At 60.1% G+C, this 82,299-nt stretch carries 77 protein-coding genes and 1 tRNA gene; 41 read left to right on the forward strand and 37 right to left on the reverse strand.

Annotated elements, in window-relative coordinates; all coding sequences use genetic code 11:
• Positions 1–10: 10 nt before the first annotated feature.
• Positions 11–958, reverse strand: coding sequence for an HNH endonuclease (locus HMPREF2604_RS03000; RefSeq protein WP_246818363.1), 948 nt, complete (start codon positions 956–958; stop codon positions 11–13).
• Positions 959–1,266: 308 nt separating this feature from the next.
• On the opposite strand from HMPREF2604_RS03000, the gene dapB reads away from it, so the two are divergent.
• The 7 genes from dapB (at position 1,267) to HMPREF2604_RS03035 (ending at position 11,123) form a co-directional block, all read left to right on the forward strand.
• Positions 1,267–2,013, forward strand: a complete 747-nt coding sequence (gene dapB / locus HMPREF2604_RS03005) for a 4-hydroxy-tetrahydrodipicolinate reductase (protein WP_070563130.1) — start codon at positions 1,267–1,269, stop codon at positions 2,011–2,013.
• A complete protein-coding gene (gene thyX, locus HMPREF2604_RS03010; protein WP_070563134.1) occupies positions 2,013–2,762 on the forward strand; it encodes an FAD-dependent thymidylate synthase in 750 nt (249 codons plus the stop codon). The genes dapB and thyX overlap by 1 nt, the downstream gene beginning before the upstream one ends.
• A 71-nt stretch (positions 2,763–2,833) precedes the next feature.
• Entirely contained in the window at positions 2,834–3,742 is a 909-nt protein-coding gene (dapA, locus tag HMPREF2604_RS03015; RefSeq protein ID WP_070524512.1) for a 4-hydroxy-tetrahydrodipicolinate synthase, read from the forward strand.
• A gap of 2 nt (positions 3,743–3,744) precedes the next feature.
• Positions 3,745–5,814: a ribonuclease J gene (locus HMPREF2604_RS03020; protein WP_083299156.1), complete on the forward strand. Its 2,070-nt coding sequence runs from the start codon at positions 3,745–3,747 to the stop codon at positions 5,812–5,814.
• Between the two features lie 43 nt (positions 5,815–5,857).
• On the forward strand, positions 5,858–6,499 hold the full coding sequence (locus tag HMPREF2604_RS03025) for a TIGR03085 family metal-binding protein (protein ID WP_070524511.1): 642 nt from the start codon (positions 5,858–5,860) through the stop codon (positions 6,497–6,499).
• 77 nt (positions 6,500–6,576) lie between these two features.
• Complete coding sequence (locus HMPREF2604_RS03030; RefSeq protein ID WP_070524510.1) at positions 6,577–9,825, forward strand: DNA translocase FtsK; 3,249 nt, start codon at positions 6,577–6,579, stop codon at positions 9,823–9,825.
• 179 nt (positions 9,826–10,004) lie between these two features.
• On the forward strand, positions 10,005–11,123 hold the full coding sequence (locus HMPREF2604_RS03035; protein ID WP_070524509.1) for a TerC family protein: 1,119 nt from the start codon (positions 10,005–10,007) through the stop codon (positions 11,121–11,123).
• Between the two features lie 43 nt (positions 11,124–11,166).
• Here HMPREF2604_RS03035 and HMPREF2604_RS03040 read toward each other — a convergent pair whose 3' ends face one another.
• The gene (locus HMPREF2604_RS03040) at positions 11,167–11,457 is read right to left on the reverse strand and encodes a YciI family protein (RefSeq protein ID WP_070524508.1); all 291 of its coding nucleotides are present in this window, start codon (positions 11,455–11,457) and stop codon (positions 11,167–11,169) included.
• Positions 11,458–11,504: 47 nt separating this feature from the next.
• On the opposite strand from HMPREF2604_RS03040, the gene pgsA reads away from it, so the two are divergent.
• The 4 genes from pgsA to HMPREF2604_RS03060 all read left to right on the forward strand — a co-directional run bounded on the left by pgsA (position 11,505) and on the right by HMPREF2604_RS03060 (position 13,913).
• Positions 11,505–12,095: a CDP-diacylglycerol--glycerol-3-phosphate 3-phosphatidyltransferase gene (gene pgsA, locus HMPREF2604_RS03045; protein ID WP_198530979.1), complete on the forward strand. Its 591-nt coding sequence runs from the start codon at positions 11,505–11,507 to the stop codon at positions 12,093–12,095.
• Complete coding sequence (locus tag HMPREF2604_RS03050) at positions 12,092–12,577, forward strand: nicotinamide-nucleotide amidohydrolase family protein (RefSeq protein ID WP_070563138.1); 486 nt, start codon at positions 12,092–12,094, stop codon at positions 12,575–12,577. Before pgsA ends, HMPREF2604_RS03050 begins: the two co-directional genes overlap by 4 nt.
• A 45-nt stretch (positions 12,578–12,622) precedes the next feature.
• On the forward strand, positions 12,623–12,970 hold the full coding sequence (locus tag HMPREF2604_RS03055) for a helix-turn-helix domain-containing protein (RefSeq protein WP_070563143.1): 348 nt from the start codon (positions 12,623–12,625) through the stop codon (positions 12,968–12,970).
• 106 nt (positions 12,971–13,076) lie between these two features.
• Positions 13,077–13,913: a PspA/IM30 family protein gene (locus HMPREF2604_RS03060; RefSeq protein WP_070531429.1), complete on the forward strand. Its 837-nt coding sequence runs from the start codon at positions 13,077–13,079 to the stop codon at positions 13,911–13,913.
• Positions 13,914–13,925: 12 nt separating this feature from the next.
• On the opposite strand, the gene HMPREF2604_RS03065 is transcribed toward HMPREF2604_RS03060, so the two are convergent.
• From HMPREF2604_RS03065 to HMPREF2604_RS03075, 3 genes are read right to left on the reverse strand one after another with little or no spacing between them, the layout of a single operon-like run.
• Positions 13,926–14,540 carry an energy-coupling factor transporter transmembrane component T family protein gene (locus tag HMPREF2604_RS03065; RefSeq protein WP_070524506.1) on the reverse strand — a complete coding sequence of 205 codons (615 nt, stop codon included), beginning with the start codon at positions 14,538–14,540 and terminating at the stop codon, positions 13,926–13,928.
• 5 nt (positions 14,541–14,545) lie between these two features.
• Positions 14,546–15,238: an energy-coupling factor ABC transporter ATP-binding protein gene (locus HMPREF2604_RS03070; RefSeq protein WP_070524505.1), complete on the reverse strand. Its 693-nt coding sequence runs from the start codon at positions 15,236–15,238 to the stop codon at positions 14,546–14,548.
• 5 nt (positions 15,239–15,243) lie between these two features.
• A complete protein-coding gene (locus tag HMPREF2604_RS03075) occupies positions 15,244–15,819 on the reverse strand; it encodes a biotin transporter BioY (protein ID WP_070524504.1) in 576 nt (191 codons plus the stop codon).
• A 111-nt stretch (positions 15,820–15,930) separates the two neighbouring features.
• Here HMPREF2604_RS03075 and HMPREF2604_RS03080 point away from each other — a divergent pair, with 111 nt between their 5' ends.
• The 6 genes from HMPREF2604_RS03080 to HMPREF2604_RS03105 all read left to right on the forward strand — a co-directional run bounded on the left by HMPREF2604_RS03080 (position 15,931) and on the right by HMPREF2604_RS03105 (position 21,763).
• Positions 15,931–16,452: a hypothetical protein gene (locus HMPREF2604_RS03080; RefSeq protein ID WP_070524503.1), complete on the forward strand. Its 522-nt coding sequence runs from the start codon at positions 15,931–15,933 to the stop codon at positions 16,450–16,452.
• Positions 16,453–16,690: 238 nt separating this feature from the next.
• Positions 16,691–17,824: a recombinase RecA gene (gene recA / locus HMPREF2604_RS03085; protein ID WP_070524502.1), complete on the forward strand. Its 1,134-nt coding sequence runs from the start codon at positions 16,691–16,693 to the stop codon at positions 17,822–17,824.
• A gap of 9 nt (positions 17,825–17,833) precedes the next feature.
• Positions 17,834–18,433 carry a recombination regulator RecX gene (recX, locus tag HMPREF2604_RS03090; RefSeq protein ID WP_070524501.1) on the forward strand — a complete coding sequence of 200 codons (600 nt, stop codon included), beginning with the start codon at positions 17,834–17,836 and terminating at the stop codon, positions 18,431–18,433.
• 8 nt (positions 18,434–18,441) lie between these two features.
• Positions 18,442–19,992, forward strand: a complete 1,551-nt coding sequence (gene miaB / locus HMPREF2604_RS03095) for a tRNA (N6-isopentenyl adenosine(37)-C2)-methylthiotransferase MiaB (RefSeq protein ID WP_083299157.1) — start codon at positions 18,442–18,444, stop codon at positions 19,990–19,992.
• A gap of 21 nt (positions 19,993–20,013) precedes the next feature.
• A complete protein-coding gene (locus HMPREF2604_RS03100; RefSeq protein ID WP_070524499.1) occupies positions 20,014–20,646 on the forward strand; it encodes an Rv2732c family membrane protein in 633 nt (210 codons plus the stop codon).
• 28 nt (positions 20,647–20,674) lie between these two features.
• Positions 20,675–21,763 carry an alkene reductase gene (locus tag HMPREF2604_RS03105; protein WP_083299158.1) on the forward strand — a complete coding sequence of 363 codons (1,089 nt, stop codon included), beginning with the start codon at positions 20,675–20,677 and terminating at the stop codon, positions 21,761–21,763.
• On the opposite strand, the gene HMPREF2604_RS03110 is transcribed toward HMPREF2604_RS03105, so the two are convergent.
• Together HMPREF2604_RS03110 and HMPREF2604_RS03115 are read right to left on the reverse strand one after the other, a co-directional pair.
• Positions 21,745–22,821 (reverse strand): GNAT family N-acetyltransferase, encoded by a 1,077-nt coding sequence (locus HMPREF2604_RS03110; RefSeq protein ID WP_070524497.1) that lies wholly within the window; start codon positions 22,819–22,821, stop codon positions 21,745–21,747. The genes HMPREF2604_RS03105 and HMPREF2604_RS03110 overlap by 19 nt on opposite strands.
• An 18-nt stretch (positions 22,822–22,839) precedes the next feature.
• Positions 22,840–24,156 carry a DUF349 domain-containing protein gene (locus HMPREF2604_RS03115; RefSeq protein WP_070524496.1) on the reverse strand — a complete coding sequence of 439 codons (1,317 nt, stop codon included), beginning with the start codon at positions 24,154–24,156 and terminating at the stop codon, positions 22,840–22,842.
• Positions 24,157–24,287: 131 nt separating this feature from the next.
• Between HMPREF2604_RS03115 and HMPREF2604_RS03120 the strand changes: the two genes are divergently transcribed.
• From HMPREF2604_RS03120 to dapF, 3 genes are read left to right on the forward strand one after another with little or no spacing between them, the layout of a single operon-like run.
• Positions 24,288–24,920: a hypothetical protein gene (locus tag HMPREF2604_RS03120; RefSeq protein ID WP_070524495.1), complete on the forward strand. Its 633-nt coding sequence runs from the start codon at positions 24,288–24,290 to the stop codon at positions 24,918–24,920.
• Complete coding sequence (gene miaA / locus HMPREF2604_RS03125) at positions 24,920–25,846, forward strand: tRNA (adenosine(37)-N6)-dimethylallyltransferase MiaA (protein ID WP_070524494.1); 927 nt, start codon at positions 24,920–24,922, stop codon at positions 25,844–25,846. The genes HMPREF2604_RS03120 and miaA overlap by 1 nt, the downstream gene beginning before the upstream one ends.
• 11 nt (positions 25,847–25,857) lie before the next feature.
• Positions 25,858–26,694, forward strand: coding sequence for a diaminopimelate epimerase (gene dapF, locus HMPREF2604_RS03130; RefSeq protein WP_070524493.1), 837 nt, complete (start codon positions 25,858–25,860; stop codon positions 26,692–26,694).
• Between the two features lie 17 nt (positions 26,695–26,711).
• On the opposite strand, the gene HMPREF2604_RS03135 is transcribed toward dapF, so the two are convergent.
• Positions 26,712–27,245: a hypothetical protein gene (locus tag HMPREF2604_RS03135; RefSeq protein WP_070524492.1), complete on the reverse strand. Its 534-nt coding sequence runs from the start codon at positions 27,243–27,245 to the stop codon at positions 26,712–26,714.
• A 21-nt stretch (positions 27,246–27,266) separates the two neighbouring features.
• A complete protein-coding gene (locus HMPREF2604_RS03140) occupies positions 27,267–28,049 on the reverse strand; it encodes a hypothetical protein (protein WP_070524490.1) in 783 nt (260 codons plus the stop codon).
• Positions 28,050–28,171: 122 nt separating this feature from the next.
• On the opposite strand from HMPREF2604_RS03140, the gene hflX reads away from it, so the two are divergent.
• Together hflX and HMPREF2604_RS03150 are read left to right on the forward strand one after the other, a co-directional pair.
• The gene (hflX, locus tag HMPREF2604_RS03145) at positions 28,172–29,650 is read left to right on the forward strand and encodes a GTPase HflX (protein WP_070524488.1); all 1,479 of its coding nucleotides are present in this window, start codon (positions 28,172–28,174) and stop codon (positions 29,648–29,650) included.
• Between the two features lie 34 nt (positions 29,651–29,684).
• Positions 29,685–30,965: a uracil-xanthine permease family protein gene (locus HMPREF2604_RS03150; RefSeq protein WP_070524486.1), complete on the forward strand. Its 1,281-nt coding sequence runs from the start codon at positions 29,685–29,687 to the stop codon at positions 30,963–30,965.
• 363 nt (positions 30,966–31,328) lie between these two features.
• Here HMPREF2604_RS03150 and HMPREF2604_RS03155 read toward each other — a convergent pair whose 3' ends face one another.
• Genes HMPREF2604_RS03155 through HMPREF2604_RS03165 form a run of 3 tightly spaced genes read right to left on the reverse strand, consistent with a single transcriptional unit; the run spans position 31,329 to position 34,747 of the window.
• The gene (locus tag HMPREF2604_RS03155) at positions 31,329–31,598 is read right to left on the reverse strand and encodes an HPr family phosphocarrier protein (protein WP_070524483.1); all 270 of its coding nucleotides are present in this window, start codon (positions 31,596–31,598) and stop codon (positions 31,329–31,331) included.
• A 58-nt stretch (positions 31,599–31,656) separates the two neighbouring features.
• Complete coding sequence (locus tag HMPREF2604_RS03160) at positions 31,657–33,753, reverse strand: PTS fructose transporter subunit IIABC (protein WP_070524481.1); 2,097 nt, start codon at positions 33,751–33,753, stop codon at positions 31,657–31,659.
• A 22-nt stretch (positions 33,754–33,775) separates the two neighbouring features.
• On the reverse strand, positions 33,776–34,747 hold the full coding sequence (locus tag HMPREF2604_RS03165) for a 1-phosphofructokinase family hexose kinase (RefSeq protein WP_070524479.1): 972 nt from the start codon (positions 34,745–34,747) through the stop codon (positions 33,776–33,778).
• 237 nt (positions 34,748–34,984) lie between these two features.
• Here HMPREF2604_RS03165 and ptsP point away from each other — a divergent pair, with 237 nt between their 5' ends.
• On the forward strand, positions 34,985–36,679 hold the full coding sequence (ptsP, locus tag HMPREF2604_RS03170; protein ID WP_070524477.1) for a phosphoenolpyruvate--protein phosphotransferase: 1,695 nt from the start codon (positions 34,985–34,987) through the stop codon (positions 36,677–36,679).
• A gap of 98 nt (positions 36,680–36,777) precedes the next feature.
• On the opposite strand, the gene HMPREF2604_RS03175 is transcribed toward ptsP, so the two are convergent.
• Together HMPREF2604_RS03175 and lexA are read right to left on the reverse strand one after the other, a co-directional pair.
• On the reverse strand, positions 36,778–37,560 hold the full coding sequence (locus HMPREF2604_RS03175; protein WP_070524475.1) for a DeoR/GlpR family DNA-binding transcription regulator: 783 nt from the start codon (positions 37,558–37,560) through the stop codon (positions 36,778–36,780).
• A 366-nt stretch (positions 37,561–37,926) separates the two neighbouring features.
• A complete protein-coding gene (gene lexA / locus HMPREF2604_RS03180) occupies positions 37,927–38,649 on the reverse strand; it encodes a transcriptional repressor LexA (RefSeq protein WP_070531375.1) in 723 nt (240 codons plus the stop codon).
• Positions 38,650–39,405: 756 nt separating this feature from the next.
• Here lexA and nrdR point away from each other — a divergent pair.
• On the forward strand, positions 39,406–39,864 hold the full coding sequence (gene nrdR, locus HMPREF2604_RS03185) for a transcriptional regulator NrdR (protein WP_010190258.1): 459 nt from the start codon (positions 39,406–39,408) through the stop codon (positions 39,862–39,864).
• Here the strand turns inward: nrdR and hrpA are convergent.
• Complete coding sequence (gene hrpA / locus HMPREF2604_RS03190) at positions 39,861–43,736, reverse strand: ATP-dependent RNA helicase HrpA (RefSeq protein ID WP_070563150.1); 3,876 nt, start codon at positions 43,734–43,736, stop codon at positions 39,861–39,863. The two genes, nrdR and hrpA, sit on opposite strands and share 4 nt — an antisense overlap.
• Positions 43,737–43,844: 108 nt before the next feature.
• On the opposite strand from hrpA, the gene HMPREF2604_RS03195 reads away from it, so the two are divergent.
• Entirely contained in the window at positions 43,845–44,912 is a 1,068-nt protein-coding gene (locus tag HMPREF2604_RS03195) for an ABC transporter ATP-binding protein (protein WP_070524469.1), read from the forward strand.
• Between the two features lie 142 nt (positions 44,913–45,054).
• Here the strand turns inward: HMPREF2604_RS03195 and HMPREF2604_RS03200 are convergent, their stop codons facing one another.
• The gene (locus HMPREF2604_RS03200) at positions 45,055–46,014 is read right to left on the reverse strand and encodes a hydrogen peroxide-inducible genes activator (RefSeq protein ID WP_070524467.1); all 960 of its coding nucleotides are present in this window, start codon (positions 46,012–46,014) and stop codon (positions 45,055–45,057) included.
• Between the two features lie 173 nt (positions 46,015–46,187).
• Between HMPREF2604_RS03200 and HMPREF2604_RS03205 the strand changes: the two genes are divergently transcribed.
• On the forward strand, positions 46,188–46,781 hold the full coding sequence (locus tag HMPREF2604_RS03205; RefSeq protein WP_070524465.1) for a peroxiredoxin: 594 nt from the start codon (positions 46,188–46,190) through the stop codon (positions 46,779–46,781).
• A 43-nt stretch (positions 46,782–46,824) separates the two neighbouring features.
• On the forward strand, positions 46,825–47,358 hold the full coding sequence (locus tag HMPREF2604_RS03210) for an alkylhydroperoxidase, AhpD family (RefSeq protein ID WP_070524463.1): 534 nt from the start codon (positions 46,825–46,827) through the stop codon (positions 47,356–47,358).
• Positions 47,359–47,468: 110 nt separating this feature from the next.
• Here the strand turns inward: HMPREF2604_RS03210 and HMPREF2604_RS03215 are convergent, their stop codons facing one another.
• From HMPREF2604_RS03215 to HMPREF2604_RS03235, 5 genes are all read right to left on the reverse strand, one after another.
• The gene (locus tag HMPREF2604_RS03215) at positions 47,469–48,179 is read right to left on the reverse strand and encodes a VIT1/CCC1 transporter family protein (protein ID WP_070563157.1); all 711 of its coding nucleotides are present in this window, start codon (positions 48,177–48,179) and stop codon (positions 47,469–47,471) included.
• 104 nt (positions 48,180–48,283) lie between these two features.
• Complete coding sequence (locus HMPREF2604_RS03220) at positions 48,284–48,661, reverse strand: hypothetical protein (protein WP_070563338.1); 378 nt, start codon at positions 48,659–48,661, stop codon at positions 48,284–48,286.
• 28 nt (positions 48,662–48,689) lie between these two features.
• On the reverse strand, positions 48,690–49,715 hold the full coding sequence (locus HMPREF2604_RS03225) for a PTS sugar transporter subunit IIC (protein WP_369816036.1): 1,026 nt from the start codon (positions 49,713–49,715) through the stop codon (positions 48,690–48,692).
• Between the two features lie 167 nt (positions 49,716–49,882).
• Complete coding sequence (locus tag HMPREF2604_RS03230; protein WP_070563161.1) at positions 49,883–52,456, reverse strand: DEAD/DEAH box helicase; 2,574 nt, start codon at positions 52,454–52,456, stop codon at positions 49,883–49,885.
• 102 nt (positions 52,457–52,558) lie between these two features.
• A complete protein-coding gene (locus HMPREF2604_RS03235; RefSeq protein WP_070521987.1) occupies positions 52,559–53,578 on the reverse strand; it encodes a PAC2 family protein in 1,020 nt (339 codons plus the stop codon).
• 349 nt (positions 53,579–53,927) lie between these two features.
• Between HMPREF2604_RS03235 and HMPREF2604_RS03240 the strand changes: the two genes are divergently transcribed.
• Positions 53,928–55,082 carry a DUF4192 domain-containing protein gene (locus tag HMPREF2604_RS03240; protein WP_070521990.1) on the forward strand — a complete coding sequence of 385 codons (1,155 nt, stop codon included), beginning with the start codon at positions 53,928–53,930 and terminating at the stop codon, positions 55,080–55,082.
• Here HMPREF2604_RS03240 and galE read toward each other — a convergent pair.
• The 6 genes from galE to HMPREF2604_RS03270 all read right to left on the reverse strand — a co-directional run bounded on the left by galE (position 55,039) and on the right by HMPREF2604_RS03270 (position 60,781).
• Positions 55,039–56,022 carry a UDP-glucose 4-epimerase GalE gene (galE, locus tag HMPREF2604_RS03245; RefSeq protein ID WP_070521993.1) on the reverse strand — a complete coding sequence of 328 codons (984 nt, stop codon included), beginning with the start codon at positions 56,020–56,022 and terminating at the stop codon, positions 55,039–55,041. The two genes, HMPREF2604_RS03240 and galE, sit on opposite strands and share 44 nt — an antisense overlap.
• Positions 56,023–56,026: 4 nt before the next feature.
• A complete protein-coding gene (locus tag HMPREF2604_RS03250) occupies positions 56,027–56,707 on the reverse strand; it encodes a metal-dependent transcriptional regulator (RefSeq protein WP_070521996.1) in 681 nt (226 codons plus the stop codon).
• Between the two features lie 283 nt (positions 56,708–56,990).
• The gene (locus HMPREF2604_RS03255; RefSeq protein WP_010190233.1) at positions 56,991–57,986 is read right to left on the reverse strand and encodes a sigma-70 family RNA polymerase sigma factor; all 996 of its coding nucleotides are present in this window, start codon (positions 57,984–57,986) and stop codon (positions 56,991–56,993) included.
• 138 nt (positions 57,987–58,124) lie between these two features.
• Positions 58,125–58,601: a D-aminoacyl-tRNA deacylase gene (gene dtd / locus HMPREF2604_RS03260; protein WP_070563166.1), complete on the reverse strand. Its 477-nt coding sequence runs from the start codon at positions 58,599–58,601 to the stop codon at positions 58,125–58,127.
• A 78-nt stretch (positions 58,602–58,679) separates the two neighbouring features.
• Positions 58,680–60,221: a DUF7782 domain-containing protein gene (locus HMPREF2604_RS03265; protein ID WP_185963224.1), complete on the reverse strand. Its 1,542-nt coding sequence runs from the start codon at positions 60,219–60,221 to the stop codon at positions 58,680–58,682.
• Positions 60,222–60,298: 77 nt separating this feature from the next.
• Entirely contained in the window at positions 60,299–60,781 is a 483-nt protein-coding gene (locus HMPREF2604_RS03270) for a DUF3099 domain-containing protein (RefSeq protein WP_070563171.1), read from the reverse strand.
• Positions 60,782–60,829: 48 nt separating this feature from the next.
• Between HMPREF2604_RS03270 and HMPREF2604_RS03275 the strand changes: the two genes are divergently transcribed.
• From HMPREF2604_RS03275 to HMPREF2604_RS03300, 6 genes are all read left to right on the forward strand, one after another.
• Complete coding sequence (locus HMPREF2604_RS03275) at positions 60,830–61,081, forward strand: DUF3039 domain-containing protein (RefSeq protein ID WP_012715089.1); 252 nt, start codon at positions 60,830–60,832, stop codon at positions 61,079–61,081.
• Positions 61,082–61,175: 94 nt separating this feature from the next.
• Positions 61,176–62,966: a DEAD/DEAH box helicase gene (locus HMPREF2604_RS03280; protein ID WP_070563173.1), complete on the forward strand. Its 1,791-nt coding sequence runs from the start codon at positions 61,176–61,178 to the stop codon at positions 62,964–62,966.
• Between the two features lie 107 nt (positions 62,967–63,073).
• Positions 63,074–64,075 carry a dihydroxyacetone kinase subunit DhaK gene (gene dhaK, locus HMPREF2604_RS03285; protein ID WP_070563176.1) on the forward strand — a complete coding sequence of 334 codons (1,002 nt, stop codon included), beginning with the start codon at positions 63,074–63,076 and terminating at the stop codon, positions 64,073–64,075.
• Positions 64,076–64,077: 2 nt separating this feature from the next.
• Positions 64,078–64,743 (forward strand): dihydroxyacetone kinase subunit DhaL, encoded by a 666-nt coding sequence (gene dhaL / locus HMPREF2604_RS03290; RefSeq protein WP_070563179.1) that lies wholly within the window; start codon positions 64,078–64,080, stop codon positions 64,741–64,743.
• A 3-nt stretch (positions 64,744–64,746) separates the two neighbouring features.
• Positions 64,747–65,457, forward strand: coding sequence for a dihydroxyacetone kinase phosphoryl donor subunit DhaM (gene dhaM / locus HMPREF2604_RS03295; RefSeq protein WP_070563182.1), 711 nt, complete (start codon positions 64,747–64,749; stop codon positions 65,455–65,457).
• A gap of 119 nt (positions 65,458–65,576) precedes the next feature.
• Complete coding sequence (locus tag HMPREF2604_RS03300; RefSeq protein WP_070563185.1) at positions 65,577–65,999, forward strand: hypothetical protein; 423 nt, start codon at positions 65,577–65,579, stop codon at positions 65,997–65,999.
• 87 nt (positions 66,000–66,086) lie between these two features.
• On the opposite strand, the gene HMPREF2604_RS03305 is transcribed toward HMPREF2604_RS03300, so the two are convergent.
• Positions 66,087–67,559, reverse strand: coding sequence for an RNA polymerase sigma factor (locus HMPREF2604_RS03305; protein WP_070563188.1), 1,473 nt, complete (start codon positions 67,557–67,559; stop codon positions 66,087–66,089).
• Between the two features lie 201 nt (positions 67,560–67,760).
• A complete protein-coding gene (ppgK, locus tag HMPREF2604_RS03310) occupies positions 67,761–68,558 on the reverse strand; it encodes a polyphosphate--glucose phosphotransferase (protein WP_070531305.1) in 798 nt (265 codons plus the stop codon).
• Between the two features lie 343 nt (positions 68,559–68,901).
• On the opposite strand from ppgK, the gene HMPREF2604_RS03315 reads away from it, so the two are divergent.
• A complete protein-coding gene (locus tag HMPREF2604_RS03315) occupies positions 68,902–69,192 on the forward strand; it encodes a DUF4193 domain-containing protein (RefSeq protein ID WP_070531301.1) in 291 nt (96 codons plus the stop codon).
• A gap of 27 nt (positions 69,193–69,219) precedes the next feature.
• Here the strand turns inward: HMPREF2604_RS03315 and HMPREF2604_RS03320 are convergent, their stop codons facing one another.
• A complete protein-coding gene (locus tag HMPREF2604_RS03320) occupies positions 69,220–69,747 on the reverse strand; it encodes a DUF3093 domain-containing protein (RefSeq protein ID WP_070531297.1) in 528 nt (175 codons plus the stop codon).
• A gap of 132 nt (positions 69,748–69,879) precedes the next feature.
• Here HMPREF2604_RS03320 and dut point away from each other — a divergent pair, with 132 nt between their 5' ends.
• The 5 genes from dut (at position 69,880) to dxs (ending at position 75,557) form a co-directional block, all read left to right on the forward strand.
• Positions 69,880–70,356, forward strand: coding sequence for a dUTP diphosphatase (gene dut / locus HMPREF2604_RS03325; protein WP_070563191.1), 477 nt, complete (start codon positions 69,880–69,882; stop codon positions 70,354–70,356).
• A gap of 111 nt (positions 70,357–70,467) precedes the next feature.
• Positions 70,468–71,424, forward strand: coding sequence for a DUF3710 domain-containing protein (locus HMPREF2604_RS03330; RefSeq protein WP_070563194.1), 957 nt, complete (start codon positions 70,468–70,470; stop codon positions 71,422–71,424).
• A 130-nt stretch (positions 71,425–71,554) separates the two neighbouring features.
• Positions 71,555–72,205, forward strand: a complete 651-nt coding sequence (locus HMPREF2604_RS03335; RefSeq protein WP_371440687.1) for a DUF3159 domain-containing protein — start codon at positions 71,555–71,557, stop codon at positions 72,203–72,205.
• Positions 72,206–72,257: 52 nt separating this feature from the next.
• Positions 72,258–73,553 carry a class I SAM-dependent RNA methyltransferase gene (locus HMPREF2604_RS03340; protein ID WP_070563199.1) on the forward strand — a complete coding sequence of 432 codons (1,296 nt, stop codon included), beginning with the start codon at positions 72,258–72,260 and terminating at the stop codon, positions 73,551–73,553.
• A gap of 105 nt (positions 73,554–73,658) precedes the next feature.
• The gene (gene dxs / locus HMPREF2604_RS03345; protein ID WP_070563203.1) at positions 73,659–75,557 is read left to right on the forward strand and encodes a 1-deoxy-D-xylulose-5-phosphate synthase; all 1,899 of its coding nucleotides are present in this window, start codon (positions 73,659–73,661) and stop codon (positions 75,555–75,557) included.
• A gap of 19 nt (positions 75,558–75,576) precedes the next feature.
• On the opposite strand, the gene HMPREF2604_RS03350 is transcribed toward dxs, so the two are convergent.
• Both HMPREF2604_RS03350 and HMPREF2604_RS03355 read right to left on the reverse strand, forming a co-directional pair.
• A complete protein-coding gene (locus HMPREF2604_RS03350) occupies positions 75,577–76,800 on the reverse strand; it encodes an HRDC domain-containing protein (protein ID WP_070563206.1) in 1,224 nt (407 codons plus the stop codon).
• Between the two features lies 1 nt (position 76,801).
• Positions 76,802–77,416, reverse strand: a complete 615-nt coding sequence (locus HMPREF2604_RS03355) for a DUF3000 domain-containing protein (RefSeq protein ID WP_141746420.1) — start codon at positions 77,414–77,416, stop codon at positions 76,802–76,804.
• A 176-nt stretch (positions 77,417–77,592) separates the two neighbouring features.
• Here HMPREF2604_RS03355 and hemQ point away from each other — a divergent pair, with 176 nt between their 5' ends.
• Positions 77,593–78,294, forward strand: a complete 702-nt coding sequence (hemQ, locus tag HMPREF2604_RS03360) for a hydrogen peroxide-dependent heme synthase (protein ID WP_070563212.1) — start codon at positions 77,593–77,595, stop codon at positions 78,292–78,294.
• A gap of 56 nt (positions 78,295–78,350) precedes the next feature.
• On the opposite strand, the gene msrB is transcribed toward hemQ, so the two are convergent.
• The 5 genes from msrB to HMPREF2604_RS03385 form a co-directional block, all read right to left on the reverse strand.
• Positions 78,351–78,764, reverse strand: a complete 414-nt coding sequence (gene msrB, locus HMPREF2604_RS03365) for a peptide-methionine (R)-S-oxide reductase MsrB (protein ID WP_070563215.1) — start codon at positions 78,762–78,764, stop codon at positions 78,351–78,353.
• On the reverse strand, positions 78,761–79,957 hold the full coding sequence (locus HMPREF2604_RS03370) for a glycosyltransferase family 87 protein (RefSeq protein ID WP_070563218.1): 1,197 nt from the start codon (positions 79,955–79,957) through the stop codon (positions 78,761–78,763). Before HMPREF2604_RS03370 ends, msrB begins: the two co-directional genes overlap by 4 nt.
• 11 nt (positions 79,958–79,968) lie before the next feature.
• On the reverse strand, positions 79,969–80,619 hold the full coding sequence (locus HMPREF2604_RS03375) for a dihydrofolate reductase family protein (RefSeq protein WP_070563222.1): 651 nt from the start codon (positions 80,617–80,619) through the stop codon (positions 79,969–79,971).
• A gap of 66 nt (positions 80,620–80,685) precedes the next feature.
• The gene (locus tag HMPREF2604_RS03380; RefSeq protein WP_070563341.1) at positions 80,686–81,573 is read right to left on the reverse strand and encodes a TDT family transporter; all 888 of its coding nucleotides are present in this window, start codon (positions 81,571–81,573) and stop codon (positions 80,686–80,688) included.
• Between the two features lie 268 nt (positions 81,574–81,841).
• A tRNA-Val gene (locus HMPREF2604_RS03385) sits at positions 81,842–81,916 on the reverse strand.
• Positions 81,917–82,299 lie beyond the last annotated feature (383 nt).

Consider the following 82,299-nt stretch of genomic DNA (forward strand, 5'->3'; position numbering starts at 1 on the left):
GAGGTAGGAACTAAACCCAGGACGCTTCACCTTCAGCCCAGTTGTGCCGGTGGTCTAACTGGGTGAGGAAAGCTGGTTTGTTGCATCCGCCGACCCGGCAGGTCCCATCGCGGCCTTCGACATGTTTGCGCATGACAACACCTGGTTGGTAGCCGTCTGCTTCGTCGATGTCACCGGTTAGATCCCGGGTTTTATCATGCGGCATGGCTTCTTGGCGCCAGCCAAAGCCTTCAATGAAGGTTGGTGCATTGTCGATATCGCAGGCTTGGTAGGTGTGTAAGACTACGGTGGCTGGTGGTTGTATCTCGCCGCTTAAGAGTTTGATGACTGCTTCAGCAACAGTGATTCCTTCTTTTGCGGCGGTTTGGTGGATGAAGGCATCGAGTTTAATGCCGGTATCTTCCCCAACCTGGAGTTCCAGCCACGCAGAGGTTCCGTTGGAAGAAAAGCGGTAGGTGTCTTTGGGGCGGGTATCACGGTAGGCGATGGAATCATCCAGGGTTTTACAGATGTCGCGGACTTTACGCCTGATTTGGCTGCGGGTGGGAAAAGCCTGATTCGCCTTAGTGGGGGTGAAGAAGTCAGCCAGGATGGTGTCGATGAAATCCAGGGTTTCAGCAGTCAAGGCGGTTAGTGCTGACATGGGTTGGTCAATAGCAATCAAGGACTCGATGTCCAGCAGGCAGTGGGTGTCTTGTATGGCTTTGACTTTCGGCAGGCTATCAAGCCGGTGGATGGCACGCAGACCTGCTTTGATGTGACCTTCCGGAAGTGACCAGGCCGCCACCAAGCTTAAAGCGGTGGTGTTGATATCAGCCTGCAGGCTGGGCATAGCAGCAACCCAGGTGTTGTAGATAGCGCGGCGGGCTGCCGCACGGGCTATAGCGTGTGGATTATTCGGATTCGTTGTTGAGAAGAAGAAAAAGGAGGTTGAAGGGTGCGTGGCGGTGGTAGTCATGAATGTCTCCCCCCGAGAAACATGAGTTAGAAGAAATGTTCTAACCATGATTCTACCGACCCTCACCGCACATAGCCATAGCCAGCAGTAAATTCACGTCAAGTCGTTACTACAAACGGGGGTAGCTGTGTCAAATTAGATTGGATGTGCGATATAAATGTGGCAGGTTGTAAAACCGCCTAAACGCCAGTGAACTACCCAATTGGTCGAGGTTTATGGCGGCCCTCTCTGCCCTGTCCCAAACCCTGCCGGCGGCGGGGATAGACTGGGCACAGCTGACCGTATGAACATGTATGAAGGGATTGTGAATGACTATCAAGGTGGGTGTCCTTGGCGCTAAGGGCCGCGTGGGGCAGGCAATCGTGGAGGGCGTCAACGCTGCAGAAGAACTGGAGCTTGTCGCTGAAATTGATCGCGAAACCCCGCTGGAGAAGCTAGTTGAAGCAGGCGCCGAGGTCGCCGTCGACTTCACTCAGCCCGCATCGGTTATGGATAATCTTGAGTTTTGTATCGCCAACGGAATCCATGCTGTTGTCGGCACCACGGGCTTCGATGAGGAGCGGCTAGCCAAGGTAGAGGAGTGGACTAAGAAGGAGGGCGCTGGCAACGTTCTCATCGCTCCGAACTTTGCTGTCTCAGCTGTATTGACCATGGTGTTTGCTGCCCAAGCGGCGAAGTTCTTCGATAGCGCCGAGGTTGTTGAATACCACCACCCGAATAAGCTTGACGCGCCGTCCGGCACGGCGGTTCATACTGCGCAGGGAATTGCGAAGGCTCGTAAGGAAGCTGGCCTTGATGCAATGCCGGACAAGACCGAGCAGTCCCTTGACGGTGCGCGAGGTGCAGACGTTGATGGCGTCCACGTCCATGCAGTTCGCATGCAGGGAATGGTGGCGCATGAAGAGGTAATCTTCGGTACCCAAGGGCAATCCCTGACCATCCGCCAGGATTCCTATGACCGCTCTTCCTTTACTCCCGGTGTTTTGCTTGGTGTGCGCGAGATTTCCTCCCACGCAGGTTTGACCGTGGGGCTTGAGAAGTATCTGGGGCTGTAATGGCAAAGGTCTCTGAGCTTGATGTCCAACTCATCGCGGCAACGGCGTTTCATGCACCACGCGGGGTGGATTGGAAGGCGGACGAGGGGGCGTCGGAAAGCGAGGCGTTAGTCGAGTTTGCTGGGCGTGCGTGTTACGAGTCCTTCGATAAGCCAAATCCTCGTACCGCGTCGAACCAGGCTTATTTACACCACATCTTGGAAGTGGGTCACGACGCGCTTCTGGAGCATGCCACCGCGACGCTGTATATAAGAGGGCTGTCGCGCTCGGCAACGCATGAGTTGGTGCGCCACCGGCACTTCTCCTTCTCCCAGCTTTCACAACGCTTCGTACACTCCGACGAAGCAGAGGTCGTGCTGCCCAAGTTCATTGCAGAAGATGAGCAGCTAACGCGGTTAACGCTACAAGCGGCCGATGAAGCGAGGTTTGTCTACGAGGAGCTGCTCGACGCCCTCGAGTCCAAACTGGAAGAGGAGCCAAACGCATTGCTTCGTAAGAAGCAAGCGCGGCAGGCAGCGCGGGCGGTCTTGCCCAATCTCACAGAGTCCCGCATAGTAGTGACCGGCAACTACCGAGCGTGGCGCCACTTTATCGGCGCTCGGGCAACGGAGCAGGCTGATACTGAGATGCGCCAATTGGCGGTGACATGCTTGAAGCTGTTGAGAGAGCAATCGCCGGTGCTTTTCGACGACTTCCACATCACCACTTTGTCCGACGGGACCGAAATGGCTTCGAGCCCGTACGCTTAAAGGCTTTGCAGGAGACTCGCGCACGACCCCGATGCGGCCAATAGGGGCGAAAGCGGGTAATCTTGACGCCTATGAGCACAGGTATGACAGCACAGACAGGCGTCGACACCTTCGGACGCGTAGGCGTAGCTATGGTCACTCCATTTGACCAGGATGGCGCCTTGGACGTGTCCGCTGGTCGTCGCCTGGCAGCTCATCTGGTTGATAACGGTATTGATTCGCTCATTTTGGCTGGGACCACGGGTGAGTCACCGACGACGTCATTGGATGAGAAACTGGAGCTGTTTGCAGCTGTAAAGGAAGAGGTAGGCAGTCGCGCTAAATTGTGTGCGGGAGCGGGAACCAATAACACCGCCACCAGCATTTCAGCAGCGCGCGCTTTCGCTGATGCGGGAGCAGACAGCCTCTTGGTTGTAACTCCGTATTACTCCAAGCCTTCCCAAGCCGGTGTGTATGCGCACTTTAGCGCTGTCGCTGACGCCGTGGACCTCCCCATTTGTCTGTATGACATCCCTGGCCGCTCGGGCATTCCGATTGAGACGGAGACCCTTCTTCGCCTCGCGGAAGTGCCGAACATCAAGGCCGTCAAGGACGCCAAAGGCGATCTTGTGGCGGCTGCACCGCTTATCCAGGAAACCGGATTGGCATGGTACTCCGGAGATGACGGGCTGAACTTGCCGTGGCTGGCCCTCGGTGCTTCAGGCGTTATTTCCGTGATTGGTCATATTGCCCCGCGTGCCCTGGCTGATCTCTACGTGGCCTTCGACGAAGGTGATATCGCACGTGCGCGAGAGATCAACGCGAAAACTTTGTCCCCGCTCGTCGAGGCGCAAGGCCGCCTCGGAGGAGCAACTCTTGTTAAAGCTGCCTTGCGCCTGCAGGGCATTGAAGTTGGAGAACCTCGTCTCCCGGTTTCCGCTGCTGACGCGGATGAGATCGAGGTTCTCCGTCACGATTTGGAAAAGGCTGGAGTCCTTTAAGAATGACTGAATCCCGTAACCGTTCCCGCAAGGTGACCCGCAAGGCGGGTCCGCCTTCGGAGACCGAGACCGCCTCGAATGAGGCGGCTTCGCCGGTTTTCCAAGCGCCGAAGGAATCGGCTGCTTCCGGCGCATCCTCTAAGGAGTCTGGAAGCTCTGACGACGGCAACCGTCGTTCCCGTTCTCGTGGTTCCCGTGGCGGCCGTGGTCGCGGCCGCGGCGGCAACAACAACCACAACAACGGCAATAACAACAACGGTGGTCGTAACAACCGCAATCGCAACAACAACCGCGGCCGTCGCAATGTACCTAAGTCCATGCAAGGCGCGGATCTGACCAAGCGTCTGCCGGAGCCGCCGAAGCAGCAGAAGGACTCTCTGCGTATCTATGCCTTGGGCGGTATTTCCGAGATCGGTCGAAACATGACCGTCTTTGAGTACCAGGATGAGATGCTCATCATCGACTGTGGTGTGCTTTTCCCGTCCTCCGGTGAGCCAGGCGTGGACCTGATTCTCCCGGACTTTGGTCCGATTGAGAAGAAGATTCACAAGGTCAAGGCGCTCGTCGTAACCCACGCGCACGAGGACCACATTGGTGCTATCCCGTGGCTGCTGAAGCTGCGCCCGGATATCCCGATCGTGGCTTCGCGCTTCACCATTGCGCTGATTGCTGCCAAGTGTAAGGAACACCGCCAGAAGCCGAAGTTCGTTGAGGTCAATGAGATGTCCGATGTGAATTACGGTCCGTTCCGTTGCCGCTTCTGGGCAGTGAACCACTCCGTCCCGGATGCCCTCGGCGTCATGCTGGGAACCCCGGCTGGCAACATCATCCACACCGGTGATATCAAGCTGGACCAGACCCCGCTGGATAACCGCCCGACGGACCTGCCGGCCCTGTCGCGCTACGGCGACGAAGGCGTGGACCTCATGCTGTGCGATTCCACCAACGCCAACATCCCGGGTGTGTCCGCCTCTGAGGGCGACATTCCGGCAACGTTTAAGCGCCTAGTTTCTGGGGCCAAGCAGCGCGTGATCATCGCTTCCTTCGCCTCGAACGTCTACCGCGTGCAGGCGGCTATCGACGCCGCCGTGGCCGCCGGCCGCAAGGTTGCGTTCAACGGCCGCTCCATGATGCGCAACATGGAAATCGCGGAGAAGATGGGCTTCCTGAAGGTTCCGCGCGGCACCATCATCCCGATCGATGAGGCAGCCAAGATGGCTCCGCACAAGGTACTGCTCATCACCACCGGTACCCAGGGTGAGCCGATGGCGGCGCTGTCCCGCATGGCCCGTCGTGAGCATCGCCAGATCACCGTCCGCGATGGTGACCTCATCATCTTCTCCTCCTCCCTGATTCCGGGTAATGAGGAGGCCGTGTTCGGCGTTATCAACATGCTGTCCCAGATTGGCGCTGAGGTCATCACGAACAAGGAAGCTAAGGTCCACGCCTCCGGCCACGGTTATGGTGGCGAGCTGCTCTTCCTTTACAACGCTGCACGCCCGAAGAATGCCATGCCGGTGCACGGCGAGTGGCGCCACCTGCGTGCAAACAAGGAGCTGGCAGTCTCCACTGGTGTGGCCCGTGATCGCGTGGTCCTTGCGCAGAACGGCGTTGTCGTCGATCTGCGCAACGGCCGTGCTGAGGTCGTCGGCCAGATCCCGGTGGGCAACCTCTACGTCGATGGTGTGTCGATGGGTGATGTCGACGCCGATACCCTCGCGGACCGCACCAACCTGGGTGCCGGCGGTGTCGTTTCCATCACCTGTGTCATCGATAACCGCACGTCGCGCCTGCTTGAGCATCCGACGGTGTCCACGACGGGCTTCTCCGACGATGATCGCGGTATCGTGCCTGAGGTCGCCGAGATGGTGGAGAACACCATGAATGACCTCGCCGCTGAGGGGGAGAACGATACCTACCGCATGGTGCAGAAGCTGCGCCGCAAGGTCTCGAAGCTCATGGACTCCAAGTACAAGCGCGAGCCGGTGATTCTGCCGACCATCGTTCCGACGAACTCGGATATCCTGCTGCCTGACGACGACGAAGTTCACGCTTCCCGCGAATCGCTCTAAAGCTAAGGCCGCAAGCGCCCCAGTGTTCCCGCCTCCGGTGGGTATGCTGGGGCGCATGTCGTTTTCTTCAGCAGAGCGCGCCAAGATGGTGGCGTTGTTCCATGAGCTTGGCCCTGATGCCCCGACGTTGTGCGAAGGGTGGACAACCCGAGACCTAGCAACGCACTTGTGGGTGCGTGAGAACCGCCCTGATGCAGCGCTCGGTTCCTTTATTCCAGCGCTGTCCTCTCATGCACGGAGCGTCGCTAATGGGGTCCGCGAGGGCATGACGTATGAGGAGTTGGTGGATGCGTGGGGGAGGGGAGCATCTAGGTTTAGCCCTCTGCGCTATGTAGACTCCGTGTTCAACGCGGCCGAGCACTTTGTCCACCATGAGGATCTCCGCCGAGCTAATGGCCACATTGAACCAAGGGATCTTTCACGAGCAGTCAACAAAGAGCTACTGGCGCCGTTGAAACTGCTAGGCACACGGCTGCTGTCGCACTCGCGCCTGCCCGTTGTCCTGGAGCCACAAGGTTTCCCGCCGATCGTGGCTGCGGATAGACATCGTGTGTCTGGACAAGGCGACGCTGTGGTTCGCGTACGAGGTACCGTGTCCGAGGTGCTCTTGTGGGCCTTCGGCCGCGACGCTGCTGATGTCGAGATTGAAGGCGATGAATCCGCAATCGTAAGGTCAAGCCTGTAGGCTGAACCGCTAATTTTCTTCGCCATACGTGTGTGGCGCATGTTGTTAATGGGGCTTTTGCTACTAGAGTGGCAATCATGTCTGTCAAGAACGCTCCGTCTCGCGCCTCCGGCCGAGGTCGCACGGCCAATCGCTCGCGACCGTCGGGCCGCACAAGCTACTCGCTGACGTCTGCTACTCGCGCTGCCGAGACCTCCGAAGAGAGGACCGGCAGCGCCTTTCGTGCCGTTGGTCACGGACTGGGCACCGTATTTGGCGCTACGGCCCGGGGCATGGGGAGTATGGCGCGGGGAGTCGGGCATGGCCTCGCCGGACTCAAGCCAGCTGAAGCGAGAGATCGGGACGAGGATCTTTATGATCCCGCTTATGATGCGTCCTATGACGAAGAGGCTTTTGATGATTACGACGATGTGAGGGAGCCAGGGGAAATTTCTGGACGCGCGAAGAATAAGAGAACTAGCAACAGGGCTGAGGGTGGCACTTCGTCGAAAAGCAAGGTGACCCGTGCCCAGGACGTTGACGGCGAGATGCCGACGAGCATCATGGAGCGCCCCGCCCGGGTAGAGAAGAGCATTCGCGTCTCCAACCCGGATGCGGTCGCGCTCGTGCTGATTGGTGTGGCCATCGTCTTGGCCTGCGCTACGTGGTTCCAGGTGGCTGGCATTATCGGTGAGTACCTCACCAATGCTGTGCGCTATGTGATTGGCGCGGGCGCCTATGTTCTTCCTGTTGCGCTCATCGCCGTAGCCATCGCGCTCATGATGGACCTTTCCGGCCCGGCCGGCCACTTCAAGCCGCGCGTGGTTGGCGGCACGGCCCTGATCGTGGTCTGCATGCTGAGCCTTATCCATATCTTTGCTGGGCTCCCGGACCTTACGTGGAATAATAACGCCGCCGGAGAGGCCGGAGGCGCTATCGGTTTTGCTATCGGTGAGCTGCTCGTAGCAGCCTTCTCTAGCTACGTGGCCGTGCCGTTGCTCTTCCTGTTGATTGTCTATGGGGCGCTCAACATCACTGGCATCACTCTGCGCGAAGCCTATGACTTCGTGGCTGCCCAATTCTCTACACTCGTCGGTGGACTCCGTGACCGGAAGGACCGCTCGGAGCATGAGCTGCTTGACGACGCCTCCGCAGACGACTACGGCTATGTCAGCGATGACATCGACGCCATTGCCGAGGGGCGCGAGCGCCCCACGCGCCCGGTCCATACCCCGCGTCCGCGTCAGCGCCAGCGCACGCAGCACACGCAGAGCTACCCGGCTCTGCCGGATGAAAACGCCACGGTCTCCTTTGACTCGGCGGCACAGCCCACGAAGCAGGAACCGGTCCAACACGGCCGCCCCTCCTTTGATGCCGTGCCCGAGCGCCGCGTCGATGACACCGACGAGATCCCCGTTGTTCCGGAGCCGGAGCAGAAGCAGAAGGCAGCACCGAAGCCTGTCGAGAAGCCGGTTGAGAAACCTGCGCACAAGCCTGCACAGCAGAAGCGTCCCCGCGTAGACGTTGGCGGTGCCGCCGGTGCGGCGCTGGGGGCGGCAGCCGCGGGGGCGTCGGCAAGCGTAGCGTCTGCTGGGGCGGCCGGGGAGGACGTTGTCTCTGCCGCACACTCCGAGGCCGTCCGTATGTTCCAGGAGCGTTCCGGCCGCGATGCGCGCACGGGCGCCAAGGTCGACGAGGATGTTCAAGACGCGGCGCAACAAGCACCCGCGGCCCCGAGCGGTGCGGAAGATACCGCACTGGGAGGCGGTTATGACGTGCCGACGACTGACCTGCTTACGGCCGGCAAGCCTGCGAAGGCTCGCACGGAGGCCAACGACCGCATCATCGAAGCCATCACTGAAGTATTTGAGGAGTTTAAGGTCGATGCCCAGGTCACCGGGTTTAGCCGTGGCCCGACAGTGACGCGCTATGAGATTGAGCTGGGACCAGGCGTCAAGGTTTCGAAGATTACCAACCTGCAGTCCAATCTGGCTTATGCAGTGGCGACGGATAACCTGCGCCTGTTGACCCCGATTCCGGGCAAGTCTGCAGTCGGTATCGAGGTGCCTAATGCGGACCGTGAAATGGTGCGCCTGCGTGATGTTTTGGATTCCCCGGCATTGCGTGCTGATAACGATCCGATGCTCATCGGCTTGGGTAAGGACATCGAGGGTCAATTCACCTCCTTCTCCGTGAAGAAGATGCCGCACCTTCTCGTGGCCGGCGCAACCGGTTCAGGTAAGTCGGCGTTCGTGAACTCGATGCTGGTCTCGCTGCTGACCCGCGCGACCCCGGAGGACGTTCGCCTCATCCTGGTGGATCCGAAGATGGTCGAGCTCACGCCCTACGAGGGTATCCCGCACCTCATCACCCCGATCATTACGCAGCCAAAGAAGGCTGCTGCGGCCCTGCAATGGCTGGTGGAGGAGATGGAGCAGCGCTACATGGACATGCAGGCTGCCCGCGTGCGCAAGATCGAGGATTTCAACCGCAAGGTTCGCAGCGGCGAATACCAGGCCCCGGCCGGCTCCCAGCGAGAGATGCGCCCGTACCCCTACATCGTGTGCGTCGTGGACGAGCTCGCGGACCTCATGATGACGGCGCCGAAGGAGATCGAGGACTCCATCGTCCGCATCACCCAGAAGGCCCGTGCGGCGGGTATTCACCTCGTGCTCGCAACACAGCGCCCGTCCGTGGACGTGGTCACCGGCCTTATCAAGACCAACGTGCCGTCCCGCCTGGCGTTCGCGACGTCCTCGCTCACGGACTCCCGCGTCATCTTGGACCAGGGTGGTGCCGAAAAGCTCATCGGTATGGGCGATGGCCTGTTTATCCCGCAGGGCGGGCGCCCAGTGCGCATGCAGGGCGCGTTCGTCTCCGACGAAGAGGTGCAGGCGGTTGTCGACGCCGCGAAGGCACAAGGCGCACCGAACTACACCGAAGGTGTCACGGAGGATAAAGCCAAGGACGCCAAGAAGGAGATCGACGAGGAGATCGGCAAGGACATGGACGACCTCTTGGAGGCCGTCGACCTCGTGGTCACGTCCCAGCTGGGTTCCACCTCGATGCTCCAGCGCAAGTTGCGTATCGGATTCGCCAAGGCCGGCCGACTCATGGACCTCATGGAATCACGCGGTGTGGTCGGGCCATCGGAAGGCTCCAAGGCCCGTGAGGTGCTGGTCAAACCGGAAGAGCTCGACACCATCATTTGGATGATCAAGGGGGCGGACCCAGCAGAGGCACCGAAGGAAGTCCAGGAAGCTGAAGGCACTGACGGTGCTGACGAGGAGTCAGCAGATACCCGCACCGTCGAAATCTCTGCCAACCCCTCCACAGGTGCGTTCTAAGTTCCGTGTAGGATAGGACGAGTCTTGGAGGGGAGTACCCCAATCCTCGGCGTCGATCGTCAACACGGCAACTGCGGTACAGTTCCCGGTCGCGCCGGCTAGCGTTGCTCTGCGTAAGCATCACTAGCGGGGGAGACCTCCGGTCTTTGTTGTCGCGTCGACCGGAGGGATAGCGCATTATGCACGTACCATTGTGGGTTTGGGCCATCACCATGGTGGTGATTCTGGGCTTTTTTATTTTCGATTTCTACAGCCACGTTCGCTCGCCCCATGAGCCTACGCTCAAGGAATCCGGTGGGTGGACGCTGTTCTATATGGCAATCGCCGTTGTCTTCGGCGGAGTTGTATGGGTGCTGTGGGACAGCGAACATGCCGCTCAGTTCTACACCGGTTGGGTGACGGAACAGGCGCTGAGCGTGGACAATCTATTCGTCTTCTCGCTCATCATGGGATCCTTCAAAATCCCCCGCAGATACCAGCAGAAGGTGCTCCTCATCGGAATCGTTTTGGCACTGGTATTCCGTCTCATTTTCATTTTGTTGGGCGCGGCAATTATCGCTGCATGGTCCGATGTCTTCTACATCTTCGCAATCTTCCTCATTTACACCGCAGTGAAGCTGCTCATCGATGAGATCAACGACGCCCCGGAGACTGACCCCAATGACATGTTGGTGGTCAAATGGCTGCGCAAGGTCGTACACGTAACCCCGCGCTACCACGGCGATAAGCTCACCCACCGTGAAGAGTCCGGGGAGAAGAAGGGGAAGTTCGCGCTTACCCCGCTGTTCGTGGCGCTGGCAGCAATTGGGCTTATCGACGTCATGTTTGCTTTCGACTCCATCCCCGCCATCTACGGCATTACCTCGGAGCCCTTCCTGGTATTCACCACCAACGCATTCGCGCTCATGGGGCTGCGTCAGATGTTCTTCCTCATCGATGGCCTGTTGGACCGTCTGGTTTACCTGCCCTATGGCCTGGGTATCATTCTGCTGTTCATCGGCGTCAAGCTGTTGTTCCACGCATTGCATGAGAACAACTTGCCGTTTATTAATGGCGGTGAGGATGTTTCCGCCGTGCCGGAGATTTCCACGCTGATGTCGCTGCTGGTCATCGTCGGCGTGCTCGCAATCACTGTGTTGCTGTCCGTGTGGAAAGACAAGCGCGACCAAACTCAGGGTGGCGTGGTGATTTCCCACAACCACTACGACTGGGACGATTTTGGCAACAAGATCGTTCGTAACAAGCAGGGAGAGCTTGTGGGCAAGGCAGAGGACCTGCCGAAATCCGAGCTGCCCTAACTCCGAGTGCTGCCCGAGTCCCGGGCAGCATGGGGGGAAGAGTTTAAAAGGAATTGATAACGGGATTCCACTCGCGGAAGGCACGGCCCGTAACAGCGCCTTCGGTGTAGAAGGGATCTTGGTCCATGAGGGCGATTACCTCGGCCACCTCAATTGACTCGTCCTCAAACTGCAGGACGATGAGAGCCCCACCCTTGGAATCGGTGAAGGGGCCCGATCCGCAGATCTGGCCTTTCTCATGGAGCGCGCCGATGAACTCGCGGTGTTTCGGGCGAACATTTGCGATGACTGGGTTGGATGGATTGTATTCATAGGAGACAGCGAAGTACTTCATATTTTCCATGGTAGTGCTCGCGCGAGGGGTAGGGAGGCCACGGTAGGATGAAGGGCGTGAATGATTCTCAGGCTGCGCACAACCACTCTCAAACCGCGGATGTAAATCCCGAGGTCTCCAATTGGAATCTTCCCAATATCTTGACCAGTTTGCGCATCCTCTTTATCCCCCTGTTCGCCTGGTTGGTTCTGGCCGGACATGAGTGGTGGGCCTTTGTATGCTTTGCGCTCCTCATGCTCACAGACAAGCTGGACGGCGATATTGCACGCTCGCGTGGGCTCATTACAAATTTCGGCAAGATTGCGGATCCCATCGCGGATAAGGCTCTGATGACTGCGGCCTTCGTGTGCCTCAACATCACTGGTGCTCTGCCCGTGTGGATCACCGTCGTCATTCTTTTCCGTGAGTTCGGGATTACTATTTGGCGCTTCTTCTTGCTGCGCCAAGGAAAAGTGGTGCCGGCTTCCCAAGGTGGAAAGCTCAAGACAGCGCTGCAGACCTTGGCGGTGGCGTTGTATCTCTGTCCGCTGCCGGGGTGGATGGACCTTCCGAGCTTCCTCGTCATGTTGGCTGCCGCCTTCGTTACTGTCCTGACCGGCATCCAGTATCTCATTGATGGCCGTAGGGAGAACCAGTGAGCATCGAGAAGCAATTAGTGTCCAAGCTCCGCGAGCGCGGCGAAACCGTGGCGTTCTGTGAGTCCCTTACTGCAGGTTTAGCCGCTGCCACTGTGGCGAGCGTGCCGGGAGCCTCGGCGGTGTTGCGGGGCGGTCTGGTGACGTATGCGACAGAGGTCAAGGCACATTTCCTCAACACCACCGTGGAAGAGCTTGACGATCAAGGCGTGGTGTCTGCCGCTACTGCCGCGCAGATGGCTGAGGCCGCAGTTGTCGAAACGCGTGCGGATTGGGGGCTAGGGCTGACTGGTGTGGCCGGGCCGGACCTCCAAGAAGGTAAACCTGCGGGAACCGTGTATGTGGGGCTGTGCGGGAGGGGCGACGGGGGCGTCGCCAAGCGCGGCGTCCTCTATGAGCTTTCTGCTGAGGGGCGCAACGCGATTCGTGCCGGTGCAGTTGAGGCAGCATTGAGTCTTCTCCTATCAACTCTTGAAGAAAAATAGTTGATTGTGGGAACAAGGAGGAGTGCTGGGCCGTTGTACGGAGTGATGAACACTTCAGTTGCATTACTTGATAAGCCCACCCAGACCAGCACGCGGTCGACGCGGACCCCTGAGCCGCTGCTGCGTGAGGCACTCGGACTGACGCTTCGCGCCTTCCGTGCGGATAAGGGCGTGACCCTTCGTGAGCTCGCCGGTGTAGCGCGCGTGTCCCCGGGATACCTTTCGGAGTTGGAGCGCGGCCGCAAGGAGGTTTCCTCTGAGCTTCTGGCATCCGTGTGCCATGCGCTTGATGTCAGTGTTTCCGATGTTCTCATCGAGGCCGCTGGCTACATGGCGCTGCCATCGATGGATGAGGAGCTAGCGTCCACCGCACCCGCAGCATCGGAACCGTAGAACTGCGGCGTAGCACTGCTTGCTTCGCTAATATTAGGCAGGCAGAGAATTCTTTTCGAACACTTTTTATAGACACAACGAACTGCTGAGAAAGGCACCTTCTGTTATGGCGAATCCATTCGTAAAGGCCTGGAAGTACTTGATGGCTCTCTTCGATTCGAAGATCGAGGAGAACGCTGATCCGAAGGTACAGATTGAGCAGGCAATCGAGGAAGCTCAGCGCCAGCACCAGGAGCTCTCGCAGCAGGCTGCGGCGGTCATCGGCAACCAGCGTCAGCTGGAGATGCAGCTCAACCGCCGTCTCAGCGAGATCGAAAAGCTGCAGCAGAACACCCGCAACGCTCTGAACTTGGCGGACAAGGCTCGTGCTGAAGGCGATGCACAGAAGGCTACCGAGTATGAGAACGCAGCAGAAGCCTTCGCCGCCCAGTTGGTAACTGCCGAGGAGTCTGTTGAGGACACCAAGAAGCTGCATGATCAGGCACTGCAGCAGGCGGAGCAGGCTAAGAAGGCCGTCGAGCGCAATGGCATGGCCCTGCGTGAGAAGGTCAACGAGCGCTCGAAGCTGCTGTCCCAGCTTGAGCAGGCCAAGATGCAGGAGAAGGTTTCCGAGTCCCTCAACTCGATGAATGAGCTTTCTGCCAACGGCAACACCCCGTCCCTGGACGCGGTGCGCGACAAGATTGAGCGCCGTTACTCCAAGGCCCTGGGCCAGGCAGAGCTCGCGGAGAACTCCGTGTCTAACCGTATGCAGGAGATTGAGCAGGCTGGCGTGCAACTGGCTGGCCACTCCCGTCTCGAGCAGATTCGCGCGGAGATGAATAACCCGAAGGCCGTGGAGGGCAACTCCCAGCAGGCAATCGGCTCGGCAGGAACCCAGGCTCAGCCGAACGTGCAGAACGATGCTGTTCAGGCTCGCCTGCGCGAGCTGCGCGGAGAATAGGCGAGAATAGGCTTAGTCGCCGACGCCGCGCGCTTGAAGCGCCTCACCCATGGCGCGTGCGCGGCGGATAGAGCGAATGATAACCGGGGTGCCAAAAGCGGTTAATGATGCCGTGGCGCCCCGGGCTTTTCGTGCGTCTAGCACCTCGACCACGGTTCCCAGCATGAGGGGAAGCAGTCGAATAGTCAGGGACATCGCCAGCGTGATGTTCTCAACGGGGACCCCGAGGCGCCCCAGCGGGGCAACGGCGCGATCCAGGGAGTCCATCATCTCCGAGACTTTCGTCGTGAGTGTCAGCAGGACTGCCGCGCTAATCGCCGCGTAAATCGTGAGGAACATGATGGCAGCCTCCGTGAAGTCCTTCTGCCACCACTGAAAAGCAGCGAGTGCGACGAGGAGATAGAGCGGCGGCGCGAGCTGGCCGAGCGCGACGCGGAAGGGGACCCGGGCAATGGGGAAGAGGGCAAGAGGGAGAGCGAGGCTTAGCGCTGCCCAGCCGATCGTGTGAACGGCCAGCGAAGTCACGAGGATGAAGCCGATGAGTACGAGGAATTTCACCGCGGCGGGGATGCGGTGGATGATGGTGTCGGCGTCGACATAGAAGCCGAGTGGGATGTTCTTGGGCATGATCGCTAGAGGGGGCGGGATTCCATGAGCTTCGTATAGAAGGGGATGACCTCGTTGGGTGTTCCATCGGCGGCTACGTGGTGGTCGTCAATGCACAGAACGCGGTCAAAGTCGGAGAGGAAGTCGAGGTCGTGAGTAACGACGATCAGCTGCTGCTCCAGGCTGGCGAACTCGCGGCGAATGCGGTCACGGTTGCGAAGATCGAGCAGGGTTGTCGGCTCGTCGGCGATGATAACGGTCGGTTCCATGACCAGCACCGCAGCCAGCGCAAGGAGCTGTTTCTGCCCGCCGGAGAGCGAGTGTGGGGATTGCTCGGCCAGGGCGTCGAGGTCGAAGCGTTCGAGTGCGGCGTCGACACGCGCGGTGCGTTCCTCCCGAGGCAGCTTGAGGCGCCGCAGGGAGAATTCCACGTCATCGCGTACCTGCGGCATGACGATTTGGTTCTCGGCGTCTGAGAACACGAATCCCACGCGGCGCCGGATTTCTTTGCCGTGCTTGGCGACGTCCATGTTGTCCACCAAGACCTCACCGCGTGAGGGCTCACCGAGACCATTGATGAGCCGGACGAGGGTTGACTTGCCGCCGCCGTTGGCGCCGATGATGCCGATGCGTTGTTCGCTCAAGTTGAGGGAAACGTCGTTAAGCACCGGCGTCTCGTCGAAGGTGACGGACACGTTACGGAATTCAATGAGCGGCACGGGAGCTACTTCGCCTTAGCGGTGCGTCGGCCCATCAGGTCTGGGAACGCTGCGTGGACGCCGACCGCAATGACAACCATTACGGCGACCTTGATGAGATCGGGGATGAGGAATGGCCCTTGGGCGATGGTGGCTGCACCGAAGGACATGTCAGAGCGGTACATCAGGCCGAGAATTCCGCAGAAGTACTGGACGGCGAGGCCAACGACGCCGGCGATAGCGAGGATGAGCGTCATTCCACCCTTGTTGCGCGGGGCGCGGTAGGCGATGAGTCCGGCGATGGCCGGGGCGACCACATAACCAACGAGGTAGCCAACCGTGGGGCCGGCGAGAGCGCTCAACGCGCTACGTCCGCCGGCGAGGATGGGAAGGCCGACGAGGCCGAGGGCAATGAAGAGTAGGCCTACGAAGAGGCCGCGGCGGCCGCCGAGCACTAGGCCTGCGAGAATGATGACCGCGTTTTGAAGAACGATGGGTACGCCCGCGGTGGGAGTAGGAATAGAGACAAAAGCAAAGACTATGATGAGTGCGGTAAAGACCGCGACGTACGCGATGTCAGTCGCGACGGAATTCTTTTTCATGGGCCAAAGTTTATCCAGTGGGATAACTGTGCAGCAAATAGTACCTTTTGAACAGTGTTCAAGCATGCATTTTGGGCAGCGCATCCACCCCGAACGGGGTATCTTTGGTGCATGGAAATTGGGCAGAAACAAGCGTGGCTTAAGGGTTTAGGGTGCCTTAGGGCGCGCTATGGGGTAGTAGCACTTCTTTCCGGTGTGGCCATAGGCGGCCTAGCTGGATGTTCGTTGGTGAATTCCGCGAACGTCATCGAAAATATCGATGAGGCCGCTGGGGTCGAGGAAGGGGAGCCGGGAAGCGTAGACATGCCGATCGGTGACATCTTCGATTCGGAGTATGAACGGGTGATCATTATTTGCCCTGGCGCTACCGAAAGGGATGTCCTCGCCGCCAGCGATGGAACCTGGCAGGGAGGTACAGATGAGGATGATGAGTGGGTGCCACCGGCGGCGGGTAGCGTTGAGCTGTACCGTGATGTGCAAGGGTCGGGGTATTCCAAGTATATGAGTAGCAGGGCTAACCTCGATGACCTGGATGTCTGCAGCTCGTTAGGGGAGGAGGTGGCCGTTCTTCAGACTGCTGAGAAGGTGACCTTCTCGCGGCAAGAGCAGGACGGTCCTTGGGTGCTTCAGTAGTGGAGGCTGTCGCTGGGACACGCGCTTGGGCGAAATGGAAAATCGAACACTTGTGTGTGTATTGTGGGACGTGGTCCGGCGGGCACGTTAGGGTGACTTCGTGGCTTGAGGAGAGGGCGCTAAGGCTGTTTGAGTCGCGCCAGGGAACCTCAGCTGCCACGTGGCAGTCTAATTAGGTGCCAGCTTTAATTAACGCGTAAGAACGCACTACAACTGACGCACGATAGTGAGGAAATGAATGGCTACGAAGAAGAAGTCCTCGGCAGCGAGCAAGGGCGATGATCGTCAAAAAGCCCTTGACGCTGCCATGGCGATGATTGAGAAGGATTTTGGTAAGGGTGCCGTTATGCGCCTGGGTGATGATGATCGCCCGCCAATCCAGGCTATTTCCTCCGGTAATACGGCCATCGATATCGCATTGGGCGTCGGCGGCTTCCCGCGTGGCCGTATCGTGGAGATTTATGGTCCGGAATCCTCGGGTAAAACTACCGTTGCTCTGCACGCGATTGCATCGGCGCAGAAGACTGGCGGTATTGCGGCCTTCATCGATGCTGAGCATGCTCTCGATCCGGAGTACGCACGTCTGCTTGGCGTTGATACCGATAACCTGTTGGTCTCCCAGCCAGATACTGGTGAGCAGGCTTTGGAAATCGCCGATATGCTCGTGCGCTCTGGTGCTATTGACATCATCGTGATTGACTCGGTTGCTGCGCTGACCCCCAAGGCGGAGATCGAAGGTGAGATGGGTGATAGCCACGTTGGCCTCCAGGCTCGTCTCATGTCCCAGGCGCTGCGTAAGATGACGGGTGCTCTGTACAACTCGGGGACCACCGCCATCTTCATCAACCAGCTGCGTGAAAAGATCGGCGTGATGTTTGGTTCGCCGGAGACCACGACTGGCGGTAAGGCGCTGAAGTTCTACGCCTCGGTGCGCTGCGATATTCGCCGCATTCAGACCCTCAAGGACGGTCAGGATGCCATCGGTAACCGCACCAAGCTCAAGGTTGTAAAGAACAAGGTCTCCCCGCCGTTCAAGATCGCTGAGTTCGACATCATGTATGGCGAAGGTATTTCGCGCGAGTCTTCCATTATTGACTTGGGCGTCGAACACGGCTTCATCAAGAAGTCTGGTTCCTGGTTTACCTATGAGGGTGACCAGCTGGGCCAAGGCAAGGAGAAGGCTCGTAACTTCCTCAAGGATAATCCGGATCTGGCGGATGAGATTGAGAAGAAGATCTTCGTCAAGCTCGGTGTGGGTGCTGCCGCTGCCGAGAGTGGCGACAACGTGGCCATGGATGTGCCAGGAGCAGATGATCCGCTGACGGATGAGTCTGTGGATCTGGTTCCGAACGTCGATTTCGACGACGACTAAACGGGATCTATGGCACAACCCTCATCGGAGAAGATTGAGAAGCTGCGCCAGGCCCTCGAATCCTATGAATCAGGTGACGCGGGCGGACAGCTAGTTGACGCAGAAGCCGAAGCTGCGAAGGCTCCCGTGCGTTCTCGTGCGCTCGGTCTGCTGGACCAGAGAGCGCGTTCCCGCAAGGAACTGCGTGACCGCCTCGTTGCTGCGGACTTCGAGCCCGACGTGGTCGAGGAAGTTGTTGATGACCTCGCAGATGTCGGCCTTGTTGATGACGCGAGCTTTGCCAAGGAATGGGTTCGCCAGCGTCATGCGCGGCGCGGCAAGTCGTCCCGCGCCCTCAACGTGGAGCTCAAGGAGAAGGGCGTTGATGCCGCTGATCGGGCCGCAGCCTTAGAGCAGATTACAGACGAATCTGAAGAGGCCGTCGCCCGCCAGGTCGCGGAGAAGAAGGCGCGGACGCTTAAAAAGGTTCCGGCCGACCGGCATGAAAGGGACAAATTCCTGCGCCGCATCGTGGGAACGCTCGCGCGGCGCGGCTACAACCAGGAACTTGTCATGCGCATATCCATCGAGGCTCTTGATGCGCGCATCGCCGAATTAAAGGCATTATGAGTAGCCGGATGGGCCAGTTAGAATGTCCCCCCGTGAGCTCCCCCGAAATCAATAGCCAGCCCCGCACCTATGAGGTGCGGACTTTCGGCTGCCAAATGAACGTTCATGACTCCGAGCGCATCTCCGGTTTGCTCGAGGAAGCCGGCTACTCGGCGGCACCGGATGGCGCCGAGCCTGACCTCGTAGTCTTCAACACCTGTGCTGTGCGTGAGAACGCCGACAAGCGTTTGTATGGAACCCTAGGTGCGCTCAAGAAGACGAAAGAGAACCACCCCGGCATGCAGATCGCTGTGGGCGGCTGCTTGGCGCAAAAGGATAAGGACACAGTCCTTGACCATGCGCCGTGGGTCGATGCGGTATTCGGCACCCACAACATGGCGGCTTTGCCGACACTTCTTGAACGCGCTCGCCACAATGATGAGGCCCAGGTTGAAATCGTCGACGCGCTTGAGGCTTTTCCCTCCGTGCTGCCGGCCAAGCGCGAGTCCGCCTATGCCGGGTGGGTATCGGTCTCCGTGGGCTGCAATAACACCTGTACTTTCTGCATCGTTCCTTCCCTGCGCGGCAAGGAGGAGGACCGCCGCCCTGGCGACATCCTCGCAGAGGTTCAGGCCTTGGTGGAGCAGGGCGTGTCCGAGGTGACGTTGCTGGGCCAAAACGTCAATGCCTATGGCGTCAATTTCGCTGACCCGGACCTGCCGCGAGACCGCTTCGCCTTTTCCAAGCTGCTGCGGGAAGTGGGCAAGATCGAGGGGCTTGAGCGCCTGCGCTTTACTTCCCCGCACCCGGCAGAGTTCACCTCCGACGTCATCGATGCCATGGCGGAGACTCCGGCTGTGTGCCCGCAGTTGCACATGCCGCTGCAGTCTGGCTCCGACAAGGTCCTCAAAGACATGCGCCGTTCCTACCGCACGAAGAAGTTCCTGGGCATCCTCGACGAAGTGCGCGAGAAAATGCCGCACGCCGCCATCACCACCGATATCATCGTGGGCTTCCCCGGTGAGACGGAGGAGGACTTTGAGGCCACCCTGGATGTGGTGCGTCGCGCCCGCTTCGCCTCCGCGTTTACCTTCCAGTATTCGCCGCGTCCGGGAACCCCGGCTGCGGTCATGGAGAACCAGATCCCGAAGGAGGTAGTGCAGGAGCGCTTCGAGCGCCTTGTAGCGCTGCAAGACTGCATCCAGGCCGAGGAGAATGCGAAGCTCATCGGCACCGATGTGGAGCTCCTGGTCCAGGCGGAAGGCGGCCGCAAGTCCGCCGAGACCCACCGCCTTACCGGTCGTGCTCGCGATGGCCGCCTCGTTCACTTTGCTCCCGTCGATGGTGAGGGCAAGGACATCTCCACGGAGATTCGCCCTGGCGATGTCGTGCACACCACCGTGACGGATGCGGGTTCCTTCTTCCTCGTGGCCGATTCCGGTGTCAGTGAGCACCGCCGCACCAAGGCCGGCGACATGTCGGCTGCGGGGCAGACCCCGACCACGGCGCCGATTGGGGTGGGGTTGGGGCTGCCGGGCGTCGGCAAGCCCAGCGCTCCCGCTGATTCCTGTGGCTGCTAGAAGGGAGTAGGCTCCGATTCTATGAGTGATGACTTGAAGCAGGTGCGCGATGCTGTCGCCGCAGAAAAGCGCGCGGCGAAGACCATCGAACTGGGAAAGCACAAATATGCGCTCATCGTGTCTGTCGTGGCGTGGGTAGCGTATCTGGTTCTGCCTTATGCCGGTGACGCCCGTGGATGGGAAGCACTCTTCGTAGGCGGAACCGCCGAGGGAGTGCGAATTTCACTTATGGAGACCGTTAGCGCCTGGTTAGCGTTGGGTGGCGTGGGAATTCTGACTACCGCTACGATCCTTACGCGGCGGACGTCTGTGGCTCTCGCCGCATGGATGATGGTGACCATCTCCTTTTTCGTTAACTTGTGGGGATTCTGGTACCGCGGCGGTGCCGCTGAGGGGGCATCTATTGGCATGTACGTGGGCGCTGTGTCTACGTTGGTGGCCTTCCTGGTGTACTGCCAAGTGGCGTTGCGCCGCAGCCCTGAGCAGCTAGCCGCCGCGGAGCGTGTCCGTGAAGTCTCGGGGCAGCTTGACCACGTGGGAGTCCTGCAGAACGAAGCCGCGACCGCGCTTCCAGCGGAACAGAACCCGCTGCTTATCGACGACCGCCGCTCACGCGCCGCCTCACGCCACCGGAGCCAGCAGGGCGAGGAATAAGCGTTCCTAGATTCGTGTTGTGGAGTGCATGGCTACACTCTTTGACTCTTTAGAACTGGGACGACTAACGCTTCCAAACCGCGTGACGATGGCGGCTTTGACCCGGTCGCGCGCAGGTCGCGACGGTGTCCCCACGCAGTTGCACGAGAGGTACTACGCGCAACGCGCCTCCATGGGGCTTATCGTGACAGAAGGTGTGCTCCCAGCGGTGACCAGCCGTGCCTTCCCAGGCCAGCCTGGTATCGAGACACCAGAGCAGATAGCTGGGTGGCGTCGCGTGGCGAAGTCCGTTCACGATTCCGGCGGGCGCATCTTCATGCAGGTAATGAATGGCGGGCGTTTGTCTCATGCCAGCCTTCTTGAAGGAGCGGAGCCGGCAGCTCCCTCCGCGCTGGCCTCCGGCACTGCGGTGAGAGATTTCGAATCCCGTAAGGAGTGCCCAGTGCCCCGAGCACTCGATAGTGAAGAGATGCCGCGCATCATCGATGAGTTCCGGCAAGCCGCACGCAACGCCATTGACGCAGGCATGGATGGCGTAGAGATCCACGGTGCCAACGGCTATCTCCTGCATCAATTCCTTTCCCCGAGCTCGAATCACCGCGACGATGCTTATGGCGGAAGCCCGCAGAAGCGCTACCGTCTTGTGGAGGAGATCCTGCGTGCGGTGGCTGAAGAGATTGGCGCGGACCGCCTTGCGCTGCGCCTATCGCCGCAAAACAATATTCAAGGCATTGAGGAAAGCGATACTGAGGATGTGCGCGCCACCTATGGTGGGCTGCTTCGCGCCATCGAAGACCTCGGCTTGGCCTATGTTTCTTTCCTTCACGCAGAGCCCACTGGTGAGCTCATCACCGAGCTGAGCACTCATGTTCGCGCCAACGGGAAGACACGCGTCATCCTCAACTCAGGCTTTGGTCGTATCACCCAGCGGGAGGAGGCCGAGCAGCTGGTGCAGCACGGCGATGCCGTGGCGGTGGGGCGGCTGGCCATCTCGAATCCGGACCTAGTCCGCCGCTGGCAGGAGGAATTGCCTGTCACCGCGCCGGATGAGAGAACGTTCTACACGGGAGGGGAGCGCGGCTATACCGACTACCCCGTTTATACAGTGAGCTCGTAGGCGCTGCTGGCGGAAATGACGTGCGCCCCGAGGCGGGCATACAGCGCGTTCATCGCTGGATCGGCCTGGGCCACTGAGCAATACGCACGGCGCACGGTGGGCCAGTGGTGCGCCACTGCGTACTGAGCGTGCTGTTTGGCGCGCGTGGCGAACCCGCGGCGTCGGTATTCACGGTCAGTCACTGTAAGCGTCCACTCGCACACCTCGGGGTCTGCATCGCCGTGACGGGAGAGCTCCGTGAGGGCGACGACTTTACCTCGGTCGAGAATACCCACGAGCAGAGTGTGCGCTCCGCGGGAGCGCAGTCGGGCGTGAGCCTCCTTGAGGCGCTGCCGCGTCCACACGATGGGCTCGACGCTCAAGTCACCGTAGACCGCGTCGGTGGAGGCGAGGGTGAGCAAGCGGAGGACGTCGTCAAGCAGTGCATCCGGAATGTCGTAGTCCGGCCAGACGTGCGCGCCGAGGACCGGGGAGGTGGCAGCGATGTCGATGTACATCTGGCGCTCGGCGTGCTTCTGGCGAAAGCCCAGTTCGAGGTAGGCCTGCGACATCGGATCGTATGAGTAGTCCGCGTCCGGCGGGTACAGCATGCCAACCTGGGCATTCTTGCGGCCTAGCTGGCGGGTAAGGCGGAGGGCTTCGCGGGCCAAGATCCGCGTGACCTCGAGGGCTTCCGGCTCCAGCTCTTCTCCAGGCAGCGGGAGGAGATCGGCGGCGAGGACGCACTCGATGTCGGCGTTATCTGTCTCTTCCAAAAGCGGAAGCGAGATGTGGATGAAACCGTCGAAGTCAATTTCCGGGCTGGGCTCGGCGGCCGAAATAACCGGCAAGCCCAACTCTCCAGCTGGGCCCAAGACGGAGTCTGTCAGACCAACGAGGTAGGTGCGTGACTCCGTAGAACCTTGGAGACGCTGGAGCACGCGACGCGGAGAGCCACTGGCTGCAGGATCACCGCTGGCCTCTTGTGCGGCAAGGTTAGCGTCGAAGACGAAGCTGCGGAGACAGTCAGCCGGCTCAGCGTGTGCTGAGCCCGGCGGGGCGACGATGTGAACGAACACTCAGGCTACGCGGCGCGCTTACTTGCCGTTGACAGCAGCCGCGGCGGCATCCGCGAACTCCTGCCACTGCTTCGCCTGGGCACGCAGATCCTCTGCCTTCTTGGTATTGCCCTTGGCCTCAGCTGCTTCTGCTTGAGCGGTGAAGTCATCCACCTTGGCCTGGAACTGAGCCACGCGGGCCTGGGCCTCCGGATCGGTCCGGCGCCACTCTGAATCCTCGGCATCGCTTACGCGCTTTTCCAGAGCGGAAATCTTAGCCTCGAACTCGCGCACCTGATTGCGTGGGACGAAACCAATCTCCTCCCACTTTTCTTGCAGCTCTCGCAGCTTGGCCTTCGCCGCGTCGAGCGACTTGGTGGGATCAATCTGGGAGTCATATTCCGCAATGAGTGCGTCCTTGGCGGCGGCGTTCTCTGCGAACTGCTTGTCGCGCTCATCGTTGACGGCGTTGCGGGCATTAAAGAAGTGGTCCTGCGCGGCGCGGAAGCGGGCCCAGAGCTTGTCATCAATCTCGCGCGGCGCGCGGCCAGCGGCCTTCCACTCCGTCATGAGGTCGCGGTAAGCGCGCGCCGTCTCACCCCAGTTGGTGGATTCCTTGATAGCTTCTGCGCGCTCAACCAATTCTTCCTTCTTGGCGCGGGCAGCAGCGCGGTTGCGGTCGAGCTCAGCGAAGTGCGAGCCGCGGCGGCGGTTGAAGGAATCCCGGGCGCGGGAATAGCGCTTCCACAGGGCATCATCCGTGTGGCGGTCGATGCCGCGGATCTGCTTCCATTCCTCGAGGATGGCGCGGATTCGGTCGCCGGCGGCCTTCCACTCCGTCGAGTTAGCGGCGATGTCCTCGGCCTCTGCGGCGAGCTTCTCCTTCTTTGCGATTGCCTCCTCGCGGCGGCGGGCCTTATCGGCCTGTGCTTGTTCGCCGGCCTCCACAGAATGCTCGATGACGGTGCCTAGGCGCTGATCCAAGGCTGCAATATCACCAATCACCGCCTGCGTGGGCAGGGATTCCCGCAGCTCTGCCGCGGTAGCCTTAATCGATGCTGCATCGCCCGGATGTGCATTCAGGCGGGATTCCAGCAGCTCGATCTCGGTAGACAGATCATCGTAGCGCGCGCCAAAATGCGCTAGGCCTTCTTCGGGAGTACCGGCCTGCCATTCACCGATCTTGCGTTCGCCCTCGGGTGCTTTGACATACACCGAACCATCAGCATCAACGCGGCCCCACTGAGTGGGATCGTTCTTCACGGGCTGCACCGGGCGAGCTGCCGGGGCGGACGGAGTTGGGCCGGGACGAGAACCCTTGCGGGGCATGGCTCCAGGGGAAGGAATAGCGGACATGGTAGGAAACCACCTTCGGTACTATCGCGCCGCGCGACACGGCTGCCAGAACTTATGTCACACAACACTACCGTTTCAGCCGCGCAGCCGCGTGTTAACCCCGAAAAACTAACCTTATAGGATGGGAGTCGATGCAGAATCTCATGATTATGCCAGCCTCACCGGCCTTGGCGGAAGAACTCTCACCCAGCGACGATGCCTCGCGTGCGCTGCTCAGTGCTGCGTGCGAGCTGGTCCGTGATGCCGCACGCGTGAGCGGCAGCAGCCCCCTCCAGGTGGACATTGTGGGATCGTGCGACGTGCGTTGGCGTACCGAGCACACAGGGAGCTTGAAAGCATGGGGAGCACCACAGGTCAATGTCGGCGGCGGGAATTTCCTTCCGGAAATCATGGCCCGCTACGTGCTTAGCCGTGCGCTTAATCTCACTTCCGATGAACCGGGCTTCGTGGTGGAGGATTCTCGCGCTGAACTCGGTGAGGTCCGCCCCGGGCGCTTGACTGTGGTCTGTGTTGACGGTTCGGCCGGCCTGACCGAGCGCGCGCCGCTTGCGCTTGTCGATGGCGCACGGGATGCACACCTGTGGTGCGAAAGCATCCTAGCGGGAGGGGAAGGCCACTGCGACGAAGAGCGCCTCCGCGCTGCCGGTGTGCTCGAGACGAGCCTCTGGGCACGGTTGGCAAGCGTGCACCCGCGTCACGCGGAACTGCGGGCGGCGGATTCAACCCTGGGGGTAGGACGCTATGTGGCGGGGTGGCAGTGCTAATGCCTGAAATTCAAGCACCCGGCCCAACCCCTATCGCGGTGGTGGGGCCGACGGCCTCCGGGAAATCAGCGCTCGGGGTAGCCCTGGCCCACGAGCTCGACGGGGAAGTTGTCAACGTCGACTCGATGCAGCTCTACCGGGGCATGGATATCGGCACAGCCAAGCTGACAATGGAGGAACGCGAAGGCATTCCGCACCATCAGCTCGATGTGTGGGACGTGACGGAAACGGCGTCGGTAGCGCGCTATCAGGCCTCCGCCATCGCGGATATTGACGGCATCCGTGCACGCGGTAAAACCCCGATTCTGGTGGGCGGCTCCATGCTGTATATCCAATCGCTCGTGGATAACTGGCAGTTCCCACCCACTGACCCGCAGGTGCGGGCCCGCTGGGAGGCCCGGCGCCAAGAGATTGGTACCGATGCCCTGCACGCGGAGCTGGCCGCTGTGGACCCAGCGGCCGCAGCCATCATCGAGGACAAAGACCCGCGCCGCACCGTGCGCGCGCTGGAGGTTATCGAGCTAACTGGGAAGCCCTTCAAAGCCAGCCAGCCACCGAAGAACGCCCCGCCCCGGTGGGGGACGATAATCCTCGGTCTGCGCACGGATTCCAGCTGGCTGAACCCACGCATTGAGCTGCGCAGCCGCCTCATGTTCGATAAAGGGCTCGTGGAGGAAGTCGAAAACCTCCAAGCCCACGGTCTGAAGGCTGACTCCACAGCAGGCCGGGCGATCGGCTACGCACAGGTGCTGCAAGCCCAGCGCGGCGAGCTGACATGGGAAGAAGCAGTGGAGCGCACCATTACCGGAACCCGCCGCTATGTGCGCCGCCAGCGCTCCTGGTTCAACCGCGACAAGCGGATCCAGTGGCTCGATGCTGCGGCCGAGACGACGCCGCAGGCATTGCGTATCGTGGAAGGACAGTAGACTTTAAACCTATGAAGTTTGCAAAAGGCCACGGAACTGAGAACGACTTCGTCATTGTGGAAGGAACAGAAGCGCTGCCGCCGGAAAAGGTAGTGGCTCTGTGTGACCGTCGTGCGGGAATCGGTGCGGACGGCGTGCTGCGCGTTATCCGCGCCGGTCAGCTGCTTGCCAATGGGGAGATTGAGGAACTCGCGCCGGGCATCGCTGCGGAGGACTGGTTCATGGACTACCGCAACGCAGATGGCTCGATTGCGGAGATGTGTGGCAACGGCACCCGGGTCTTCGCGCACTGGGTCCGCTCCCGGGGGTTGGTGGATACGGACACCTTCACCGTGGGCACACGCGCCGGAGCCAAGCAGGTGACCGTGCACTCCTTCAACGACTCGGCGGCCGAAGTCAGCGTGGAGATGGGCCCAGCACAGGTGCTCGGCGTCTCCACAGCGTCGATGGCGGGGGAGAGCTTTGCCGGCCTTGGCGTAGACGTGGGAAATCCCCATTTGGCGGCGGTTATCCCAGACCTTAGCGCAAAGGAATTGGCTGGAAAGCGCCTCGAGCAACCGGTATTTGATACGGACTTCTTCCCGGCTGGCGTCAACGTTGAGCTGGTCACGCCCTTGGAGGACGGAACGGTTCACATGCGCGTCTTCGAGCGCGGCTCGGGCGAGACCCGTTCGTGCGGCACCGGGACGGTGGCGGCAGCGTGCGCCGCGCTTGCCGACGCCTCCCGCATCACCGGTAGCGTCCGCGTCATCGTCCCCGGCGGCCAGGTCCAGGTAGAAATCACCGAGGACGGTTCCACGCTGACGGGCCCTTCGCGCATCGTGGCAACTGGTGAAACGTCACTATAGGGCTTTCAGGACGGCGTTTAGCGTCCGTCCTCCTTTTCGTAATTGGTTCCCAAGGCCAAGGCGGCGCGGCGGGCGGCGAGCCAGGCTTCTTTGAGCTCGGCGGCGCGCTCATCGGCTACCTTGAGCAGGGATTCAAGCTCACTTGTCTCGGCATTCGGCGAGTTTACTCGAGCGTCGAGGCGGCGTAAGAAGCGTTGCGCGCCATGCATCTCGTAGTGGAACGCTTCGATGGCGGGGTTGGCGCAGTCGGCGTCGACAAGCGCCGGGCGGTGCAACGTGCGGTCGGCGAGGGACTCTGCGTCGTCGCTCGTGGCAAACGTCGCGTAATCCTCAAGCACTCCCGTGATGTCCTCCACCGTGAGCGCAATAGAAGCCCGCAGTGCTGCATGTTCCGAGGCGTTGGGGCGGGCGTCGGCAAAGAGCCACAGCGCTGCGCACACAAACGCGGCGAGGATAACCCCCGGCAGCTTCAGCGTCAGAATCAACACCGCAGCGGTAACCACGGCGAGAAGCAGCGCGAGGCCGCGACGCTGAGATGCGGAAAAACTCATGTGAACTACTCTACGGAAGTTCTAGTGACCGCCGCAGCCGCCGGAGCCGCAGGCGCACCCGCCTTCGCCGCCACAGCCACCAGTGGGCAGCGCGATCGAGGCGGTCAGCATTGCCGAACCCGCAAGAACGGAATCCTTTACCGGGAGGTCTCCAAAGCTCTCGGGCAAGCAGAGATCGAAGGGGAATGCACCATCCATGACCAGATGAATGAAGCGTTCACCGGTGAGCTGGTTGTGGCGCCACTCGGATTCCATGACCCGTGCGGCAAAGGTGCAGCGCGGGGTGGGGGTTTCGGCGCCGGAACCAGCCGCGACAATGTCCGCACCCACGGACTCAAACGTGGCCGGGTAGCTTCCCTTCGCTGCTTCGTAGGCGTCTGTGCTGTCGAATGCGGAGACGTTGAGACCCATCGCAGTGAGCTCTACTTGCTGCCACTGCTGGGTGTCTTCGTCAGCGAGGAGCGGGCCCTGCGCCAGATTTGCCGTCGCCTGCGCGAGCACGTTGCCGAAAGGATCAATGATGTCCAGGAAAGCCAAGACATCATTAATCATCGACACGTGGGCGAAGCCCTGGGTAACGCCCTCGAAACCAATGAAGGTGGCGAAAGGCTCGACGGCAAGGATATTGAGTTGCGCGCCGGAAGGATCCGCGAACTGGATAAGTTGTCCCCCGCGAACCTCCCCGGTCACTGCCAGTTGATTGCTGGAAATGGCTGCCTCAACGGCGTCTTGCCAGCGCTCGTAGTTGAGGCCGATGGCCTGCATCTCTGGGTGGGAGGTTTCTTTCACGGTCATGCGCACCATTGTATCTGTCTCAGAGGGGACTCAAAAACCAGCGCTGATACGTCACCGTGCTGCGGAAGTCTGTGGGAACAGGAAGCGGAGATTCCCAGTTGAGAGGGACAACGTGCAAGAATAGGGGACATATGACAAAAGAAACCCATGATGATCTCCTCGCGCAGGCTTTTGGTGAGCCGGCGCCCAATTCACAGGAGCCAACTACCGGTGATCTCGACCTTGCGGAGCGCAACGCCTTCCGGCGAGTAAACCGTGAGACCACCATCCGCGCGGAAGACACCACCGATGGCTACGAGGTGGAGTATCGAAAGCTGCGCCTTGAGCAAGTGGTGCTCGTGGGAGTGTGGACCGAAGGTACCGTGGCCGAGGTTGAGGCCACGATGGCGGAGTTAGCCGCTCTGACGGAAACCGCGGGAGCCGAAGTCGTCGAAGCCTTGTACCAGAAGCGAGATAAACCGGATCCAGGCACCTATATCGGTTCGGGAAAAGTGAACGAGCTCAAGGACATCGTGGCTGCTACTGGCGCGGATACCGTGGTGTGCGATGGCGAGCTAACCCCCGGTCAGCTCTCTGCCCTGGAGCGTGCGCTCAACACCAAGGTCATTGACCGCACCATGCTCATCCTGGATATCTTTGCGCAGCACGCCAAGTCCAAGGAAGGCAAGGCCCAGGTCTCGCTCGCGCAGCTGGAATACCTCTATACCCATACCCGTGGTTGGGGTGGAAACCTCTCGCGCCAGGCGGGCGGCCGTGCTGGTTCCAACGGCGGTGTTGGTCTGCGCGGTCCCGGTGAGACCAAGATTGAGACGGACCGCCGCCGCATCCGCACGCAGATGGCCCTGCTTCGCAAGGAGCTTAAGGCGATGAAAACGGCACGTGAGATTAAGCGTTCGCGCCGTGCGTCATCGACGATCCCTCAGATCGCCATCGCCGGCTACACCAACGCTGGCAAGTCCTCCCTCATTAATGCAATGACGGGTGCCGGCGTGCTGGTGGAGGACGCGCTGTTCGCGACCTTGGATCCCACCACTCGCCGCGCCGAGCTTGCCGATGGCCGCCAGGTCGTCTTCACCGATACCGTTGGGTTCGTGCGCCATCTGCCCACGCAGTTGGTGGAAGCCTTCAAGTCCACCTTGGAGGAGGTCCTCGCAGCAGACCTGATGCTGCACGTGGTGGACGGGTCGGATCCCTTCCCGCTGAAGCAGATAGAGGCCGTTAACCAGGTCATTTATGACATCGTGAAGGAGACCGGTGAGGAGGCACCGCCGGAGATCGTCGTGATCAATAAGATTGACCAGGCCGATCCGCTGGTGTTGGCGGAACTGCGTCACGTCCTCGACCGCGACAACGTTGTGTATGTTTCCGCCAAGACGGGGGAGGGCATTGATGAGCTCACCACGCGCGTGGAGCTGTTCCTCAACTCTCAGGATGAACACGTGCGGCTTCTCGTGCCGTTTACCCGCGGGGACGTGATCGATCGCATCCACACCCAAGGCACCGTGCGCGGCGAGGACTACACGGGGGAGGGCACGCTTGTCGACGTCCGCCTGCCAGCCTCCGTCGCCGCCGAGCTCAAAGAATTTCGAGTTTCTGACCAAGACGCTTAGGTTTCGGTGCTCGCGTGAGCCATAATTAGGGCTCGTGAGTAATTTTGGCTGGGCCGTCCACGGGGACGGAAAGACGATTAAGCCGGGCGCGGTTGTCGCACCCGAAGAACGATTGAGCTGGGGCCGCACCATCGGCATCGGCATGCAGCACGTGGTGGCCATGTTCGGCGCGACGTTGCTCGTGCCCACCCTGACCGGATTCCCGGTCAACACGACGCTACTGTTTTCGGGTTTGGGAACGATACTGTTCCTCCTGATTACCCGCAACCGCCTGCCTTCTTACCTAGGTTCCTCCTTCGCGTTCATTGCGCCGTTGAGCGCCTCCCAGCAGTACGGCATTGGCGCGCAGGCAGGTTCCGTCCTCGTGACTGGCCTGGTCTTGGTGGCCATTGGTCTCGCGGTGAAGGCGGCGGGCCGAAAGGTCCTCGACGCTGTCATGCCGCCGGCCGTCACCGGTGCCATTGTTGCGCTGATCGGCCTCAACTTGGCTCCCAATGCGGCCACCAACTATTCGAGCCAGCCGCTGGTTGCCACGGTGACGCTGGCGGTCATCATCCTCGCCACTGTCGCTGGGCGGGGCATGGTTTCGCGTCTGTCGATTCTGATTGGTGTCGTCGTCGGCTGGGCTTTCGCGGCCGCCACAGGCAACCTCGGTGAGGGCGCGGTGGAGTCTATCCGCGAGGCGGCTTGGATTGGCTTCCCGCAGTTCCATGCGCCGGAGTTCCACGTTTCAGCCATCGCGGCAGCACTTCCGGTGTTGGTCGTTCTGATTGCTGAAAATGTCGGCCACGTTAAGGCGGTCTCTGAGATGACCAAGCGCGACCTCGATGATCTCGCTGGCGATGCTCTCATCGCGGACGGCCTGGCCACCTCCCTGGCCGGTGGTTTCGGTGGTTCCGGCACCACAACCTACGCGGAGAACATCGGAGTCATGGCCGCCACCCGTGTCTACTCGACGGCCGCCTATTGGGTGGCTGCTGTTACCGCTATCGCGCTGGCCTTCATCCCGAAGTTTGGCGCGCTTATCTTCACCATCCCCACCGGCGTGCTGGGCGGTGCTTGCATCGTCCTCTACGGCCTCATCGGCATGCTTGGCGTGCGCATCTGGATGGACAACAAGGTCAACTTCAACAACCCGGTGAACCTCACTGCGGCGGCAGTGGCGCTCATCGCGGGCATTGGCAACCTCACGCTCGACGTCTTCGGCGTGACCCTCGAAGGCATTGCCTGGGGCTCCGTCGGCATCATCGTGCTCTACCCAGTGATGAAGAAGCTTTACGGCACCATCGGTGAAGGCCGCGGCGCGAAGTACTAGAGGCGCTTCCGCCGACTAGCGAGGATAAGGGACCGGAGCAAAAGCACCATCTGGACGCGTATTTATGCAAAACCACAGGTGAATGTGTGCAGAAGTCTGCATAAGGTGCTTTTACTTCGGTCCCTCTGCGGTATGAGGCAGCGCATCCACATGGTTCTACTCACATGGTTCGGGTCAGAAGGTTTTCTTGGGGTCAAGTGAACCTTATAGGCACCTCTATATGGTTTCCTTGCCCCCAGCAAAACCGTTTGAGTAGAGCCCGATGACTAGAACCTTTTGCTAGACAACCAAGCAACGAAAAGCTCCCGCCACCCTCAGCGCAAGAGGGAAGCGGGAGCTGCCGTTCTATAAACGGGAAGTGCTTTAGGAAGCGTCGAGGTCCTGCTCGATGAGGCCGGCGATCTTCTCGACAGCCGCCTCGTTCTCGGAGGTCACGGTGACTTCGTCGCCCTGCTCGGCGCCGAGAGCCATGATCATGAGGGAGGAAGCAGCATCGGTTTCATCCTCGTCCTCATCGCCAACGAGGGCGAGGAAGATGTCCTCATCGAACTCAGCGGCAGCGTCTGCGATGATGGAAGCCGGACGTGCGTGCAGTCCGACGGAGGAACCAACCTTGACGGTCTTAGAAGCCATGATGATAATCCTTTCGAATTACGGTATTTCGTGCTTACAAGTGTACGCGGGTTAAGGGTTAGGCGGCAGCCTTGGCCATGTCGGCCTTTGCTGCAGCCTCTTCAGCAGCCTTGTTGGGCCAGAATCTCTTCATCGCGATGACCGCGATGGTGGACACGATGACGCCGGCAAGGATGGCCACGAAGTACGCCCACGCAGGTTCGATGGCGAAGATAACGAAGATTCCGCCGTGCGGGGCGCGAGACATGACGTCCAGGGACATCGACAGCGCACCAGTGACCGCGCCACCGAGCATCATCGAAGGGATGACACGCAGCGGGTCGGCGGCAGCGAACGGAATGGCGCCCTCGGAGACGAAAGACAGGCCCAGCAGCCACGCGGACTTACCATTCTCCTGCTCCGCAGGCGTGAACAGGTTCTTGCGCACAAAGGTCGCGATGGACAGTGCAATTGGCGGAACCATGCCGGAGGCCATGACGGCGGCCATGATCTTCATGGAGGCCTCGTCGCCCGTGGACAGGCCTGCGGTGGCGAAGAGGTAGGCAGCCTTGTTGACCGGGCCACCCAGGTCGGAGCACATCATCAGGCCGAGGATGATGCCCAGAAGGACAGCGGAGGAACCAGACATCGAGGACAGCCAGTTCTGCAGGCCCTCCATGATGGCGGCCAGCGGGGCGCCGAGAAGCAGGTACATGAGCAAGCCAGTGATCATCGTGGCGAGCAGCGGGATGATAACGACAGGCATGAGGGAGCCGATCCAACGCGGTACCTTCCACTTGCCAATCCACATCGCAACAAAGCCAGCAATGAGACCGGTGACAAGACCGCCGATGAAGCCAGCGCCGAGAGTCACGGCAATGGCACCACCCGCGAAGCCCGGCGCGATGCCTGGGCGGCCTGCCAGCGCGAAGGCGATGTAGCCGGAGAGCGCCGCGACGATGAATCCCATCGATGCTTGACCGATGGCGAAGAGCACGGCGCCGATGTACAGGGCGAACCCTGCCTTCTTGAAGGTCATCATTTCGCCGTCGACCATGACGTCATGGCTCGGCAAGTTGGTCAGCGAGTAGTCGGTGGTGATGGCCTGCCAACCGTTGGCCATGTCGTAGCCACCGAAGAGGAATCCCAGTGCCAGGAGGAGGCCGCCCGCGGCAACAAACGGAACCATGTAAGAAACGCCGGTCATGATGGCTTGCTGAATACGCTTGCCCCAGCCCAGACCCTGGCCATCTTCCTCAGCGCTAGAGGAGGACGCGCCGGCAGTTCCTGCCACCTTGTGCGCGTTGGGGTTCTTCGAGGCGGCGATGGCCTCATCGATCATCACGCCCGGTTCGTTGATGGCGCGCTTGACGCCAGATTCGATGACCGGCTTGCCGGCGAAGCGCTCACGGTCACGAACGCCCACGTCGGTAGCGAAAATCACGGCGTCGGCAGCCGCAATCGTGTCTGCCGAAACAGAGGTGTTGTTGGAGGACCCCTGGGTCTCCACGGTGAGCTCGACGTCGTCGCGTTCCTCGGCGGTTTGAGTGAGGGCATCGGCAGCCATGTACGTGTGAGCAATGCCGGTCGGGCATGCGGTGACGGCCACGATGCGCGTCTTCTTCGACTCTGCAGTCTTGCTCGAAGCAGGAGCCGCTGCCGCTGCACTCGCACCTGCAGTGGATGCTGATTCGGTAGCTGCAGCCTTCTTCTTCGGCTTTTCTGCGTTGACAACGTCGAGGACGAGGGAGACGATCTCTTCTTTGGTCTTCGCAGTTCGAAGGGCTTCCAGGAAGTCCTTCTTCACCAGCGCGCGAGCGAGCTTCGAGAGAATCTTCAGATGGGCCTTGCCGCCTCCTTCCGGAGCAGCGATGAGGAACACCAAGTGGGCGTCACCGTCGGGGCCGGAGAAGTCGACCCCGCGCGAGAGACGGGCGAAGGCCAGGGTGGGTTCAGACACGGCAGCAGAGCGGCAGTGCGGGATGGCAACGCCGCCGGGGACACCGGTGCCGGCTTTGGCTTCACGCGCGATGGCCGGGCCTGCCAGCTCGTCCACGGAGGTAGCGCGGCCGGTGTCGTGAACAAGCGAGGCCAGATTGGTAATGACTGATTCGATGCTGTCACCGAAGTCGGCGTCGAGCGCCACGAGGTCGGTGGTGATGAGTTGTGATGACATCGGTAGGTACTCCTCAGTACTGCTAAAGGCCGGTGACGGCCGAAACCGTCGTGTGTTCGATATCTAGTTCTTCGGGGGTTGGAATTTGGGTTCCCGGGAGTGCTGCGGCTGCTGAACCGTAGGCCACAGCCTGGCGCAGGGCCTCGGGGTACGAGGCGCCGGAGCGGCGGGCGAGGATATAGCCGGAGAGCGAAGAATCGCCGGCACCCACGGTGGAGCGCAGGGTAATCGGCGGGGGAGTAGCAGCCCATGCTTCATTGGCCGTGACCAGCACCGCGCCAGCGCCACCCAGGGTGACAAGAACCTCGGGGATGCCGCGCTTGACGACGACCCTCGCGGCCTCAACCACTCCGCTGAAGTCGCCGTCTTCGGCGGCGGCCTCAAGGGCCTGACCATCGACACCTGCAAGCTGGCCCAGCTCGAGGCCGTTTGGCTTGATGAGGTCGGGGCTGGTTACTTCGAGGTTGTCACCGAGAGCCACCATGGGCGCATCAGAGGTATCGACGGCTATGCGGAGGTCAGGGTTGGCTTCGCGGGCTACCCGGATGAGCTGCGTGTACCAGTCGGTGGGAACGCCTTGGGGGAGAGAACCTGCCATGACTAACCACTCGGCGTCGGCGCAGTGTTCTGCGAGTGCCTGTACAACGGCTTGCTGCACGTCCGCATCGAGCGTGGCGCCGGGGCCATTGAGCTTGGTCGTGCGGCCATTCGGCTCGGTCAGAGTGGTGTTGGTACGCACCGCGCTGTGAGTGGGCACGGCCTGCACGGGAATCGATGCGTCGGCCGCGAGGACCAGGAAAGGATCGGAGGCAACGGCGGGGAGCAGCGCCAGGCTGTCGACGTTGGCGAGCGTTACCGCGTGCGTAACGTTGACGCCTTTACCACCGGCAACGCTGGAGACGGATCCTGCGCGGTGAACAGCACCAGGTTCGAGTTCCTCGTTCAAGCGCACGGTGGCGTCGATGCTCGGGTTGGGGGTCAAAGTAAGGATCATCGTGGAGAATGTCCCCTTTCGCGGAGTGCGTATATTGGGGGCAAACGCGCCTCAGCGGCGTGAACAAGAGCTTCGGTGCGGATTGCCCGTTGTCAGCGTGAAATTAATGTTGCTTAATGTTGATTATTGCCCGTATGTGTCCGAATGTCAATGGAATCACTGTGGGTTTCGTTGCATTTTTGGCCGACTTGTGATGATCTGGAAAGAGAAAACATCGTCTCCGTAAGGAAATGTGTCATGGAAAACGCATCCCCATCCATCATTAAAGGCACCGGCGTCGTCGCTGGCGTTGCATACGCTGAGGCGGTGTGGGTCCGCCCACGCCCAGAACTGCCCACGGCTGGAGAAACCGTGGCGGAAGAGCAACGTGATGCCGAATACGATCGCTTCCTCGAAGCGGTAGATATGGTTGCTAGCCGGTTAGAACAGCGCGCAGCTGGGGCCGAAGGCCAAGCGGCTGAAGTTCTTGGCGCAACCGCCGGAATGGTCAAGGATCGAGGCTGGCACAAGGCAGTGCGCAAGGGTATTCGCGGCGGTAAGAACGCCGAGTATGCAGTTGTGGGGGCCACGGACAGGTTTGTCACCATGTTTGAGGCCGCCGGCGGCGTCATGGCTGAGCGCACGACGGACCTCAAGGACGTGCGCGATCGAGTGATTGCTCAGCTGCGCGGTGAGCAAGAGCCGGGCCTACCCATGGTCGAAGGAGAGGCTGTACTGCTGGCTGACGATCTAGCCCCGGCGGATACCGCAACCTTGGACACCACTCACATCAAGGCGCTCGTGACCGAGCTTGGCGGGCCAACCAGCCACACCGCAATTATTGCTCGCCAGCTTGATCTTCCCTGCATCGTGGCAGTGGGCGCTAAGCTGCGAACGATTGAGGCTGGCACCCAGCTCTTCGTCGATGGCTCCGTAGGATCGGTGTCCCTGGGTGCAGATCGTGCCTCCGCGCTGAAGGCCGTGGAGGAATACCGTGAGAAGGCGGCACGAGTTGCCCAGTGGCGGGGACCAGCCCAGACCAAGGATGGTCATCGCGTGCAGTTGCTGGCCAACGTTGCTGACGGAAACGCGGCCCGCATTGCCTCTGACTCGCAGGCAGAAGGCATCGGCCTATACCGCACGGAGCTGTCCTTCCTCTCTGCCAGCGAGGAACCGACCGTCGAGGAGCAAGCGCGCATCTACGGCAAGGTTTTCAACGCTTTCCCGGAGTCCAAGGTCGTTGTACGCACGCTCGACGCCGGTTCGGATAAGCCGATTTCCTATGCCACCTTGGACTCGGAAGAAAACCCCGCATTGGGCGTTCGTGGTTTGCGCATCGCCCGCGACAACGAGGCGCTGTTGACTCGTCAGCTCGACGCTATCGCCCAAGCCGCGGAAAAGCGCGGAGATGGGGCTACGACGTGGGTTATGGCGCCGATGGTGGCTACAGCAGTGGAAGCGAAATGGTTCGCTGGTCTGTGCCGCGAGCGCGGTTTGACTGCCGGTGCGATGATTGAGGTTCCCGCCGCAGCCTTGATGGCGGATACCATCATGCCGCACCTCGATTTCGTGTCCATTGGTACCAATGATCTGACGCAGTACACCATGGCCGCGGACCGTCTGTCGCCGCAGCTGGCCTACTTGACCGATCCGTGGCAGCCTGCTGTCCTTCGCCTGATTCAGCACACCTGCGTGGTGGGGCGCGATAACAACGTTCCGGTTGGCGTCTGTGGCGAAGCCGCAGCTGATCCCATGCTTGCCTGCGTGTTGACTGGCCTAGGTGTGACTTCGCTGTCGGCGGCGTCGACTGCGGTTGCTGGCGTCGGTGCGCAGCTGGCTGAGCTCAGCCTTGAGCAGTGCCAGAAGATGGCAGAGGCGGCTGTCAACGCCGAAAGCCCAGCGGACGCTCGTGCCGCAGTGATTGCGCTGCTGGAGGAATACCAGTCCGCTTAGAGCGCTGAATTGCACAGGAGGTGTGCGCCCTCATCATGCGGGGTGCACACCTCCTGAATTGATCTATGGGTGCTGAATTGATCTATTGGTGAAAGCGCCTACTTGTCCGCGGCGACAATCACCTCGATGCCGTGCTCGCGCAGAGCCTCAACGTAGGAATCGGGGGCGGCAGCGTCGGTAATGACGACATCAATCTCATCGAGTGATGCAAAGCTGACCAAGTAGTCGTTGCCCAACTTCGATGAATCACACAGCACGACAACGCGGTGTGCATTGGTGACGAATGCTGATTTGATAGCCGCCTCTTGCGAATCGGCCGTGGAGAGCCCGTGGTCAATGGTTAGCGCATTGGTTCCGATAAAGGCGACGTCGGCACGCATCAGGGCCATGGTGCGAAGCGCAGTGTCACCGACGACGGCCTGGGTAATCGCGCGCACCGTGCCGCCAAGCAGCTGGACGTCAGATACCCCGTTGCTGGCTAGTGAAAGAGCGATCGGGAGACTATTCGACACAATGCTGAATTGCCCGGCCGAGTAGCGCTGGCCTATGAGATCGGCAAGCGCATTCGTGGTGGTTCCGGCATCGAGAAAGATGCTGCCGCCGTCAGGAAGCTGCTCCAGTGCGGCGCGTGCGATGGCCATCTTGGCGCCTGTGGCCGAACGTTGGCGAGTATCAAGGGTGAATTCGGCGGTCTGGAAGGATTGGGAGGCGACTGCACCGCCATGAACTCGGTGCACAACTCCCTCTCGGTCCAAGACTGCGAGATCGCGGCGAATCGTCTCAGCGGTGACATCGAAGCGCTCGGAGAGCTCGGTGACATTGACTCGTCCTTCTACAGCGGTCAATGACGCAATTTGTCGGCGACGCTCTTCTGCGTACATGGTTCCTCCAAATGAAGTCTGCCTTGTGGTGGTCACTGCGCCCGCCGGTGAAGGAAAAGGGGCTGGGGCGTGTGAACGAAAAGAACAACGGATGTTGTGGCGATACTTCTATTGTCCCACTGAATGCGAACAAAACGGAACTAAACAAAGAAAAGCTCACATCGAATGCGTGCCTTAGTCACTAAAACCTATAGTTGTACTGCAAGTATCCGAATGTGTGATCTCGGACGCTAAAACGGTCGAAATCGGGCATGTACACACACAAGGGGGTAAAAAGAAACAATCCCCCAGTCCGGTTCGCCCGCACCGAGTGGGTGATTGGTGTGGAGCGGGGAAGGCCTGAGGGAGCGCTGAGGTGGATGGTTTCTAGAGTTTGCGGAACACGGATACCACTTTGCCCATGATTTCGGCTTCATCGCCCTTGATGGGTGAGTAGGCGTCGTTGTGGGGGAGGAGCCATACACCGGAGGAATCTCGGTGAAATTCCTTCACGGTCGCTTCTTCACCATCCAAAAGCGCGGCTACGAACTCGCCTTCTTCTGCAACAGACTGCGAGCGAATAATAACCCAATCCCCGTTGAGGATTCCCGCATCCTGCATTGAATCTCCCACGACTTGCAGCATATATAGTTCGCCGCTGCCTAGGATTTCACCCGGCATGGGGAAGTAGGCGTCGATGTTCTCCTCGGCGGTGATGGGGGAACCAGCGGCAATGCGGCCCACAACAGGAATGTAGTTTGGGGTGGCGGCGTCTTCGGGCGCGTCAGGGGTGGAGGTTCCCGATGGTGCGATTGCCTGCCCGGTCTTGCGCCCGGGCTTTTTGGGGTCGTCGGCGCCGGGGAAATGGCGCACATCAACAGCTCGTGGCTTGTTTGGATCGCGGCGAAGGAAGCCCTTCTCTTCCAGCTGCTTTAACTGATAGGCCACGGACGAGGTGGACTGGAGGCCTGTTGCGTCACCGATTTCGCGGATGCTTGGCGGATAGCCGCGCAACATGACGGCGTCATGGATTACTTCCAAGATGCGGCGTTGGCGAGGGGATAGTGAATCGAGGGAAGGGTGGTCGCTTCGCTTCGGATTGCGGGCCATTCTTGCTCCTAGGAACTGTCGGGGTGTGCAGAGATGATGTGCGCGGCTTTGGTGTGCCGGACATAAATGGGGGTGGGCTGCTGGTGATACTTCCGCTTCCCTTTTTAGCACGGAAAGAAAAAATGTTCGACTAACGCCGCCCGAGTGTGGACAAATTTTCGAAGGCCTGCTATAAATCGAACATACGCACCAAATCGAACGGTTGATCGAAGTTGATGTTCGAAGATGTCGGGCTTTGTTCGTACACTTCGGGCATTGTCTTAATGAATAAGGAAGACCTAGAAAGGAACCGTCATGGCTATCGCATTAAACAATGCCTCTGTACTGCGCGGGGTGTCCCTCGAGAAGTCTAGCAATCGGGCTGTGCTAGTGCCGCCAGCGGCGGTTTGGGATCCCGCTCAGTCTCGGTCGATCACGTCTGATGCCCCGCGCAACCTTCCATATGGGCCGTCTCGTGTTCGAACTCTTGCCGTAAACGATAGAACACAGTGCCGTCCGGAAATTCCGGTGAATTCCCAGGTTTCGGCCGCCGGAGCAACATCGGGCAGCCGTCGTAGTCGGTCGAACGTAGGTAACTATGTGCTCGGAGCAGTCTTTGGCGCCGCGGTATTCATCGGCACAGTATGGGGTGGCCTCAGTATCGATAGTGAGGTTGACAGTGCGAGCACCTCTTCGTCCACGACGGTCGTGTCTTCGCGCTAGAATTCCTTGGGCCAGCAGCATGTGCGCATTGGTCGAAAGGAAGGATACGGCACTGTGTATTGCCCGTTCTGTCACAACGAACAATCACGCGTTATTGACTCGCGCGTGATCGACAGCGGAACCTCGATCCGGCGGCGTCGCGAATGCGCCGCGTGCAAAGGTCGATTCACCACCATCGAGAAAGCAGTCTTGTCAGTAGTCAAGCGAAATGGCTTGGCTGAGCCGTTCAGCCGCGACAAGCTGATCCGAGGCGTCAAACGCGCATGCCAGGGGCGCGACGTTAGCGATGATGCTTTGAAGAAGCTCGCTCAAGAAGTTGAAGAGACCGTGCGCAGTCACGGCTCCTCGCAAGTCAACGCCAATGACATCGGCCTTGCCATCCTGGAACCTCTGCGAGATCTCGATGAAGTGGCCTACCTGCGCTTTGCGTCCGTGTATAAGTCTTTTGAAAGCGCCGACGACTTTGAATCAGAAATCCGCCTCATGCGTCGGCGCGACCGCGATAGCTTTTAGCGTAATTTATCCACTGCCTTTTGGATTCTCCTCAAAGACACCGCGTGGGCAGTGCCCAGGCGTTGTGCGAAGAGCGATACGCGCAGTTCCTCAATCATCCAGTAGATGTCTTTAACCTCACGCGTCTTTTCACGGCCAGGAGGCAGGGACCGCAACCGATTGGCCACATAGGCTTTGGCCTCGTCGACGTCTGCCTGCCGGTCAGCATCGCGGTCCGGGTCCACGTTCATTTCCTCAAGTCTGATGCGCGCGGCCTGGATATAGCGCGGTAAATGGCGCAGGTGCTGGATCCCGTGGACGGTGATGGCGTGCGCGGGCAATAGGAAATTGAGCTGGGCCCGAATATCATCGATGGCCGGCCCCTCCCAGTGCTTCAGCTCAGCATTCAGATTGGAATACTCTGCTAGGCCCGGCGCAATTGCAACGACTGCCTGGCGCACTCTGCCCGGGACCTCCGGTTTGACCGCGTTGAGCAATGCATTGAAGTCACCGGGGGTGCGCACCGGGCCGCCCTTTTCCATCATGATGTCGCGTACTGCGGCAACCCGGGCATCGCTGACAAGTCCTTCCGCCCCGCCGTGGGGGTAGGAGTCGACGGCTACCCGCTGCTGTAGAGGAAGCCCTTTGACCATCTGCTGCGTATTCACCGTAATTTCCCGGAGCAGCAAGGTTAGGGTGGCGGTGATCATGGAGGCGTCGGCAGCCGCCTTGGTGGGATGGACCTTGAGCGCCACGCCATCCTTGGTCGCTACGAGCGCGGGGTAGGCGGTGACCTCGTGTCCATCAACGACGGTTACCACCTCCTCATCGATGGCGCCGAGTGTATCCTCCGTCCATTCCTTGACCGCAGTGGATTCGGCGGCGCGGCCAACGCGTGAGACCGAGGAGGAAATGTGGCCGGCTTGGCGTTGGACTAGAGCCTGCAGGTTGCGGTCTGAGTCGATGACCTTGCCCCGCTTGTCCACTGCGGCATAGTTCATGCGCAGATGCGGAGGGAGCTGGTCGGGGCGGAAATCGCCGGCATTGATGCCTTGGCCGCCCATCTCTTGCAAAACCGCAGCGAGTTGCTCGGTGAGTGTGCCCTCATAGGGCAAGAGCTTGGGCAGCGCGCGTTCAGCGAACTCGGGTGCCGGAACCACGGTGCGTCGAAGAGCCTTCGGCAGCGAGCGAATAAGCTCAGTTACGAGCTCTAGACGTAGGCCCGGTACCAGCCAATCGAAGCCTTCTGTGTCCAACCCCGCGAGGAGCGGGACGGGAACCATGAGTGTGACACCGTCGAGCGGGTCTCCCGGCTCGAACTTGTAGGACAAGTCGTAGTCGATGCTTCCCTTCAACCAGCGGTCGGGGAAGGCATCCTCGGTGACATCGTGGTCCTCCTCGAGAAGAGCTTCTGGGTCGAAGTCCAAGGAATGTTTGTTCTTCTGCTTTTTCCACCAGGAATCGAAATGCCGGGCGGTGGTGACAGACGCAGGGATGCGCTGATCGTAGAAATCGAAGAGAGTGTCTTCGTCTACGACGAGTCCGCGCCGGCGGGCCTTCTCCTCATATTCGGAGGCCTCGGCGAGTTTGCGCTTGTTGTCGTGGAAGAAGTGGTGGTGGGTGGTCCAGTCGCCGTCGACTAGCGCGTTACGGATGAACATATCGCGCGCTGCCTCAGGATCCACGCGGTGATAGGGCACGGTCCGGTCGGCGACAACAGTGACGCCATAAAGCGTCGAGCGTTGGGTGACGACCGCAGAGCCGCGCTTTCGCGACCACGTCGGGTCAGAATAGTTGTGCTTCAGCAAATCCTTCGCCAGCTTTTCAACCCATGCTGGGTCGATGGCAGCAACGTCGCGCGCCCACAGGCGCGACGTTTCCACCAACTCAGCCGCCATGACGAACTCGGGCGGTTTCTTTGCCAGTGCCGATCCGGGGAAGACGAGGAAGCGGGTATTGCGTGCACCAATGAACTCCTTAGAGTTGCCATCACGCGCGCCGATATTAGACAACAGTCCAGAAAGCAAGGCCATATGGATGTCATCGGGGCGACGCTCTGTGCTTTCCTGGGCTTTCCACCCGAGCTGCTTGGCGACGTCCCGCAGCTGCCGCACCAGATCGAACCACTCGCGGATGCGCATATAGTGCAGGAAGTCGGCCTTCATCCGTTTGCGGAAAGCATTGCCGCTCATCTCATCGCGAGCTTCCTGGACAAAGTCCCACAGGTTGAGCATGGCCACAAAGTCGGAGGTTTTATCCTTGAAGCGGGCATGTGCCTGGTCGGCTTGAGCTTGCTTGTCGCTCGGCCGCTCGCGCACATCTTGGATCGTCATGGCAGCAACGATGACCATGACGTCGTGGAGACACCCGGAAGTCTTGGCCTCGACCAGCATGCGGGCCATGCGTGGATCTACGGGGATGCGGGCAAGATCGCGTCCTATTCGGGTCAGGACAGGTAGTCCGTCTTTTTCTTTGCCCTCGAGGGCGCCCAGTTCGTGCAGAAGAAGTAGGCCGTCTCGTACGGCCTTCCGCTCAGGGGGTTGGACGAAGGGGAAGTCAGCAATGTCACCAAGGCGCAGCGAAATCATCTGTAGGATGACGCTGGCCAGGTTGGTGCGCAGAATCTCGGGATCCGTAAACTCCGGGCGGGATAGGAAATCCTGCTCGCTGTACAGGCGGATGGCGATGCCATCCGCAACGCGGCCACAGCGGCCCGAGCGCTGGTTGGCGCTTGCCTGGGAGACCGGCTCGATGGGGAGACGCTGCACCTTGGTGCGCGTGGAATAGCGCGATATACGCGCCGTTCCCGTATCCACGACGTAGCGAATGCCCGGCACCGTCAATGAGGTCTCAGCAATGTTGGTGGAGAGCACGATGCGCCGTCCGCGGTGCGAGCGGAAAACGCGATGCTGTTCCTGGTTGGACAGGCGTCCGAAGAGCGGAGTGACCTCCACGTTGCGCCAGTGGCGCCCCTCGATGGCCTCCATGGCGTCGCGGATATCGCGCTCTCCGGGGAAGAAGCACAGAATATCTCCTTCGCCTTCGGCCATGAGCTCCTCGATGGCTTCGCAGAGGGCGTCGAGAGGATCGAGGTCGATGGTCTTTCCACCCGATTCGACCTCGAGCGGGCGGTAGCGGATCTCCACGGGGTAGGTGCGCCCGGAGACCTCGATGATGGGGGCAGGTTTGCCCCCAGCGTCCGCGAAGTGTTCGGCGAAGCGCTCGGGATCAATCGTTGCTGAGGTGATGATGACCTTCAGATCCGGACGCTTGGGAAGCAGCCGCTTGAGGTAGCCCAAGAGGAAGTCGATGTTGAGTGAGCGCTCGTGTGCCTCATCGATAATGATCGTGTCGTAGGCATTGAGGAAACGGTCGCGCTGCATCTCTGCCAGCAGGATGCCGTCGGTCATGAGCTTCACGGCGGTGGTGGAGGAGACTTTGTCATCGAAGCGAATGGCATAGCCGACTGTGTCCCCGATGGACTGATCAAGTTCTTCTGCAATGCGCTCGGCGACGGTACGCGCTGCTAGTCGCCGCGGCTGGGTATGGCCAATGAGCCCCCGCCGGCCGCGGCCGAGTTCCAGGCAGATTTTTGGAATCTGTGTGGTCTTTCCCGAACCGGTTTCACCAGCGATGATGACTACCTGATTCTTTTCGATCGCCTCGGCGATATCGTCGCGGCGTCCGGTGACGGGAAGCTCCTCGGGGTAGGTAATCGGCGGCACGTTGGCATCGATGGTGCTCACCTTGTCTTGGGCGGCTGTGATATCGGCCTGGATCGCAGCCAGGGCCTTGGGAGAACGAGCCTTGCGCAGGCGGCGACGGAATGCGCGCTCATCACTCAAAGAAACTGTTGTGAGAGCGCCGTAAAGATCTTCGCGAGTAGCAGTCATAGTTGACCTAAAAGTCTACTCGGAAGGCTAGTCGCTCACAGGTCCAGGTAGAGAAATTGGTACCCTCGTGGTGACTGTGTGAACAATGATTAAAGAAGGGCACAATCAATGACTAATCCTTTTGGTTCGAATCCGGAGGACAACGGCTCCAACGGAGGGTTCGGAAGCAACCCGCAGAACGGCCCCAGTAATTCCTCCGGGAACACTGGTGGACTTCCAAAGTATGAACCCACCAGCCACCCAGAAGACCAGGCTGGTTTCGGTCAATCCGGCAACTATGGCAACTATGGCGGCGGAGCTTACGGCTCTCAGTCCTATGGTGGGTACGATGCTGGCCAGCCGGGTTATGCCGGTGCGAGCTATGGGAATAGCTCCGGTCAAGAGGGCCTCGGCCCAGGTGCCGGTCCGGCCTATACGGGTCCAGTCAGCGCTATCGAAGCGATCAAATGGGGATTCAAGGCCGCGCTCGGCAACGCACTTTTGTGGGTGTTGGGAGCCGTCGTCGTGCTTGCTATTCAGTTTGTCCCACAAGTTGGAATCAGCGTTGGTGCGCAGAGTGCCGATGGGGCGGAGACCTCCGTCATGTTGGACCTCTTCTCCTTCGCGGTGTCTATCCTGTCCTTTGTCATTTCTCTGGTTGTTTATCGTTTGGCCTACCGTGAAATCGATAAGCCGAGCCCCACATGGGGAACCCTGTTCCAGGGAGTTCGCTGGGTGCCGCCGCTGGTAGTGAATCTTGTCTTGGGCATTCTCGCAGCGATTGCCCTGGTGATCGTCATCGTCGTCCTGTTTATGGTGGTCCTCGGCGGTGTGGAAGGTACGGACCTCCAGAACCCAGAGCAGCTCAGCCAGAGCGATGTTTTCGCGCTCGTTGGCTCCATCTTTGGTGGGCTCCTTGTAGTGATGTTGATTGCGCTGTTTATTCAGCCCTTCTTTACCCTCATGCCCTGGTTGGCAGCCGATACTTCCTCGATCGGCGAGGCTTTCTCCCAGGGACTCAAGCTGGGCAAGGAAAACTACAGCCACCTTTTGCTGTTTATTGTCCTGTCTGGCCTCTTGGGTTTCGCGTCCCTTATTACCTTGGGCTTGGCTCTGATTATTATCGCGCCGGCCCTTCAGCTGGCGACAGCGCACCTGTGCCGCCAGTGCCAGGGTCGTTATGCTCCCGCAGCTTAAGGTCTAAACCAGACCTATAACGCAACGCCGCCTAAGCTTTCCGCTTGTTTAGCCACCGCCTACCGAGGCGGGCCGGGCTACAAGAGGTAAGCCAAGGGCGGCGTTGTAGTTTTTAATGCCATCAGAGTTGGGGGGGCTCGAATTACGAGGTCGGGAAGAGGGCTCGGGAGCGTTCCGCAGCGTCCTGGAAGGCGGCGGTGACCAAAGAGCCAAAGGCGCGAAATTCATCAGCGCGGGCAGCAGACGATCGGAAAACGAGTCCAACCGGGCGCTCCGCTGTTACCGTGGGGGCGAAACGGGCGACCGCAAGCTGCGGGTTTTGGCATTCCGTTGCGAGCGCTGATTCAGGGACAAGGGTAGTGCCTAGATTTCCCATGACGAGCTGCAGGATAGTGGTCAGCGACGATGCTCGGGTGACGGCATTGGTGGCTTCGGAGGGGTTTACCTTGGCGCGACGGCATAGGTCGAGGACTTGGTCGCGGAGGCAGTGGCCGTCGTCAAGCAGCAAAAGGTCAAGGTCTGCAAGCTCTTCGAGTGTGAGATCCTCGCGCCCCGCGAGCGGGTGTCCTGCCGGTGTTACGACGGTAAAGGACTCGCTATAGAGAGGAGTCTCGACCATCCCGGTGGCCTCGGTGGGCAGTGCGGCCACAGCGAGGTCTAAGCTGCCCTCGCGCAGCTTGTCTAACAGGTGTTGAGTCTGTTCCTCGACGAAGCGTGGTTCTAGATCAGGGTAGGTTTCGCTGATGGATTTCAGTAGCCCCGGCAAAATATAGGGCGCGATGGTGGGGATGATTCCGATGGTGAGGGGGCCAGTTAACGTACCGCTTGCACCGTGGGCTTGGCTGAGGAAGGCATCGGACGCTTCGAGCGTTGCCTTGGCGTAGGGGAGGAGCGCCTCGCCGGTGGACGTCACGATGACCTTGCGGGTAGAGCGCTCGATGAGCTGGACGCCCAAGCCTTGTTCGAGGGCGACGAGTGCTTGGGAGAGCGAAGGCTGGGAGATATCGAGTTTGGCGGCCGCGGAGCCAAAGTGTTTGTTCTCCGCAATCGTGACGAAGGTGCGCAACTGGGCGAGGGTTGGGCGATACTCCTTATTGTTCATGCCTATAACTCTAACATCTCTAATTCGTCAGGCCTATTGACGTGCGAGGGGGTTCGTGGCATACTTAACAAGCGAGCGGCTGCGTACCAGCTAAAAGGCAAAATGGTGTGCGGTCGTAGAGATTTGCATCACTTTTGTGCATTGTTGTGACTATTGAAGGAGTTGAATCTTCTATGCCTATCTTGACCGTTGGTGAGAAGTTCCCAGAGTTCGAACTGACTGCGCTGAAGGGCGGCGACCTCCACGACGTCAACGCTAACCAGCCGGAGGATTACTTCGAGCAGGTGTCTTTGGACAAGTACCAGGGGATGTGGAAGGTTGTATTCTTCTACCCGAAGGACTTCACCTTTGTGTGCCCGACTGAGATCGCAGCCTTCGGCAAGCTGGATGAGGAATTCCAGGACCGCGATACCCAGATCCTCGGCGGCTCCACCGACAATGAGTTTGCGCACTTCAACTGGCGTGCAACCCACCCGGAGCTGAAGGAAGTCCCGTTCCCGATGTTCTCTGATATCCGCCACGACCTGATCCGCGCCCTCGGTGTGGAGAATGCCGACGGCGTTGCTGACCGCGCAACTTTCATCATTGACCCGGACGGTGTTATCCAGTTCGTGTCCGTGACCCCGGACGCTGTCGGCCGCAACGTTGATGAGGTTCTGCGTGTGCTCGATGCGCTGCAGTCCGAAGAGGTTTGTGCCTGCAACTGGGAGGCTAATGACCCGACGAAGAACATCGACAAGCTCGAGGTCGTTCAGTCCGCACTGTAAGACATCGCTAAGCACAACCGTCCAACCATAAAGGAGTTACTCAGTGTCCATCGACAACCTGAAGTCCGCACTTCCGGCGTATGCCAAGGATCAGAAGCTCAACATCGGTACGCTCACGCGTACGACCGAGCTGAATGAGGAGCAGCTGTGGGGCAGCTTGGTCGCTGCCGCGGCCGCCACCCGTAATGATCTGGTCCTGAAGGAGATTCTTGAGGAAGCCCGCGAGCACCTCAGCGAAGAGGCAGTTGACGCAGCTCTCGGCTCCGCCACGGTGATGGCTATGAATAACGTGGCCTACCGCGCAAAGAGCTGGTTGGGCGATGATTTCGCTCAGGTCAAGTTTGGTCTGCGCATGAACATCATTGCTAAGCCTGGCGTAGACAAGGCAACGTTTGAGCTGTGGAGCACCGTTGTCTCTGCTATCAATGGCTGCGAGCACTGCTTGACTGCACACGCCAATACTCTGTTGGAGGAGGGCGTGACCAAGGAGCAGATTTGGGAAGGCGTCAAGGTCGCAGGCGTTGTTCAGGCTGTGGCGCAGGCGCTGCAGGCTGAGGCTGTGCGTTCCGCTGAGTAGATAAACAGCATGCCTTCTTAGGCGCACGATAGAAAGTCCCACTCCCGTGATTATGTACAGGGGAGTGGGACTTTTTGTGTCTCAAAGGGCTGGGGGCGGTTTGCGGCCTTCTAGCCGATGACCCCGCCGAAGGCAACGCCGATGCCATAGGTAATGGCTAGCCCGAGCGCTCCACCAAAGACGAGGCGGAAGACGGAACGTGCGGCATTCGTACCGGCGAGGCGAGCAGACACGTAGCCCGTAATCGCCAGGGCAATGAGAGTGACCACGGCGACGACTGCTGCGGCCATGCTCATCGGGGCTATGAAGATTGACAGGAGGGGCAGCGCTGCACCGGCAAGGAAAGATACTGCCGACCAGAAAGCGGCGTGCCAAGGGTTCGTCAGGTCCTCACCATCGATTCCCATTTCCAGCCTCAGGTGTGCCTCCAAGAGCCTATCTTTGGCGGCGATCTCATGTGCTGCAGTGTCTGCGGTAGTGGTGTTCATGCCGTAGTCGGCCAACATAGATACGAGTTCGGCGTGTTCTTGTTCAGGAAGCTCTGCCAGCTCGCGGGTCTCCTTGGCTATCATCATCCGTTCGGAGTCACGCTGCGCTGACACCGAGACATATTCTCCCAGCGCCATCGACGCGGCTCCCGATACGGTTGCGGCCAAGCCGGCGATAAGGATGGCGCTTGCCGACGCCCCCGACCCCACGACGCCGAGCAGAAGTGCAGCGACGGAGACGATGCCGTCATTAGCGCCGAGAACTCCCGCCCGAAGGGAATTTAACCGCGCGTTGTGTGAATCGCCATGGGGCTCATTGGCATGGTGTGCCATTTCCAGCTCCTTGAACCCTAGAGAACTGCTCTTACTCCAGTATCGTCGCTGGTCAGAGTCCTGTAAAGCGTGTATAGGCTTCGCTGTGTGTAGGGAGTGAAGGCTTAGGTAATCGTTCCGGTCCACTCACCGCAGGGGATGCCGTCCACTGACAGGCTCATCGTGAAGACTTCTTCTTTTAGATTAAAGTGGGCGGTGGGCAGCGTGATTGCGAGTGCCTCGGGGGAGTAGTTGTATTGATAATCAACTGGGCGGTGGGCGTCCCTCGTGTCTTCTCCGTATGAAGCGATCTCCATCGAGCTGAGGTTGGCTTGCTCGAAGTAGGCGATGAGCTGAAGGTCGAGGGTGTGCAGCTTAAAGACGACGTCACGGTGGTGGGGCATGCCCCCGAGGAGCCAATGCACAGTGACTGAATCCTCGTGTGTCTCAAAACGAACGCCGGCAAGGTGGATGCTGGTGGCTGGGGAGTTTGGGTTAGTCATAGTGGCGCCCACTGTACTCCCCATGTCGCTACTTGAAATCGAGGGAAAAGTATTCAGATTTGGTTAAGTGCAGAACCTTTTCAAAGAGCCAGCAAAAGAGCAGCGCAAGGGCGAGGGGAAGTACGACATAAACGAAGGTAATGATCATCACGTTGCCGGCGCTCCATCCCCACCCTTCGTAATTGAGGGCCGCCAGCGGGCCCATGAGGCCGGATATTCCGAAACCGGCGGAGATTGGTGTGCCTGAGATCCCTAGAGCGCCACCAATGCCGCCCAGGATTGCGGCGGAGCAAATGACGGGAAGGAAGGTGACCGGCTTGGACAACATATTGGCCATCTGTACTTTGGGAGAGCCCAGAACATGCAGGATGGAGGTGGCGAAGCCGTTGACGCGCCAGCCGGCAACGAGGAGCGTGAACCCTGCGGCAACGGCCCCGAGGTTGGCGGTGCCAGAGGCGATGCCGTCGATAAAGATGGCGGTAGCAATGCCGACGGTGGAGACTGGGGAGACGATCATGACTGCAAAAAGAACGGCGAGGACTATGCCCATGAGGACCGGCTGCAAAGTTGTCGCACCGTTCACGAGGTCACCAAGCCACAGCGTAAAGACCTTGACGATGGGGAAGGTGACAACCCATCCGATGCTGCCCGCAACGAGCGTCACGATGGTGGAAAGCAACAAGATGGAGTAGTTCTTGAGCCTATCGCCGATGAAGAGGAGCAAACCAACTGCCATGGCTGCGGTTAATCCAGAGTTGATGACGAGCCCGGTGCCTTTGAGGAAGAAGCCGCCTTCGGGATTGACGGTGGCCACCCCGGAGCCGCAGAAAGAAGCAATGCCCACGGCTGCGGTCTGAATCGGCGTCATCTTGAATTCGATGCCTACGAGGACACCAATCATCACAGGTAAAAGGCTGGCGGCTAGACCCGTCAGCGCTATTACGGTGGACGCGCCGGACCAGAAGGGGAGCAGTGCCTTGGCCAACTCGCCGAGCAAGGCCTGCGGGACGAGCGACACGACGACGGCGATCGAGATGCCGTTGAGAACCTTCATGGTGAAGGATCCGAGGGTGAGATGCTCGGCCGCGGGCGCGGCGCTAGCGTGAGGGATGGGGGAAAGCTGGCGTTCGTCTATCTGCTGTGGCGTGCTCATTCCCCAATCATACGCATAATATGCGGTTGACGGAGAATAATAACAAAGAAAGGGAGTATTTAAATTCCCTAGTATTCCACGCGTAGTTCGGACAGCCGGACTTCACCAGCCTCATCGGAGGCATCCAAATCGACAGTGCCAACGATGTGGTAAGAGTTGTCCCCCTCTGGGTCCTTGAGGATCTGCCGGACGGTCCACGATCGTGAACCCCCAACGCCACGAGCCCCTGCGCCCTTGTCGCCCTTGTCCAGGACAAAGTACTCCGGGCCCCGTGCTGCTGGCCCAGTATCGATGTCATCGTAGTCATCGAAGTAGTCATCGAGAGCTTGGCCAAAGTCGGGGATCTCCTCCAAATAATCCAACAAATCTGCCAAGCGATCTTCCTTCTCCAAGGCAAAGAGCTGCGCGAGCCGGAAGAAGTAGTTGCGCACCATGATGCCAAAGGCACGCTGATTGGCTGTCAAGGCAGTGGGATCCTCAACGCCGAAGGCCAATTCGCGGTCCAAATCCGCCTGGGAAATGGGGGAGTCCTCGCCGGCCATTTCAGCCCACTCGTCGACGAGCGAAGAATCAACCTGGCGGATAAGTTCTCCGAGCCAGACGATGATGTCTTCGAGCTCCTCGGTAAGGAACTCGGCAGGGATCGACTGCTTGAGCGTGCGCCAAGCATCAGTGAGGTAGCGCAGGATGACGCCTTCAGAGCGGGCGAGTCCGTAGGTGGCGACAAGGTCGGAGAAGGTCATGGCGCTCTCTAGCATGTCGCGAACCACAGACTTAGGACGCAGCTCAAATTCCTTGGCCCAAGGATTGGTTTCGCAAAAAGTGTCGTAGGCCTGCTCCAAGAGCTCTTCGAGTGGCTTCGGCCAGGTGATGTCTTCCACGATGGCCATGCGTTCGGTGTAGTCCACCCCGTCTGCTTTGAGCGCCGCGATCTCCTCGCCACGGCGTTGCTTTTGCTGAGCAATTAGGACTTGGCGAGGATCATCGAGCACTGCCTCGAAGACCGAGATGACGTCGAGGGCATAGGTGTCCGATTCCGGATACAGCAAGGTGAGTGCCGCCAACGCGAAGGGCCCCAAAGGTTGGTTCAAGGCGAAATCGCGCGGCATTTCCCGCACCACGTGGTACGGGCGTCCATAGATGTCGAGACCCTTGGTGGATTTTTGGACCACGCCTGAATTGAGAAGCCCTCGAAACAGGCTCAGCGCCGTTAAGATGTCTTCGTTCTGGCGCGCACGCGTGTTGTGGCTCGTACGCAGCAGGTGTTTTAGGTGCTCGTAACCGTTGCCGTGGCGGGCGAGCACATTGAGCAGCATGGAATTGGAGACTCGGAATTGGGAAGTGAGCTGCTCCGGTTCGGCGTCGATAAGCCGGGCATAGGTCTGTTCCGACCACGAAACCTCGCCATCGCGCGCGGACTTCTTCTTCAGTTTCTTTAGGCGCGCCGGGTCATCGCCCACGCGCCGCCGCGCTTTGGCGTTTTCGATCTCGTGCTCCGGCGCCTCTACGACGACCGTGCCTTCCGTGTCATAGCCTGCTCGGCCGGCGCGACCGGCAATCTGGTGAAACTCGCGGGACTTGAGGATCCGCTGACGGGTTCCGTCATACTTGGCCAGGCCCGTCATCAACACCGTGCGGATCGGTACATTGATGCCAACACCTAAAGTGTCGGTACCGCAGATGATCTTGAGCAGACCCTTTTGGGCCAACCGCTCCACCAAGCGCCGATACTTCGGCAACATGCCGGCATGGTGTACACCAATTCCCTTACGAAGCAGCTTAGACAGGTCCCTGCCGAACGTCGTGGTGAATCGGAATCCCGCGAGCTCAGCGGCAATGGACTCCTTCTCCTCTGAGGTGATGATCTTTGACAGCGACGTCAATGCTTGCGCGCGCTCTGAGGCCTCGCGCTGGGAGAAGTGGACCACGTAGACAGGTGCCTTGCCACCAGCGAGCAATTCCTCGATGGTTTCATGGACAGCGGAAAAGACGTAGGAGAAGTCCAACGGGACCGGGCGGGTTGTCCCAGCCACGAGCGTCGTCGTGCGTCCGGTGCGCTCAGTTAAGTCCTTCTCCAGCCACGTCGTATCGCCCAAGGTCGCGGACATGAGCAAGAACTGTGCCTTCGGCAATTCCAACAGCGGAACCTGCCAGGCCCAGCCGCGATCCGGCTCGGAATAATAGTGGAATTCATCCATGACCACCTGATCGATGGCGGCTTCCGCGCCATCTCGCAGTGCAATATTGGCGACGATCTCCGCGGTCGCAGCAATGATGGGCGCGGAACCGTTCACCGTGGCATCGCCGGTCATCATGCCAACGTTTTCTGGGCCAAAAATCTCACAGAGAGCGAAGAATTTCTCGCTCACCAAGGCCTTGATAGGGGCGGTGTAGAAGCTGCGCTGCCCTCGCGCTAAAGCTATGAAGTGGGCGGCATTGGCTACCATGGACTTACCGGATCCGGTAGGCGTGGCCAAGATGACGTTATCCTGCGCGAGGATAGCTAAAGAGGCCTCTTCCTGCGCCGGGTACAGCGAGATTCCACGGCCGGAGGTCCACGATAAAAACGTCTCCCAGATGGCCTCATCAACCATCGACTCGGGGACTTCGGCGAGATCGGGCAACATCTGAGAAAGGTTCACCCGTCCCACCTTAGGCGAAAGCCTTAGAGCATAAGTCTCCGCCCTGCGGCTGTGAAAGACCGAGACTCCTCGACAGCCGCGGCGTGCTGAGCTTATCTGAGGTTAGACGTCATCGTCCATGTCTGAGCCGGGGCCCTCGTCGCGCCCGTAGTTATCCTCGCGGTCGTCGATGTCTTCAGAGAGGATATCCGGGTTGTCATCGAGTCCGGCAAGGAAAGCCTCGAAGTCAGCCCCGATTTCCTCGCCCGTAGGCATGTGCTCTTCACCCGGCATAATGGCCTGCGGATGGCGGGAACGGTAGCGCTCCATATAAGCGTCGTACTGCTCTTCCAACTGGCGGACCACGCCCGCGATCTCTTCAGAATCCGTCACCTGCTCCTCGAGCTGCTGGTTGACGCGAGCCACGTCTGCCTCCAAGCTACCCAAGGGAATGTTGAGGTCGACGGCTGAGGCAACCGAATCCAGAAGACGGAGCGTGGCCGCTGGATAAGGCGAGGCCGCCAGATAATGCGGCACATGCGCGGTATAGCCGGCCACGCGTCGGCCCTTCTTATCCAAGGCACGCTCAATATACAGGGCGGCTGCGCCGGGGACCATCATGGTGGATTCCATGCGTACCATAGAGTTAAGGAGTTCCGGGGCATTGCCGTGCGCAGTGACCACCGTGGGGCGGGTGTGTGGCACCGGCATGGGCGCGGAGTAGAGCATGATGGTGTTCTTGATATCGAACTTTTCAACCAAGTTCACTACCGCATCCGTAAAGGCCTCCCACCGCAAGTCCGGTTCCGGTCCGGACAGCAGCAAGAAAGGCGTGCCGGAATTATCCCGCAATACCTTGATGCCCAAATCCGTGTTCTCAATCTCCACGGTGCGGTCATGGTCGATAGTGACGGCAGGGCGGCGTGAACGGTAGTCAATGAGTTCGTCGTTATTAAACGAGGCCAGCTGGCGGTTTTCCAACGCGGCTTTGAGGTGATCAGCACTGGCTTCAACGGCCTGGCCTGCATCGGCGTAGCCATTCATGGCAACGATCATTGTGGGGCCTGCGCCTGGAGTGGAATCATCCTTGACCACTGGAGCGGGGTACTCCAGCTCGTACATGCGGCGCTGTTCTTCCTGCATGGTTGTGACTCCTCCTTCTAGCCGTGTGCTTGTTCTCGAGCGTACGACCTCAATCAGTGTTCTGTGACATGCAACGCTTAAGGCTTACCGCCTATTCCCAGAGGCGACTGGGCGTCCGGGGCGAACGCGAAGCTGGTCCGTACACGCGGGGCTCCCGCAGGGAACCAGTGATGATCGTTCAAGCATGCCATATGGAGGCTGGTTGTGCCAGGATTCCACTTGCTGGGTGTGGAAAACCGGGCTACTTCCAGTGGACTGCGCACTAGCCCGGACTCGTTATCCACAGATGTGCCGTGGACGGTCTTAGTGCTCTAGCGAACTGAGGTAAGTGTGGTTCAGGCTACAAGGTATGAACACACTCTCAACGCATACAGACCGCACTCCACCGATAACGACCCCAGGTCACCTCCTCGCAAACATCCCTGGCCTCCTAGGCTTCTATCCCACTGAATCGGTGGTTTTCATGGCTATCGATACCACCCCGCGAGGCCCAGCCATGGGCCCGCTTGCTCGCGTCGACATTGCTGATGCCCAAGGGGCAGTAGCGGACATCTCGCCGTTACTGGCCGAGCACGCCCGCGAAGGTGTGTTTGCATTCCTTATTTCGAAGCGTCCCCTCACCGAGCTCAGGGAGGTGGCTCACTGGCTATATGGCCTAGACCGCGCCGAGGACGGGCTGGAGGTCGACGCTGCGTGGCATACCCGGGAAATCACCAAACATGAGGCTTATGTCTTGCTTCATGGAACCGTCAACGCGGATGGAAGCGGGCCAATGAAGAAGTGGGTTGAGGGGACAATACCGGCGCTGACCGACGCCCCCTCGATGCGCTCTTGCGTCGACCACAATGTTGTACCGGAGCTCAATAGGGAGGAGTTCTTTGCTGTCTTTGCCGCAGGGAACCAGTATCTGGATGCTGCCGAAGCCGATGCCTTGGCACGGCAAGCGCGAGAAACGGCGACGCAGTATCGTGCGCAGGTAGCAGCTGTGCGGGGAAAGAAACGAAAGGACCTCTTGGATCACTTGCTCGACGATGCTCGGTGGGCGCTTCACCAGGTGGCGTCGGTGGAGGAGGCTGAGCAGGACAGTGAGCTGCTGGCAACCTGTGCTGTGTGGCTGTCAACGACGTGGACGCGCGACCTTGTCGTGAACGTGTGCGCGACGTCGGGCGAAAAGGGAGCGCATCTCCTTCTGGCGGCGGCGCGGACATTCGGCGGCGAGTTGCGGGCAAACGCGCTGACTCTCTTTGCGCTGGCGCAGCTGGAACAGGAGTGGGATATCCTCGCGGGTCCTGCATTGCAGCTCGTCGTGGAAGAATTTCCCAGCCACCGCCTAGGCTCACTCCTGTGCCAGGCATACCGTCATGGCCTGCACGAAAAGATTCGGGACTCAATTCATACAGGCGCCCTCAAAGCCTATGAAAACGCTATAGGGGAAGGGGAGGAGCATTCAGAGGATGCGGCTAGCGATGCGCAGAATGTGCCCGCTCGCCGAGCTGCTGGGTGAAGTTCCACGCGTCTGTCACGATGGTGGTCAGATCGGTGCGGCTGGGGTTCCACCCGAGCTCGGATTTGATCTTTTCCGAAGAGGCCACGAGTGTTGCGGGATCCCCAGCGCGGCGAGGTGCAAGCTCAGCCGGGATGGGGTGACCGGTTACTTCGCGGCAGGCCTCAATGACCTGTTTGACGGAGTAGCCATCCCCGGAGCCAAGGTTGTAGATGCGGTGCGTTCCTGCGGCGTTGCTCTCCAGCGCTAGGACGTGGGCCTCTGCCAGGTCTCGGATGTGGATGTAATCCCGGACCGCGGTGCCGTCGGCGGTGTTGTAGTCATCGCCGAAGATGTAAATCTTGTCGCGGTGCCCCAGCGCTACCTGCAGGACGAGGGGAATGAGGTGGGTTTCTACTTCGCGGTTTTCTCCAATGGTGCCGTAGGCTCCGGCGACATTGAAGTAGCGCAAGGAGGTCGCCCCAAGGCCGTAGGCAGTGGCATAGGACGTGATCATGTAGTCAATTGCGAGCTTGGACGCGCCGTAGGGATTCGTTGGCTGCGTAGGCATCGACTCCGTAATTGGCACTTGCGCTGGCTCGCCGTAGGTTGCAGCGGTCGAGGAAAAGACGAGGTTTGTGACCTCGAATTCCCGCATGGCGTTTAGGAGCGTCAGCGTGGTTACGACATTATGTTGCCAATAGTCAGCGGGGGCTTCAACGGATTCACCGACGAGGGAACGCGCCGCAAAGTGCAGCACGCCGTCGAATCCACCTTCAGACAACACCTCACGGGCGACATCAGCGACGTCGCCTTCAACGAGACGTGCCTGCTCTGGGATGGCCTCGCGGTTGCCGGTAGAGAAGTTGTCGATGATGGTGACGTCGTGGCCTTTTTCAACCAAGACTGCCGCGCACACACTGCCGACATATCCGGCACCACCGGTAACTAACAGCTTCATCGTCTTACTTCTCCTTAACTCGGATGGCGTGGGCGAGATCGTCGACAAGCTCGACAGTATGGCCCGACTTCGTCGTCAGCGTAATGGTTCCGCTCTCATTGACCACCGTCACCTGCGAACCGATTTGGATTCCGCAGGAATAAAGATCATCGAAGGTCGAGCTGTCGGCCTGCAACACCTCATTGATTTGCACGATGGTGGCTTCAGTTTCTTGTCCCGTGGGGAGGTCGATGGCGCGGGTTCCCAAGTCGAGCTCCACCGGGGTCGTGCCCAACTGTGCCAAGCCTGGGATGGGGTTGCCGAATGGTGAGCGCGAGGAATCCTCCAATACCGCGACGACGCGCTTTTCTACCTCTTCACTCATGACGTGTTCCCACCGGCAGGCCTCGTCGTGGACCTTGTCGATGTCCAGTCCAAGGACGTCTGTGAGCAAGCGTTCAGCTAGGCGGTGCTTGCGCATGACGTTGGTTGCCAATTCGCGGCCCTGTTGGGTGAGGTCGAGGCTGCGATCAGTGCGCACGTGGAGCAGACCATCGCGCTCCATACGAGCCACGGTCTGGGATACGGTCGGCCCAGACTGCTCTAAACGCTCTGCGATCCGCGCGCGGAGGGGAGTGATGCCTTCCTCTTCGAGCTCGTAGATGGTGCGCAGATACATTTCCGTGGTGTCAACTAGGTCCCTCACGTGGGCTTACCTTTCTGCGTTGTGGGCGGTGCGTAGCCACATAGGTTTAGACGCGGTAATAAGGATGTATTAAGAGAATATCTTAAACAATAGCGCATTCATTGAAAGTATTGAGCGCGCAGCGCTGTGCCTCCGGCGGGGTTCGACGGGGCACGGCAACCTCGCGGGACCTTGTGGAACGACGAAAGCCACCGAGCGCTGACCGCCAAAGCCCACAATGCTGTTTCAGCTGGGCTAGCAGGTAGCTGGCTCGATGGCTCATGCCAGGATTCGAATAAAAGATTTAGAGTGCGTATTCGCGGAGGCGATCGGCGCGGTTTCCTTCGCGCAGCTTGGCCATGACCTCACGTTCAATTTGGCGAACGCGTTCGCGGGAGAGACCGAACTTGCGGCCAATCTGGTCGAGGGTGCGCGGAACCCCATCGTCCAAGCCATAGCGCAAACGGATGACGTCCTGCTCGCGCTCCTCCAAAGAACCAATGACGGAGCGGATATCGGAGTGGCGCATGGAAGCAACCACGGCGGTTTCGGCGTCCGTTGCTTCGGCATCCTCGATGAAGTCTCCCAGTGGAGCCTCTTCATCGGTGCCCACCGGCATATCCAAGGAGACAGGATCGCGGGACTGACGCAGCAGCATTTCGATCTTGGACTCTTCGATTCCCGATTCCTCTGCGAGCTCCTCGTTCGTAGCCTCGCGGCCTAGGGATTGGTACATCTCGCGCTTGATGCGCGAAAGCTTATTAACCTGCTCAACTAGGTGTACAGGGAGGCGAATTGTCCGGGACTGGTCAGCCATGCCGCGGGTAATGGCCTGGCGGATCCACCAGGTTGCGTATGTGGAGAACTTGAAGCCCTTGGCGTAGTCAAACTTCTCCATCGCGCGAATCAGGCCCAAGTTACCCTCCTGGATGAGATCCAGTAGCGGCATGCCGCGGCCGGTATAGCGCTTAGCCAGGGAGACCACGAGGCGCAGGTTTGCTTCCAAGAGGTGGGAGCGTGCCTTCTTACCTTCGCGGGCCAAGATCTTCAGGTCACGCTTCTCCGCGCGAGTTAGCTTCTCAGCATTGGCAAGCTTGTACTCGGCGTAGAGGCCAACCTCAATAGTCTGCGCCAATTCAACCTCGTCCTCGGCGCTCAGCAGCGCAGTCTTGCCGATTCCATTGAGGTAAACGCGGACCAAGTCCGCGGAGGGATTGTCATTGGTCTGGTTACGGCGTGAGCCGCGGTCAACTTCCTGTCCGTCCTCGTCTTGGACGCTAGCAGCGGATGATGTGGCCATCTCATGCCTCCTAAGTTGCGGCTTGGTTCATCCCCTACAACGGGCCTTCGCGTCAGATAGTTCCCACGGCCCCAAAAATGTTTAATCACCCGGGAAGTGCGAGAGGTTTTAGGCCATTTTGGGGGAGGCGCGCCGAAGCTAGACCTCAACGATCACGGTAAATGGTCCTTCATTGACGGAGGACACGCGCATCATCGCTCCAAAGCGGCCTTCTTCCACAGTGAGTCCGCGCTCGCGAAGGCGAGCGACAACTCCCTGGATAACCGGCTGCGCGGCTTCACCCGGTGCGGCATCTGACCACGATGGGCGCCTGCCTTTGGCCGTTCGCCCGTAAAGGGTGAACTGACTTACCACCAGAACAGGCGCACCGCTGTCGGCCACGCTCGTCTCGCCTTCTAGGATGCGCAGCTCAGCGATTTTGCGCGCCATCGTGTCCATCCGCTCTTCCAAGGTTGGTCCCTCGGCAGTACCGGAATCAGAACCTGCCGCGACGTCCTCGCGGGAAACACCGACGAGCGCTAAGACGCCGCCGGTATCCGGGCAGGAAATAGAGCCGACAACGTCGTTGTCTACGGTGACGGTTGCTTCGGAAACGCGGGTTAAGACAGCACGCATGGGATCGAGTGCACGACCTTTCTGGGGAGGAGTTCTTTCTCAGATGACAAACGCGAGGGACTTGGGGGAGGGAGAGGGCTACTCAGTGTTGCTAAATGCCAACAGCTCCGTAGGGATGAGTAGCCCATGGCGGATGAGATCCACAATGGCTGGAAGCGCGGCGCTGACCAACTCGGATTCCTCAAAGCCCTGCGCGGCGGCATAGAGCTCGATGGTCTCCCCAATACTCAGCCCGTGGGGATTGAGCCCGGCGACGATCGCCGCGAGGTGCTCGTCGACGTCATGCTGCCAGCGCGGACCGTCCGTGCGGCTGAGCCGTAATGCTGCGCGCTCAAAGCCCATGCCAAGCTCCGTGTCGGGCAGTGAAACGTCTTCGCGGGCGACACCTGGGCGCAGCTGCACATGCTTTGTTTCCAGCTCACCCGGCACCAGGTTGCGTAGCCATTCAATGCGAGCGAAGTATTCCTCCACTTCGGGCCCGAGCGGATCGATGACTGGCTGCGCCATGGTCTCCGCCAAAACATCGGAGGGCTCGTCGTCTGCGATGCGCTGGATAGCCACGAAGCCAAACCCGATGCCGGTGACATCATGATCACGGAAATGCTCCAGCCAACGGCGTGAACGCTCCTGGCCTTCAGCACTGCGAACATCCACGGATTCATCGCTCAACCACGTGGAAACATAGAGCGCAGGGTCCGCCACATCGCGCTGAATGATCCACGCGGCCACGCCGGTATCCGGCAGCCATGAGGCAACCCGCTGCTGCCAAGACTTGTCGCCTTGGTGTACCCACGCAGCGAGAATGTGTGCGGTGCCCCCAGGATTGAGGTGCTCCACAGCTTGCGATATGACAAGCTCACTTGCTCCATCCAGATTGAGGCCGGAATCCCGGTACACGTGGCCCACCTCGGGCAAGCCCACCACGAACGGAGGGTTAGCAACGATTCGGTCGAAGCTCTCGTGCTGCACGGGCTCGAACCAAGAACCCTGGCGAAGCTCAACACGGTTTTCTGCGCCTGCAGCAGCGACGGTAGCGCGGGCAAGGTGGAGGGCTCGCTCGTGAACGTCGGTCGCAACAATTCTTTCAGCAGACTCCAGTTGCCCAAGGATTTGTACGCCAGAACCCGTGCCCAGGTCTAGTACTGAGGACACGGGTGTGGTCGGGGTCGAGTGCAAGAGGGAAAGACTGGCAGAGCCTACCCCCAACACGTGCTCGGGGCCGGGCACGTGATCCACTAGGGAGGCATCAACATCGGAAAACACGATGCGGTTCTTACCCACGATGACGTGTGGCCGAATGTCATAAGCCACGTAGGCGGTGCCGTGCTCGTCGGTAAGCACTGCGCCGCAGTCGAGCAGCCGGGTGGCTAGGCGTGCGCCGAGGACGTCGGAAAGCAGCGTGGCCGGTACGTGTTCGTGCAGCAGGAAGATCCGGATGAGGTGGTCCAGGCGGGAATCACCGTTGGCTCCCAGTGCCACGGCGGCTGGCTCGCCGCGATGTAGCGCTTCGGTGTACTCCGGCCCCAGGTGTCCCGCGATACCGTCCGCACTGAACCCTGCCTCAGTAAAGACGTGGGCTAGTTCTTCCGCAACGTCTGCGATGGGGTTGTCCGGGTTCATCGCCGGGCCGAAAGGGGAGGGCTGTTGGGTGCTCACAAAAATATCCTTTGATAGTTGGGGAAGGAAACGGTGACTTCTTAATCTTCGTGCTCAATTGTGTTGGTCGTTGAACTCTCCGCGTTCGTGCCCGAGGGGGAATCCTCCGATGAGAGCGCGCCGGGAAGTTCGCCGTGAGCACCGCTGGTGATTTGTTCGCGCTGTGCCTGCGCCATCTGTCGGGCAAGGGCGGGCTTATACACAGCTTTGTCACGTTTGTCCTTCTTCTGCCCCCGCCCGTTGCCGATGACCACGGCTATCCAAGGAAGCGGGAAGGTGACGCCCACGACGAGGGCGGCGGCTATCCACCAATGCCAGGCATACACCATGACACCAGCTAGAAGCAGCGAAGGGATGCGCAGAAACTGCAAAATGGAGTAGATAACTTCGCGGCGATGCCGGTCCTGGCCGGGAGCGAGTTTGGCGGTTGTAATGAGATAAGCCTTGCGCCCGAATCGACGCCCACGCCGCCGCCCCGATCGTGGGGTATGGCGGACGTTATCGCGCGAGTTCGAAGGGGTCATGCTCACCAGCGTAGCGGTAGGACTCGCCAACTTCGATACCGATGCGGCATGATAGTGGGCGTGAGTACGACGACTAAGACTATTGAACGCCCTGATGTCCGCGAGGATACGTCGACCAACGACGACACCCCGAAGTTTTTCCATTATGTAAAGAAGAACCAGATCCTCGATTCCGCGGTCAACGGTAAGTACGTCGTTGCCCTCTGTGGTGAGACCTTCCCCGTCACCAAGCAAGCCAAGCCTGGTTCGCCCGTGTGCCCGGACTGCGAGCGCGTATATAAGAGCCTGCGCCGCCGCTAAGCGTGCCGTCGACGCTTAGTATTGCGTCGACGTAAAACGAAGACTTTCACAAGAGCGGGATGTTGGGATAACTAGAGGGGGATAGTCGCTGACCGTGTCTACACAGACTCCAGCACAAAGATTTGCCAATAATGGTTCGCTGCGTGTGTGGCAACGCGCGGCCTTGGATAAGTTCCTGGCCACCAAGCCGAAGGATTTCATGGCGGTGGCAACGCCAGGCGCAGGTAAGACTACCTTCGCCCTGCGCGTGGCCACAGAGCTCATGGCGGACCGTACCGTAGAGCGCGTGATCGTGGTGGTGCCCACCGAGCACCTCAAAGTGCAGTGGTCTGAATCTGCCTCCCGCGTGGGGCTCGCGCTGGATCCGAAGTTCACGAACTCTTCTGGAGTCAACCCCGCCATGGATGGCGTGGTGGTGACCTACGCCCAGGTAGGCATGCACCCCTTTAAGCACCGCGCGGTGGCCTCAGCCCGGCGCACCTTGGTGATTCTCGATGAGATCCACCACGCCGGCGACGCCAAGAGCTGGGGTGACGGCGTGCGCGAGGCCTATGACGACGTGGAGCACCGCCTCGCCCTGACCGGTACGCCTTTCCGCTCGGATGATTCCCAGATTCCTTTCGTGCGCTACGAGGAGGACGGGGAAGGGCACTTGGTCTCCCGCTCCGATCACACGTACGGCTATGGCGATGCGCTTGCCGACGGCGTCGTGCGCCCCGTGGTCTTCCTCAGTTACTCCGGCGAGTCCCGCTGGCGCGATAGTGCCGGCGAGGAGCATGCGGCCCGCTTGGGCGATATCCTCAATCCGGAGCAGACCGCCCGCGCGTGGCGCACTGCTCTGGACCCGAAGGGCGAGTGGATCCCCACGGTCCTTCAAGCTGCCCACACGCGTCTGATGCAGATGCGCCGCAACATGCCGGATGCCGGCGGCCTCGTACTCGCTACCGATACGACGACGGCGCGCGCCTACGCGAAGATCCTCAAGCAGATTTCGAACACTCCGGTATCCGTCATCCTTTCCGATGACCCGGGTTCCTCCGCGCGTATCGCAGAGTTCTCCGAATCCACCGACGAGTGGATGGTGGCCGTACGCATGGTGTCCGAGGGTGTCGACGTTCCGCGCCTCGCAGTGGGTGTCTATGCCACGTCTGCCTCGACCCCGCTCTTTTTTGCTCAGGCCATCGGCCGCTTCGTGCGCTCCCGCATGCCGGGAGAGGCCGCCTCGGTATTCTTGCCTTCTGTCCCGGTCCTGCTGGGGCTGGCGGAGAACATGGAGAAGCAGCGCGACCACGTCCTCGGAGGGGAGAAGAACCCCGACAAGGAGGGCTGGGATGATGAGCTGCTTGAGGACGCCAATAAGAAGAAGTCCGAGCCGGACATGCTCGAACCTTCCTATGAGTCCCTCGGCGCGGAAGCTGAATTCTCCGGCCTGCTCTACAACGGCTCGCAGTTCACCACGGGCAATATCACCGACGAAGAAGAAGACTTCCTCGGAATTCCCGGGCTTCTCGACGCAGACCAGGTCAAGGACCTCCTGCGCAAGAAACAGTCCGATGAGATGGATCGCCGTGAGGCAGAGGAGAAGGCGCGCCGGGCTGCTGAGGCGGCGGAGGAACAACGTCGCAAGCTCTACGGCACCCCGCATGCGCCCAAGCGTGGGGCGGAGGCGTCGGCAAGCAGCACCGGATCCCAGTCAGGCGTGGTGGATGAGATTTCCGCGCTGCGCAAGGAGCTCAACACGGTGGTCTCCATCACCGCTCAGCGCACCGGCCGCCCGCACGGAGCCATCCACACCGAAGCGCGCAAGGCCTGCGGCGGACCTCCTACCGCGCTGTGTAACGCTGAGCAGTTGCAAGAGCGCATCGATTATCTACGCAAGTGGTAGCTGTGCGGACGCAGTAGAATCCGGCACAGTATCCGGTGGCGAAGGGTAGGCTCGGCAGCATTGTGAGAAGAGTGCTCTAGGCCAAGGAAAACCTAAGGAGAAAGATGATGAAAAAGCTCATGAACTCGCCGGACAACGTAGTAGCCGAATCAGTAGAGGGCTTCGCGTTAGCCCACGGTGACATTGTCACTCGAAACACGGATCCGCTGTTTATTGCCCGCGCACAGAAGAAAGAACACGGCAAGGTGGCTATTGTCTCCGGCGGTGGTTCTGGGCACGAGCCTTTGCATGCCGGTTTCGTTGGTCATGGAATGCTGGACGCGGCCGTGCCCGGCGCTATGTTCACCTCGCCGACTCCAGACGCCATCCAAGCAGCCACCGAGGCAGCTAATGCTGGGGCGGGAGTGCTCTACATCGTGAAGAACTACACCGGCGATGTCCTCAACTTCGATACTGCGGCAGAGCTGGCTGAATTCGATGATATTGAAGTTAGCCAGGTCATCGTCGACGACGATGTCGCGGTGGAGGATTCTACGTTTACCGCCGGTCGCCGCGGCGTCGCCGGAACCCTCTTGGTGGAGAAGCTAGCCGGTGCCGCGGCCGAGCGCGGCGATGACCTCGCTGCAGTGACCGCTGTGGCGAAAAAGGTGGTAGAAAACACCGCGACTATGGGTGCGGCGCTTTCCGCCTGCACCGTGCCCCATGTGGGCAAGCCTTCCTTTGACCTCGGGGAAGACGAGGTTGAGCTGGGCGTGGGCATCCACGGCGAGCCGGGTCGCAAGGAAATTCCGCTGGTTTCGGCCGACGACGTAACGGACCACTTGCTTGATCCCGTCCTGGCAGACCTTAAGCTGAGCGAAGGCGAGCGCACCATCGTCGTTGTCAACGGCATGGGAGCTACCCCGGCCTCTGAGCTGTACGTGGTTTACCGCCGGGTAGCTCAGCGCTTAAAGGAGGCGGGAGTGAGCATTGAACGCTCCCTTGTGGGCAACTTCGTTACGAGTCTGGATATGGCCGGGTGCTCCGTGAGCGTCATGCGCGCCGACGACGAAGACCTTGCGCTTTTCGACGCCCCCTGCCACACCGCCGCACTACGCCAAGGAGTGTAACTATGACAAATGATGTAACTCTTTCAACCGACTGGGCATTAGCGTGGATGAATAATTGTGCTGCAGCTGCGCATGAGCACCGCGAGGAGCTCATCGAGCTTGACCGCGCCATTGGAGACAGCGACCACGGTGAAAACGTCGATCGCGGCTTCCGCGCCGTCGTGGAGAAGATGGGCGCGGAAATCTCCCCAGAGGATTCTACCGTCGCTGATGTTCTGAAACTGACGGCAAAGACACTCATGTCCACCGTTGGCGGCGCCTCCGGGCCGTTGCTAGGGACCGCTTTCTTGCGTGCGTCTAAGGCTGCCGGTTCCGGGGCGATTGATGCGCCCACGGTGGCCAGTCTAATCGAGGCTGCACTCGAGGGGATTACTGCGCGCGGCAAGGCCGCGGAAGGGGAGAAGACGATGGTCGACGCCTGGGCGCCGGCCGCACGAGCTGCCCGTGAAGCGGCGGATGCCGCGCTGAGTCCCGCTGAGGTTGTGCGGGCGGCTGCTGACGCCGCAGCAACCGGCGCGGAGGATACCATTCCGATGGTGGCAACGAAGGGCCGCGCTTCCTATCTTGGGGAGCGCTCTGCTGGGCACAAGGATCCGGGTGCTACGTCCTCGGCTCTGTTCCTGGCCGCGGCTGCCGATGCTGCCGAGACTTCAACGAAGGAGGCATAAAACATGACACAACCGCGAGTTGGGCTTGTCCTTGTATCGCATTCGGCCAAGCTCGCTGAAGGCCTAGCAGAGCTTGCCGGACAAATGGCCGCTGATGTGACCATCCTTCCCGCCGGCGGCTTGGAAGACGGCGGAATCGGAACTTCCTACGACTACATCGAAGGCGCCATCAGCCATGCCCTCGGCCAAGGTCTCGGCGTTGTCGTCCTCACGGACTTGGGCTCGGCCACGATGACCGTTGAGTCTGTTCTTGAGTTCCTTGATGAAGAACAAGTCCGGTTTGTGGATGCCCCACTAGTCGAGGCTGCCGTTGCCGCAGCCACCGCCGCCCAACAAGGCGATGACCTTGCGGCCGTCGTCAGAGCTGCGGAACGGGCCATCGAGGTCTTCGTGCCGAAGCAGTCTGCCGCCGCTGATCCAGTGGATAAACAGGAACCCGAGACTAACCCAGATAGGTACTCGCTGACAGTGACCGTGGCTGATGAGGCGGGACTTCACGCCCGTCCAGCCTCCAAGGTCGCGGAGATGGCCGCAGAGGCAGACGGTGTCATTGTCCTCTCCTTTGATGGCGAAGAGGTGGAAGCAGACTCTGCAATGATGCTGATGTCTCTTGGAGCTTGTCAGGGTGCTTCAGTGACTATCAGCGGTGACGCTGCTGATAAAGAGGTCATTGACCGGATTGCTACGGGCATTGAGCTGGGGCTCGACGGCTAAGGCGCCTGGGAAATCGATGAGCAGCGGGCAATGACCCCCGTACGCGGGGATTGCGCCCGCTGCCTTCGCATAAGCTATCGGGCAGTGACCTAGCCGAGTCTTCGCGAAAGTGGGAAGTTATGACCCAGCCCGACTATGTGGAACCTAACTACTACGCAGCGGATCCGCACCAGGCTCCGTACCCGCAGGCTTATCCGAATTCCTATGCGGGTTCCTATGCGCCGGTGCCTTATGAAAGGCCATCCACTCCGAACCCGCTCGCCCCATGGGCACTGGGCTTCGCTATCGTTCCGCCACTTATCGACATCGCGCTGACACTCCTCATCAGCCCCGTTGGCTTCGTACTGTCGATGTTGACCACCATCACTGGGTGGTGTGCAGCAGGGCTTGGCGTTGCTGCGCTCATTCTCGGATCGGGGCGACGCCCTGAGCACAGGGGGACCGGCATGGCGGTGTGGGGAATGCTCATTGGTTTGGGCTGGAGCTACATTGCTCCTTTCGTTTCCATGGCACTGATTTTTGTCGTGGGGCCAAATTATTAGCCATCCAATGCGCATAGAGCGCGCAGAGCACAGAAGAAGCGGCGAGGAAGGTTAAACCTCCTCGCCGCTGAAATCTTTCTGCTCTCCCTAGTCCAGGTAGTCGCGCAACACCTGAGAGCGTGATGGGTGGCGCAGCTTGGACATCGTCTTGGACTCGATCTGGCGAATACGCTCGCGGGTAACGCCGTAGACTTGGCCGATTTCGTCTAAAGTGCGCGGCATGCCATCGGTCAGTCCGAAGCGCAGACGAACCACGCCGGCCTCTCGCTCGGAGAGGGTCGTGAGCACGTCCTGGAGCTGATCCTGCAGCAAGGTAAAGGACACAGCGTCGACAGCAATGACCGCTTCGGAATCCTCAATGAAGTCACCGAGCTGGGAGTCGCCCTCATCACCGATGGTCTGGTCCAGGGAAATGGGCTCACGAGCATACTGCTGGATCTCCAGCACCTTCTCTTCGGTGATATCCATTTCCTTCGCCAGCTCCAGCGGGGTGGGCTCGCGGCCCAAGTCCTGAAGCAGCTCGCGCTGAATGCGGCCCAACTTGTTGATGACTTCCACCATGTGCACCGGGATGCGGATGGTACGAGCCTGATCAGCCATGGCGCGAGTAATGGCCTGGCGGATCCACCAGGTGGCATAAGTGGAGAACTTATAGCCCTTGGTGTAGTCGAACTTCTCAACGGCGCGGATTAGACCCAGGTTGCCTTCTTGGATGAGATCCAGGAAGGCCATGCCGCGGCCCGTGTAGCGCTTAGCCAAGGACACCACGAGGCGCAGGTTTGCCTCGAGGAGGTGGTTCTTCGCCTTGCGGCCGTCACGAGCGATGGCGCGCATGTCGCGCTTCTCCATGGGGGAGAGCTTGGCGGCCTTGTCGCCTTCGGCGCGAGCCTTCTCCATCTCGTCCATACGGTACTGAGCGTAGAGGCCTGCCTCGATGCGCTTGGCCAGGGAGACCTCCTGCTCGGCGTTGAGCAGGGCGACTTTACCGATCTGCTTGAGGTAGGCGCGGACAGAGTCGGCCGAAGCAGTCAGCTCCGCGTCTTTACGGGCCTGACGCAGGGCAGCGGATTCATCCTCATCCCAGACGGAGGAGCCATCCTCCTCTTCGTCCTCGGAGTCCTCATCCTCCAAATCGTCATCATCGTCACCGAACTCGTCGTCCTCGTCCATCTCCGCGTTGTCCGGATCGAAGTCGATGTCGGCGTCATCGGACGTCTCGGCGTCCAACTCATCGGTCTGATCCTCTGCGAGGTCCTCCGAAGACTCGGCGCTTTCCGGCGAGGTTGCTTTCTTTGCCGCCGACTTGCGCACCGTCTTCTTGGCCGTCTTTTTCGCGGCCTTCTGGGCGGACTTGCGAGTAGTTTTCTTTGTTGCCTTCTTGGCCGTCTTCTTAGCCGTTTTCTTGGCGGTCTTCTTCGCAGTCTTTTTCGCGGTTTTCTTGGCCGTCTTCTTAGCGGTCTTTTTTGCCGTCTTCTTGGCGGTCTTCTGTGCAGGTGCAGATGCCTCGGAGGCGCTCTTGTCCTCGCCGAGTACCTGGTCTGAAGAATCAGTGGCTGCCACGTACGCCCTTTCGACTTGCTCTCTGAGTGGAAAATATGGGGACGCGCAAGTTTGTCGCGACTAGTCCCCGATGCTAGCCCGCCTCCGAGATGAGCGAGGGAGGCGCGCCGCTGGATATTCGATAATCGACAGCCCAGTATAGATCATTTTTGTCAACAGGCGGTGACTGGGGTCAACTAGGGAACGCTGGGACGATATAGATTAGGGGCGAATTCCTTCCTTCGCCGCCATTGCCGCGCCCACGATGCCCGCGCGATTGCGGAGCTGAGCAGCAACGACCGGTGTTTCAATTTTGAGGTGCTCGCCCCACTTGTCGAACTTGCGGGAGATTCCGCCACCGATCACAAAGGCTGAAGGGTTAAACAGCGCCTCATACTCGTGGAGTACGCGGTTGACGCGCTTTGCCCACTGCTTGGACTTGAGACCTTCACGTTCCTTGACCGCGGATGACGCCTGGTGCTCTGCTTCCTTCTCACCAACGATAAGGTGGCCAATCTCCGTATTGGGGAAGAGCTGGCCGTCCAGAAGGAATGCGGAGCCGATGCCCGTGCCCAGGGTGAGGAAGATGACGGGGCCCGAACGTGCAATGTCATCACCGTAGGCCACTTCGGCGAGGCCGGCCGCGTCGGCGTCGTTAAGCACGGTGAAGGGCGCGTCGAGGTACTGGCTCAACAAATCCTGCGCATCCACGCCAATCCAAGACTTATCAATATTCGCCGCGCTGCGAATCACTTGGCCTTTCACCACAGCAGGCATCGTGATTCCGACGGGGCCGTCCCAGCCTTTTTCGGCGACGATTTGGGCAATTACTTTTGCTACGGCTTCCGGCGTAGCGGGCTGGGGAGTAGCGATCTTCAGACGGTCACCGACGAACTCGCCTGTCGCGAGGTCTACCTCGGCGCCCTTGATGCCGGAGCCCCCAACATCAATGCCAAAGGAATGGCCCTGGTGCTCAAGGCTCAATGTCGTGTCCTGGTGCTGTGCTTCTTGCGCGGTCATACTGACAGTCTATGTTGAGCGCGGCGTTGATGTGGCAACAGTGTGAGTTTCGTATCGCTGGCGGAGTCGGCACTGTGCCGTTCCCGTATTAGTGACTGCAGCCGCTCCCGTATTAGTGACCGCATTGTGGGTGGGTGTGAGGAGTGATACTCAGAAAAATATCCAGCACTCCAAGAACGGTGAATGCCCAGCTCATCCTATTAAAATTCGCAGGGTAGGGGGTAGAGGGGTGGGGCGGTTGGTGCCCCCATCGCGGGGCGAGTGTGACACGGGGGCTTGCGTGGTTTAGGATGCCGTCGATAAATAGACGTACCAATCAATCTGACTCACAGGGGCAAGCATTATGGCCACCGATTACGACGCACCGCGTCGCCGCGCAGAAGACGACCTTGAGACCGATTCCCTCGAGGGCCTGAAGGCGGCTGAAAACGATAACAACGGCATGGATGACGATGGTGAAATCGTCGAGGCTTTTGAGCCGCCGTCAGTGGACCTGACTGGTGAGGAGCTCAATGTCACCGTCGTGCCGCGTAAAGAAAACGAATTCACCTGTTCTGTGTGCTACCTGGTGCAATCCAATAAGCGCCTCGACCACGAAGAGGATGGGCAGCCAGTCTGCATGGACTGCGCCTAGCGCAGCAGTTCATCCTGTGCGTGACTCTTAGCCTTGGGCGGCTGCCGCCTGTTCTGGAAGGAAAGCCGCGAGGAGCTTTTCGGGGTTGGTGGAGCCGATGAGCCAATAGGGGGTGGGATCCTCTGGGTCGTCGAGGACGAGCATGACGTGCTCAGGAACCCAGCCATGCGTGACAAGGAAGGCAGCCGGATCGAGCTGTGGTCCCAGCGCATTACGCCGCGCGGTGGCCGGCACCGCGGTACTGCGGGAGACAACATCGCTAGGCAGCTGTGCGTCCTTCACGGTGAGCCACCGGGTGCCATCGGCATCCTGCTCCACTTGAACTACTGTGTTGGACCACGTCACTAGCACCCACACGGCGATGGCACTAAGCAGAATGGCGGGAATAATGACCCACATGATGCCGCGGTTGAGGCTGACCGTGGCCGTGGAAATCGCCACGACGAACGCAGCCATGAACCACCAGTACCACGGCACCCATTGGCGCTCGCGATAGAGGATGACGGGGGATTCAGCAGACGCTGTGGGGGAAACAGGCGATGAATTCGAAGTCATGGCCTCTGAGTCTAGTCGTCGGGGAAGGGCAGAACCCAACGCAACCAAAGGTGCCGGGTAAGCGCGGTAGACGCGGCACAAAGCTCCATCCCTCGGGGTAGGGGATGGTGAGGACAAGGTAGGCTGGGCCGCGTGAATGAGCAACACCCCCTTGTAGATCCGGTAAGTCCATTCGGAGACATTCAGATCAAGCGCCTTGATAAGGAGCTTCCGCTGCCGCAGCGAGCCCATCGTGGCGATGCTGGCGCGGATCTCTACGCCGCGCATGACGCTACTCTGCGCCCCGGAGAACGCGCGCTCGTCGGCACTGGCATTGCTCTTGCCTTGCCAATGGGCACGGTAGGTTTGGTCCACCCGCGTTCGGGCTTGGCGGCCAAGCACGGGATTTCCGTGGTCAACACGCCGGGCACCATCGATGCGGAGTATCGCGGTGAGATTAAGGTGTGCCTTATTAATCACGATCCCGAAAAGACCTTTGAGGTCGAGCGCGGGATGCGAATTGCCCAGCTTGTTGTCCAACGAGTGGAGCTCGTGGGCTTCCGCGAAGTCGAGGAACTCGATGACACCGCTCGCGGCGACGGCGGGTATGGATCCACTGGCGTCAACTGAATCAGTTGCTCGTGGCAAAGCCTGCGCGTGAGCGGGCCATACCGAGCAACCCCACATCCGACAAACACAAGTTATCCGGCACAAGACACAGAATGAGGAAGGCGCAAAACCATGGCGATGTGGCCCTTTGGCAAAAAGAAGAAGGATGCTGGCAAGGACGAAAGCCAGGACAAGAACACCACCGTCCGCACTGATGCCGCGGACAAAGAAGTAAAAGAAGCAACGGCCGAACCAGCGTCGGCGGAGAGCTTGGCAACGGGGGCCGGAGAAAGTTCGACCGCTGAGGGGCCTGTACAAGCCAGCGCAGGGCTGGTCCGCGAGCATCAGGATGACGTCGAAGGTGTTGCCGGGGTAAAAGCCGTGGCGCACGACGCCATCAACGGTGAGATGGGCCCCTACGACGGCGACAACGTGGATATCGCCGAGTTCAACTTCGAGGACTTCTCCGTCGGCCTTTTGGACCTGGGCTCGATGCGCATCCCGCTGCCGAAGGGCTCGCAGGTTCAGGTGGAAATGGGCCCAGACGGCCCGCGTATGCTTCACATTCTTACGCCGCACGGACGCATGACGCCCGTGGCCTTCGCCGCGCCGCGCACGCCGGGGCAGTGGGCGGAATCTGCCAAGGACATCGTCAAGGGTTTGGAAGCAGATGGGTTTACAGCGCATCCGGAGGATGGTCCTTGGGGTTCTGAAATCGTCGGCACCAGTGATAAGGGCGGAATCCGAATCATTGGTGTGGAAGGGCCGCGGTGGATGTACCGTTTGACCTTGGCCGCTCCTGCGGGCAAGGAAGAGGAGCTAGCGCAGCTGGGACGCGAAGTCGTCGCGCGCACCTTTATCTATCGCGGCGAGCAGCCAATTCTTGCTGGAAGTTCACTTCCCGTGATGCTGCCGCAGCAGCTCGCTGAGCAAGTCCAGCAGGCGCTTCAGGAGCGCCAGCAACAGGCAGCGCAACCATCCAGCGCTCAAAACTCCGCGCCAGCGGATAATGCCGCGCGCGCCGAAAGCGGCGCGGAGGCCGAGGCTCGCGAACAATTGCGCAATCTCGACGACCACGAGAACAAGTAGCGCGCCCTAGGCCATTGGCCGTGACCCTCCCGGCTACTACCGAAAAGGATTGTTGAAACACGTGACCACCCCTATGCCCGAAGGGCGCGATACCACCGAACACGGCACTACGCCCGCCTCTGAGGCCTCCATGGACTCCACGAATACTGAGACACCACAACAGACTGCAGCAGCGACCCCAGCGCCTGAGGCAGAACCGTCGCTGCTCGAACAGATGGGAGGCCTGACCGGTCTGGTGTCTGCGACCCTGCCCGTGCTGGTGCTCATTCCGGTTAACAACATGTGGGGCCTGGGGCCTGCATTGGCCGCAGCGCTCGGTGTGGCGCTGGCTATCAGCCTGTGGCGTTTGGCGCGCAAAGAAACTTTGCAGCCAGCATTTTCCGGGTTGCTGGGTGTCGCCATCTGCGCTGGTATCGCGTGGTTTACAGGAGACGCCAAGGGCTACTTCCTTTATGGAATTTGGATGTCGCTCGTGCTGTTCATCGTGGCGGTTGTCTCCATCATCGTGCGCTGGCCGCTTGTCGGCGTGGTGTGGAAAGGCCTCAACGGCGATGGCATGGGGTGGCGAATCGTGCCGAAGGCACGGCGAGCCTATGCCTTGGCAACGGCGGGTTGGGCCGCGGTCTTCATTGCCCGTTTCGTGGTGCAGCGCGCGCTTTACGACGCCGATGCCACCACCACCCTCGGCATCGTTCGCATCCTCATGGGGTGGCCGCTAACCGGCATCGTCACCATCTTGACCGTCTGGATGGTTCGCCGTGCCAACGCCGCAGTGGAGTAATCACAGGGCGTAGAAGGAGCACAGAGCTCTGAAGACACCAAGGAGAGGATCCATGACTGAGAGTGCTCACAACGCTGCTGATTCAAGCGTTGTCAAAGGGGCGTCCTTCGACACCACCATCGAACGCATGGGGCACGGCGGTGTCGGAATCGGTCAGGCGCCCGACGGGCGCGTGTGTTTCGTCCCCAGTGCTTTCCCGGGCGACCAGGTGAGGGCGACGGTTACCAAGGCGAAGAAGTCCTTCGTGGAAGCTGAGATAATATCCGTCCTCCAGCCAGGTGAGTACCGCGTCGAGTCTTCGTGTCCCGCAGCACAGCGCGGTGCAGGTTGCTGCGATTTCGCCGAGCTAGATCCTGCGGCGGAACCAGGAATCAAGGCCGCCGTCTTGCGCGATCAACTACATAGGGTGGCCCGGCTTGAGGACGTGCCCGAGATTGAGGCTATCGATGTCGCACCGCAGCGCGGGTGGCGCACGAGGGTACGGCTGGGCGTCGACAAGCAAGGCCGTGCCGGTGTGCGCAAGCGCGGGTCCACCGAGCTGATTACAGACGTGGCGTGTAGCCAGCTCGTGCCGGGCCTCGTCGAGGGCCTCGTAGGGCCTGGTGCCCGGGCCTTTAGCCCTGGCGCGGAGGTTATTGCGGTCATGGACAGCGATGGCAACCGCCACGTCGTCGAGACGCGAAAAGCACCGCGCGGCCGCCGCATAGAGACTATCCGGGAAGTAATCGAGGCCCCGACCGAGGACGTCGTGCAGCGTGCCGACGGTCACGAGTTTCGTTTCCCGGCCACCGCTTTTTGGCAGGCGCACGTGGGCGCGCCCGACGTGTACACCAGTCTCGCACGCGAGTGGCTTGCTGTGGAGGCGGGAGAAAGCAGTGCCGCAGATGAATCCGCGGTCGACGCAGCGGCTTGGGACCTCTATGGAGGGGTAGGGCTTTTCGTTCCTGCTCTGGCAGAAGTCACGGCGCCCCAGGGCGGGCACACCACCGTGTTTTCCGTCGATTACTCGCCGGCGGCTGCGGCGGCACAGCCGGGTCTTGCAGAGTATGACGTGCACTTTCGCACCGACAAGGTGGAGCAGGTAGCGAGCCAATTGCCAAAGCCAACGACGGTGGTTTTGGATCCGCCGCGCACCGGTGCTGGCCGGGATGTGGTGGGCGCAATTGCTGAGGCAGCGCCGCAACGCGTTCTGCACATCGGATGCGATCCCGCTACCTTTGCCCGCGATATCGCCGCGTGGTCTGAGAGCGGCTACCGCATACAGCGCTTAGCAATGGTGAATGCTTTTCCCGGAACGCACCACTTTGAAACCCTGGCGCTGTTGGTCCCCGCGGCACAGGTGGCATAGCTTTCGCTTCGAGTGCTGCCGGGGCAATGATTGACGTGTCACGTGTGTTAGCGGGTACGGTGGTAGAGAAGAAAACGATCGATGAAGGGGTTTAAGGCAAGCTCTATGGGCATTCTGGATTCCATTCAATCACCAGGCGATCTCAAAGCCCTGAGCAAGACGCAACTGGGTGAGCTCGCGGCGGAGATTCGCCAGCGCTTGATTGAGAAGGTGTCCGCTACCGGCGGTCACCTTGGCCCTAATTTGGGTGTTGTGGAGCTCACTGTGGCGATCCACCGCGTCTTCGATTCCCCGCGAGATCCCATCGTCTTTGACACCTCCCACCAGGCATATGTGCATAAGATGCTCACGGGCCGTGCCGATCAATTCGATACGCTGCGCCAGAAGGGCGGCTTGTCCGGCTACACGGACCGCGGGGAATCTGAGCACGACTGGACGGAATCCTCCCACGCCTCGGCGTCACTGTCCACGGTGGACGGCCTGTCCAAGGCCTTCAAGATTCGCGGTGAATCGCACCGCAATGCTGTGGCGGTTGTCGGTGACGGCGCCCTGACGGGTGGCATGTGTTGGGAAGCGCTCAACAACATTTCTGCGGATAAAGACCGCAACGTTGTCATCATCGTGAATGACAATGGCCGCTCCTATTCACCGACCATCGGCGGACTCTCAGAAAACCTTGGGCGCATCCGCGCGCAGCATGGCTATGACGAGTTCATGGCGCTGGGCAAGAAGCGCCTGAAGTCCATGGGTTGGGTAGGCGAGCGCACCTTTGACGCTTTGCATGCGGTCAAGGAAGGCGTGAAGTCCACCGTCCTGCCCACCGAGATGTTCCCAGAACTGGGCATCAAATACATTGGTCCGATTAACGGACACGATATCGACGCCGTGGTCCGGGCACTGAGATACGCCCGCGACTATGACGGCCCCATCATCGTGCATACGGTCACGGAGAAGGGCCACGGCTTCGCACCAGCGGTCAATGAGCCGAAGGACCAGATGCACTCCACAGGGGCTATCGACCCAGTCACCGGTGTGTCCAAAGGACAGAAGCAACCGGGATGGACTGCGGCCTTCTCCGAGGAACTCATTAAGGCCGGCCATGCCCGCGAGGATATTGTGGCGATAACCGCCGCTATGGCAGGCCCAACGGGATTAGCTCCATTCCAAGAGGAGTTCCCAGAGCGCTTCTTCGATGTCGGAATTGCAGAACAACATGCCATGGCCTCTGCGTCCGGCCTGGCGCTGGCAGGTATGCACCCGGTGGTGGCGGTGTATTCCACCTTCCTCAACCGCGCAGTGGACCAAGTGGTCATGGACATCGCGTTGCTGAAGCTGCCCGTCACCATCGTTCTCGATCGCGCCGGCGTCACAGGATCCGATGGTCCCTCGCACAATGGTGTCTGGGACATGGCGCTGATGAGCATCGTCCCGGGTATGCGCATCGCCGCACCGCGCGATGGTGCCCGCTTAAGGGAGCTCTTCAATGAAGCAATTTCCATCGAGGATGGCCCGACGGTAGTGCGCTTCCCTAAGGGCAACCTGCTGGATGATTGTGAGGAGCTCAAGCGCCTCGATGATGGCGTCGACATCCTGCGCTATTCCGATGCTGCTGAATCAGCGGCCGACGCAACGGATGTTCTGATCGTCTCCATCGGCGCCATGAGTGCCCGATCCCTGGGGGCCGCCGAGCGGTTGGAAGCCGAAGGCTTCAACGTGACCGTCGTTGATCCGCGCTGGCCGGTTCCGGTCCCACAATCCATTATCGCGCTGGCTGCGGATCATGACCTCGTGGTCACGGTGGAGGACGGGATCCTGCGTGGCGGCGTGGGTTCCATGGTGGCCGAAGCACTCGATGCTGCCGATGTGGATACCCCCGTGCACCGACTCGGCGTGCCGGGCTGTTTCCCCAAGCACGCCAGCCGCGGTGAGGTTCTTGAGGAATTCGGGCTGACTCCGGAGGGAATCGCAGAGTCCGTCAGCGAGTGGGTAGCTGCCCGCAGCTAAGAACGCGGGGGAGTGGGCGCTACTGCTCCAGCCCGTGGCACAAAAGCGGGGAGGCAAGCTCGATTTGCCACTCGCGCGCGCCCTGGGAACGTAGGAAATCGGGGATATCCGAAGCGTTTGTGATTTCCCCGGCGACGCCACCCTCTGGGCCACACGCCGCCCACACGGCCATGCGTAGCAGGCTGGGTTTGAGAATGAGCTCGTAGCTCATGCCGAGCTCATCGCCGAGGTCCTCGAAGTCACTACGGATTTCGGTGTAGAGCTGCCACAGTTCGGGGAACTCCCGGCTAAAAACTGATTTGGAAGGAACCGGGCGCGGGCTGCGCAGCACCTTCGGCCATTGCTGGCGCGGGCTGGCCAGTGCGGTTTCAACCGCGTCGAACCACCGCAAGGTCGCACCCCCGCGGCGTCGGGGAAAACCTTTGATTTGGTTGATTTCGCGTGGCGAGCGGGGCACGCGGCGAGCAATGTCCACCAACACGCGGTGCGGTAGTACTCGGTTGGGGGCCACGTCCTGGGTGCGCGCGATAGATTCGCGGCGCTGCCACAGCTCGCGAGCCACGGCGAGCTGCTCGCCGGAGCGAAGCGAGGACACGCCCTTGAGATCCCGCCACGAGCGGGGCTCGGGGCCTTTAATGCGCGCGTGGTCGTCGACTATCTTCTCAAACTCCTCATAGGCCCAGTCGAGTTTTTCCTCCTCCGCGAGGATATCGCGCAAGGTCACAGCGAGCTCATTGAGTAACTCCACGTCAAGCGCCGCATAATTGCGCCACGACCGGGGAATGGGGGTTTCGGACCAGTCGGAATCGCCGTAGCCTTTTTCCAATTGGACGTCGAAAAGCTCCAGCACCATTGCTGCCAAGTTGGGGTGGGCAAAGCCGGCGAAGCGGGCGGCCAGCTCGGTATCGAAGAGCCTGCCTGGGTACAAGCCCAGCCAGGCTAGGCAAGGAAGATCGGAGGGGGCCGCATGGACGACCCATTCTTGGCCGTTGAGCACCGGTGCTAAGGCCGCGCGAAGCTCAGTCCTGTGGTGTTCCGGGGCGAGCAAAAAAGTGCCCGCACCTTCTCGGCGAATTTGTACTAGGAACGCGCGATCGTCATAGCGGTAAGCTGACGCGCGTTCGGTGTCGATGGCGAAGGGGCCAGTTCCAGCTGCCAGGCGGTCGGCGGCGGCGTGAAATTCACGGGGAGAAAGCAGGACCTTTGGTGTTCCGTCAACCGGTACCTGGCGCAGTTCAGTCATGTTAGCGCCCGAGCTCCGCTACGCCTTCTGGTGGCAGCCCTGCGACGAGGGAAAGAACTTGCGCAAAAGCTTCCACGTGTGGGGCGAGATCTAGGCCGGCGGCGGTCCAGGAGGCGCGCATTTCTAGTTGGTAGGCGCGCGGCGGGCCGCCGATCTCGCCGAAACGAACCGAGGCGGTCGACGTGACGGTGCCGCCCAGGTTTGTATGGGTCGCCTCGCGCACGTCAAGGGATTCGGTAAGCCATTCCCAGGCGACGTCGGGAAGCAGCGGATCCCCAGCGACGGCATCGTCCAAGTCCGCTTGGATGTAGGCCACGAGGCGCATTGCGCCTTCCCAGGCCTCCTCAGCGCCGGGATCGTGGAGCAGGATGAGGCGGCCGAAGGCATCGCCGTCAGAGTCGGTGGGGATGTTATCCCCATGCTCGTTGCGCTCAACTTCCAAGCCGATGGCGTGGCTGAACGGCGCTAGGCGCTGCGGTGGGCGGATGGTGCCCAACGTGATTTCTGGGCGCAGCTGTGCGGCATGGAGGGACTCAACGGCCTCCGTGAAGGCGGCCGGGGTGCTCGGCTCCGCAGGGCGCGAATCGGCGGGGGAGACGGCGGTGCGATCGTGCAGGTTGGTCGGTGCCCCTGCGAGGTTGCGCGAAGAAACGTCGGAATTGCTCACGGGGAACAACGTATAAGCTCCGCCCTCGTGGCGGTGGAAGGCGCGCCGAAAGGCTAGTGGCGCGAGGGGTTGTCTCCAACTTATGATGGATGCGAAACTCTGTCGGTTGAAAGAAGGAGAAAGGCATGTCGAAGGTCAACTTCGCCGAGCTCAATAAGGTCCAGCGCTATTCGCAGCACGCGGTTTTTCAAGTAATCCCCGGTGCGCTGGGCACCGAGCGCGAGGAGAGCGTGGCGCAGGCACAGAAGTTCTTCGCGGAATTGGAGGAAGCAGGCGTGGTTACCGTTCGCGGTATCTATGATCTCTCCGGGATGCGGGAGAGCGCTGACTTCATGATCTGGTGGCACGCTGAGGAATTCGCCGACATCCAGAAGGCCTTTGCGGACTTCCGCCGCGAGACCACCCTGGGGCAGGTTTCCGAGGTGACCTGGGTGGGCAATGCACTGCACCGCCCGGCGGAGTTCAACAAGTCCCACCTGCCGTCCTTCATTATGGGCGAAGAGCCCGGCGAGTGGATTTCCGTCTACCCCTTCGTGCGCTCTTACGACTGGTACACCATGGATGAGGAAAAGCGCCGCCGCATCCTGATGGAGCACGGCATGCAGGCACGTGATTATCCGGACGTACGCGCCAACACCGTGCCAGCCTTCGCGCTGGGTGACTACGAGTGGATCCTGGCCTTTGAGGCCCCGGAGCTGCACCGCATCGTGGACCTGATGTACCTCATGCGCTACACCGAGGCTCGTCACCACGTGCGCGAGGAGATTCCTTTCCACACCGGCCGCCGCGTGAAGGACGTGGCTGAGCTCATCGCGATCCTGCCTTAAGAACCGCGATAATTCGCGGTAGCTGCCGCGAAAAGCGCCGGAAGCCGGTTGAGGGTTTAGTCCTCGACCGGCTTTTCTTCTAGATCCAGGCAGATGGAATTGATGCAGTAGCGCAGGTCCGTCGGCGTATCGTAGCCCTCACCCTCGAAGACGTGGCCGAGGTGGGATTCACAGTTAGTGCACAGTACCTCGATGCGGCGCATGCCCAGTGAATTGTCTTCGCGCTCAATGATGGCGTCGCCGGCCAAAGGGGAGAAGAAGGACGGCCAGCCGCAGTGCGACTCAAACTTTTCCGTGGAGCGGAAGAGCTCGGCACCACAGGCGCGGCAGGAGTACACGCCTTCGGTAGTCGTGTTGGTGTACTCGCCGACGTGCGGTGCTTCCGTTCCGGCCTCACGCAGAACGTGGTACTCCTCGGGGCTTAACCGCTTGCGCCATTCGGTATCTGCAATGAGCTTGAAATCAGTCATGCTGGGAGTTTATCGCTAGCTTGAGGCTTTGGGCTAGCCCCTCGCTCCGCGGACCACCAGCCGGTCACGGTGGTGGCGGTCACCACGATGAGCAGTCCCCACCCAATGGTGGCGATGAAGACGCTCATCCAGTGTGCGGCGGTGGGCATGCTTGTCGACGTCCACTCGAGCGGCGCCAAGAATAAAAATGCGGCCAACCATGCTCCCCACGTGTGGAAGACCGAGCGTCCGAGCATCACCGTAAACAGCATGGGGATAAGCCACATGGAGTAGTACTGCTGACCCAGGGAGGAAAGGAAGAAGATGCCGACCATGATGGCACCACTTGTGCTCAGCGCCCAGAAGGTGGGCTCGCTGTTGCGCCAGCGTAGAAGCCCGAGGATGGCCACTGCGGCTAGCGCCGCGAAAAGGAGCCAGATGGGGTAGTAGATGATGCCGGGGAGATCGAAGTAAGCGCGCACGCCCGGCCACGAGGCATTGGCATAATCGCGCGTTGTCGCCAGGTAGGGAAGAAGATTGGCGCGGAAGCCTTCCACGCCCGGGACGATCGGCCAAGCAGCAAGGTTGCTCACTAGCGGTATAGCCACGCCCAAACCTACAGTGAGCCAGCGCTTGCGCACTAAAGCGAGGAAGAGCAGCGGGGCAAATTGCGGCTTAACCAGAATCGCCAGACCGATGCACAGCCCGGCGGCCCATCCGTGTTTATCCAACAAGACTAGAAACGCCACCATGGCGAGTAGTAGCACGCCGTTTATATTGGTAAAGACCAACGTGTTGATGACCGATTCGGTAGCGAAGGCAGCAGCGACGCTGACTGGCCACAAGGGGCCTCGCAGGCTGTGGCCTACGAAGCGAGTCAGTAGGGCCAAGGCGGCGACGATGGCCGCGGCGTTGGCCAGGATGAAGGCGATGCGCGCGTGTTCCTCGGAAACAAGCCCCAAGGGGGATAGGAGGAGCGTTGCGCCCGGGTTGTATAGGTAGAGCGGCTCGACGAAGGAATAGTTCTGTTCGTAGACCGGGTTGCCCTCCCACAGGTTCCGGATTGCGCGGTAGACGGTGCCGAAATCATCGGTCACCGTGCCGTTGAAGGCGAGTACGAACACGCGATGGAAAACCAAGACTATGGCGGCGGGCCACGCGGCGGCCGTCCACAGTCGCGCGGAATCTGAGGTTGAGGGAGCCGGAGAAGTCACGGCAGCACAGTTTACGGTGTTTGGGTTCGTCGATAGCGCAGAAACACCGTGCTGTCGACAGCAGCAACGTTCTCCAACTCGAGCTTGAGCGCAGGGGAGGTGGCTTTGCCATCGATGACGGGCTTTTCGACGGAGGGCGATAGGTGCGGGTCGAGCGTCAAATAGAGCTTGTCCACAAGTCCTTCGGCGATAAAGGCGGAGTACACGGAAGGGCCGCCCTCACAACTGATGCGGCGTGCGCCCTGGGCGCGAAGGGCAGCAATAGCCTCGCTCATGGTTCCGGTACCTGTGCTGATGACTTCGGCGCCGGCGTCGGCTAAGCGCCGTGCCTCGGGTGACGATGCGCGTTCCTCCGGGGTAAGCACGATGGGGCCTGCTGCAATGAAACCCTCGAACCCGGCAAAGTCAAGGGAGTGACTGAGTACGGCGAGCCGCGTGCTTGTCGACGGTCCGTACTCTTCCGACTTCACCGTGGCTGAGCCGACGACGGCAATGTCGGCCCACTCGCGCAGTGCGGCGAAGAGTTCACCGTCGGTGGCGTTGCCCATTGGCCCTGAGGTTCCATCGATGGTGGCGGAGCCGTGGAGCGTACTCACCGCAATCAAGCGGATTCCTTCTCGGTCGGGCCCCATGAGGTGGTTTATCAGAGCAGTGTCACTCATGGCGCCCCACGGTACCTGAAATGTCGACGACGGCTTAGGGCGTGGGATTGGCCGGAGCGTATGTGATCAGGCGCGTTGGAACCGCCATGTGCCGAAGCGCAGCGCAGAGGCTCCCCAATGCAATAGCAGGAGCACCAATAAAGCAAGGGACAACCGGTGCCAGCCTTCATTCCAGGAGCCAAGGCACAAAGTGCCGACAGGGAATGTGGAGCCCCACCAGCCTGGGCCATAAGGGGCCCACGCGACTACCGCTTGGTAAAAGCAATACATTGCGAATACTACGCAGGGCGCACCAATGATGAACATGATGATGCCGTAGAGGTGGGCGTCAAAAAGCAGTGTCGAGGCCGCCGTTGACTGTCCAACCACGCCGAGTGGGATCCATGCCGTACCCGCAGCCGCCTCGCGCGGCCTATCTTGACAGCGTACTAAAGACCAATAGCAATAAGCGAACAGCGGAATTGCGGTGATGAACGTGAGGAAGAAGCAAAGCTCACCGGCATAGTGGTAGAACTGCCCGTGGTTCATAGCCAACTGACCTGCGGAGGTCGCCGCCACCATGGGAGAAACAAGTGCCAGGCCCCAAGGAAAAGCGGGCTTGTCGTAGAGGTGCGGCTGTTTGAACAACCCCCACAGCTGCCATAGGCAGACCACCACCGATAGCGGTGCACCAATCCACCAACTTGCCAACTGGAAGGCATCGCTTCCAGTCAACGCGGTCCATGCCGAGCCGCACGCCAGCAGGCCCATCGTGTACATGCCCCACGCAGCCATATTCTGGTGTCGAGGCGGTTCATTTCTCGCGCCCACGGTAAAAATCACCAGCAGAACAGCTGCGATAAGAGCAAAAACAATTTGGCCTACGCGTAGACCATGCAAACCCGACAAAGTTGACGCAATTGAGGCTCCCATCAAGGAGCCTGCCCAGGCTGGGCCGTACTTTGGCAACTGCACATCTATCACCCTATGCCTGCACGTGTTTCTATTGAACCATTATGGAGTTATCGGGTAACTACGCGCGGGGCAGGTCCAATATCGTGCAGGCTTTATCAACCATGCCGTGCCCCAACGGGTTGAGCTATCGTGTCTGGCTTTCTTGGCCAGTTTCAGGAACAATGAGAAAATACCCCCGCGTGAACAGATAAATGCGGATTCGTTTTCCACATAGTATCCACGCGGAGGCTTGTGTTATACGCTGCACGTCTTTTACCTGCAGCTTTAATGGTGGTCCTAGCTGGGATTGAACCAGCGACCTTTCCGGTGTGAACGGAACGCTCTCCCACTGAGCTATAGAACCTCGGTGCAGCACTTAAGGTACACCGCGCGTATGGAAACCCCTAATCGACCAGCTCAACCGCGCTTTCATTTACTCTGCGTGCATTTATTCTGGTTGGTTGCTCGCGACTGTAAGGGTGTAGTGGCTACTCAGGGCTGTGCGAGAACGGATGGATCTTGGAGTTCTCCCGACAGTACTAGTGTGTTCCTAGTGCAATCATGCGCAATCACTGTAACCGCAGTCTCAATCACATTAATGTAATCCATGCGCTGTTGGATGGTTGGGGATTAGTGCTGTGGGCTGCGGATTTGGAAACTGGGTCGGTGCACGATAAAGTTTCTTCTCGCACCACGGCATACCAGCCGGGAACGTGCAATGCGGATGTAGCGCAGTTGGTAGCGCAT

The organism is Corynebacterium sp. HMSC055A01, assembly GCF_001809405.1.
In the GTDB taxonomy this organism is placed as follows: Bacteria; Actinomycetota; Actinomycetes; order Mycobacteriales; family Mycobacteriaceae; genus Corynebacterium; species Corynebacterium hesseae.

Bases quoted from the DNA above. Each gene is read 5' to 3' on its own strand.
- HMPREF2604_RS03000 (WP_246818363.1), bottom strand. From the start codon at position 958: ATGACTACCACCGCCACGCACCCTTCAACCTCCTTTTTCTTCTTCTCA.
- dapB (WP_070563130.1), top strand. From the start codon at position 1,267: ATGACTATCAAGGTGGGTGTCCTTGGCGCTAAGGGCCGCGTGGGGCAG.
- thyX (WP_070563134.1), top strand. From the start codon at position 2,013: ATGGCAAAGGTCTCTGAGCTTGATGTCCAACTCATCGCGGCAACGGCG.
- dapA (WP_070524512.1), top strand. From the start codon at position 2,834: ATGAGCACAGGTATGACAGCACAGACAGGCGTCGACACCTTCGGACGC.
- HMPREF2604_RS03020 (WP_083299156.1), top strand. From the start codon at position 3,745: ATGACTGAATCCCGTAACCGTTCCCGCAAGGTGACCCGCAAGGCGGGT.
- HMPREF2604_RS03025 (WP_070524511.1), top strand. From the start codon at position 5,858: ATGCTGGGGCGCATGTCGTTTTCTTCAGCAGAGCGCGCCAAGATGGTG.
- HMPREF2604_RS03030 (WP_070524510.1), top strand. From the start codon at position 6,577: ATGTCTGTCAAGAACGCTCCGTCTCGCGCCTCCGGCCGAGGTCGCACG.
- HMPREF2604_RS03035 (WP_070524509.1), top strand. From the start codon at position 10,005: ATGCACGTACCATTGTGGGTTTGGGCCATCACCATGGTGGTGATTCTG.
- HMPREF2604_RS03040 (WP_070524508.1), bottom strand. From the start codon at position 11,457: ATGAAGTACTTCGCTGTCTCCTATGAATACAATCCATCCAACCCAGTC.
- pgsA (WP_198530979.1), top strand. From the start codon at position 11,505: ATGAAGGGCGTGAATGATTCTCAGGCTGCGCACAACCACTCTCAAACC.
- HMPREF2604_RS03055 (WP_070563143.1), top strand. From the start codon at position 12,623: ATGAACACTTCAGTTGCATTACTTGATAAGCCCACCCAGACCAGCACG.
- HMPREF2604_RS03060 (WP_070531429.1), top strand. From the start codon at position 13,077: ATGGCGAATCCATTCGTAAAGGCCTGGAAGTACTTGATGGCTCTCTTC.
- HMPREF2604_RS03065 (WP_070524506.1), bottom strand. From the start codon at position 14,540: ATGCCCAAGAACATCCCACTCGGCTTCTATGTCGACGCCGACACCATC.
- HMPREF2604_RS03075 (WP_070524504.1), bottom strand. From the start codon at position 15,819: ATGAAAAAGAATTCCGTCGCGACTGACATCGCGTACGTCGCGGTCTTT.
- HMPREF2604_RS03080 (WP_070524503.1), top strand. From the start codon at position 15,931: ATGGAAATTGGGCAGAAACAAGCGTGGCTTAAGGGTTTAGGGTGCCTT.
- recA (WP_070524502.1), top strand. From the start codon at position 16,691: ATGGCTACGAAGAAGAAGTCCTCGGCAGCGAGCAAGGGCGATGATCGT.
- recX (WP_070524501.1), top strand. From the start codon at position 17,834: ATGGCACAACCCTCATCGGAGAAGATTGAGAAGCTGCGCCAGGCCCTC.
- miaB (WP_083299157.1), top strand. From the start codon at position 18,442: ATGGGCCAGTTAGAATGTCCCCCCGTGAGCTCCCCCGAAATCAATAGC.
- HMPREF2604_RS03100 (WP_070524499.1), top strand. From the start codon at position 20,014: ATGAGTGATGACTTGAAGCAGGTGCGCGATGCTGTCGCCGCAGAAAAG.
- HMPREF2604_RS03105 (WP_083299158.1), top strand. From the start codon at position 20,675: ATGGCTACACTCTTTGACTCTTTAGAACTGGGACGACTAACGCTTCCA.
- HMPREF2604_RS03115 (WP_070524496.1), bottom strand. From the start codon at position 24,156: ATGTCCGCTATTCCTTCCCCTGGAGCCATGCCCCGCAAGGGTTCTCGT.
- HMPREF2604_RS03120 (WP_070524495.1), top strand. From the start codon at position 24,288: ATGCAGAATCTCATGATTATGCCAGCCTCACCGGCCTTGGCGGAAGAA.
- miaA (WP_070524494.1), top strand. From the start codon at position 24,920: ATGCCTGAAATTCAAGCACCCGGCCCAACCCCTATCGCGGTGGTGGGG.
- dapF (WP_070524493.1), top strand. From the start codon at position 25,858: ATGAAGTTTGCAAAAGGCCACGGAACTGAGAACGACTTCGTCATTGTG.
- HMPREF2604_RS03135 (WP_070524492.1), bottom strand. From the start codon at position 27,245: ATGAGTTTTTCCGCATCTCAGCGTCGCGGCCTCGCGCTGCTTCTCGCC.
- HMPREF2604_RS03140 (WP_070524490.1), bottom strand. From the start codon at position 28,049: ATGGTGCGCATGACCGTGAAAGAAACCTCCCACCCAGAGATGCAGGCC.
- hflX (WP_070524488.1), top strand. From the start codon at position 28,172: ATGACAAAAGAAACCCATGATGATCTCCTCGCGCAGGCTTTTGGTGAG.
- HMPREF2604_RS03155 (WP_070524483.1), bottom strand. From the start codon at position 31,598: ATGGCTTCTAAGACCGTCAAGGTTGGTTCCTCCGTCGGACTGCACGCA.
- HMPREF2604_RS03160 (WP_070524481.1), bottom strand. From the start codon at position 33,753: ATGTCATCACAACTCATCACCACCGACCTCGTGGCGCTCGACGCCGAC.
- HMPREF2604_RS03165 (WP_070524479.1), bottom strand. From the start codon at position 34,747: ATGATCCTTACTTTGACCCCCAACCCGAGCATCGACGCCACCGTGCGC.
- ptsP (WP_070524477.1), top strand. From the start codon at position 34,985: ATGGAAAACGCATCCCCATCCATCATTAAAGGCACCGGCGTCGTCGCT.
- HMPREF2604_RS03175 (WP_070524475.1), bottom strand. From the start codon at position 37,560: ATGTACGCAGAAGAGCGTCGCCGACAAATTGCGTCATTGACCGCTGTA.
- lexA (WP_070531375.1), bottom strand. From the start codon at position 38,649: ATGGCCCGCAATCCGAAGCGAAGCGACCACCCTTCCCTCGATTCACTA.
- hrpA (WP_070563150.1), bottom strand. From the start codon at position 43,736: ATGACTGCTACTCGCGAAGATCTTTACGGCGCTCTCACAACAGTTTCT.
- HMPREF2604_RS03195 (WP_070524469.1), top strand. From the start codon at position 43,845: ATGACTAATCCTTTTGGTTCGAATCCGGAGGACAACGGCTCCAACGGA.
- HMPREF2604_RS03200 (WP_070524467.1), bottom strand. From the start codon at position 46,014: ATGAACAATAAGGAGTATCGCCCAACCCTCGCCCAGTTGCGCACCTTC.
- HMPREF2604_RS03205 (WP_070524465.1), top strand. From the start codon at position 46,188: ATGCCTATCTTGACCGTTGGTGAGAAGTTCCCAGAGTTCGAACTGACT.
- HMPREF2604_RS03215 (WP_070563157.1), bottom strand. From the start codon at position 48,179: ATGGCACACCATGCCAATGAGCCCCATGGCGATTCACACAACGCGCGG.
- HMPREF2604_RS03220 (WP_070563338.1), bottom strand. From the start codon at position 48,661: ATGACTAACCCAAACTCCCCAGCCACCAGCATCCACCTTGCCGGCGTT.
- HMPREF2604_RS03225 (WP_369816036.1), bottom strand. From the start codon at position 49,715: ATGAAGGTTCTCAACGGCATCTCGATCGCCGTCGTCGTGTCGCTCGTC.
- HMPREF2604_RS03235 (WP_070521987.1), bottom strand. From the start codon at position 53,578: ATGCAGGAAGAACAGCGCCGCATGTACGAGCTGGAGTACCCCGCTCCA.
- HMPREF2604_RS03240 (WP_070521990.1), top strand. From the start codon at position 53,928: ATGAACACACTCTCAACGCATACAGACCGCACTCCACCGATAACGACC.
- galE (WP_070521993.1), bottom strand. From the start codon at position 56,022: ATGAAGCTGTTAGTTACCGGTGGTGCCGGATATGTCGGCAGTGTGTGC.
- HMPREF2604_RS03255 (WP_010190233.1), bottom strand. From the start codon at position 57,986: ATGGCCACATCATCCGCTGCTAGCGTCCAAGACGAGGACGGACAGGAA.
- dtd (WP_070563166.1), bottom strand. From the start codon at position 58,601: ATGCGTGCTGTCTTAACCCGCGTTTCCGAAGCAACCGTCACCGTAGAC.
- HMPREF2604_RS03265 (WP_185963224.1), bottom strand. From the start codon at position 60,221: ATGAACCCGGACAACCCCATCGCAGACGTTGCGGAAGAACTAGCCCAC.
- HMPREF2604_RS03270 (WP_070563171.1), bottom strand. From the start codon at position 60,781: ATGACCCCTTCGAACTCGCGCGATAACGTCCGCCATACCCCACGATCG.
- HMPREF2604_RS03275 (WP_012715089.1), top strand. From the start codon at position 60,830: ATGATAGTGGGCGTGAGTACGACGACTAAGACTATTGAACGCCCTGAT.
- dhaK (WP_070563176.1), top strand. From the start codon at position 63,074: ATGAAAAAGCTCATGAACTCGCCGGACAACGTAGTAGCCGAATCAGTA.
- dhaL (WP_070563179.1), top strand. From the start codon at position 64,078: ATGACAAATGATGTAACTCTTTCAACCGACTGGGCATTAGCGTGGATG.
- dhaM (WP_070563182.1), top strand. From the start codon at position 64,747: ATGACACAACCGCGAGTTGGGCTTGTCCTTGTATCGCATTCGGCCAAG.
- HMPREF2604_RS03300 (WP_070563185.1), top strand. From the start codon at position 65,577: ATGACCCAGCCCGACTATGTGGAACCTAACTACTACGCAGCGGATCCG.
- ppgK (WP_070531305.1), bottom strand. From the start codon at position 68,558: ATGACCGCGCAAGAAGCACAGCACCAGGACACGACATTGAGCCTTGAG.
- HMPREF2604_RS03315 (WP_070531301.1), top strand. From the start codon at position 68,902: ATGGCCACCGATTACGACGCACCGCGTCGCCGCGCAGAAGACGACCTT.
- HMPREF2604_RS03320 (WP_070531297.1), bottom strand. From the start codon at position 69,747: ATGACTTCGAATTCATCGCCTGTTTCCCCCACAGCGTCTGCTGAATCC.
- HMPREF2604_RS03330 (WP_070563194.1), top strand. From the start codon at position 70,468: ATGGCGATGTGGCCCTTTGGCAAAAAGAAGAAGGATGCTGGCAAGGAC.
- HMPREF2604_RS03335 (WP_371440687.1), top strand. From the start codon at position 71,555: ATGGACTCCACGAATACTGAGACACCACAACAGACTGCAGCAGCGACC.
- HMPREF2604_RS03340 (WP_070563199.1), top strand. From the start codon at position 72,258: ATGACTGAGAGTGCTCACAACGCTGCTGATTCAAGCGTTGTCAAAGGG.
- dxs (WP_070563203.1), top strand. From the start codon at position 73,659: ATGGGCATTCTGGATTCCATTCAATCACCAGGCGATCTCAAAGCCCTG.
- HMPREF2604_RS03350 (WP_070563206.1), bottom strand. From the start codon at position 76,800: ATGACTGAACTGCGCCAGGTACCGGTTGACGGAACACCAAAGGTCCTG.
- hemQ (WP_070563212.1), top strand. From the start codon at position 77,593: ATGTCGAAGGTCAACTTCGCCGAGCTCAATAAGGTCCAGCGCTATTCG.
- msrB (WP_070563215.1), bottom strand. From the start codon at position 78,764: ATGACTGATTTCAAGCTCATTGCAGATACCGAATGGCGCAAGCGGTTA.
- HMPREF2604_RS03375 (WP_070563222.1), bottom strand. From the start codon at position 80,619: ATGAGTGACACTGCTCTGATAAACCACCTCATGGGGCCCGACCGAGAA.